The organism is Desulfurivibrio dismutans, assembly GCF_029210385.1.
In the GTDB taxonomy this organism is placed as follows: Bacteria; Desulfobacterota; Desulfobulbia; order Desulfobulbales; family Desulfurivibrionaceae; genus Desulfurivibrio; species Desulfurivibrio dismutans.
In genome coordinates, this window is sequence record NZ_JARGDQ010000011.1 from 1 (window position 1) to 101,431 (window position 101,431).

90 protein-coding genes, 1 tRNA gene and 2 pseudogenes are annotated in these 101,431 nt (G+C 60.0%); 67 read left to right on the forward strand and 26 right to left on the reverse strand.

All coding sequences use genetic code 11. The features are described 5' to 3' along the window. The coding region (locus P0N66_RS11585; protein WP_275805571.1) for a rhodanese-like domain-containing protein at positions 1-664 on the forward strand (664 nt) is incomplete at its 5' end. 152 nt (positions 665-816) lie between these two features. Here P0N66_RS11585 and nfo read toward each other — a convergent pair. Next, positions 817-1,661, reverse strand: a pseudogene (gene nfo, locus P0N66_RS11590) (deoxyribonuclease IV). A gap of 135 nt (positions 1,662-1,796) precedes the next feature. Between nfo and P0N66_RS11595 the strand changes: the two are divergent. Further along, positions 1,797-2,792, forward strand: coding sequence for a radical SAM protein (locus P0N66_RS11595; protein ID WP_275805573.1), 996 nt, complete (start codon positions 1,797-1,799; stop codon positions 2,790-2,792). Positions 2,793-2,796: 4 nt separating this feature from the next. On the opposite strand, the gene P0N66_RS12980 is transcribed toward P0N66_RS11595, so the two are convergent. Further along, positions 2,797-2,925: a NifB/NifX family molybdenum-iron cluster-binding protein gene (locus P0N66_RS12980; RefSeq protein ID WP_489667346.1), complete on the reverse strand. Its 129-nt coding sequence runs from the start codon at positions 2,923-2,925 to the stop codon at positions 2,797-2,799. A 351-nt stretch (positions 2,926-3,276) separates the two neighbouring features. Between P0N66_RS12980 and P0N66_RS11600 the strand changes: the two genes are divergently transcribed. Then, positions 3,277-3,819 carry a hypothetical protein gene (locus tag P0N66_RS11600; RefSeq protein ID WP_275805575.1) on the forward strand — a complete coding sequence of 181 codons (543 nt, stop codon included), beginning with the start codon at positions 3,277-3,279 and terminating at the stop codon, positions 3,817-3,819. A gap of 11 nt (positions 3,820-3,830) precedes the next feature. Further along, positions 3,831-4,178, forward strand: a complete 348-nt coding sequence (locus tag P0N66_RS11605) for an IscA/HesB family protein (protein ID WP_275805577.1) — start codon at positions 3,831-3,833, stop codon at positions 4,176-4,178. Positions 4,179-4,419: 241 nt separating this feature from the next. On the opposite strand, the gene P0N66_RS12925 is transcribed toward P0N66_RS11605, so the two are convergent. Then, the gene (locus tag P0N66_RS12925) at positions 4,420-4,539 is read right to left on the reverse strand and encodes a toxin-antitoxin system HicB family antitoxin (protein ID WP_431190045.1); all 120 of its coding nucleotides are present in this window, start codon (positions 4,537-4,539) and stop codon (positions 4,420-4,422) included. 93 nt (positions 4,540-4,632) lie between these two features. On the opposite strand from P0N66_RS12925, the gene P0N66_RS11615 reads away from it, so the two are divergent. The 3 genes from P0N66_RS11615 (at position 4,633) to P0N66_RS11625 (ending at position 10,815) form a co-directional block, all read left to right on the forward strand. Further along, positions 4,633-5,550 (forward strand): transposase, encoded by a 918-nt coding sequence (locus tag P0N66_RS11615; RefSeq protein ID WP_275805581.1) that lies wholly within the window; start codon positions 4,633-4,635, stop codon positions 5,548-5,550. A gap of 223 nt (positions 5,551-5,773) precedes the next feature. Then, entirely contained in the window at positions 5,774-6,715 is a 942-nt protein-coding gene (locus P0N66_RS11620; protein WP_275805583.1) for a diguanylate cyclase, read from the forward strand. A 14-nt stretch (positions 6,716-6,729) separates the two neighbouring features. Next, positions 6,730-10,815, forward strand: a complete 4,086-nt coding sequence (locus tag P0N66_RS11625) for a cache domain-containing protein (RefSeq protein ID WP_275805585.1) — start codon at positions 6,730-6,732, stop codon at positions 10,813-10,815. 166 nt (positions 10,816-10,981) lie between these two features. Here the strand turns inward: P0N66_RS11625 and P0N66_RS11630 are convergent, their stop codons facing one another. The 5 genes from P0N66_RS11630 to P0N66_RS11650 all read right to left on the reverse strand — a co-directional run bounded on the left by P0N66_RS11630 (position 10,982) and on the right by P0N66_RS11650 (position 17,224). Continuing rightward, a complete protein-coding gene (locus P0N66_RS11630) occupies positions 10,982-11,239 on the reverse strand; it encodes a chaperone NapD (RefSeq protein WP_275805588.1) in 258 nt (85 codons plus the stop codon). Positions 11,240-11,271: 32 nt separating this feature from the next. After that, a complete protein-coding gene (locus P0N66_RS11635; protein ID WP_275805590.1) occupies positions 11,272-12,120 on the reverse strand; it encodes a 4Fe-4S binding protein in 849 nt (282 codons plus the stop codon). Between the two features lie 80 nt (positions 12,121-12,200). Continuing rightward, on the reverse strand, positions 12,201-12,977 hold the full coding sequence (locus P0N66_RS11640; protein WP_275805592.1) for a 4Fe-4S dicluster domain-containing protein: 777 nt from the start codon (positions 12,975-12,977) through the stop codon (positions 12,201-12,203). Between the two features lie 315 nt (positions 12,978-13,292). After that, positions 13,293-16,628 carry a molybdopterin oxidoreductase family protein gene (locus P0N66_RS11645; RefSeq protein ID WP_275805594.1) on the reverse strand — a complete coding sequence of 1,112 codons (3,336 nt, stop codon included), beginning with the start codon at positions 16,626-16,628 and terminating at the stop codon, positions 13,293-13,295. Between the two features lie 50 nt (positions 16,629-16,678). Further along, a complete protein-coding gene (locus P0N66_RS11650) occupies positions 16,679-17,224 on the reverse strand; it encodes a choice-of-anchor V domain-containing protein (protein ID WP_275805596.1) in 546 nt (181 codons plus the stop codon). A gap of 345 nt (positions 17,225-17,569) precedes the next feature. On the opposite strand from P0N66_RS11650, the gene mtaB reads away from it, so the two are divergent. From mtaB to P0N66_RS11705, 11 genes are all read left to right on the forward strand, one after another. Beyond that, positions 17,570-18,949: a tRNA (N(6)-L-threonylcarbamoyladenosine(37)-C(2))-methylthiotransferase MtaB gene (mtaB, locus tag P0N66_RS11655; RefSeq protein WP_275805598.1), complete on the forward strand. Its 1,380-nt coding sequence runs from the start codon at positions 17,570-17,572 to the stop codon at positions 18,947-18,949. Further along, on the forward strand, positions 18,949-20,223 hold the full coding sequence (locus P0N66_RS11660; protein ID WP_275805600.1) for a CinA family nicotinamide mononucleotide deamidase-related protein: 1,275 nt from the start codon (positions 18,949-18,951) through the stop codon (positions 20,221-20,223). The genes mtaB and P0N66_RS11660 overlap by 1 nt, the downstream gene beginning before the upstream one ends. Next, entirely contained in the window at positions 20,216-21,331 is a 1,116-nt protein-coding gene (gene recA / locus P0N66_RS11665; protein ID WP_275805602.1) for a recombinase RecA, read from the forward strand. The genes P0N66_RS11660 and recA overlap by 8 nt, the downstream gene beginning before the upstream one ends. Positions 21,332-21,386: 55 nt before the next feature. Continuing rightward, on the forward strand, positions 21,387-24,026 hold the full coding sequence (gene alaS, locus P0N66_RS11670; RefSeq protein WP_275805604.1) for an alanine--tRNA ligase: 2,640 nt from the start codon (positions 21,387-21,389) through the stop codon (positions 24,024-24,026). A gap of 313 nt (positions 24,027-24,339) precedes the next feature. Further along, positions 24,340-24,765, forward strand: coding sequence for a F0F1 ATP synthase subunit B (locus P0N66_RS11675; protein ID WP_275805606.1), 426 nt, complete (start codon positions 24,340-24,342; stop codon positions 24,763-24,765). After that, positions 24,765-25,340, forward strand: a complete 576-nt coding sequence (locus P0N66_RS11680; RefSeq protein WP_275805608.1) for a F0F1 ATP synthase subunit B — start codon at positions 24,765-24,767, stop codon at positions 25,338-25,340. The genes P0N66_RS11675 and P0N66_RS11680 overlap by 1 nt, the downstream gene beginning before the upstream one ends. After that, complete coding sequence (locus P0N66_RS11685; RefSeq protein WP_275805610.1) at positions 25,337-25,882, forward strand: F0F1 ATP synthase subunit delta; 546 nt, start codon at positions 25,337-25,339, stop codon at positions 25,880-25,882. Before P0N66_RS11680 ends, P0N66_RS11685 begins: the two co-directional genes overlap by 4 nt. A gap of 3 nt (positions 25,883-25,885) precedes the next feature. Further along, entirely contained in the window at positions 25,886-27,409 is a 1,524-nt protein-coding gene (gene atpA / locus P0N66_RS11690) for a F0F1 ATP synthase subunit alpha (RefSeq protein WP_275805612.1), read from the forward strand. Between the two features lie 39 nt (positions 27,410-27,448). Further along, positions 27,449-28,330, forward strand: a complete 882-nt coding sequence (gene atpG / locus P0N66_RS11695; protein ID WP_275805614.1) for an ATP synthase F1 subunit gamma — start codon at positions 27,449-27,451, stop codon at positions 28,328-28,330. Positions 28,331-28,389: 59 nt separating this feature from the next. Beyond that, positions 28,390-29,811, forward strand: coding sequence for a F0F1 ATP synthase subunit beta (gene atpD, locus P0N66_RS11700; RefSeq protein WP_275805616.1), 1,422 nt, complete (start codon positions 28,390-28,392; stop codon positions 29,809-29,811). A gap of 95 nt (positions 29,812-29,906) precedes the next feature. Next, entirely contained in the window at positions 29,907-30,323 is a 417-nt protein-coding gene (locus P0N66_RS11705; protein ID WP_275805618.1) for a F0F1 ATP synthase subunit epsilon, read from the forward strand. A gap of 150 nt (positions 30,324-30,473) precedes the next feature. Here P0N66_RS11705 and P0N66_RS11710 read toward each other — a convergent pair whose 3' ends face one another. After that, positions 30,474-30,947 carry a chemotaxis protein CheX gene (locus P0N66_RS11710; protein WP_275805620.1) on the reverse strand — a complete coding sequence of 158 codons (474 nt, stop codon included), beginning with the start codon at positions 30,945-30,947 and terminating at the stop codon, positions 30,474-30,476. A gap of 187 nt (positions 30,948-31,134) precedes the next feature. On the opposite strand from P0N66_RS11710, the gene P0N66_RS11715 reads away from it, so the two are divergent. Beyond that, complete coding sequence (locus tag P0N66_RS11715) at positions 31,135-32,532, forward strand: NAD(P)-dependent oxidoreductase (RefSeq protein WP_275805622.1); 1,398 nt, start codon at positions 31,135-31,137, stop codon at positions 32,530-32,532. 295 nt (positions 32,533-32,827) lie between these two features. Here the strand turns inward: P0N66_RS11715 and P0N66_RS11720 are convergent, their stop codons facing one another. The 11 genes from P0N66_RS11720 to P0N66_RS11770 form a co-directional block, all read right to left on the reverse strand. Beyond that, entirely contained in the window at positions 32,828-34,603 is a 1,776-nt protein-coding gene (locus tag P0N66_RS11720; protein ID WP_275805624.1) for an N-acetylmuramoyl-L-alanine amidase, read from the reverse strand. Further along, positions 34,600-37,227: a DNA mismatch repair protein MutS gene (gene mutS, locus P0N66_RS11725; RefSeq protein ID WP_275805626.1), complete on the reverse strand. Its 2,628-nt coding sequence runs from the start codon at positions 37,225-37,227 to the stop codon at positions 34,600-34,602. The genes P0N66_RS11720 and mutS overlap by 4 nt, the downstream gene beginning before the upstream one ends. 58 nt (positions 37,228-37,285) lie before the next feature. Next, a complete protein-coding gene (locus tag P0N66_RS11730; protein ID WP_275805628.1) occupies positions 37,286-37,603 on the reverse strand; it encodes a DUF167 domain-containing protein in 318 nt (105 codons plus the stop codon). A gap of 11 nt (positions 37,604-37,614) precedes the next feature. Further along, complete coding sequence (locus tag P0N66_RS11735; RefSeq protein WP_275805630.1) at positions 37,615-38,505, reverse strand: DivIVA domain-containing protein; 891 nt, start codon at positions 38,503-38,505, stop codon at positions 37,615-37,617. A gap of 30 nt (positions 38,506-38,535) precedes the next feature. Then, positions 38,536-38,832, reverse strand: coding sequence for a YggT family protein (locus tag P0N66_RS11740; protein WP_275805632.1), 297 nt, complete (start codon positions 38,830-38,832; stop codon positions 38,536-38,538). An 18-nt stretch (positions 38,833-38,850) separates the two neighbouring features. Then, positions 38,851-39,267, reverse strand: a complete 417-nt coding sequence (locus tag P0N66_RS11745; protein WP_275805634.1) for a hypothetical protein — start codon at positions 39,265-39,267, stop codon at positions 38,851-38,853. 16 nt (positions 39,268-39,283) lie between these two features. Beyond that, positions 39,284-40,816 (reverse strand): methionine--tRNA ligase, encoded by a 1,533-nt coding sequence (gene metG / locus P0N66_RS11750; RefSeq protein ID WP_275805636.1) that lies wholly within the window; start codon positions 40,814-40,816, stop codon positions 39,284-39,286. After that, a complete protein-coding gene (locus P0N66_RS11755) occupies positions 40,816-41,916 on the reverse strand; it encodes a PSP1 domain-containing protein (RefSeq protein ID WP_275805638.1) in 1,101 nt (366 codons plus the stop codon). The genes metG and P0N66_RS11755 overlap by 1 nt, the downstream gene beginning before the upstream one ends. Positions 41,917-42,039: 123 nt before the next feature. Next, positions 42,040-43,326: a DNA polymerase III subunit gene (locus tag P0N66_RS11760; protein WP_275805640.1), complete on the reverse strand. Its 1,287-nt coding sequence runs from the start codon at positions 43,324-43,326 to the stop codon at positions 42,040-42,042. Between the two features lie 8 nt (positions 43,327-43,334). Beyond that, on the reverse strand, positions 43,335-44,459 hold the full coding sequence (locus P0N66_RS11765) for a 3'-5' exoribonuclease YhaM family protein (RefSeq protein WP_275805642.1): 1,125 nt from the start codon (positions 44,457-44,459) through the stop codon (positions 43,335-43,337). Between the two features lie 128 nt (positions 44,460-44,587). Next, the gene (locus P0N66_RS11770) at positions 44,588-47,578 is read right to left on the reverse strand and encodes a phosphoribosylformylglycinamidine synthase subunit PurS (protein WP_275805644.1); all 2,991 of its coding nucleotides are present in this window, start codon (positions 47,576-47,578) and stop codon (positions 44,588-44,590) included. A 376-nt stretch (positions 47,579-47,954) separates the two neighbouring features. Here P0N66_RS11770 and P0N66_RS11775 point away from each other — a divergent pair. From P0N66_RS11775 to P0N66_RS11825, 11 genes are all read left to right on the forward strand, one after another. Then, a tRNA-Gly gene (locus P0N66_RS11775) sits at positions 47,955-48,030 on the forward strand. A gap of 326 nt (positions 48,031-48,356) precedes the next feature. After that, on the forward strand, positions 48,357-48,830 hold the full coding sequence (gene rimP, locus P0N66_RS11780) for a ribosome maturation factor RimP (protein ID WP_275805646.1): 474 nt from the start codon (positions 48,357-48,359) through the stop codon (positions 48,828-48,830). A 207-nt stretch (positions 48,831-49,037) separates the two neighbouring features. After that, complete coding sequence (gene nusA, locus P0N66_RS11785) at positions 49,038-50,468, forward strand: transcription termination factor NusA (protein WP_275805648.1); 1,431 nt, start codon at positions 49,038-49,040, stop codon at positions 50,466-50,468. A 171-nt stretch (positions 50,469-50,639) separates the two neighbouring features. Beyond that, positions 50,640-53,372, forward strand: coding sequence for a translation initiation factor IF-2 (gene infB, locus P0N66_RS11790; RefSeq protein WP_275805650.1), 2,733 nt, complete (start codon positions 50,640-50,642; stop codon positions 53,370-53,372). 1 nt (position 53,373) lies between these two features. Beyond that, positions 53,374-53,787: a 30S ribosome-binding factor RbfA gene (gene rbfA, locus P0N66_RS11795; RefSeq protein WP_275805652.1), complete on the forward strand. Its 414-nt coding sequence runs from the start codon at positions 53,374-53,376 to the stop codon at positions 53,785-53,787. Continuing rightward, entirely contained in the window at positions 53,784-54,764 is a 981-nt protein-coding gene (locus P0N66_RS11800; RefSeq protein WP_275805654.1) for a DHH family phosphoesterase, read from the forward strand. Before rbfA ends, P0N66_RS11800 begins: the two co-directional genes overlap by 4 nt. Then, positions 54,758-55,522 carry a tRNA pseudouridine(55) synthase TruB gene (gene truB / locus P0N66_RS11805; RefSeq protein WP_275805657.1) on the forward strand — a complete coding sequence of 255 codons (765 nt, stop codon included), beginning with the start codon at positions 54,758-54,760 and terminating at the stop codon, positions 55,520-55,522. Before P0N66_RS11800 ends, truB begins: the two co-directional genes overlap by 7 nt. Before the next feature lie 142 nt (positions 55,523-55,664). Continuing rightward, entirely contained in the window at positions 55,665-55,928 is a 264-nt protein-coding gene (gene rpsO / locus P0N66_RS11810) for a 30S ribosomal protein S15 (protein ID WP_431190047.1), read from the forward strand. Between the two features lie 300 nt (positions 55,929-56,228). After that, positions 56,229-58,343: a polyribonucleotide nucleotidyltransferase gene (gene pnp, locus P0N66_RS11815; protein ID WP_275805661.1), complete on the forward strand. Its 2,115-nt coding sequence runs from the start codon at positions 56,229-56,231 to the stop codon at positions 58,341-58,343. A 26-nt stretch (positions 58,344-58,369) separates the two neighbouring features. Further along, positions 58,370-59,617 (forward strand): M16 family metallopeptidase, encoded by a 1,248-nt coding sequence (locus tag P0N66_RS11820; protein ID WP_275805663.1) that lies wholly within the window; start codon positions 58,370-58,372, stop codon positions 59,615-59,617. Positions 59,618-59,629: 12 nt separating this feature from the next. Next, positions 59,630-60,463, forward strand: a complete 834-nt coding sequence (locus tag P0N66_RS11825) for an MBL fold metallo-hydrolase (RefSeq protein ID WP_275805665.1) — start codon at positions 59,630-59,632, stop codon at positions 60,461-60,463. Between the two features lie 94 nt (positions 60,464-60,557). Here P0N66_RS11825 and P0N66_RS11830 read toward each other — a convergent pair whose 3' ends face one another. Further along, positions 60,558-61,991, reverse strand: a complete 1,434-nt coding sequence (locus P0N66_RS11830) for a sigma-54-dependent transcriptional regulator (protein WP_275805666.1) — start codon at positions 61,989-61,991, stop codon at positions 60,558-60,560. 189 nt (positions 61,992-62,180) lie between these two features. Continuing rightward, positions 62,181-63,668, reverse strand: coding sequence for a sensor histidine kinase (locus tag P0N66_RS11835; RefSeq protein ID WP_275805668.1), 1,488 nt, complete (start codon positions 63,666-63,668; stop codon positions 62,181-62,183). Between the two features lie 345 nt (positions 63,669-64,013). On the opposite strand from P0N66_RS11835, the gene P0N66_RS11840 reads away from it, so the two are divergent. Continuing rightward, positions 64,014-64,442 carry a DUF4168 domain-containing protein gene (locus tag P0N66_RS11840; RefSeq protein WP_275805670.1) on the forward strand — a complete coding sequence of 143 codons (429 nt, stop codon included), beginning with the start codon at positions 64,014-64,016 and terminating at the stop codon, positions 64,440-64,442. Between the two features lie 57 nt (positions 64,443-64,499). Here the strand turns inward: P0N66_RS11840 and P0N66_RS11845 are convergent, their stop codons facing one another. Beyond that, positions 64,500-66,635: an EAL domain-containing protein gene (locus P0N66_RS11845; RefSeq protein WP_275805672.1), complete on the reverse strand. Its 2,136-nt coding sequence runs from the start codon at positions 66,633-66,635 to the stop codon at positions 64,500-64,502. A 4-nt stretch (positions 66,636-66,639) separates the two neighbouring features. Then, positions 66,640-67,698 carry a cytochrome-c peroxidase gene (locus P0N66_RS11850; protein ID WP_275805674.1) on the reverse strand — a complete coding sequence of 353 codons (1,059 nt, stop codon included), beginning with the start codon at positions 67,696-67,698 and terminating at the stop codon, positions 66,640-66,642. Positions 67,699-68,073: 375 nt separating this feature from the next. On the opposite strand from P0N66_RS11850, the gene P0N66_RS11855 reads away from it, so the two are divergent. From P0N66_RS11855 to P0N66_RS11935, 17 genes are all read left to right on the forward strand, one after another. Continuing rightward, the gene (locus P0N66_RS11855) at positions 68,074-69,396 is read left to right on the forward strand and encodes a porin family protein (protein ID WP_275805676.1); all 1,323 of its coding nucleotides are present in this window, start codon (positions 68,074-68,076) and stop codon (positions 69,394-69,396) included. A gap of 91 nt (positions 69,397-69,487) precedes the next feature. Further along, positions 69,488-72,088 (forward strand): FecR family protein, encoded by a 2,601-nt coding sequence (locus P0N66_RS11860; protein ID WP_275805678.1) that lies wholly within the window; start codon positions 69,488-69,490, stop codon positions 72,086-72,088. 69 nt (positions 72,089-72,157) lie between these two features. After that, positions 72,158-74,410: a CHASE2 domain-containing protein gene (locus P0N66_RS11865; protein WP_275805680.1), complete on the forward strand. Its 2,253-nt coding sequence runs from the start codon at positions 72,158-72,160 to the stop codon at positions 74,408-74,410. A gap of 250 nt (positions 74,411-74,660) precedes the next feature. Continuing rightward, entirely contained in the window at positions 74,661-75,980 is a 1,320-nt protein-coding gene (gene aepX, locus P0N66_RS11870) for a phosphoenolpyruvate mutase (RefSeq protein ID WP_275805682.1), read from the forward strand. Next, complete coding sequence (gene aepY / locus P0N66_RS11875) at positions 75,977-77,116, forward strand: phosphonopyruvate decarboxylase (RefSeq protein ID WP_275805684.1); 1,140 nt, start codon at positions 75,977-75,979, stop codon at positions 77,114-77,116. Before aepX ends, aepY begins: the two co-directional genes overlap by 4 nt. Next, positions 77,113-78,294 (forward strand): phosphonoacetaldehyde reductase, encoded by a 1,182-nt coding sequence (locus P0N66_RS11880; protein WP_275805686.1) that lies wholly within the window; start codon positions 77,113-77,115, stop codon positions 78,292-78,294. The genes aepY and P0N66_RS11880 overlap by 4 nt, the downstream gene beginning before the upstream one ends. An 87-nt stretch (positions 78,295-78,381) precedes the next feature. Beyond that, on the forward strand, positions 78,382-79,317 hold the full coding sequence (locus P0N66_RS11885) for a hypothetical protein (protein ID WP_275805688.1): 936 nt from the start codon (positions 78,382-78,384) through the stop codon (positions 79,315-79,317). Further along, positions 79,314-80,288: an FkbM family methyltransferase gene (locus P0N66_RS11890; protein ID WP_275805690.1), complete on the forward strand. Its 975-nt coding sequence runs from the start codon at positions 79,314-79,316 to the stop codon at positions 80,286-80,288. The genes P0N66_RS11885 and P0N66_RS11890 overlap by 4 nt, the downstream gene beginning before the upstream one ends. A gap of 122 nt (positions 80,289-80,410) precedes the next feature. After that, positions 80,411-80,764: a four helix bundle protein gene (locus tag P0N66_RS11895; RefSeq protein WP_275805692.1), complete on the forward strand. Its 354-nt coding sequence runs from the start codon at positions 80,411-80,413 to the stop codon at positions 80,762-80,764. Positions 80,765-80,955: 191 nt separating this feature from the next. Next, positions 80,956-81,192 (forward strand): AbrB/MazE/SpoVT family DNA-binding domain-containing protein, encoded by a 237-nt coding sequence (locus P0N66_RS11900; protein WP_275805694.1) that lies wholly within the window; start codon positions 80,956-80,958, stop codon positions 81,190-81,192. Beyond that, complete coding sequence (locus P0N66_RS11905) at positions 81,176-81,574, forward strand: type II toxin-antitoxin system VapC family toxin (protein WP_275805696.1); 399 nt, start codon at positions 81,176-81,178, stop codon at positions 81,572-81,574. The genes P0N66_RS11900 and P0N66_RS11905 overlap by 17 nt, the downstream gene beginning before the upstream one ends. 262 nt (positions 81,575-81,836) lie before the next feature. Next, positions 81,837-82,076 carry an antitoxin gene (locus P0N66_RS11910; protein WP_275805698.1) on the forward strand — a complete coding sequence of 80 codons (240 nt, stop codon included), beginning with the start codon at positions 81,837-81,839 and terminating at the stop codon, positions 82,074-82,076. A gap of 1 nt (position 82,077) precedes the next feature. Beyond that, the gene (locus tag P0N66_RS11915; protein ID WP_275805700.1) at positions 82,078-82,485 is read left to right on the forward strand and encodes a type II toxin-antitoxin system VapC family toxin; all 408 of its coding nucleotides are present in this window, start codon (positions 82,078-82,080) and stop codon (positions 82,483-82,485) included. A 276-nt stretch (positions 82,486-82,761) separates the two neighbouring features. Next, positions 82,762-83,310 carry a type IV toxin-antitoxin system AbiEi family antitoxin gene (gene abiEi / locus P0N66_RS11920; RefSeq protein WP_275805702.1) on the forward strand — a complete coding sequence of 183 codons (549 nt, stop codon included), beginning with the start codon at positions 82,762-82,764 and terminating at the stop codon, positions 83,308-83,310. Further along, positions 83,297-84,193: a nucleotidyl transferase AbiEii/AbiGii toxin family protein gene (locus tag P0N66_RS11925; RefSeq protein ID WP_275805704.1), complete on the forward strand. Its 897-nt coding sequence runs from the start codon at positions 83,297-83,299 to the stop codon at positions 84,191-84,193. The genes abiEi and P0N66_RS11925 overlap by 14 nt, the downstream gene beginning before the upstream one ends. Positions 84,194-84,375: 182 nt before the next feature. Then, on the forward strand, positions 84,376-84,768 hold the full coding sequence (locus tag P0N66_RS11930) for a DUF4143 domain-containing protein (RefSeq protein ID WP_275805706.1): 393 nt from the start codon (positions 84,376-84,378) through the stop codon (positions 84,766-84,768). A 98-nt stretch (positions 84,769-84,866) separates the two neighbouring features. Then, the gene (locus P0N66_RS11935) at positions 84,867-85,916 is read left to right on the forward strand and encodes a Fic family protein (RefSeq protein ID WP_275805708.1); all 1,050 of its coding nucleotides are present in this window, start codon (positions 84,867-84,869) and stop codon (positions 85,914-85,916) included. A 66-nt stretch (positions 85,917-85,982) separates the two neighbouring features. Here the strand turns inward: P0N66_RS11935 and P0N66_RS11940 are convergent, their stop codons facing one another. Continuing rightward, a complete protein-coding gene (locus P0N66_RS11940) occupies positions 85,983-87,143 on the reverse strand; it encodes an ATP-binding protein (RefSeq protein ID WP_275805710.1) in 1,161 nt (386 codons plus the stop codon). Between the two features lie 388 nt (positions 87,144-87,531). On the opposite strand from P0N66_RS11940, the gene P0N66_RS11945 reads away from it, so the two are divergent. From P0N66_RS11945 to P0N66_RS12030, 19 genes and pseudogenes are all read left to right on the forward strand, one after another. Continuing rightward, a complete protein-coding gene (locus P0N66_RS11945) occupies positions 87,532-87,945 on the forward strand; it encodes a DUF4143 domain-containing protein (RefSeq protein ID WP_275805712.1) in 414 nt (137 codons plus the stop codon). A gap of 216 nt (positions 87,946-88,161) precedes the next feature. Then, the gene (locus tag P0N66_RS11950) at positions 88,162-88,779 is read left to right on the forward strand and encodes an AlbA family DNA-binding domain-containing protein (RefSeq protein WP_275805714.1); all 618 of its coding nucleotides are present in this window, start codon (positions 88,162-88,164) and stop codon (positions 88,777-88,779) included. Next, the gene (tnpA, locus tag P0N66_RS11955; protein ID WP_275805716.1) at positions 88,704-89,036 is read left to right on the forward strand and encodes an IS66 family insertion sequence element accessory protein TnpA; all 333 of its coding nucleotides are present in this window, start codon (positions 88,704-88,706) and stop codon (positions 89,034-89,036) included. The genes P0N66_RS11950 and tnpA overlap by 76 nt, the downstream gene beginning before the upstream one ends. Next, positions 89,033-89,386, forward strand: a complete 354-nt coding sequence (gene tnpB / locus P0N66_RS11960) for an IS66 family insertion sequence element accessory protein TnpB (RefSeq protein ID WP_275805717.1) — start codon at positions 89,033-89,035, stop codon at positions 89,384-89,386. Before tnpA ends, tnpB begins: the two co-directional genes overlap by 4 nt. A gap of 36 nt (positions 89,387-89,422) precedes the next feature. Continuing rightward, the gene (gene tnpC / locus P0N66_RS11965) at positions 89,423-90,994 is read left to right on the forward strand and encodes an IS66 family transposase (protein ID WP_275805719.1); all 1,572 of its coding nucleotides are present in this window, start codon (positions 89,423-89,425) and stop codon (positions 90,992-90,994) included. A 50-nt stretch (positions 90,995-91,044) separates the two neighbouring features. Continuing rightward, on the forward strand, positions 91,045-92,070 hold the full coding sequence (locus P0N66_RS11970) for a Fic family protein (protein WP_275805721.1): 1,026 nt from the start codon (positions 91,045-91,047) through the stop codon (positions 92,068-92,070). Between the two features lie 86 nt (positions 92,071-92,156). After that, positions 92,157-92,507 carry a DUF4143 domain-containing protein gene (locus P0N66_RS11975; protein ID WP_489667347.1) on the forward strand — a complete coding sequence of 117 codons (351 nt, stop codon included), beginning with the start codon at positions 92,157-92,159 and terminating at the stop codon, positions 92,505-92,507. A 205-nt stretch (positions 92,508-92,712) separates the two neighbouring features. Then, positions 92,713-92,787 (forward strand): annotated as a pseudogene (locus P0N66_RS12930) (type II toxin-antitoxin system RelE/ParE family toxin); the annotation flags it as partial. 5 nt (positions 92,788-92,792) lie between these two features. Further along, positions 92,793-93,095, forward strand: coding sequence for a helix-turn-helix domain-containing protein (locus P0N66_RS11985; RefSeq protein ID WP_275805723.1), 303 nt, complete (start codon positions 92,793-92,795; stop codon positions 93,093-93,095). Positions 93,096-93,116: 21 nt separating this feature from the next. Beyond that, on the forward strand, positions 93,117-93,212 hold the full coding sequence (locus P0N66_RS12935) for a hypothetical protein (protein WP_431190046.1): 96 nt from the start codon (positions 93,117-93,119) through the stop codon (positions 93,210-93,212). A 147-nt stretch (positions 93,213-93,359) separates the two neighbouring features. Then, a complete protein-coding gene (locus P0N66_RS11990) occupies positions 93,360-94,841 on the forward strand; it encodes a class I SAM-dependent methyltransferase (protein ID WP_275805724.1) in 1,482 nt (493 codons plus the stop codon). Continuing rightward, positions 94,842-95,531 carry a 6-hydroxymethylpterin diphosphokinase MptE-like protein gene (locus P0N66_RS11995; protein WP_275805725.1) on the forward strand — a complete coding sequence of 230 codons (690 nt, stop codon included), beginning with the start codon at positions 94,842-94,844 and terminating at the stop codon, positions 95,529-95,531. It abuts the gene before it with no gap. A 55-nt stretch (positions 95,532-95,586) separates the two neighbouring features. After that, on the forward strand, positions 95,587-96,294 hold the full coding sequence (locus P0N66_RS12000) for an acylneuraminate cytidylyltransferase family protein (protein WP_275805726.1): 708 nt from the start codon (positions 95,587-95,589) through the stop codon (positions 96,292-96,294). Next, the gene (locus tag P0N66_RS12005; protein WP_275805728.1) at positions 96,284-97,069 is read left to right on the forward strand and encodes an HpcH/HpaI aldolase family protein; all 786 of its coding nucleotides are present in this window, start codon (positions 96,284-96,286) and stop codon (positions 97,067-97,069) included. Before P0N66_RS12000 ends, P0N66_RS12005 begins: the two co-directional genes overlap by 11 nt. After that, positions 97,066-97,983, forward strand: coding sequence for a phosphoglycerate dehydrogenase (locus P0N66_RS12010; protein ID WP_275805731.1), 918 nt, complete (start codon positions 97,066-97,068; stop codon positions 97,981-97,983). Before P0N66_RS12005 ends, P0N66_RS12010 begins: the two co-directional genes overlap by 4 nt. Beyond that, entirely contained in the window at positions 97,980-98,894 is a 915-nt protein-coding gene (locus P0N66_RS12015) for an NAD-dependent epimerase/dehydratase family protein (protein WP_275805733.1), read from the forward strand. Before P0N66_RS12010 ends, P0N66_RS12015 begins: the two co-directional genes overlap by 4 nt. Next, the gene (locus P0N66_RS12020; protein ID WP_275805735.1) at positions 98,881-99,525 is read left to right on the forward strand and encodes an HAD family hydrolase; all 645 of its coding nucleotides are present in this window, start codon (positions 98,881-98,883) and stop codon (positions 99,523-99,525) included. Before P0N66_RS12015 ends, P0N66_RS12020 begins: the two co-directional genes overlap by 14 nt. Continuing rightward, complete coding sequence (locus P0N66_RS12025; RefSeq protein WP_275805737.1) at positions 99,522-100,202, forward strand: class I SAM-dependent methyltransferase; 681 nt, start codon at positions 99,522-99,524, stop codon at positions 100,200-100,202. Before P0N66_RS12020 ends, P0N66_RS12025 begins: the two co-directional genes overlap by 4 nt. Further along, complete coding sequence (locus P0N66_RS12030) at positions 100,199-101,164, forward strand: radical SAM/SPASM domain-containing protein (RefSeq protein ID WP_275805739.1); 966 nt, start codon at positions 100,199-100,201, stop codon at positions 101,162-101,164. Before P0N66_RS12025 ends, P0N66_RS12030 begins: the two co-directional genes overlap by 4 nt. Before the next feature lie 63 nt (positions 101,165-101,227). Here P0N66_RS12030 and P0N66_RS12035 read toward each other — a convergent pair. Then, a partial coding sequence (locus tag P0N66_RS12035; RefSeq protein WP_275805741.1) for a hypothetical protein occupies positions 101,228-101,431 on the reverse strand: 204 nt, incomplete at its 5' end.

The following is a 101,431-nucleotide window of genomic DNA, read 5'->3' on the forward strand; positions in this document are numbered from 1 at the left end:
AGATTTCCCGGTTCTAACAACCGTAAAGCTGAAGGAAATGCTCGACGAGGGCAAGGGCGGCTTTTTCTTAATTGACACTCGTACTATTCCCGAATTCGAGGAGGCTCACATCAAAGGGGCGATTAACATTCCTGAAAAGAGCTTCAAAGCAAATGCCGAAAAAATCCTGTCCGACAAAGATGCTTTACTCATCATGTACTGCAGCGGGGTAAAGTGCGGAAAAAGCAGAAGAACAGCTAAGGTAGCGACCCAAATGGGTTACAGCAACATCATGATTTACGACGATGGCTTTCCGGTCTGGGAAGAAAAAGGTTATGACTTCGTTCCCGGCCCCAGCTACGAGGCAAAGATTGCAACATCCATGATCAGCCCCGGCGAACTCAAGAAGATGATTGATTCCGGCGCTCAAAACCTGTTGATCATCGATGCCAGAGATGAATCGGAATACAAAGATGGACACATCCCCACCGCCATCAACATTCCGGCCTCCACCATAGCTTCCAAGCAGGATATTCTTCCTAAGGACAAGACTCTGGTCATCTACTGCAATGCCGGCAGCAGAAGCTACATGGCCTACCGACGCCTCATGCGGATGGAGTACAAAAATCTCCGCCAGACCCTCTTTGCCGATTGGCAGGCCGTCGGCCTGCCGGTAGCCAAGTAGCCCCGCCAAACAACACCACCGCCCACTCCATCGCCAAGGCCCTCCTCGCTGAGTTGGCGGTGGAGTGGGCAGTCGCACTACCACTAGCATCTGCAAACCATCTGGCAGCCTGAGAAGCTCGCCGCCAAGGCACTGATCACCACCCTGGATGGTTATTTATCAATCAACGTATAGAGCAGCTTGATCTCCTCGGGCCAGAGAGTTTCGTCGATGGTCTCCAGGATCAGGGGGATCTCGTCGAAGCGGAGGTTGTTCATCAGGTAACGGAAGACGTTGAGGCCCAGGTTGCCCCGGCCCAGGTTGGCGTGGCGGTCCACCTTGGAGCCCATGGTGCTCTTGATATCGTTGAGGTGCATCCCCCGCAGGTACTTGAAGCCGACAACCTGCTCGAACTCGGCAAAGACCGCCGCGCAGCTCTCCTCAGTCCGCAGGTCGTAACCGGCGGCCAAGGAGTGGCAGGTATCGAGGCAGACTCCCACCCGGCTCTGGTCGCTCACCCCGGCAATGATCGCCGCCAGATGTTCGAAGCGGTAGCCGACATTGCTGCCCTGGCCGGCGGTGTTCTCGATCACCGCCGTCACCCCGACGGTTTGCGCCAGGGCTTGATTGATCGACTCGGCCACCCGCTGTAGGCACTCCTCCTCGCTGATCTTGCCCAGATGGCTGCCGGGGTGGAAGTTGAGCAGCTTGAGGCCCAGTTGCTCACAACGCCGCATCTCATCAAGAAAGGCCCTCCGGGATTTAGCCAACCCCTCGGGTTCGGGATGACCCGGGTTGATCAGATAGCTATCGTGGGCCAAGACCAGCTCCGGGGCAATCCCGACCGCCGCCAGGTTCTCCTTGAAGGCGGCGATGGTGGCCCCATCCAGGGGTTTGGCCTGCCACTGGGCTGGTTTTTGGTAAAGAGGGCAAAGGCGGTGGCCCCGATCGCCCGAGCATTGAGGGGGGCATTCTGCACCCCGCCGGCGGCGGAGACATGGGCGCCGATATATTTCATTCTTTTCTCCAGGCGGTTAAGCTCAATTCAGGTTTTACTGCGGCAGTGCGATCCGGATAGTAGCCGCATGATTTCCAAGGCGCAACAACCAACAACCCCGCTGCCTTTCACAACAGCAAAAGGAGTTCGACCCGCATGAATGTTGCCGATATTATCAAACAATCCCTGGACGGCATCCCCTGTCGCCCTGAACAGACCCTTTTTCTGCTCTCCCTGCCCGCCGATGCCCCGGAAACCTACCAGGTAATGGCCGAGGCCCGCCGCCTAAGTCGGGAGCTTACCGGCGACCGGGCCGAGGTCCACGGTCAGTTCGCCCTCAATCTGGCGCCCTGCCGGGCCAACTGCCTCTTCTGCTCCTTTGCGGCCTGCAACAAAATTTTTACCAAAGCCAGCAAAATCTCACCAGAAGAGGCGGTTTTATCGTCCCGTCACCTGGAGGAGTTGGGCTCCAGCGCCATCTACATGATGGCCACCGACAATTTCCCCTTTGCCGAGACCATCGCAATGGCCCGCGAGATAAAAGCCGCCCTCAAGCCGGAGACCATGCTGATCGCCAATGTGGGCGATCGCACCCCGGCCGAGGCCAGAGCAATGAAGGAGGTCGGCTTCTCCGGGGTTTACCACGCCTTGCGCCTGGGCGAAGGGCGTCAGACCGGGATCGACCCCCAGGTTCGGCTGGCCAGCCTGCGGGCCTTTCAGGAAGCCGGGCTGACGGTGGGCACCTGCGTTGAACCAATCGGCCCGGAACATAGCAACGAGGAGCTGGCCGAGCGGATCCATTTCACCGCCGAGTTGAACCCCGCCTTCAGCGGCGCGGCGCGGCGGATCTCGATTCCCGGCACCGAACTGGCGGAAAAATACGGAATGATCAGTGAGCTGCGGATGGCCCAGGTGGTGGCGATCACCCGCCTGGCCTTGCCCCGGACGGTATTGGGCAACTGCACCCACGAACCCACCCTGCTGGCGGCGGCGGCCGGAGCCAACCTCTTCTGGGCCGAAATCGGGGCCAACCCCCGCGATATCAAGGAGAAGACTGAAGATGGCAGGGGCTTTACCGTACCCAAATGCCGGGAGATGTTTCTCGATGTCGAATTCGGAGTGCTGGAAGGCCCCTCACGCTTCTTCAGGTAGGCATTCAGCAGCACCGCAAGTTTGCGGTGCCATTCAGGGACGTGGTCACCACCCCGACGATCCGACCATCGACCAGATCGACCAGTGTAAAATTGTCACAGTGTCCGAAGTGCTCCGAGAGCCGTGCTGACAAGCCGCCGGGATTATTGGTGAGAATGGCCCCGTCGACCGTTTATTGTGAGCATATGTCAATGTTAGGAAACCAAAGAATAGTTGTCGTGTAAAATCTGGTCATATGCACAAAAGCCCCGTTCATGGTATCGGCAAAGTCGATACCATGGTTCAAGATAATCAATATTAACTATTAGACAAGCGGCGGTAACCAAGGCATAGTTGTTGCCGTTTTGTTTTGTCCGGCCGTTAGCGGGCGGTCACCCTATTACCCGGAGAATCCATCCATAAGCACCCAAAGAAAATTGCCTTCATCCAGTGCATGGCGGTGGCCAAGGCCTTGGGTAAACCGGGCGAAAGCTGAGGGACGACCATGGGGCAACAAATTTACCAAACCAAAGGCTTTGTGCGCCAACTGGAGAGGCTGCGCCGTTCGAGCCGCAAAGGCGTGATGGCAGTGGACCAGGCGGTGGAGATTATCGCCCTGTTGAACGATGAAACCACCCCTCTGCACCAACGCTGGCGCAAGGAGACCAAATTTGGCGAACAGCGTTTAAGCGACTGCCGCAAATACGATTTGGGCGGGGGCTACCGTATGATAACCGTTCTTGGCGACGGCTGCCTGATCCTGGCCTGGATCGGCAGCCATGACCAGTGCCATTACTGGTTGGAAAAACAGCTGAAAGACCCCATTGATCCGGAGGCCGTAAAAAGGGCCGGCCGGGTTTTCGTCGGGAGCCAGGAAGGGAAAGGCCAACCGCTTGCCGAGGAGAGTAAAGAAGATCCCCCTGAAGAAGACCCATATGAAGCGGCCCTGTTGGAGCGAATCGACCAAGAGACTTTACGCTATGTATTTCGCGGCCTTTGCCGGGAGAACAGTGCTGTTGATCCCGGCCCCAATCAACCCCAACCCTGAGGAACAAAAAAATGTTGACCGTAACCCCCGTAGCCATGGACAAACTCAAGGAGTATCTGGCGCAAAACAAGATCGACTCCCCCATCCGGGTAATGACCCAAAGCAGTTGCGCCGGCACCAGCCTGGGGCTGGTACTGGACGAAACCGCCAACAGTGATCAGGTTCACAGCCTGGATGGTCTGGTGTTCCTGACCGACCGCGGCCTGCTGGACGACACCGGTGCCATCACCATCGACTTCAAGAAGGCGGAAGCCTCGGGTTGCGGCTGCGGCGGAGGCGGCGGTTTTGTCATCAGCTCGGAAAAACCCCTGAGCAGCAGCGGCTGCGGCAGTTCCTGCGCCAGTGGTTGCGGCTGCTGAGGCAAGACCAGGCGCCGACCCGGCGGCGGGGGCCCGCCGGATTAGCAAAATCTATTTGACCGTGCCGTGGCTATTGCTTTAGCAGCGCCGCTGGATTTTAAAACAAGAGGCTTAAACCATGTCGGAGGAGCAGGAAGATTGGGCCGAGGCGGCCCGTTGCTACCGGCAGGCCCTGGAATTATGTTTGCGGACGGGAATGGAGCAGATTGCGAAGTGGCCAAGAAGTCGCTTATTTCCTCAATCAATTCGCGTGGGCTGTGATCTGCTCCGCCAGCAAATCAAGCACCCAAGCATTTATACTTTTTCCGTGGGCCGCCGCTTGCACCGCGAGCTGTTCATGGAGCGCGGGCGGAATGCGCAAATTGAATTTGCCTGAAAAATATTTTCCTGGACCAGCGCATCCAGTCCATGGCCGAGTTCAAGCAGATCATCGGCCGGGGCACCCGGATCAACGATGACTACAACAAGCCAGAAGTCGGTTATTCCCGATGTAGTGGAAGCCTTCCGCCAATGCGGCGATCTATATGTGGTGCCGAAGGTGGACCTCGCGCCACTGGCCGAACTGTTTCGGGCCAAGGTCCTGACGCTGCTCAAGAAGGAAGGCCGGATCGACGACGCCCTGATCGCCAACCTGCTTACCTGGCGGCATAACTCCGGTTTTTCGGTGCATAACGGGGGGCGGCTGGCCCGCGACGATGAGGCCGGCCGGGAGGCCCTGGCCCAGTACATCATCCGCAACCCTTTTGCGGTCAGCAAGATCACCTATAACCCGGTCAGCGGCATGGTTATCAACAAATCCAAGCCGACCCCGTCGGGCAGTAAAGGCGGCCGCAGGAACTTCCAGGTCTTCAGCGCCACCGAGTTCACCGCCGCCATCACCCAGCACATCCCGGAGAAGTCGTTCCAACTGGTGCGCTACTACGGCTGGTACTCGAACCGGGGCCGGGGAGGGAGGGCAAACCGCCAAGCCGATGCCGCCGCCCAGTCTCCACCCCCGGCCGAGGTGGAAGTGCTGAACGTATCCGACTACCGACCCCGCAAGATTCCGTCCCCGACCTGGCGGGAGTGCATCAAGAAGGTCTGGGAGATCGATCCGCTCACCTGCCCTAAATGCGGCGGGGAGATGAAGATCATCAGCTTCATCACCGAGGCGGCGATCATCCGCCGGATTCTGGAGCATCTGGGATTATGGACGGTCAAGAAGCCAAAGCCAGCGGCGCCCCACCAGCCCTTGACCGTGAAAGGCGATATGAACCGTTCGACGATGGCTGGTCTCAGTATGAAGAGCATGATGAGCCGTTGGTCACGGTGTAGCAGGGGGGGGAGGGGCTGGGGCCTGTTTTTTGCGAGGGGATTCAGGCGGCTGGGGTAGTGCATGCTCTTTTGCCGGTCGCTGGTGCAAGATGCGGGAATCTTCCGAAATCAGGCTGTTTTGGGGGTGGATTTTTCGTTGACATGCCGGACGGCAACCGTTATTGACAAAAGTGTCGGCTTTTGAGGGGCAAGTTGCACGGGGTATTCGCTGATGCCCCTTTTTTGCCAGGGTCGAGAAAAGCAACTTCCTATCACCTCGGCCGTTGGGGGACAAAAGGGTTATGTGTATTAAGCAACCCAGAATCCTGGTAGTTGATGATGAGGTCACCAATATCGAGCTGCTGGCCGAGGTTTTCAGCGACGATTACGAGGTGCTGTTCGCCACCGGTGGAGCCAAGGCCCTGGAGCTTGCGGCCCAGGCCCGGCCCGAACTGATCCTGCTGGACGTGGTGATGCCGGGGATGGACGGCTTCGAGGTTTGTTCCCGGCTCAAGGCTGAACGGATTACCGCCGATATTCCGGTGATCTTCGTCACCGGCATAGGCGACCAGCAGGCCGAGGTCCGAGGGCTGGAGTTGGGGGCCGCCGATTACGTCACCAAACCTATCAATCCACCGGTGGTCCGGGTGCGGGTCCGCAACCAGATCGAACTCAAGCAGGCCAGAGACCAACTGGTGCGGCTGGCGGTCACCGACGGCCTCACCGGCCTGGCCAACCGCCGTCACTTCGACGAAGCCCTGCAGCGGGAGTACGCCCGCCAGATGCGCGCCGGCGGCGATCTTTCCCTGCTGCTGCTGGATATCGACTGTTTCAAGCTTTACAATGACAATTACGGTCATCTCAAGGGAGATGACTGTTTGCGCGAACTTGCCCGGGTGCTCACCGCAACCTTCAGCCGGGCAACCGACCTGCCGGCCCGTTACGGCGGCGAGGAGTTCGCCTGCATAATGCCCGACACCGACGCCGCCGGCGCCCTGCAGATGGCCCATCGAATTCGGCAGGCGGTGGCGGACTTGCGGATTTCCCACGGCCATTCCCCGGTTGCCCCTTACATCACGGTGAGCATCGGGGCGGCCACCGGCCCTTGCCACCATCAGCAATCTGCCCTCCATCTTATCGCCCGAGCCGATGAACAGCTCTACCGGGCCAAGGAAGCCGGCCGCAACCGAGTCTGTCAGGATGCCGCCGGCGATGACGCTTCCGCTTCCCCGACCGACTGCTAGCAGGACAGGTTCCCATGTTCAACAAATCCCTTTTTCTGCGTGCCTTTGCTGCCATTTTTGTAATCGTGGCGATCTTTTTCCTGGCTATCTGGCTGGCCTCCCGCAGTGTGGTCAACGAGACCATCTATGAGTTGGAGAAGGGGGCGGCCCGGACCCTGCTGGACAACGTCAGCGACCTGGTAGCAACCAAGTATCAGGATATTGAGGTCCACCGGCGGTTCGCCCGGGAAGCACACCAGCGGGAATTACGCCATATTACCGACGTGGCGGTCAATCATCTGCTTAACCGTTACCGGCAACTGGCGGCTGACGGTATGGAAGAGGCACGGGTCCATGAAGTTCTCCTGGAAGAAATCCGGCCTTTCCAGTACGGCAACAATGATTATGTCTGGATATCCGATTACTCTTCGCGGTTGATTTCGCATCCCGACCCCGAATTGCACGGAGCCGATTTCAGTCAGGTCAAGGATATCCACGGCAACTTCATCGTGCCGCCCATGGTGGAAGTTGCCCGGAGCTCGGGTGATGGCTACACTTCTTATTGGTGGCGACGCCTGGGGGAAGAAATTCCCATCGAAAAACTGACCTATTCGCGGAACCTCGAAGATTTGCAATGGATCATCGGCACCGGTGTTTACATCGACGACATCGAGGCTGAAGTACGACGCCGCCACCGGGCCATGATCGATGAATTGCGAGAGCTGATCAGCGGCATCATCATTGCCCGCACCGGTTACATGTACATCTTCGACTCCGAGCAGCTCATCATTCATCCCAACCCGGACATTGAAGGGCGAGGTATCTTCGACATCAACGCCGACGAGTTGATGCACAATTTGATGGATGCCGCCGACCGGGAGGAAGGGGTGCTTTATCTTTGGGACAAACCGGGAATCGACAGCCAACGGGTACACGAAAAAATCTCATGGGTCCGGTATCTTCCTGATCTTGACTGGTATATCGCCTCCTCGGTCTACACCGAGGAACTCCACGAGGGGGGCCGGGCCGTTGGCAACCGGATTCTGTTTTTCACCCTTGCCCTGCTGCTGGTGGCCTCTGGCCTGGCTTTTTTCTTCATGCGTCATCTGACCAGGCCCATCCGGGAACTCAGCCAGGCGGCCGGAGAACTGGCCGCCGGCCGCCTGGACCGCCGGCTGGAAGAAAAACGGCAAGATGAGCTGGGCGAGCTGATCGGCTCTTTCAACGCCATGGCCGCCACCATCAAGACCCGTGAGAAAGAGATCAAGCGGTTGTCGGAATCCAAATACCGGGCCCTGTTCGAGGCCACCACCGATGCGGTGATGCTGCTGGATGAGCGGGGTTTTGTCGACTGCAACCAGGCAACCCTTGCCACCTTTGGCTGCTCCGGTTCCGAAGAATTTCTGGGTCGCCATCCCTCCGAGTTGTCGCCGCCGCATCAGGCGGCTGGTGAAGATTCCCTGATGCTGGCAAAACAACGGATCGCCGAAGCGATCGACCGGGGAAGCAATTTTTTTGAATGGCAACACCGCCGGCTGGATGATGGTCGGGTCTTTCCCGCCGAAGTGTTGCTGACCGCCATCGAGCTTGAGGGTAAGACCCTGCTGCAGGCGGTGGTCCGGGATATCACCAGTCGTAAGCAGGCGGAGGAAAATCTGCGTCGGACCAAGGAAGAAGCCGAAGCGGCGGCCCGAGCCAAGAGTGAGTTTGTGGCCAACATGAGCCACGAGATCCGCACCCCGATGAACGCCATCATCGGCATGGTGCATTTGGCACGGCGCACCGAACTGACCCCCAAACAACATAACTATCTCACCAAGATCAACAGCGCGGCCCAATCGCTGCTCACCATCATCAACGATATTCTCGACTTTTCCAAGATCGAGGCCGGCAAACTGGAGCTTGAAGAAACCGCTTTCAGATTGGATGAGGTGCTCACCGGGGTGGCCGACATCGTCGGACTCAAGGCTGAGGGAAAGGGGTTGGAACTGCTTTTCCGGATCGATCGGCAAGTGCCGCGCTATCTGCTGGGTGATCCGTTGCGGCTGGGCCAGATACTGAACAACCTGGCCAACAACGCAGTGAAGTTCACCGAAACCGGGGAGATCATGATCGCCGTGACGGTCGAGCCGGTGGCAGGCGCGGTGGATCTTGCCGCCGGCGGGCAGGTGCGGCTGCGCTTTGTGGTCAGCGACACCGGCATCGGCATAACCAAAGATTTGCAAAGCAAGTTGTTCCAGTTGTTCAGCCAGGCCGACAACTCCATCACCCGTAAGCATGGCGGAACCGGTCTGGGTCTGTCCATCTGCAAACAACTGGTGGAACTGATGGGCGGCGAGATCGGGGTGGAGAGCGCCCCAGGCCGGGGCAGCGCTTTTTCGTTTGAGATCACCCTGGCGGTGGCTGCGGCACCGCTGAAGGAAGAGTGTTCCCGGCCGGAGGTATCGCCGGGCAAGCGGGTGCTGGTGGTGGATGACAGCGCCGGGGCCCGGCAGATTCTGGTGGAGATGTTGGAGGGCTTCGGTTGCGTCGTGGAGACATCCCATTCCGGCCTTCAGGCCATCGCTCGCCTGGAGGAAGCGGCAACCGCCGGCCGGAACTTTCATCTGGTACTGATGGACTGGCGGATGCCGGGCCTGGACGGCCTGGAAACGGCCCGGCGGATTAAAAGCGCCGACAACCTGCCGGAGCCGCCGGCCATCCTGATGGTCACCGCCTTTGGCCGGGAAGAGGTGATGAGACAGGCCGAGGAGTTAGGGTTGGAAGGTTTCCTGCTCAAGCCGGTCAACGAGTCCATACTTTACGACGCCCTGATGGATATTTTCAGGGGATCATCGGCCGCCGGTAGCGCCGGCCGGGAGGCCTTCCCGACGACCGGCGGCCCGGGCGGCTCACGGTCGGCTTCAGCCGGTGTCAGATCGGAAGGCCGATGCTCCCGGAAACTTGCCGAGCGCTCGGCCGTGCTGGTCGGCAAGCGGCTGTTGCTGGTGGAAGACAACGCCATCAACCGGGAACTGGCGATGGAGTTGCTGCACGACCTGGGCCTGACAGTGGAAGTTGCGGTGGATGGCTGGGAAGGGGTGGAGAAGGTAAAGCGGGAAAAATTTGACCTGGTACTGATGGATATCCAGATGCCGGTGCTGGACGGGCTCAACGCCACCCGCGAAATCCGTAAGGACACCCGTTTTGCCGAATTGCCGATCGTCGCCATGACCGCCCATGCCATGAGAGGCGATAAGGAAAAAAGCCTGGCCGCCGGGATGAACGACCACCTGACCAAGCCCATCGACCCGGAGCATTTGGCGGCCACCCTGGTCCACTGGTTGGCGAGGGGCGCGAGGCCGGAGATAGATGACCGGAGGCAGGGAACAGGGGATGGCGCACAGAGGGTCAAGCCCCATGAGCCAAGGGCGGCGGAATGGAGCCCAACCTCCGGGGCCGGTGAACCGGAAATCGGAAATGCTGACCCGGCGGCCGGAGTTGGCGCCGGAGAATCCTCACCGGAGTTGCCCGCCTCGCTGCCGCCCTTTGATCTTGCCGTAGCCCTGCAGCGATGCGGCGGCAATGGCAACTTGCTGCGCCGGCTGCTGATCCGTTTCGGGGAACAGTACCGGGAAGGCCTGGCTCCCTTGCGGCAACTGCTGGTGGCCGACCAGGTCGAGGAAGCGCACCGCTGGGCGCACAGCCTGAAGGGGAACGCCGCTAGCCTGGAAGCCGGGAAATTAGCGGCGGCGGCGATGGCGGTAGAACGGGCCCTGGCCGATGGAGACCAAATCGGGCTGGAGCGACCGCTGGCCGTCCTGGAGCAGGAACTGGCCCCGGCCGTGGCGGCGATTGAACGGCTGGCGGCAAGCTCTTTACAGCGGCCCGCCGATGGACCGGCGGAGGGGGTCGCCGCTCCATCCTTGACGCCGGAACAGCAGCAGGCCCTGCGGGAGTTGCGGGAACTGGTAGCCGCCAGCAGCTTCAAAGCCCGTAAACATTTTGCCGCCCTCCGGGAGGAGCTGGCGGCGACGGTGGCGACCGAGCCGCTGGCCGAGCTGGCTGCCGCCCTGGAGCAGCTCGATTACGCCGGGGCGCTGAAAACACTTGATCGTCTGGCCACGAACAAGCAAAGATAATCCGTAACTATCCAGCTCATGCCGAGGGTAACTGTTCAGCAGCAGGTGATAAGTGTTCGCAAAGAGAATAAGCGGCGAGGCGTTGATCACCCACTCTCCTCGCCGGTCGCCAAAGCCTGGCGCAAGGCATTGACCTTTGTTTCATGGGAGCCGGGAGGGGGCGGGGTTAGGCCAGCAGTTCGTCCTTCTCCTGGTCGCTGCATTCCAGGCTGTAGTAGGCCAGGTAAACGGTGCGCACCCCGGGGATGTCTTTCAGGCCGTCCAGGGCCGCCTTGACCTCCTTGGCATGGTCACGCTCGATCAGGAAGACGATCTTGACCCCTTGGGCCTCGGTGACCTCGATCCGCTCCGCCGCTAGGGTGGCCTTTACCTGCTCCAGTTCATTTTCTTCGTTTACTTCCACATAGCCGCTGGCTACCAGCATGGTTATACTCCTTGGCGCGCGGTGGGCGCCGGTTATTTGAGACTCATTCCAATCAGTTTGCCCTTGTGGCGGCAGCCCTCGATACAGCGGCCGCAGTAGATGCAGTTGGGGTCGCGCAGCTTGCCCCGGTCCAGGTGACGGACGATCTTTACTCCCATGTAGCATTTGTGCTCGCATAACTCGCAGCCCTCACAGTCGCCCTGGTCGAAGCGGAGCTTGAGCAGACTGACCCGGTTGAACAGCCCGTAGGTTTTGCCCACCGGACAGAGTACCCGGCACCAGAGCCGGGGGTAGAAGTAGTGCAGCATCAGCAGGGTCAGCAGGGTCAGCAGCGACCAGGCGACCATCGCCGGCTCCACCGGCAGGTCGCGCGCCAGAAAGACGCCGCCGGCGATGGCCCGGAAAAAGTTAGTCAGGTGCGACAGGTAGTTGGTGAACAGCGGCAGGCTGAACAGCAGGGCCAGCAGCAGCAGGCCGCCGGCCAGCCAGTAGCCGACCCCGGGCGACAGGGGCAGTTTGACCGGCCTCTGGTCGCCGGGCCGCAGTTTGTCCACCAGGGAAAAGAGCAGGTCCATGGGGCAGACCCAGCCGCAAAAGGCGCGGCCCAGCACCAGGTAGAGCAGGGCCACCGGCAGCACCGCGGTAAGCAGGGTCAGGCCGACCCCTTTGGCCGCCGCCGAGACTTCGAAAAAGGCAAAGACATCCAGCAGCTTGATACTCTCCAGCAGAGTGGAGCCGGAAAGACTGCCCACCAGCAGCCGAAGTTCAAAATACTGCAGCATGAAGAGGGCCAGGATGGCCAGCATCACCGAGCGCCGCAGCAGGGTCCAGGGGATGGCCCGGCCGCTGGCGGGAGTGGTTGGGGGGGAAGCTTTTTGCATGTTGCTAACCGTTTGTTTCCAGGTATGGCCGACGGGTAGCCGGGTCGGTTACTTTTGCCGCCGGCCTTCTCTTTCCATGGTTACCGGTATTCCCGTTCCACCAGCCGGCCACGGGCCATGATCTCCGGCAGATTGCGACCGTAAACCATCTCGTAGCGCTCTTCACCGGATATGTGCAGGGTTTGGTCCACTTCCGCAAGGTAGTCGTCCTTGAGGGCGGCGTAAATTTCCGGGGTCACCACCTTCACCGCCGAGCCGCCAAGGGGGCAGTACTTCACGCACAACCCGCAGCCGACGCACTTTTCATTGATGTAGGGCTGATTGCCCCAGGCCCCGTAGTAGAAATCAAACACCGAGGCGCCCAGCGGGCAGGCCTTGCTGCAGGAGAGGCAGACATCGCCGTTCCAGCCGAAGCAGAGCTTGAGGTCAATCAGGGCAATACCCATCTTAACCGCCGGTTTTTCCACCGGCTGCAAAGCCCCGGTGGGGCATTGGTCCGGGCACTCCATGCACAGGGTGCAGGGAAAATCCCGCATGTCCTTGATGTAGGGGGTGGCGCCCTGGCGACCGTGGCGGGGGCCGGCCATGGCGATGGCGTCGTAGCCCATGGTGTGGCAGACATTGAGACAGGCCCCGCACCCGCTGCACCGGCTCCGGAACTCCCGCCCCGGCCGGGCGCCGGGTGGCCGTACCAGGCCGGTTTCGGCAATCTCCGGCAGGGGGCTCAAGTGCCGCTCGGCCGCCGCCGCTTGCCGCCGCCGGGCATCTTCCCGCAGCAGCAGGCCGCTGCCGCCGGCCACTCCCGCCGCCCCGGCGGCCGCCGCCACCTTCAAAAAAGCTCGCCTGTTAAGTCCCATAATCACACCATCAGCAAAAAAGGCGGGCGGGAAAAGCCCGTCAAACCAACTTTTCCCGCCCGCCAAGGGAGGAGCATATAAAAAACACCCGGCATTGTCAGCGTCGCAAAAAACGGCGCCGCTGACGGGGCACACCTTGTAACTGATTGTTTACATTGCCGAACAACCTGTTTGGCAGGCTTTGGCGAGATTGTCAACCTCGCCGGTAATCGCGTCGCAGTGCCGCAGATTGCGGCAAGCGACCCGGCGCCGCGTACCCCAGGTACGCAAGCCGGGTCGATCGCCGCAAGGTGCGGTGCTGCGGCGCGATTACCACTAAGCAATGATGGGGCCGGGAACTGCTTGCGCCTGTTCCCGAATGGTGCCCTTGCTCAGTTTAACCGAGAACATCTTGTAATCCATCTGGAAGCTCAGCGGGTCAAAGTGCTCGTTCATGATCATGTTGACCAGCTTGTACTCGTCGAACCAGGGGATAAAGACGTAATCGTGGCGCGGGCCGCCGGTGGCCCGGGCGACATCCAGCACCTTGGCCGGCAGTTCGATTTTACCCCGGCGGGACTCGACGATCACCGAGTCACCCTCGCGGATGTTCAGTTTGTCCGCCAGTATGGAGTTGAGCTCCACGTAGGCCTTGGGCACCGCCCGGGAAAGCTCGGTCACCCGGGTGGTCATGCTGCCGGTGTGCCAGTGTTCCACCACCCGGCCGGTGCAGGCGCCGTAAACATAACCGGTGGTATCGTACATCACCAGCCGCGAGCCGTCGTCCTTGATGAACTCTTCCTTGTGGTTCTGGATGTCGGCGGGGCTGAAGACGATGCTCTTGAGCGCCTTGACGTCGCGCTCGGGATCACCCACCACCTTGACGGTGTAACTGGTCTTGACATCGAAGGGGGCGACACTGGTTTCGTTGACCTTCTCCGCGTTGAAGGCCCGTTCCACCACGTCCACGGTGTTGTACTTGGCGAACTTCTTGCCGTCGAACTTGCAGGCCCACCAGGGGTTGGCCCAGATGATGGCCCGGCCGTCGAAGCCCGGCACCTTGTGGCCTTTGGGGTGATCGATAAAGCCGTTGATGAAGGCGTTGGAGTTGTAGAAGCTGGCGTACCAGCCCTCCGGCACGTTCTCCCGCCGGTGGTAGTCGGTGTCGGCCTGCATGGCGGCCAGGTTTTTCTCCAGCCACTGCCCATACACCGGGTTGATGGCCTTCTGGTTGCCCAGGTAGGCGTTGGTGGCCCGCTCGATCATGGTGTCGTAGGGATAGGAGTAGACGATCCGCGACTCGTACTTGTCGTACCGGGCCTTCATGACGGGGTCGGTATGGACGTCGGCGGGGAAGGGAATCCGGTAGCCGTGGTTGCGTTTGAGCAGAATGTCGCGGTTCATGCCGGTGAAGTTGTAACCGGTACCGCCGGACAGGGTCTGCAGCTCTTCCCAGATGTTGCTGGAAAACTCGCGGTTCCACTCCTTGGTCTTGGCGGCGGCCACGGTCTTCTTGAGCCAGTCCGTCCCGTCATATTCCGTCGGCCAGAACTGGGAGACGTGGCCCTTGGGCACCAGCCCCTTTTCCTCCAGCCGGCGTGCCAGGCAGGCAAAGATGGTATGGTCGGCCATGGTGTCGCCGTAGGGCTCGATCACCTGCTTGATGATCTGGTAGCGCCGCTCCAGGTTGCCGAAGATGAACTCCTTCTCGTACCAGCTGGAGGCCCCCAGCACCACGTCGGAGATGGTGGTGGTGGCGGTGGGGAAGGATTCCATGGTGACGGTGATGGGCCAGCTGCTGCCCTTGCTTGCCGCTCCCATGGCCTGGCGGTAGGGCCAGGAGTAGGCCAGCGACTGGCCGGGGTTGACGCAGGCCACGAACTGCACCTTGATCTGGCCCGAGGCCAGGCGGCGGAACATCTCCTGGGTATGCGGCCCGGGCTGATGATGAATCTTGATCTTATCGGTTTCCGCCTGGATCACCGCGTCGGATTCACCGCGTTTTTTCAGGTAGGCCGCCGAACGGTCCTTCCAGATCTTTTCCACCTGGCCCCGGTGGATGGGGTTGGCCACGATCCGACCGTAAGGCAGGGCGTGACACAAGGCGCCCGGCGCCCGGATACCGCCGCAGGCGTTGGGCTGGCCGGTGAAGCTGAAGGAGTGGCGACCGGGCTTGGAGGTCTTGCCGGTGATCAGGTTGAGCATGTGCAGCGAGGCGTTGGTCCAGGTGCCCTGCACCTTTTGGTTAACCCCCATGCACCAGACCGAAGTGGTGTAACCCTTGGCAAACCACTCGGCGGCCAGCCGGATGGCCGCCGCCCCACTGATCTTCTTCCAGGTCCGGGTGTCGCGGTCGTAGAGCAGCGGCGACTCACCTTCAAAGATGATGTCGGCGACCTTGTCCGGGTTGTAATCGGTGAGAAACTCCAGGAACATGGCAAAGCCCTTGTAGAGGTCGGCCATGATCTCGTCTTCCGAATCGTACTTTTTCTTCAGATTGGGATAGACCGCCCGCTTGAGCCCCATGGAGTGGCTCATGTCGTGGGTGGTGCCGCGGATGCCGCCGTACTCGGTCTTGAGCCAGGTCTTTTTGACATCCTCATGGATGCCGAAGTTGGCATGCCGCTCGATGAACTTGCGGTCAAGATAGTTCCAGTCGGCGCTCACCGTGCCCTTTTCCACGTCGTGCTCGGCGTTGTCCATTTCATGGGCGATGACATAGGCCATGGAGTTGAGCAGGGCCAGGTCGCGGCCGGTGGCAAAGGGCAGCCACAAATCGGCGATGGTGCCGGAGCGGGTCTTGCGGGGGTCGGCCAGGATCACCTTGACCTTGTCCGGATTTTTCTGCTTCACCGCCGCGATCCGGTTGAAGGGAATGGGGTGGGCCTCGGCGGTGTTGCTGCCGATGAGGAAAAAGGTGTCGGCGTGTTTGTTGAAATCAGGATCCGGTACGTCCAGGTCGTCGTAGGAGCCGTAGGGCTCGTCCTTGCCGAAGGTGTAGAGGTAGCCCACCACCGCCGAGGCCATGCAGGTCCGGGGCTGGCCTTCAAGAGCGTTGTTGGCCATCATGCCGCCGCCCTTGAAGGTCTTGTTCATAATATGGGTCTCTTCGGTGCCCAACTGGCCGCTGCCGTAATAGGCGACGCTGTGCTTGCCGTTTTCTTTCACGGTCTTTTCCACCGCGCCGGCCACGAACTCGATGGCGTCTTCCCATGGCACCAGGGTGAAGTTTTCTTTAAGGTCCACTTCCGAAGGTTGGAGGCCTTTGGGGTCCTTGGTGGTGATGCCGTCACGGACCCGAGGTGAGTTGACCAGGTCGGGCTTGCCGGTGGCCGGGTTAATCCACTCGTTGCGGATCAGGGCCCCTTTGGGTCGGTCCTTGTACTCGATGGCCTTGTGCAGGTAAAAACCCTTGGTGCAGAGCACCCCGCGGTTGACCGTACTCTGCATGTCGCCCTTGAGGGCGATGATCTTGGTGGCGTTGCCGGCGGCGTCCACCTGGGCGTCGCAGACGATGGTGCAGCCCACGGCGCAGTAGCGGCACTGGCCGACGGGAAAGGTTTTAACCGAGTTGGCGGCCACGGCCAGGCTGGGGTCGATCTGGACCCCGGCGGCGGTAGCGGCGGCGGCAATGGCGCTGGCTCTGAGAAAACTTCTTCTGCTGATCTGCATGTTGATCCTCCTCCCAATATGGATGCGGGTTATGTACGGACAGTAGTGGTTCAGCGGTCGGACTTCAGGGTGACCCCGGCTGCCCCGATCTCGTCGCCGATGGCGGAGTAGTCACCGTTAGCTGCCACCGCCATTACCGTAATGCTGACATCCGGCCCCGGCTCGGGCCGCCGCCAGAATTGCCACCAGGGTCCGGACTCGCCCGGCGCCTGCCAGGAAAAAGACCAGGAGCGGCGGTGGGAGCCTTCCAGGGTATGGGTGAGGATGCCGTCGACGATCTGGGTGTGGGTCCGATCCTCAATGATCATCGTTCCGCTGGAAGCCTGGATGGCAAAACCGCCCTGCTGTTCACCCAGGCTCTCCAGGGTGGAGTCCAGCTTCAGGGTAAAGGTGTAGGTTTGGCCGGGGCGGTAGGAATCAGGCAGGTTGCTGAGTTTGATCATCTCGGGCTGCATGGGCCCGGGATGGCAACTCATGCATTGAAAACTGGGGGCGCTGTTGGCGAAACCGTGGGCCGGTGGCGGCGCCTGCAGGGTCGCTCCCATGGCCACGGTGGCCGCCAGAGTGCAGGGTAAAAGCATTTTCTTGAGCATCATCCACCTCCTCTCCTTAAAACAGGGTGTTTTTGTGGGGAAAGTACCGGCAGCCGGCATTTTCCCGGGGTCGGCGGTCCGCTGAGGGACCGGATTTGCTGTTTGTAATCAGTTGTCCCGACTTGCGGATGGAGCAGCCTAAAATCATCTTTATTCTGGCAAGATGGCTTAAACCTGCGACGTCTGGAGTTGTACCACATGCCATGTAAAGTTGAGGTAAATGAATTACAAAAAAACAATTGACTCCAGCGGTGGGCGTTGCCCGCTGCCGGTGGGCTTTGACGTCGCCGCCGCCGTCCCGCCGGTCATGCTTTTGCGTTGCAAATAGCGCCGGAAACGGTTATTTCCATGGCCATGGTCGGGCAACAGTCAAAAGGTAAAAAACGGGTGGCGGTGACGACCCTGGGGTGCAAGGTCAACCAGTATGAATCCGCCGCTTTTCTCTCTGAGCTGGCTGGTCGGGAAGAGGTGGAAATCGTTCCTTTCACCGAGGCCGCCGAGGTTTATGTGATCAACACCTGCGCGGTAACCGCCCGGGCCGGCGCCCAGTCCCGCCAGTTGATCCGCCGGGCCGCCCGGCAGCGCGGCAGCCGCCTGGTGGTCACGGGCTGCTACGCCCAAGTGGCCCCCCAGGAGGTGCTGGAGCTCACCAGTCATCCCCTGTGCATCGTCGGCAACAGCCACAAAAATCAAGTTACCGAGGCGGTGTTGGCGGCGGCGCCCTGCGATCTGGAGATGTACCTGGCCGACATGGCCGCGTGCCGGGAGGTGGCGCCCCTGCTGGTCCGCGGACCCGGGTCGCGGACCCGGGCGGTACTGAAGGTGCAGGACGGTTGCAGTCAGCGCTGTTCATATTGTATTGTGCCGATCAGCCGGGGACCCAGCCGCAGTGTGGTGCCGGAATTGGTTTTGGAGCAGGCGGAGGTCTACGCCGAACATGGTTATCGGGAGGTTGTGCTCACCGGCATTCATCTGGGCCATTACGGTTTCGATCTGCAGCCGACCCGGTCCCTGGTCGGCCTGCTTGAAAAACTGCTGGCCCGGCGGCTGCCGCTGCACTATCGTTTGAGTTCGTTGGAGTCCCGGGAGGTCACCCCCGAGTTGCTGGAGTTGATGGCCGCCGAGGAGAGCCTGCAGCCCCACTTGCATATCCCTTTGCAAAGCGGTGATGATCGGATTCTGGCGGCCATGAACCGGCCCTACCGACGGCATGATTTTGCCGCCGTGATCCGCCGCTGCGCCCAGGTGCTGCCCGCCGCCGCCATCGGGGTCGACGTGCTGGCCGGTTTTCCCGGCGAAGATGACGAGGCTTTCCACAACACTCTGGCTTTGCTGACCGAGCTGCCGGTGAGCTATCTCCATGTTTTCCCTTATTCGCCGAGGCCCGGCACCCCGGCGGCCAAGCTGCCGGAGCAGGTGCCGGAGAAGGTGAAGCAGCGCCGGACGGCCAGGCTGCGGGCCCTGGACCGGCAGAAAAGGGCGGAGTTTTACCGCCGCCACTTGGGTAGCGTGCGGCCGGTGCTGGTGGAGGGTGGTGATAAGGATAATGCGGCCGGCCGGCGGGGGTTCACCGACAATTACGTGCCGGTGCTGCTGCCCCCCGGGGCGGCGGAGAGCAACCGAATTATCCGGGTGCGCCTGGCGGAACTGGCCGAGGACGGGGTGCGAGCCGTGCCGGTGGTCGAGGGCAACGAAGAAAATGGCGGCAGTGGAGCGGGGGTGGCCTGATGCGGGGGGAGATAATCGCCATCGGAGATGAACTGACCACCGGCCGGATTCTCAACTCCACCAGTTGCTTCGCCGCCGGCCGGCTGTTTGCCGCCGGTTACGAGGTGCCAGTGCTGACCACCATCAGCGACGACCTGGAACTGATCAGCGAAAACCTGCTCCAGGCCTTGGCCCGTTCCGATTTTGTCATCGTCACCGGCGGTTTGGGCACCACCAGCGATGATCTGACCAACGAAGCGGTTTCCGCCGCCCTGGCCCGACCGACTACCTTTTATCCGGAAATTCTGCGTAAAATTCAAGCCCACAGCGAACATCTCTCGCCCCGGGCCCGGGCCTCGCTGGAAAAACTGGCCTGGTTGCCCGACGGCGCCCACGCCCTGCACAGCGAGGCCAAAAGCGCGGGCTATTTTCTGGTCCACGAAGGCAAACCGGTGTTTTTTCTGCCCGGGGTCCCCCACGAGATGCGGGAGTTGATGGTGGAAGCGGTACTGCCCCGCTTGACGGTCTGGGACGGCAAACCGGCCCGGCGGGTGAGGCAGCGGGTGTACCGGGTCAGCGGCCCCGGCGAGGCGGAAATCAACCAGCGGCTGGCCGATTTGGAAGACCGTGACGAGCGGGTCAGGATCGGCTATTATCCGGTTTCCCCCGAGGTCCAGGTCAGCCTGACGATCTCAGCCGGCAGTCGGGCTGAAGCCGATAAACTGCTGGCCGATTTTGACCGCGAGATCAAACGGCGGTTGGGGCATGATATCTACGGCCTGGATGAAGACAGCCTCGAAGAGGTGGTGGGGAAGCTTTGCCGGGAGCGGGGCTTACGCCTGGCAGTGGCCGAATCCTGTTCCGGGGGCCTGATCGCCGCTGCCATTACCCGGGTGCCCGGCTCGTCGGACTATTTTGTGGGCGGGGTGGTGGCTTACAGCAATGAACTCAAGGAGAAGCTGCTGGGCGTAGCCGGCGGCACCCTTACCGCCCAGGGGGCGGTAAGCGGGGCGGTGGCCAAAGAGATGGCCTCCGGGATCCGCCGACTGACCGGCGCTGACCTGGCCCTCTCCGTCACCGGCATTGCCGGCCCCGGTGGCGGCAGTGATGAGAAGCCGGTGGGTACCGTTTATGTCGGCCTGGCCACGGCCAGTGGCGTCCGGGCCGAACTTTTCACCTTAACCGGCAAGCGCGGCCAGATTCAGGAAACCACCGCCCATCGGGCATTGGACCTGCTGCGCCGCCAGCTTTTACCGACCGAAGACAGCAGACCAAAAGGAGAAGGACATGGCTAACGTGGCAGTGGAAAATAAGGGAAAAACCCTGGACAGCGCCATTTTTCAGATTCAGAAGCAGTTCGGCAAAGGCTCCATCATGCGTTTGGGGGCCGATGAACGGGTGGCGGTGCCGGCCATTTCAACCGGCATCTTGAGCCTTGATATCGCCACCGGCATCGGCGGTATTCCCGGCGGCCGGATCACCGAAATATACGGCCCGGAGTCGTCGGGCAAGACCACCCTGGCCCTGCAGATCATCGCCGCGGCCCAGCGCCAGGGGGGGGCGGTGGCCTTTATCGACGCCGAGCACGCCCTGGACGTGACCTATGCCGAGCGGCTGGGGGTCAACGCCGATGATTTGTTGATCAGCCAGCCCGACTATGGCGAGCAGGCCCTGGAGATTACCGAAATCCTGATTCGCAGCGGGGCGATGGACGTCATCGTGGTGGACTCGGTGGCGGCCCTGACTCCCAAGGCGGAAATCGACGGCAATATTGGCGACTCGCATATGGGCCTGCAGGCGCGGCTGATGTCCCAGACCATGCGTAAACTGGCGGCGATTCTGCAGCGGACCAATACCGCCATCATCTTCATCAACCAGATCCGCATGAAGATCGGGGTGATGTTCGGCAACCCGGAGACCACCACCGGCGGTAATGCGCTGAAGTTCTACAGCTCCATGCGCATCGATATCCGCCGCATGGCGGCGATCAAGGACGGTGAGGAGGTGATCGGCAACCGGGTTAAGGCCAAACTGGTGAAAAACAAGGTGGCCCCGCCTTTCAAGGTGGCCGAGTTCGACATCATCTTCGGCGAGGGCTCTTCCCGGGAGGGCGATCTGCTGGACCTGGCGGTTAACCAGAATATTATCGACAAAAGCGGCGCCTGGTACTCCTACAACGGCGAGCGCATCGGCCAGGGGCGGGAGAACTCCAAGCAGTTCATGCGGGAACACCCGGAGATGACCGACGAAATCGAGCGCAAGGTGCGCCTGGGGTTTGGGTTGCCCATGCCCGGTGAAAGCCGGGATCAAGCGACCGGCGAGGCAGCAGCGGCCGGCGACGGTTCCGAGGCTGCCGCTCCCGGCAAAGCCGTCAAGGCCGTTAAAAACACCAAAGCGGAATAAGCCGGTTTTTGCGAAGCCATCACATATCAATGAACTTTTGATCGGTATTAATTAAATGAACGGCAACCAAATCCGGGAAAAATTCCTGCAATATTTTACCCAGCGGGGCCATACCCTGGTGGAAAGCTCGCCGCTGGTTCCCCACGACGATCCCACCCTGCTTTTCACCAACGCCGGGATGGTCCAGTTTAAAAAGGTGTTTACCGGCGAGGAAAAACATGATTATTCCCGGGCTGTTACCTGCCAGCGCTGCGTGCGGGCCGGCGGCAAACACAACGACCTGGACAATGTCGGTTACACCGCCCGCCACCACACATTTTTTGAAATGCTGGGCAATTTTTCCTTTGGCGACTATTTCAAGGAAGAGGCCATCCGCCTGGCCTGGGACTTCCTCACCAAGGAGATCGGGTTGCCGCCGGCAAAGCTCTGGGTGTCGGTTTACCAGGAAGACGACGAGGCCTACCGGATCTGGGAGCAGGTCGAGGATCTGCCGCCGGGGCGGATCGTTCGTCTGGGCGAGAAAGACAACTTCTGGGCCATGGGCGACACCGGCCCCTGCGGGCCGTGCTCGGAAATCCATATCGACCAGGGCGAGGCGGTCCCCTGCCACGAAGACAACTGTGGGGTGGACTGCGACTGCGACCGCTTCCTCGAGATCTGGAACCTGGTTTTTATGCAGTACGAGCGGGACAGCCAGGGTAACCTCACCCCCCTGCCCAAGCCCAGCATCGACACCGGCATGGGGCTGGAGCGGGTCGCCGCCGTGGCCCAAGGCAAGTTCAACAACTACGATTCCGACCTTTTTCAGCCCATCATCCAGCGCACCTGCGCCCTGGCCGGGGTGACCTACGGGGAAAATGCCCGTACCGATACGGCCCTGCGGGTGATCGCCGATCATGCCCGGGCCACCACCTTTCTGGTGGCCGACGGAGTGTTGCCTTCCAACGAGGGGCGGGGTTATGTGCTGCGACGGATCATGCGCCGGGCGGTGCGTTTCGGACGGACCATGGGGTTGACCGAGCCTTTCCTGGGCGTGGTTTGCGCCGAAGTGGCCGAGAGCATGGGTCAGGCCTGGACCCATCTGGGTGAAAGCCGGGAACTGCTGGCCAAGGTGGTCCGCCATGAAGAAGAACGTTTCCTGGAAACCCTGGATCACGGCCTCGGGTTGCTGGCCGGTGAAATTGAGCGCCTGCAGGGTGAAGGGATTAAAACCATCACCGGCGATTTTATTTTCAAGCTTTACGATACCTACGGGTTTCCGGTGGACATCGCTAAAGATGTGGCCCAGGAAGAGGGACTGAGCGCCGATGAAGAAGGTTTTGCCGCCGCCATGGCCCGCCAGCGGGAGCAGTCCCGCAAGTCCTGGAAGGGTGGAGGCCTGGGCGAGTTGGGATCTGGCATTAGAGAACTGCTGGAGCGTGGGGTGCGGAGCAAGTTTGTCGGTTATGAAACCCGGCGGCACCACGCTTCACTGCTGGCCGTGCTCGACGAACAGGGTGAGCTTCTCGATGAAGCCGGGGGCGGCAATTTAGTAAGCCTGGTCTGCGATGAAACTCCTTTTTACGCCGAAGCCGGCGGCCAGGTGGGCGACTGGGGAGAAATCGCCGGGGTCCACGGCCGGGCCAGGGTGCTCAATACCCTTAAGGTTGGCGATCAACTGGTGGTGCACCAGGCCGAAGTGGTTGACGGCGCCCTGAAGGCCGGAGAGGAGGTTCTGTTGGCGGTGGCGGAAGGCCGCCGCCGCCGGATCGCCGCCCATCATACCGCCACCCATCTGCTGCATGCTGCTCTGCGCCGGATCCTGGGGGAGCACGTCAAGCAGGCCGGTTCCCTGGTGGATGCCGAGCGCCTGCGTTTTGATTTTACCCATTTCTCTCCTCTGAGCCGGGAGGAGATCCGCCGGTTGGAAGAACTGGTCAACGAAGAGATTCGGGCCAACACCCGCCTGGAAGTGGCCAATCTGGCCCGGGAAGAGGCCCTGCAAAGCGGCGCTGCCGCCCTGTTCGGCGAGAAATACGGCGACACGGTGCGGGTGGTGGCGGTGGGGGATTTCAGCAAGGAACTCTGCGGCGGCACCCATGTGGGCGCCACCGGTGAGATCGGCCTGTTTAAAATTATTTCTGAAAGTGGTATTGCTGCCTCCACCCGCCGGATTGAAGGCTGCTGCGGTGGGCCGGCCCTGGCCCAGGTCCATGCCCTGGAAGAGGAGGTGCAGCAGTGGGCCGCCCGGCTGAAAACCACCCCGGTCGAACTGGGGGGGCGGCTCGATAAACTGCTGAACCGCCAGAAAGAGCTGGAGCGTAAACTGGCTGAACTGGCGGCGCTGGCCTCCCGCTTCGATGCTGAATCGGTCCTCAGGCTGGCCGCGGAAGTCAACGGCATCAAGGTGGCAACCTGCCGGGTGGAGGCCGATTCGGTCAAGACCCTGCGCGAGGCCGGCGATAAACTGCGGGATAAAATGGGCAGCGGCATTGCGGTGCTGGCCGCTGAACCGGAGGGCAAGGTCAGCCTGCTGGCTCTGGTCAGCAAAGATTTGACCGCCCGTTACCGGGCCGGCGATATTGTCAAGCAGGTGGCCCAACTGGTGGGGGGCAGCGGCGGCGGTCGGCCAGACATGGCCCAGGCCGGCGGCGGCAACCCGGAAAAAATCGACGCCGCCCTGGCCGCGGTGCCGGGCATTGTGGCCGAGCTGTAAGTTTTGCGGCGCCGACAACTTTGATAATCTCGCAAAAACCAGCCAAACGTGTTGGTCGGCAACGTGAAAACGAGCAGCACGCAAAGCGTGCCCAGTCGGCGCCGCGGCTTTTTGCGGCGCCGACAACTTTAGGTGGGCTGTAAAAAAAGTCTATAAAAATAATATTGACAGGGTTTTTTTAATGGATTAGAACGCCAATTTGTTTGTGAATGACCATTCATTTTCAAGCGTGGAATGGACCCGGCGCGAATAAAGGGGTCAACCCCCCTTGCGGTCGCGCTTTACCGACAGTCAGTGAAGAGGAGCCAGCCATATGATCACCATAGACATGACCATGCCGCTGCATTTAATCAGCATTCTGCTGTTGGCCGTCATCCTCAATATCATTCTCTACCGCCCCATCCGCAATATCCTCGAACAGCGCCAGGCAAAAATCTCCGCGCTCAACGTCGATATTGAAAAATTTGAAAAAAACCGGCAGCAGCGCCTGGAGGAGTTTGAGCGCAAGCTCCAGGAAGCCCGCAGTAAAGCCAAGGGTGAATTTGAGGCGTTGAAGAGCGCCACCCAGGCTGAAAGCAGCGAAAACCTGGCTGCTTTGCGCAGTGAAGTGGAAGGCGCCAAAGCCGGTCAACTCAAGGAAATCGAAAGTCAGTTCGCCACCGCCCGCCAGGAACTGCAGGGCCAGGTAAGTGCCTTTGCCGGTGCGATGGCGGCCAAGGTTCTGGGGAGGGCTCTGTAATGCGACAACTGAAAGCTAAACACGGGGTGGCGTTGCTGGCGGCGGGACTGTTGATGGTCGCCGCGACCTCGGCTCAGGCGGCGGATATTGGCCCGGAGAAGGTCTGGGATCTTTTTTATCGGGTGCTCAACTTTGCCGTGCTGATGTTCATCCTGGTTTATTTCCTCAAAAAGCCCATCGTCAATTTTTTCGGCAACCGGCGGGAGTCGATACGGGCAGAGTTCGAGGAGTTGGAGGCTAAGCGGCAGGAAGTGGAGCAGGCTTATAAGGAAAGTGAGGCCAAGATGGCCGCCTTGGAAGGCTCGGCCCAAGAGATCGTGGCCGAAGCGGTGCGCCAGGGTGAAGCCGAGCGGGAGCGCATTCTGGCCGAAGCCGAGCGGGCGGCGGAAAATATGAAGCGCCAGGCGGAAATGGCGGTCCAGCATGAACTGGCGGTGACCACCGCCCGGTTGCGGGCCGATATTTCCGAGGAAGCCGCTAAGGCGGCGGAAGAGCTGGTGCGCAAAAACCTGCAGCCGGCCGATGAAGAACGGATGATTGCCGGCAGTCTTGACCGGGTGGGAGGTGTCCAGTGAAAAATACCGTGCTGGCCAAACGTTACGCCAAGGCTCTCTTCGCCGTAGGTAAGGAAGACGGGGCCTTTGCCGACTATGCCAAACTGCTCAACGAGCTGAGCGAACTTTACACCGGGCTGCCCGAAGTGCCCGACGCCCTGACCAACCCCCTTTACCCCGAGGATGTCCGTCTCAAGGTAATGGAGAGTCTGGCCCGAGCCCTGCAGGCGCCGCCGGTGATGGTTAACTTCTGCAAACTGCTGGTGGAGAAAAATCGGGCCGGTATCCTGCCCGAAATCGCCCAAGTCTACCAGGAGATGCTGGACCAGGAAAACAACGTTGTACGGGGCATGGTGACGTCCGCCACCGAGCTGCCCCCGGAAGTGAACGCCAAGATTAAGGCGACCATGGAAAAACTCACCGGCAAGCAGGTCGAGCTAGGCAACAGGATCGACCCGGCCATCATCGGCGGGATGGTGGCCAAAGTGGGTGATTTGGTGCTTGATGGCAGCATTAAGTCGCAACTTGCAGGGTTAAAGGAATCGATCAAGGGGAGAGAATAAACGATGCAGATCAAAGCCGAAGAAATCAGCCAGATTATCAAGGGTCAGATCCAAGACTATGAAGCCAAGGTCGACCTGAGTGAAACCGGGACCGTGCTCTCGGTGGGTGACGGTATCGCCCGTGTGTACGGGGTGGAAAACTGCATGGCCATGGAGCTGCTGGAGTTCCCTGGTAACATCCTGGGGGTGGCTCTTAACCTGGAGCAGGATAACGTCGGTTGTGCCGTCCTCGGTGATGTTCGCCACATCAAGGAAGGCGACATTGTCAAGCGTACCGGTCGGATCGCCGAGGTACCGGTGGGCCCCGAGATGCTGGGCCGGGTGGTGGACGGGGTGGGCAGCCCCATCGACGGTCAGGGTCCCATTACCGCTAAGGAAACCCGTAAGATCGAGGTGGTGGCCCCCGGCGTTATCGCCCGTAAGTCGGTCCACGAGCCCTGCTACACCGGATCTAAAGCGGTGGACGCCATGACGCCGGTGGGCCGGGGCCAGCGTGAGCTGGTCATCGGTGATCGCCAGATCGGTAAAACCGCCCTTTGCGTCGACGCCATCCTGGCCCAGAAAGAAACCGACATGCATTGCGTGTACGTGGCCATCGGCCAGAAGAAATCCACCGTCGCCTTGGTAGTCGAGATTCTGCGCCAGCACGGGGCCATGGAGTACACCACCGTGGTGGCCGCCTGTGCTTCCGATCCGGCGCCGATGCAGTACATCTCGGCCTTCGCCGGAACCTCCATGGGCGAATATTTCCGGGATAACGGCAAGCATGCCCTGATCATTTACGACGACCTTTCCAAGCAGGCGGTGGCCTATCGCGAACTGTCGCTGCTGTTGCGGCGGCCGCCGGGACGTGAGGCCTTCCCCGGCGACATCTTCTTTAACCACTCCCGGCTGCTTGAGCGTTCCTCCAAGCTGAACGACGAGCTCGGTGCCGGTTCGCTTACCGCCCTGCCGATTATTGAAACCCAGGCCGGTGACGTTTCCGCCTACATCCCCACCAACGTAATCTCCATTACCGACGGTCAGGTGTACCTGGAACCCAACCTGTTCTTTGCCGGGGTGCGGCCGGCCATCAACGTCGGCCTTTCGGTTTCCCGGGTTGGTGGTGCGGCCCAGGTCAAGGCCATGAAACAGGTGGCCGGCACTCTGCGCCTGGATCTGGCGCAGTATCGGGAACTGGCGGCTTTTGCCGGTTTCGGTTCCGATCTCGACGCCGCCACCCAGGCCCAGCTTACCCGCGGCGCCCGGCTGGTGGAGATCCTTAAACAGCCCCAGTACCAGCCGCTGCCCATGGAAAAACAGGTTGCCATCATCTTTGCCGGTACCAAGGGCTATCTCGACAAACTGCCCTTGGAGTCCGTGGCCGACTACGAGGCCCAGCTTTTTGACTACATCGAAAAGAACGATCCCACCGTGTTCGATGACCTCAAGAGCAAGCAGGAAATCGACAGCGACCTCGAGGCTAAGATGCGCAAGGCCCTGGATGCCTTCGGCGAATCCTTCCAGGCCGCACTGGGTGTGAAGTAAATCCATCACGATTAAGAGCCGGTTCAAGGAGGGGCTTTTATGCCTAGCCTGAAAGACGTAAAGAGTAAGATCGGAGGGGTAAAAAAGACCTCTCAGATTACCCGGGCGATGAATATGGTGGCGGCGGCTAAACTCCGCGGCGCCCAGACCCGGATGGAGGACTTCCGCCCATACGCCGAACAGTTCAACACCGCCATGCGTAACCTGTCCGCCGGTACCGGCGGCGCCAACTTCCCGCTGATGGAGGTGCGTGAGGTTCGGGCTGTGGAACTGGTGGTGGTCACCTCGGATCGCGGTCTGTGCGGCAGTTTTAACAGCAACATTTTGCGTATGGCGGAAAAAACCATAGCCCGCCTGGAGGGTGAGGGCAAAAAGGTCAGCTTGGTTTGCGTGGGCAAGAAGTCCCGTAACCATTTCCGGCGCTCGGGCAAAGTCCGCCAGAGTTACCCGGATATCATGGGCACCTTTCAAATGTTCAACGCCCGCACCATCGCCCAGGATACCGCCGGTAATTTCCTCAGCGGCGAGTGCGACGAAGTGCGGGTAATTTACGGCCGTTTTCACAGTGTGGGGGTGCAGAAGCCGGAACAGTTCGAACTGTTGCCGGTCAAGCCCCCGGCAAGCACCGGCGAGGATGCCGGCGGTCAGGCCGCCAGCCAGGCGGTCTATATCTACGAACCCAGCCAGGAAGAGATCATGGAGGTGCTGTTGCCCATGTATCTTAACGTCATGGTCTACCATGCCATGCTGGAGGTCAGCGCCAGCGAACACGCCGCCCGCATGACCGCCATGGATAACGCTACCAGGGCCTGCAACGACATGATCGACAACCTTACCCTGGTTTATAACAAAACCCGCCAGGCCGGAATTACCGGTGAGCTGATGGACATCGTCGGCGGCGCCGAGGCCCTTAAAGGTTAATAACCAACAGTGTCGAAAGTTTCATTGCGAATGAAAAATATTATCAGGAGGCTTGTCAGATGAGCGAAGTTAACACGGGAAAGGTAATTCAGGTCATCGGACCGGTAGTTGACGTAGAGTTTGAACCGGGCAAGCTTCCGGAAATCATGAACGCCCTGCTGGTCAGCAACAAAGGGATCAGCGATGAGGAAGACAACCTGGTCGTCGAGGTGGCCCAGCACCTGGGGAACAATGTGGTCCGCTGCGTAGCCATGGACGGCACCGATGGTCTGGTGCGTGGCCAGGCGGCCAAGGACAGTGGCAAACCCATCGAGATTCCTTGCGGTAAGCCGGCCCTGGGGCGGATCATGAATGTGGTGGGCCGCTCGGTGGACGGCATGGGCGCCATCACCTCCGACAAGATGCGGCCCATTCATAAGCCGGCTCCGGCCTTCACCGAGCAGGATACCGAGGTGCACGTGCTGGAAACCGGCATCAAGGTCATCGACCTGCTGGTTCCTTTCCCCCGGGGCGGCAAGATGGGGCTGTTCGGCGGCGCCGGCTGCGGTAAGACCGTTATCATGATGGAGATGGTCAACAACATCGCCATGCACCATGGCGGCATTTCGGTTTTCTGCGGGGTGGGCGAGCGGACCCGTGAGGGGAACGACCTCTACCATGAAATGAAGGAATCCGGCGTTCTCCCCAAGGCTGCCCTGGTTTACGGCCAGATGACCGAGCCCCCGGGTGCCCGGAGCCGGGTGGCCCTGACCGGTCTGTCCGCCGCCGAGTATTTCCGTGATGAGGAAGGGCAGGACGTACTGTTCTTCGTCGATAACATCTTCCGCTTCACCCAGGCCGGTTCCGAGGTTTCGGCGCTGCTGGGCCGCATTCCTTCGGCGGTGGGTTATCAGCCCACCCTGGGCACCGACCTTGGTGGACTGCAGGAACGGATTACTTCAACTAACAAGGGCTCCATCACCGCCGTCCAGTGTGTATACGTACCGGCCGACGACCTCACCGACCCGGCCCCGGCCACCACCTTCGCCCATCTCGACGGTACCGTGGTGCTCTCCCGTCAGATCGCCGAGCTTGGCATCTACCCGGCGGTGGATCCCCTGGACTCCACCTCCCGCATCCTCGACCCCAACGTGCTGGGTGAAGAGCACTACCAGGTGGCCCGCGGAGCCCAGGTTACCCTGCAGAAGTACAAGGACCTGCAGGATATCATCGCCATCCTCGGGATGGACGAGCTTTCCGAAGAGGATCAGCTCACCGTGGCCCGGGCCCGGAAGATTCAGCGTTTTCTCTCTCAGCCCTTCACCGTGGCTGAGACTTTCACCGGGATGCCCGGCAAATTCGTGAAAGTGGAAGAGACCATCCGCGGCTTCAAGGAAATTCTCGAAGGCAAGCACGACGACCTGCCCGAGGGGGCCTTCTACATGGTCGGCGGCATCGACGAAGCGGTGGAAAAGGCCAACAAGGAGAAGGCCCAGGCCTGAGACCAGCTGCGCCTCAGGCGGGATAAGCGCCGGAGCCCGGTCGGCACACAACAAATAGGCTGCGCAAACCAAGTATAGCAGGCGAGGAAAAGTACATGGCGACACAGATCCAACTGGAAGTGGTGACCCCCAAAGGCGCGGTAATCAGCGAGCAGGTGGACATGGTTACCGCTCCCGGTTATGCCGGGGTATTCGGGGTACTGGCCAACCATGCCCCGCTGCTCAGCACCATAAAGATCGGCACCTTGGTTTATAAAAAAGATGGGCAGGATGCAGTGCTCATGATCAGTGGCGGTTTTTGTGAGGTATCCAACAACAAGGTAACCATCTTGGTTGAAAGCGCCGAAAAGGGCGCCCAGATCGATACCGAACGGGCATTGCGGGCCAAGGAGCGCGCCGAAAGGCGTTTGGCCGAGGCCACCGCCCAACAAGAGAGGATTGATCGGGCCCGGGCCGAGGCTGCCCTGCAGAGGGCCCTGGCCAGACTCAAGGCCGCAGGTAAGCTGTCCTGAGCGAGTGGTCCTACAGAAAAGATTAAGCCGTCCCGGTTATACACCAGGGCGGCTTTTTTGTGGACTTGTCATGGCGGCCAGCAGTATCAAGGTAGCTTTCACCGGCGTAGCATGCCAGCCATCGGCCAATGGCCAGGCGTTCAACCCTACCTAGTTCTTCGGGCTGAGGTTGGCCTCGACCACGAAGCTGCCGTCGGCGGTTTCAAAGGGAATAACCACCGTCGGGTCGCTGGAGTAATTGGAGATCTCAACCCCTTTGCCCACCACCATGGTGGGCGTGGCCAGGTCGAACTTGTGGTTGATCTTGGCCAGTTCCGCCTTGGCTCCGCCACAGATCATATTGGTTATCTCGCCCACCGCGTCCACCACCTCGTCGTCGATTTTGCTTTTGGGCGGTTCCATCAGCATGTTGGCGACGATCTGGAGTATGGCCTGGCCGGTAAAACTGACGATCATGGAGCCGCTGATGGTTTCCGAACTCATCCCGATCACCCCGGTGACCTCGCCGTAAGCGCTGCGATTTTTCTTGACGTGCGGAGCCCCGGCCTTGACTTTGGTCTGGGCCATGGTCTCTATGACATTTTTGGTGGCCTTAAGAAAAGGGTTGATCAACTCGGCTTTCATAATTAAAAAACTCCATCGGAGAATGTGGAAGGCGTTTACCAACTGCTTAAATTGGTCGGGCGTGGCTGTTTTGTCAAGTATTTTTAACGAGAAACTGCGTTAATAACGGATCAGTCTCCGGGCCGGCCCCGGAGGTGAGGCTGACCGACAATTTTTATTTAACCCATATCTGGAGGGAAGCAATACAATGGATGCAAAGCAGCGGATGGCAATTCCTCGCCAGCAACCCAGGGAGTTGCCGGTGTCTGAACGGATCAATAATTTTGACGAAGTGGTATTTGGCTATGATGATGAAATGGCCTGCCGCGAAGCCGAGCGATGTCTGCAGTGCAAGAAGCCCAAGTGCCGGGAAGGCTGCCCCATCCACAACGATATCCCCGGTTTTGTCCGTATGATTCGCGAGGGCAGGATTGAAGAGGCCTACTGGCTGGACCGCCAGACCAACACTCTGCCGGCGATCTGCTCTCGGGTGTGCCCCCACGAATTCCAATGTGAAGGTCACTGCGTGTTGGGGAAAAAGGGGGATCCGGTGGCCATCGGCATGCTGGAACGATATATCGTCGACTGGATGGTCAGCCACGGCAAAAACATGTTGCAGCCCTGCGCCCTGCCCAACGGCCGCAAGGTGGCCATTGTCGGTTCCGGGCCAGCCGGCATGTCGGTGGCCCACTACCTGGCCAAGGAAGGTTATGCCTGTACCATTTTCGAAAGCCTGCCGCTCAACGGCGGTATGCTCACCGTGGGCATTCCCCCGTATCGACTCCCCCGTGCCGTAATCGCTGCCGAATTTGAGGCGTTGCGCAACTGCGGGGTGGAAGTGATCTCCGGGGTGACCATCGGCCAGGATAAAACCCTGGCCGACCTGAAGGACGAGGGCTTTGAGGCGATCTTTCTGGGGCCGGGCGCCCATGTCAGCCGCAAGCTGGGGGTGGATGGCGAAGAGGTGGAAGGGGTGATCCACGGGGTGGATTACCTGCGTCGGGTCAACCTGGGCGAAAACCTCAACCTGGGTGAAAACGTGGTGGTGGTTGGCGGCGGTAACGTGGCCATCGACTGTGCCCGGACCGCTTTGCGGACCGGCTCCAAAAACGTCTTCATCCTCTATCGCCGCGGCCGGGATGAGATGCCGGCCTCCAGGGCCGAGATACATCACCTGGAGGAAGAGGGGGTAAGAATTGAAACCCTGGCTGCGCCGGTCAAGGTGCACGGGGAAAACGGCCGCTTAAAGAGCATCGAGTGCATCCGCATGCAGCTTGGCGCCTGCGACGCATCCGGCCGTTGCCGCCCCGAACCGGTGGAGGGCAGCAATTTTACCATCGATGCCGACGCGGTGATCCCGGCCATCAGCCAGGATGTCGACGTCACCGCCGGCCGCGGCCTGGACCTGGCGCTGAGCCGCTGGGGCACCTTCGAGGTGGACGAGGTAACCCTGCAGACCACGGTACCCTGGGTTTTCGCCGCCGGCGACGCGGTCCTGGGCCCCCAGACCGTGGCCAAGGCCGTCTTCCAGGCCAAGGAAGCCGCCGAATCAATCCACCGCCTGCTCCAGGGCAAGGACCTCAAACAAGGCCGCATCACCACGTAAACGTCCAGCAGCACCGCAGGTTCGGGCGAGCAGGCAGGCTTGCGTACTGGAGTACGCGGCACCTCCCTGCTTGCCCGAACCTGCGGCACTGCTGAACGTTTACGCCCCATTGTTACCGTTTTGGTGTTGAACATGATCAGGTTATTGGCGCTGCTAGGCGGGATCTGAACCAGACCAAACGCCCCCACGCAGGTAAACGCGCGGCAGTACCACAGGTTGCGGCAAGCGGCCCGTCTTGCGTACCCCAGGTACGCAAGACGGGCCGATCGCCGCAAGATGCGGTGCTGCCGCGCGTTTACCGGCCGGCCAGGCTCAGGTTGGTGGCATACTGCTTGACCCCGCCGGCAATCCCCTGCACCAGGCGGGCCAGATAGCGCTCATCGCTGAGCAGGCGCTCTTCCTCGGGGTTGCTCAAAAAACCAACTTCCAGCAGCAAGGCCGGCATTCGGGCCCCGATCAGCACCACAAAGGGTGCCCGACGCACTCCCCGGTCCTCGATCTTCTCGCCGTAAGCCCCACGCATGGTGTTCATGGTGGTCTGGTGAACAAACTCCGCCAACTGTTGGGACTCCTGCAGCTTGGCGTGGTTGAGCAACTCCTGGACAATGCCCTGCAACTCGCCGAAACTGCGGGCTGAGGAGGCGTTTTCCCGGGCTGCCACCCGCATGGCATGATCGTCGCTGGCCACCACATCCAAAATATAGGTTTCAACCCCCCGCGCCTGGCGATTGGCGGCGGCGTTGACATGCACCGATATGAAAAGGTCGGCCCCGTGGCTGTTGGCGATGGCGGTGCGCTCTTCCAGGGGCAGGAAAATATCCCGGTCGCGGGTCAGGATCACTTCGTGGCCCAGGCGGCGCAGTTCGGTCGCCAGCAGGCGCGAGATCCGCAGGTTGACATCCTTTTCTTTGATGCCTGAAGGGCTGATGGCCCCCGGGTCCCTACCGCCATGGCCGGGGTCAATAACAATGCGCCGGACGCCCATGCCCAACTGCTGGGCCAGGGACAGGCTGTCGCCGGTGGCGGGGCGGGCCATCACCGGCGGCGGGTCTGGCAGTGGCGGCAGGGTTGGAACCGGTTGGCCGATGAGGTCGATTACCACCCGGTGCGGATTGTCCAGGCTGAACACCTTGTAATCATCGAGCCGGGTCTGGGTGTCTAAAATCAAGCGCACGCCGCCGGCGGCCGTTTCGGTATGCTGGATCTGTTTCAGCAGGCCGTCGGCCACTTGCTTTATCGGGCTGCCGATCCTGGGGCTTAGCCGGGCGCCGTCCAGGTCCAGGTAGAGCCGTTGGGCGCTGTCGCCGTTTTCCCGCAGGTGACTGCGGAAGTTCAGCGGCGACTCGGTTTCGACCACCACCCGGGTATAGCTGTCGCTGGACCAGTACCGCACCGGCATAACCGCGATCCGCTCTTCGCCGTTGGGCGCCCGGTCGACGGTGCGTCGGGCTTGCTCAATTTTCCCCCTGGACGCAACGGCCTGCTTATACTTGCCGTCGGCCCGGATTACCGGTTTACCGCCACTGTCGACTTTGGCGCGGTCGGCATCAGGACGGATGCTCGCCAGCATGGCCCGGGCTCCTGCGGCCATGTCACCGGTGGGGTAAAGTTTCAGCAGCCGACCGAGGATCTGCTCGGCCCGTTGCCGGTCCTGCCGTTCATAGAAAAAAATATGGGCCACGTAGAACAGGGCGTCGTCGGCCAGGGGATGGTCGGGATAGAGGCCCTGAACGTCTTGCAGGCTGGTTACCGCCTCGGCCAGATCCAGAGGTATTCCGCTGCGGCGATACATTTGATGGTAGAGGTTGCCTAGCAGGTAAAGGCTTTTGGGCCCAACCGCCTGCCGGGCCTGCTGCCGGTGCAGTTGCTGCAGGGCCGCTGCCGCCCGCTGCCAGTTCTCACGTGCGTCTCCCGCCTCGGTGTTCATCAGCCGCTGGTAATAGCCGTGCAGCCGCTGAAACTGCTCTTCGGGGTCGACTCCGGCCGCCGCCGGCGACGCCACCAGCAACCCCAGCAACAAAACCGGCAGCCAACACAACCCAAAGTTATAAAAGAGGCGATAGTGTTTCATATCATCTGCTTTACTTCGTAAAGGAGTTTCAGGGCCTCAAGCGGCGCCAGGTTATCAGGGCTGATTTCCGCCAGTCGGCGGCGCAGGGGGTCGTCCTCACCAAACAGCCGTAACTGACTGGGTTTGCCGTTCTCCTCCGGCGCCATCATTCCGGCGGCAATCCGGGGTCGTCCCTGGCGGTTGAACTCGCCCTGCTCGATATTATGCAACAACTCTTTGGCTCTGGCAACCACGGTGGCCGGTACCCCGGCCAGGGCCGCCACCTGGATGCCGTAGCTGCGGCTGACTCCGCCGGGCAGCAACTTGTGGAGAAAAACGATGGTGTCGTTCCATTCCCTTACCGCGATATGGTAATTGTGAATCCGCGGCTCGGTGGTCGCCAATTCGGTCAGTTCATGGTAATGGGTGGCGAACATGGTCTTGACTCCCCGGCCCTCTTTTTGCACCAGGGCTTCGGCCACCGCCCAGGCGATGGCCAGGCCGTCGAAGGTGGAGGTGCCCCGCCCGATTTCATCGAGGATCACCAAGCTTTGCGGAGTGGCGTTGTTGAGAATATTGGCGGTTTCGTTCATCTCCACCATGAAGGTGGACTGACCCCGCCTGAGATCGTCCATGGCCCCCACCCGGGTAAAAATTCGGTCCACCACCCCGATGGCGGCTTCCGCCGCCGGCACGAAGCCGCCCATCTGCGCCATCAGGACGATCAGGGCGGTCTGGCGCAACACCGTGGATTTACCGGCCATGTTGGGTCCGGTGATGATCATCACTTCTTTTTCGTCCTGGTCCAGGTGTACATCATTGGGGACGAAACGGTTCGGTGGCAGGTTCCGTTCGATCACCGGGTGGCGCCCTTCGGTGATCTTGATTTCCGGCCCGGCATTGACCTCCGGGCGGGTGTAACGGAACTGTGCTGCGCCCCGGGCCAGGGCCGCCAGCATGTCGATCATCGCCAGGCAGGAGGCGCTTTGCATGATGCGTGAACCGGCCGCCGCTACCTGATCGCGGATTTCGCAGTACAGCTGGTACTCAAGTTCCAGGCGTTTTTCCTCCGCCCCGCTGACCTTGCTTTCAAACTCCTTGAGTTCCGGGGTAATGAAGCGCTCGGCGTTGACCAGGGTCTGCTTGCGGATGAAGTCATCCGGCACCTCCGCCAGCTTGCCCCGGCTGACCTCGAGATAATATCCGAACACCTTGTTGAAGCCCACCTTGAGGTTAGCAATACCGGTGCGTTCCCGCTCCCGCGCCTCCAGCCCGGCAATGAGCTGCCGGCCGTCGCGCTGAATGGCGGTGAGTTCATCAAGTTCGCCGTTGAACCCGGGTTTGATCAGGTTGCCTTCCCGCAGGCCGGTGGGGGCGTCGTCGCGAATGGACGCAGTGAGTAGCTGGTGCAGGTCGGTCAGATCGTCGATGGCGTCTCGCAACTCCCCCAGCAGACCGTCATGATCCGCCAGCAGCTGCTTGATGGGGGGCAACTGACCGAAAGAAACGCCCAGGGCGTTCAGGTCCCGGGCGTTGGCGCGGCCCAGCACCGCCCTGCTGTTGAGCCGTTCCAGGTCATAAACGGTGTTCAGGGCTTCGTCCAGCCGCCGGCTCAGGTCCGGGGCGGTCATCAGTTGTTCTACCGCGTCCAGCCGCCGGTTGATGGTCCGGACATCCTTCAGGGGGGAAAGCAGACTTTTCTTCAGTTGCCGGGCGCCCATGGGGGTACGGGTCAGGTCCAGGGCCGCCAGCAGGGATCCCTCCCGCCGGCCATCGCTGATGGCGGCGGTAAGTTCCAGGTTGCGCCTCGAGGCCTCGTCCAGCAGCAGCACGTTTTCATGCTCGATGGGTCGCAGCTTCTCGAGATGGCGCAATTCGTTTTTCTGGGTTTCCTGCAGATAACTGAGCATCGCCCCGGCCGCACCCAGACCGGCCTGGAAATGGTCACAGCCGAAGCCGGCCAGGCTGGCGGTTTGAAAATGCTCCAGCAATCGTTCTCGGCCCCGGTGGGGCAGGAACTCCTCGGTCGGGCGGGAAGTCAGGCAACAATGGGGCAGCCGGGCGGCAAGCACCTCCGGAGCCTCCCCCCACGTGTCGCCGTACTGGTGATCAGCCGCAGAGGCCAGTAAAATTTCCGAGGGGTTAACCCGGCTCAGCTCGTCCAGCAGTTCATCTTCGCCGGCAAATTCTCCGACGGCGAACTCGGCGGTGGAAAGATCCAGCAGGCTGAGGCCGAAAAGCTTGTCATGCCGGGTGATGGCGGCCAGAAAGAGGTTTTCTTTATCCTCCAGCAACTGTTCTTCCAGTACCAGGCCGGGGCTGACCACCCGTACCACCTCGCGGCGGACCAGGCCTTTGGCTTGGGCGGGATCTTCCATCTGTTCACAGATCGCCACCCGTTTGCCGGCTTTGATCAGTTTGGCCAGGTAGGAGGAGGCGGAGTGGTAGGGCACCCCGCACATGGGAATCTTCTCCTCGTCAGCCTTGTTGCCGCGGGCGGTCAGGGTGATGCTTAAAATTTTGGCAGCTTCCACGGCGTCGTCGAAGAACATCTCGTAGAAGTCGCCCATCCGGTAAAAAAGGATGGCTTCCGGGTGCTGATTCTTGATCTCCAGATACTGCTGGAGCATGGGGGTGATCTTCATCGCTTATCCGCGGCGGTGGTGTCGTGGCTGATCACGGCGGTCGGAGTGGGGTTAAGGGTCACCGGCGATCCGGAGCAAGGCCGGCTTGGTGCAAAGCACCGGCGGCTTGCGCCCGGTCAATACCTTCCAGGCGAAATACTTTGTCGCGGCTGCCGGCCCCTTTCACCAGGCGGACGGCGCTTTTGGGCAGTCCGCAAACCCCGGCCAGAAAGGCCACTAAAGCGACGTTGGCCTTGCCGTCCACCGGTGGGGCAGCTACCGCGATTTTCAGCGCCTGGCCGTAAACGCCGCGCAACATGGTCCGGGCCGCTCCGGGCTGGGCGCGAATATGGACAAGTACGGCCCGGTCGTCTTCGGTGCGGCGCAAACAGTCCATAGGTTTTATGGCTAGGGTTTCCGCTCCGGCTCCGGTTCGTCGTCAATGCTGATCACCGGCTCCAGGCCCTGGTCATCTCCTGCCCTGGCGTCGTTATCTTCTTCGTCCAGCGGGTCTTCCAGGCTGAAAACCAGATCGCCGTCGAGATCCGGCAGGGTATTGCCGTCGGCGCCAACCTCCTCTCCGGCCCCGGTTTCAAAAATGGCGGCGGTGGAGAGATCTTCGCCGGTCAGGTCCTCGGCGGAAAGATCTTCAATTCCGTCCGGATCGGGGGCCGGCTTCTTTTCTTCTTTAAGTGGGGGCAGCAGGTCGTCGGTCAGTTCAATGTGTTGATAAAGATCGCTGGCCGCCCCCGCGGACATTGCCCCCGCCCCCGTAGCCGCCGTTGCCACTCCGGTCTCTGCCGCCGTCGTCGGCTTGCCAACGGCCGGGGTCTCGCGATGGACGGGCGCCGGACGATCGGCCGCCTCGGGGTCAAGTTTGGCCAGGTAGGACTCCAGCAGCATGCGCACCTCGTCGCGGACCCGGTCTTTAATGCCTCGGAGTCGATCCAGTTCGCGCTCCAAATCGGAAATTTCCCGGCTGGCGCTTTCCTCCAGTTCCTTGGCCTCCTGCCGGGCCTTGGTCAGCACCTCCCGGGACTCCTCCCGGGCCTTTTCTTTCATCTCCTGGGCCACGTTCTGCGCCGACAGAATGGCGCTCATGGCGGTTTTCTCCTGGCGTTTATAGGCTGCCACCCGCCGTTCGGCGGTATCCAGCCGTTCTTTCAGCTCCTTGTTTTCCTCGCTGAGCTTCTGCACCGTGGCCGCCACCTGCTCCAGGAAGTCGTCCACCTCTTCGGTGTCAAATCCCCTTAAACGAACATGAAATTGCTGGTTTTGAATGTCTTGGTGATCAAGCATGGCGCGATCTCCTTATTTAATTGGTGGTCACTATCCGAAGGCCCGGGCAAGTTGCTGCAGGGTCGGAACCAGGAAGCTTTGCAGGAAGATGATGCCCAAAATCAATACCAGGGGGGCAAAATCGAATCCGCCCATCACCGGCAGGTAGCGGCGGATGACGCGCAGGGGTGGTTCGGTGATCTCGTAGAGAAAGCGGACAATGGGGTTGTACTGGTCGGCATTGACCCAGGAGATGATCACCCGGCCAAGGATCACCCAGATGTAAACGCTGAACACGACGTTGATAACCCCGGCCAGGGCGTTGAGGAAGTTGCTGATAATAAACATCAAAAATCTCCTTGACGGTTACTGATGACAATCGGCCTGAAAACAGGAAAAAAGTTGGCGACGCTCTTCCACCGTTACCTGACAGTGTTCCATGGTGCCATCGTCGGCGGCGTAAGCAGCCCCGGCGGCTTGTTCGCCCTTTTCTCTTTTGTCATTTTGCTCCGGTAAAAGCAGTGCCGACGGCTGGGTTGAGTCTTTCCTGGCCGGGGCGGGCGGTTGCCAGCTCGTGGCCGCGGGGGTAAGCTGCAGCCCCGGGGGGGCGATTTGCCGACTCAGTAAGGCCAGGAAATGCTGAAGCTGCGGTTCACCGAGCCCTTCCTGCAGCAGCACCAGGCCACCGGGCAGGGAAAACACTTGCAGCGGCCTTGCTGCCGCCTCTCGGCGGACCTGCTCCAGAAAAAAACCGGCATCATTTGCTTCCCGGGCTTGATCCATGTGCCGTGACATCTCGTTACTTTTTGTCCTTTGTTTTAATCCGGGGAAACATGTTTTCCCCCAGATTAATAGCGCCGCCCACCGGCAGCAACCCCCATTTTTGCTGCGTGGCCAATTCGGTCTCCGGCTCCAGCCCTAAAGCGAGGGCCATTTTTCCCGCCGCCGCTGGCATCACCGGGCGCAAGGCGCAATTAATCAGGCGCAGGGTTTCCAGCAGGGTATTGAGCACCGTGGCCAGCCGCTCGGCCTGGGCCGGATCCTTGGCCAGTTCCCAGGGGGCGTTGTGGACGATATAACGGTTGGCCCGGCCGATGACTTCCCACACCGCTTCCAGGGCCTGGCGAAAGGACCAGGCGCGCATGTGCCGCCGGTATTCTTCCAGCATTGCCAGGGCGGCGTCCCGCAACTCCCGGTCCTCGTCGTTCAGCGGCCCCGGCGCCGGCACCCGGGCCTCGGCGAAATTTTTGACCATGGTCAGACTGCGGGCAAAGAGGTTGCCCAGGTCGTTGGCCAGATCGGAGTTACGCCGGGCCAGCACCGCCTCATCGGAGTATGATGAATCCAGGCCGAAAGACATCTCCCGCAGCAGGAAATAGCGGATGGTGTCGGCCCCGTACGCGGCCACCATCTCTTCCGGTCGCACCACGTTGCCGATGCTTTTGGACATCTTGGTTTCGTTGACGTTCCAGTAGCCGTGCACATGCAGCCGCCGGTAGGGTTCCAGTCCCATGGCCTTGAGCATGGTGGGCCAGAAGATGGCATGGGGCTTTAAAATGTCTTTGGCGATCAGGTGTTCGGCGCCGGCCCAGCGGCGGGCGAAATTCGGGCCGTCGGGGTAGCCGATGCCGCTGACGTAGTTGATCAGGGCGTCAAACCAGACATAGGTGACAAACCGTTGGTCAAAGGGTAGCGGAATCCCCCAGGAGAGGCGGCTGACCGGGCGGGAAATGCAGAGATCATCCAGCGGTTCACTCAGAAAGGAGAGCACCTCGTTGCGGTAACGCTCCGGGGTGATGAACTCCGGGTTGGCCTTGATGTGGTCAATGAGCCATTGCTGGTAACGGCCCATGGCAAAAAAATAGTTCTGTTCGGCCACTTGCTCCGGGGCGGTAAGGTGATCGGGGCACTTGCCGTCAACAAGTTCCTTTTCGGTCAGGAACCGTTCGCAGCCCTTGCAGTAAAGACCGTCGTAATCGCTGAAATAGATATCACCCCGATCGTAGACCTGTTGCAGGATCTGCTGTACCGCCGCGATATGCTGCGGGTCGGTGGTGCGGATGAAGTTGTCCGGCTCCACCAGCAGCGGCGGCCAGGCGTCCCGGAACATGGCGCTGATCCGGTCCACATAATCACGTACTTCGGCGCCGGCCGCTGCCGCTGCCTGGGCGATTTTGTCGCCGTGCTCGTCGGTGCCGGTCTGGAAAAAGACCTTGCGGCCGTCCAGGCGGTTGAAGCGGCTGACGGTGTCCGCCACCACCGCCGTGTATGCGTGGCCAAGGTGGGGCTGGGCGTTGACGTAAAAAATGGGGGTAGTCAGATACAGGCTCATTACTCGCTTCCGGATTTACTGTTTTTGGGGGTGGCATTGGGGCGCGACGGCGAGGAGTGTCGCCGGCCGCGTTCGCTTTTTTTGCGCTCCCCCGCCTTGTTGTCGGTCGCCGCCTGCTCCGGCCCGGGCTTGCCGCCGCCCTTTACCGGCTCGCAGCGCCGCCACTCGCTGGCCTGCCAGATTATCTTTCGTTCCGGCTCTTCAAGGTCGCAGGCTTCGACATTTTCTTCCAGGATGTTCAGCTTCAGCACTTTGAACTGGCGGCCATCCAGGCTGACGATTTTGCCCGCTTTGGGCATCTGGCGGCGCATTTTCTGGTAGGTTTCAAACTCGTAGGTCAGGCAGCAGAGCAGCCGGTTGCAGATTCCGGAAATCTTGGCGGGGTTCAGCGGCAGGCCCTGTTCCTTGGCCATCTTGATGGACACCGGGGCAAACTGGTTGATAAACGAACTGCAGCACAACTCCCGGCCGCAGCAGCCCAAACCTCCGATCATTTTGGTTTCGTGCCGGACCCCCACCTGGCGGATTTCAACCCGGGTGCGGAACTCCTGGACCATGTCTTTGACCAGTTCGCGAAAATCCACCCGGTTCTCGGCGGTGAAGTAGAAGATGATCTTGCCACCGTTGAAAAAGCGTTCGGCCCGGATCAGCTTCATGGGCAGACCATGTTTGCCGATCAGTTTTTGGGCCAGGGCAAAATCTTCCTTTTCCCGCTGCAGCAGGCTGCGGTATTTTTCCTGTTCCTCCGGGGAGGCTCGCCGGACCACGGTGGGAGTAACCCGGGACGAGGTCCGGTCTTTTTTCCCTTCGTGGTTTGCTTTTTGCCCCTTGTCGTCTTTGGCGGAATGGCCTTGGGGCTCTTCGGGGCCGGGTGCTGCGGGCTGGTCAAGATCGGGGCGCTCGGCGGGTATCTGGCTGATAATCACTGCCGGCTCCAGGCCGTGATCGGTCTGCAGCATAACCACTTCGTCCCGCCGCAGGTCGGTAAACCGGCTGATGGCCGTAGCTGGCTGGTCGCTGGGGCGAAAGCGGACAGTGCAGCAGTGTGGCAGCATGGGCGCCGCCGGCGCAGGTGAAGGTTGAGGGCTGGCGTTTTCCATAAGTTTGACAACCTCGCAAAAACCGCCAAGCGTGTTGGTCGGTAGTGCAAAAACAAGCAGTTACAAAGCGTGCCCGGTCGGCGGCGCAGCTTTTGCGACGCCGACAAGTTTGACAAGATACCATTAAAGGAGGTCAAAGAAAAGCACTTCGCAGACCAGGGTGCGATTGCAGTTGCGCCGCAGCCGGCTTTTAGCCCGGCGCAGATGCTGGCGGCAGCGGCCCAGCGCGGCTGTGTCCCGCCGGCCCGCCGCCGCGCTCAGCAAAGGCAGAAGATCACGGTTGATAAGCTTCGACGCCTTGATATCCGGCTGGTTCGACTGGCGATAACCGTCCAGCAGTGACAGGTCGTGGTAGCAGGAGGCCAGCAGGTCTATAAAGTCTTCCAGTTCATCTTTAAGTTGGGCGCAGCGTTCGGCCCAGTACAACACCACGGCGGTGGCCGCCGGCTCTTCGGGCCGCAGGTTCAGCAGGGCATCCAGTACCTCCCGGCGCAGGGCCAGAAACCCCTTTTGCTGCAATTGCCGGGCGCGGCCCAGGCTGCCTTCGGCCACCGCCGCCAGGGTTAGGAACTCTTCCGGCAATGGTGGGTCTTGCCGGCGGTTTTGGGGCGCCTGGCGCCCGCCGGTCTCCGGATCTGACTTTAACAGGGCCAAGGCCAGGGTCTCCGTCGGCAGGGGAAAAAACGGAATGACCTGGCAGCGGGAAAGGATGGTGGGAAGAATGCCGCCGGCCTCGTCGCCGGTAAGGATCAGGATGGTGTCGGCGGGCGGTTCCTCCAGCACTTTGAGCAGGCTGTTGGCCGCCTCCCGCCGCATGGTATGAACTTCGCCCAACAGCACCACCCGGCGACCGGCCTCCATGGGCGGATACTGCAGGGATTTTTTGATTTCCCGCACCTGGCCGATCTTGATTCCCGCCCCTTCGGGCATAATCTCCAAAAAATCAGGGTGGTTGCCGGAGGCAAACTTACGGCAGGAAGGACAAAGCCCGCAGGCCTCCAGGGGGTCGGGGCGCCCAGTTGGCACGGCAGCGTCACCATGCAGCGGTGGTGCAGATTCGGGCAAGCGGTCCGGCGCCGCGTACCCCGGGTACGCAAGCCGGTCCGATCGCCCGAAGATGCGCTCAGTTGGCACGGAAGCGTAACCGTGCAGCAGTGGTGCAGATTCGGGCAAGCGGTCCGGCGCCGCGTACCCCGGGTACGCAAGCCGGTCCGATCGCCCGAAGATGCGCTGCTGCTGCACGGTTACGCAATTTAATGCGGCGGCCAGGGCCCGTGCTGCGGTTTTTTTGCCTATTCCTTCCGGACCTCGGAAAAGGTAGGCGTGGGCCAGCCGGTCGCCGGTCAGGGCCCGGCGCAGCATCTCTTTGGCCTGGTCTTGGGCGATGATTTGGGAGAAGGGGATCAGCATGGGTGCTGCTAGCCAAACAGGGTTTTTTGGCGGGGGTCAACGAGGTCGGCGGGGGGATTAGGCTCGGGTGGCGGCGGTTGGGGCGGGGCAGTGGCTCTGGGCGCGCCCCCTTTTTTCCTGGGTTGCGGTCGGGGGATTGCGGGCGGTTCATTATCCGGTGCAAGCTCCTGGGCCGGGCCGGGCAGATAAAGAAAACGCTCCAGGTTGCGCTGGTAGTCGCTCCACTGGTAGCCTGGCTCGGTGGTTTGCCGGTTTAAACGGTGAAAGTAGTTTGCCTTGGCATCCAGGTTGTCGAGGAAATGCAGGATGAAGGCCTCCTGCATCATGGGCAGTGTGGGGGAGCCGTATTCGTGGTGGCCGTGGTGGCTCAGCACCAGGTGTTGCAGCCGTTCCAGCAGCTCAGGGGGGAAATCTTCGATGGCCGCCGCTTTTTCCCCGATCAGTTCGGCCCCGATTACCAGGTGACCCACCAGCCGTCCCCGGTTGCTGTAGCCAAAGGGGAACTCCCGGTAGGTCAGCTCATCGGTTTTGCCCAGGTCGTGGAGCAGTGCCCCGGACAGCAGCAGGTCGGCGTCGATGCCGGGATAGAGACGGCTGACCGCCTCGGCCAGCCGGGTTACGGCCACCGTGTGTTCCAGCAGGCCGCCCAGATAGGCGTGATGCATGCTTTTGGCGGCCGGTGCGGTGATGAAGCGCTGATAGAACGGGCGGTCGGCAAAAAAAGCGGCCAGCAACCGGCGCAAAGGAGGGTTTTGCACCACGGCCAGCAGCCGCTGGAGTTCTTCCTCCAGTTCCCGGCGGTCAAAATCGCCGCTGGGCATGAAATCCGCCGGGTCGACGGTCGCCGGATCCACCGGGCTGATCCGGTTGATTTTCAGTTGCGGGCTGCCCTGGTAGCTGTCACCATGGCCGTTTACCTGGATATAGTTGCCTGGTTGGCAATAGGGGGCCAGGGCTTCGGCGTCGTCCCACACCGGGCCGCCGATCTCGCCGCTTTTGTCCAGCAGCTTCAGGCGCAGGAAAGGCTTGCCGGCCCGGGTCTCGCCCCGGCTCAGTTCCTTGACCAGGAAAACCCCGTCCACCGCCTGACCTTCTTTGATTTCGGCAATTAAAAGCCCTTTCTCGCCATTCATAATCCTGATTCCTTCAGTAATTGTAACGTAACCAATTCACCGGGTTTGTCCCGTAAGCAGTCACGGAATGCCGCATTTTCGGGCAAACCGGGCAGGTCGCCCGAAAATACGGTGTTACTGCATGGTTACTAGAAGGCGAGCGTGTGCTGCCAGCTCCGTTTCAGGTCTTCCGTCCGCTCCACCAGCACCGTTTCGCCATTGAGGCCGCTGACCCGCAGTACCGGTTCCGAGGTCACCACCCCAATGCGGCTGCATTCGGCTCCGGCCATGGTCTGTTCAAACTCGTCGGCGTCGGCTGGGGCGACGGTGACCAGCAGGCGGCTGGCGCTTTCGGCAAAGAGCAGTACGTCGTCGCGGTACACCCCTTCAGCAAGAGCCAGCCCCAGGTCGATGTCCAGTCCCAGATTACCGGCAAAAGCGCACTCCGCTGCCGCTACCCCCAGGCCGCCGTCGGAGAGATCGTGGGCCGAGGCCACCAGACCCCGGGTCATGGCCTGGTGCAGGGCCTCGTAACGCCGGCGGGCGGCTACGGGGTTGACTTTGGGCACGTTGTTGCCGATGCCGCCCAGGCGGGCGGCGTACTCCGAACCGCCCAGTTCATCATAGGTTGTGCCCAGCAGGTAGACCAGGTCGCCGGATTTTTTGGCGTCCATGGTCACCGCTTTATTGACGTCGGCGATCTTGGCCACCACCGAAAAGAGCAGGGTGGGGGGGATCGAGATTTTGACGTTGTTCATCATGTAATCGTTTTTCATCGAGTCCTTGCCGGAGATGCATGGGACTCCGAAAGCCACGGCGCAGGCGGCCAGGGCCTGGTTGGCCCGTACCAGCTGGGCCAGCTTGTAGGGTCCGTCCGGGGTTTTTTCGGACTGCACCGGATCGCACCAGCAGAAGTTGTCCAGCCCGGCCATGTGATCAAGCCCCGCCCCGGTGGCCACCGCGTTGCGGATGGCTTCATCGACGGCGCAGGCGGCCATGTGATAAGTGTCGATATCGGAATACTTGGGGCAGATGCCGTGGGCGATTACCAGACCCTCGGAGGCATCAAGCTGCGGCCGGATAACCGCCGCGTCGGACGGGCCGTCGTTTTCCGCCCCGGTCAGCGGCTTGACCACACTGCCGCCCTGGACCTCGTGGTCGTACTGCCGCACCACGTATTCCTTGCTGCAGACGTTGAGCCGGCCCAGCAGGCCGTGGAGTTCCTCGCCCAGGTTGGGCGCCGCCGGCAACTCCAGTTCGGGGTGGATCGGCGGGGTCCAGCGGGCGGTGAGCTGCATGGGGGGCAGACCGTGGTGGACAAAATCCATGTCCAGGCAGGCCACCGTCTGTTCCTGGTACAGCACATGGAACTTGCCGGAATCGGTAAAGGTGCCCAGCACCGTGGCTTCCACTTCCATGCGCCGGCAAAGGGCCAGGAACTCTTGGATTCTGGCCGGCGGCACCGCTAAAGTCATCCGTTCCTGGGCCTCGGAAATCATGATCTCCCAGGGCTGCAGGCCCGGGTACTTGAGCGGCGCCTTGTCCAGGTGCAGTTCAAAACCGCCGGTGTCTTCGGCCATCTCGCCCACCGAGGAAGAGAGGCCGCCGGCGCCGTTGTCGGTGATGCAACTGTAAAGCCCCAAATCACGGGCTTTGAGCAGGCAGTCGAACATCCGTTTTTGGGTGATGGGGTCGCCGATCTGTACCGCCGTGGCCGGCGAACCTTCGTGCAGCTCTTCCGAGGAGAAGGTGGCCCCGTGGATGCCGTCCTTGCCGATGCGGCCGCCGGTCATGACAATCAAATCCCCGGGATTGGCCTTTTTGTGTTCCGAGGGCTGGCCGCCCACCAGGGTCGGCATGATCCCCACCGTGCCGCAGAAAACCAGGGGCTTGCCAGCGAAGCGGGAATCGAAGACCAGCGAGCCGTTGACCGTTGGAATACCGCTTTTGTTGCCGCCGTGCTCCACTCCCTGGCGCACCCCTTCAAGGATCCGCTTGGGATGCAGCAGTCGGGCCGGCAGCGGGTCTTCGTAAAAAGGTGAGGCAAAGCAGAAAACATCGGTGTTGGCGATCAGTTTGGCCCCCATGCCGGTGCCGAACGGGTCGCGGTTGACCCCGACGATGCCGGTCAGTGCGCCGCCGTAAGGGTCCAGGGCCGAGGGGCTGTTGTGGGTTTCCACTTTGAAGGCGATGTTCCAGTCCTGGGTAAAGCGAATGACCCCGGCATTGTCCTTGAATACCGACAGGCACCAGTCGTTATCTCCCATCTGGCGGCGAATTTCGGCGGTGGGCGCCCTGATGAAGGTGTCGAACAGGCTGTGAAAAACGGTTTTTTCACCGCTGACGGTGTCTTCGTAGCTGATTTGGGCGTTGAAGATCTTGTGCTTGCAGTGTTCCGACCAACTCTGGGCCAGCACCTCCAGCTCCACGTCGGTGATCTTTTCCCCCAGCCCCAGCCCGCGCCGCTGTTCAATGACCGGCGGGTCGGCAAGGTGGTCCCGGATTACCTGCATCTCTTCCAGGCCCAGGGCCAGCACTCCATCCCGACTGATTTGCAGCAGGGTCTCGTCGCTGACATTGAGGTCGATTTCCGCTACCCGCCACTGGTCGCCGCCGGTTACTCGCGGGGCGTGGGCCGGCACCCCGCCCTGGTCGACAAACTCCCGGTGATCAAGAATGGTGAACCGCTCGATCAGTTCATTGGCCAGTAGCTTGGCGGCGATAATTTCCACCTGCCCCCGGGTCAGCTCACCCTGCAGCAGATACTGCATGGAGGTATAAACCGCCTCCTGGTCGTTCAACGGGCGGCCCAGCAGCAGAGCCAGGGCCTGGCTGGCGGTACGGCCTTCGTTGTCGGTAACGCCGGGGCGGTAACCCACCTCGATGCACCAGTCAAAGGCCAGTTCCTGGCGCCGGGCCAGGGAATCCAGGGCGTAGTCCTGGGTCACTGGGTCGCAGTACGGGCCGGCGGCCGCGGCCTGGAGCTGTTCCGGGGTGATGTCCGCTTCCACGGTGAAAACCTTGATGGTGCGAACTTCCTCCACCGCCAGTTGCAGGTCGGCAGCGATCCGTTTGCGGGTCGCCTGGCCAAAGGAATCGTTAATCCGGGTTTTCAGGCCAACCTCGATGCGGGCAAGCATGCTGGGCTCCTTGGCAAATTTTATAATTTATTGTTAATGGCGCCGGGCCAGAATCACCGGCTGGAACGTTTACCGATTTTCTTAACCGTTCACCAGGGCCAACAGAGTGTCGATTTAACGGGCTGTAAACGTTCAGCAGTGCCCCAGATTCGGGTAAGCAGCCAAGCGCCGCGTACCCCGCGTACGTAAGCTTGGTTGATCACCTGAAGGTGGGGTGCTGCTGAACGTTTACCGATTTTCGTTGGCACGACAATATAACGCATCAGATTTTTTTTGCCCGGACCTTTTTTGCCCGGCCGTGATTACCATCGTTCCCGTTGCCGCCACCCTTGACAAGTTCGCAAAAATCTGTATATTCGTTGCCATCAGGAAGAGGGCGGACATAGCTCAGCTGGTAGAGTACAAGCTTCCCAAGCTTGGTGTCGCGGGTTCGAATCCCGTTGTCCGCTCCAGGTCCCCCATTAAGGGGGCTTTCTTGATCGCCGGCGGGCGGTGTGAGATTGTCGTTTCACCGTCTGCTGTTTTTTCAGAGCCGCCCGGGTCGGGTGGAATTTTGAAAGTGGGCCGCAAGCCCGCTTTTTTTGTTTTGGTAACCTGATTTTGGTTAACAGCCCGTTGAAAAACGGGCTGTTAGCGGCCCCATGGATGGGCCGCCGAATTCATTGGCACTGAAAGTGGCAATGAATTCGTGAGGTTGGCCAAAGCCATCTTTGGCCAACCGTTAGTTGAAAAAGCCAGGGATGGCTTTTTCAACGGACTGCTAATGGAGTTAAGGTGTATGTCGGCGGGAGAATCCGAATCAGCTTTGGTCCGTCGTCTCCATGAGCTGCTGGAGCCGGTGGTGCTGGACCATGGTCTCGATCTGGCGGAACTACAGTTCCGCCGCGAGGCGCCGGGTTGGGTGCTGCGTCTGATCATCGATGCCGATGACGGAGTCAGCATCGACGACTGCGCCCGGGTCAGCCGCGAGGTTTCGCATCTACTGGAGGTTGAGGATCCCATTGAGCAGGCCTTCAGCCTGGAGGTTTCCTCCCCGGGGTTGAATCGCCCCCTGAAGCGCGAACGTGACTATTTTCGCTGCCGGGGCAAGATGGCCAAAATCGTCTGCCGGGAAAAAATTGATGGGCAGAATGTGGTTATCGGTCGCCTCGGCGAGTTGGAAAACGGCGATATTGTGGTGGAAACCGAAACCGGTCCGGTTCGGGTGCCGCTGGCGCAAGTCAGCCGTGCCCGTCTGCTGGTTGAATGGTAATTGTATAACGTTTAAAGATTGTTAGACATCCAAGTATGATGACTTCACAAAAAGTCATCATCGCGCCCATGGACGGGCGCGCAAGTCAATAGCTTGCTTTGTAAACTGTTGATTTGTAAGGAAAGCTGAAACGGCGTTTTCGCTTTCCGGGGAGCAAAAAGTCCATGGACGGACTTTTTGCGAATTCATCAAGTATGGAGTTGGCAAATGATATCCGAACTTAAGAGAATCATCGATCAGATCAGCCGCGACAAGGGCATTAACCGCGATCTGCTTATTGAGGCCATTGAAGAGGCGGTGATGAGCGCGGCCAAGAAGAAATACGGCCATCGCCGCGAGATCGAGGCCCGCTATAACGACGAGTACGGCGAGATCGAGCTCTTCCAGTTTCGCACCGTGGTGGACGAGGTGACCGACGAGCAGACCGAAATCTCGCTCATCGACGCCAAAGAGCTGGACTCGGAAGTGGAGATGGGCGATGAGCTGGGCAGCAAGATGGACTCCGCCGCCGACCTGGGCCGGATCGCCGCCCAGTCTGCCAAGCAGGTCATTATCCAGAAGATGAAGGAAGCGGAAAGCGATGTGGTTTTCGATCTCTTCAAAGAGCGCAAGGGGGATATCGTCAACGGCATTGTGCAGCGCTTTGAACGGGGCAACATGATCGTCAACCTGGGTCGGACCGACGCTATTTTGCCTTCTCGTGAGCAGATGCCCCGCAAGTCTTACCGTCAGGGCGACCGCATCCGCGCCTACCTGCTGGATGTCCGCCAGTCCTCCAAAGAGCCGCAGCTGATTTTGAGCCGCACTTGCAACGAATTTCTCACCAAACTGTTCACCATGGAAGTGCCGGAGATCGCCGAAGGCATCGTCAAGGTCATGGGGGTGGCCCGGGAACCGGGCTCCCGGGCCAAGATCGCCGTAAGCTCCACCGAGAGTGACGTCGATCCGGTGGGCGCTTGCGTGGGGATGAAGGGTTCCCGGGTCCAAAATGTGGTGCAGGAGTTGCAGGGTGAGAAGATCGATATCGTGCCCTGGAGCCCGGACCCGGCCCGTTTTGTCTCCAATGCCCTGGCCCCGGCTCAGGTCTCCATGGTGGTGGTGGATGAGGAAAACAACACCTTGCTGGTGGTGGTGCCCGACGACCAGCTCTCGCTGGCCATCGGCCGCCAGGGCCAGAACGTGCGGATGGCCTCGGCCTTGCTGGGCTGGCGGATCGACGTTAAGAGCGAAACAAAATATTCCCGCTCCATCGAAGATGGCTTCCAGTCCCTGCTCGATGTCGAAGGGATAACCGAAAAGCAGGCGGAGAAGCTGTACGACAGCGGGGTCGCCTCGGCCGCCGAGCTGGCGGCGGCGGACCCGGCCGAAGTGGTGGCCACCCTGGGCCTGGAAGAGCCCGAGGCACAAGCCCTGGTAACGGCGGCGGCCCAGGTGGCGCCCCGGGAAGAAGATGAGCAGGCGGTCGCCGGCGGCGCCGAAGCGCCACCGGCCGCGCCGGATCCGGAAGCGGTCGCGGAGACTGTGCCGCCCGAGGAAGTTAAGCCTGCCAGCGAAGAGAACGCCGACAAAGATCCCGCCGGTGAAGAACCCGCGGGTGAATCGGTGCCGTCGGAGGATGACAGTGACAAGCGTTCATGATATACTGACCCGTTTGATAAAAAGCGATTAGGAAGTGGCGTAAAAGTTGGTGCCAGGAAAGTTGGCGCATGGTTACGATGGTCACGAAAGTTGCGGTACGCAGGGCGGTGAGCAAACCGCCCCGACCGGGATATTGACGAAGAGTCGGAAGATTCTCTTCGGGAGTATGGAATGAAGAAAGTTCGCGTATACGAGTTGGCCAAAGAAGCAGGGCTGGAAAATAAGGCGCTGGTGGCCCGTCTGCAGGATGATGGGTACCAGGTGAAATCCCACAGCTCCACCCTGACCGAGGATGAGGCCAGGGAGATTCGCGTTAAGCTTGGACTGTTGCAGACGGAAACCAAGGAAAAAAGGATCCAGGACCAGGGGCGCCGCACCATTATCCGCCGCCGCAAGGCGGTGGTGCCGCCACCGGAAGAGCCGGCGGCGATGGAAGAAGCCGCGCCGGCGGATGTGGCACCGGAAAAACCGGCCGAGCAGGAAATGGCCGCCGCCCCGGTGGTCGAGAGCCCCGCACCGCCGGAAGGCGCCGCTCCCGAGACGCCGCCCGAGGCTCCGGCCAAAACTACGGAACTACAGCCGGAAGCTGCCGCCGAAGATCAACCCGTCCCGGCGGCGGCCAAGGATGACCAAAGCCCGGCCACCCCACCGGCCGAGGGTACGACCCCGCCGGCCGAGGCCGAGGAATCGCCGGCCGCGCCGACCACGGCCGCCCCCGTCGCGGAGGCCGAGGCCCCGGCGGCGGAAAAAGCCGCAGAAGCTGCGGAAGCTCCGGAACGCAAGGGTCTGGCCCGGGTGATCAAACGGGCGGCCATTACCATCACCCCCACCCCGGACGAGCGCCCCCGACCCCGCAAGCCGGAGAAAAGCAAAAAACCGGCCCCGGTGGCCGGGGCACCCGATCCTGATGATGCCGCCGGTAAAAAGAAAGGCAAGCGATTCGTTAAGTTCACCCCGGAAGCTGATCGGGGTCCGGCCAAGAAAGGAGTGGTGGGCAAACGCAAGCGCAAGGCTGAAGTGGTGGCCGAGGATTTCGACGAACTGGGTCTGGTGCCGGCCGGGGTACGCCTGGGCCGGGGTGGCCGGGGCGGCGGCAAACGCAAACAGCAGCAGCATGATAAACCTCAGTTTGCCGCCGAAACCAAGGCCATTAAAAAAAGAATCACCGTCTATGAAACCATTTCGGTGGGTGATCTGGCCCACCGCATGGGCGCCAAGGCCAACGAGGTGATCGCCAAACTGATGGGGCTGGGGGTCATGGCTACCGTCAACCAGGCCATGGATTTCGATACCGCCGGCCTGGTGGCAGCCGAATTTGGTTACGAGGTGGAGCAGGGCAAAACCGAAGAGCAGACCATTCTCCACCTGGAAGAAGAGGAAGGCGGCGGCGAACTCAAGCCGCGCCCGCCGGTGGTCACCGTCATGGGCCATGTCGATCACGGCAAGACCTCGATTCTGGATGCCATCCGCAAAACCGACGTGGCCGAAGGTGAGGCCGGCGGCATTACCCAGCATATCGGGGCCCATTATGTCCGGGCTCCCCAGGGGGAAGTGGTCTTCCTCGACACCCCCGGCCATGAGGCCTTTACCGAGATGCGTTCCCGCGGCGCCCAGGTCACCGATATCGTGGTGCTGGTGGTGGCCGCCGACGATTCGGTGATGGATCAGACCCGGGAGGCCATCAACCACGCCCGGGCCGCGGGGGTGCCGATTCTGGTCTGCATCAACAAGATCGACAAAGAAAACGCCGACCCGCTGCGAGTTCAGCGTGAACTGGCGGATCTGGGGCTGATGAGCGAAGAGTGGGGCGGGGATACCATTTACTGTGAAACCTCCGCCAAGGAGGGTATCGGGATCTCCGCGCTGCTGGACAGCATTCTGCTGCAGTCGGAAATGCTGGAACTCAAAGCCGATCCCCAGCGCCACGCCAAAGGTCACGTGGTGGAGGCCCAGTTGCACAAAGGCCGTGGCCCGGTGGCCACGGTACTGGTCCAGCAGGGCACCCTGCGGGTGGGTGATGCCTTTGTGGCCGGCCAGTTTGCCGGCAAGGTCCGCTCCCTGATCAACGACAAAGGTGAGCAGGTGCAGGAGGCCGGGCCCTCCATCCCGGTGGAAATCCAGGGTTTGAGTGGTGTGCCCCAGGCCGGCGACGAATTTGTCGTGGTCCGGGACGACAAGATGGCCAAAAGCGTCGGCGCCGAGCGGCAGCTCAAGATGCGGGAAAAGGAACTGGCCACCGACAGCAAGATCTCCCTGGAGAACCTTTTCGACCGCCTGCAGGAAGGCGAGGTCAAGGAACTGATGGTGGTCCTGCGGGCCGACGTGCAGGGCACCCTGGAGGCCTTTACCTCCTCGTTGGAGCAGCTCTCCACCGACAACGTCAAGGTCCGGGTGCTCAACTCCGGCACCGGTACCATCACCGAATCCGACGTACTGCTGGCTGCCGCTTCCGAAGCACTGATCATCGGCTTCAACGTCCGGCCCAATGCCCGGATCCAGGAACTGGCCAAGCGGGAAAAGGTGGATATGCGTTTTTACGACGTCATCTACCACGCCCTTGAGGACATTAAAAAGGCCATGGAAGGATTGCTGGAGCCGGAGTTTGTCGAAGATGTCATCGGCACGGCCGAGGTGCGCCAGACCTTCCATGTCTCCAAGGTGGGCACCATTGCCGGCTGTTACGTCACCAATGGCAAGGCCGAGCGTAACGCCAAGGTACGGCTGTTGCGCGACGGGGTGGTGGTGCACACCGGCCAGCTCACCTCACTCAAGCGCTTCAAGGACGACGCCAAGGAGGTGGCCAGCGGGTACGAATGCGGTATTTCGCTGCGCAACTTTAACGACATCAAGGAAGGCGACGTATTTGAATTTTTTGTCATGAAGGAAATCCAACCGGAGCTGTAAGATGAGTGCCGCCCGTCGTAAAGCCGTTGTCCCCCCCCTGCCGGGCCTCCCGGTCCGTTCCGGCAAACGCCGCCCGGACCGGATCGCCGACGAGATCCGCCAGGAAGTGGCGAGCCTGCTGGTGAGCAAGATCCAGGATCCCCGGGTGGTCAAGGTGACCATTTTGCGGGCCACGGTGACCCCCGATCTCAGCCAGGCGCGGCTTTACTACAGTGTTTTTGACGAGACCGTCGCCGCCGAAGCGGCCAAAGGTCTGGAAAGCGCCAAGGGCTTCATCCGGCGCAGCCTGGCCAAAAATCTGGCCCTGCGGGTGGTGCCGGCCCTGATTTTCGAGCGGGATCGCTCACTGGCCGAACAGGAAAAACTGGAGAGAATCTTCCAGGAAATCAACGCCGAGGAAGATGAACGGGAATGAACACATTGCCGGTGATGGAAATAGCCGAGGTCTTGCAGCAGGCCCGGCGGGTACTGGTGCTGACTCACGTCCACCCCGACGGCGATGCTTTGGGCTCGCAGCTTGGTCTGGGGATGGTCCTGCGGGGTATGGGCAAAGAGGTTTGCCTCTTCGGTGAGGCGGAGGTTTCCCACCTCTACGACTTTCTCCCCGGCGCCGGGGAGATCACCACCCAGCTGCCCGATCTTACCGCGTTCGACTGCGCCGTCGCCCTTGATTGCGGCGATGCTCATCGCCTGGGTGAAAACATGACCGCGCTGCTGGCCATCAAGCCCTTCCTGGTGCTTGATCACCACGCCGGCCACCAGGATTTTGGCGACCGGCGCTGGGTTGACCCCCACCGGGCCTCCACCGGGGAAATGGTTTACGACCTGGCGATGGCCCTGGCGGCGGAGATTTCCCCCGAGGCCGCCTACTGCCTCTATACCGCCATTGTCTCCGATACCGGTTCTTTCAAGTATTCTTCCACCACCGCCGAAACCTTCCGGGTGGCCCGGGAACTGGTGCTGAAGGGCGTCAAACCGGCGGAGGTGGCGGGCAAACTGTTCGATAACTACAGCCTGGCCCGGCTGCGGCTGTTTCAGCGGGTGCTGGAAGGACTGAGTCTGCACTGCGGCGGCCGTATCGCCCTGATCAGCGCCCCCCAGCGTTTCTTTGCCGAAACCGGGGCCGCACCCCAGGATACCGAAGGTTTTATCAACTACCCCCGGGCCCTTACCAGCGTTAAGGTGGCGGCCTTCCTGAAAGAGGCGGAAGCCGGCATGGTTACAGTCAGCCTGCGTTCCAAGGGGTCGGGTTACGATGTCTCCAGGGTGGCGGCCATGTTCGGTGGCGGCGGCCACCGTAACGCCGCCGGCTTCAAGCGATTCGATACCTCCATTGAGCAACTCTCCGGCGAGCTTTTGCGGGCCCTGGAACCCGTGGTGGAAAAGTGCTGAATGGGGCTGTGCTGCCGGTGGATAAACCGGCGGGGCCGTCATCCTTTCGCATGGTGCAACTGGTACGGCGGGCCACCGGTATCAAGAAGGTCGGCCACGCCGGCACCCTGGACCCCTTTGCCTCCGGCCTGCTGCTGATCTGCATCGGCCGCCCGGCCACCCGCCTGGTTGATCGCCTGATGGTCGGCGACAAGGAGTATGAAGCCACGGTGCAGTTGGGTGTGGCCACCACCACCCATGACCCGGAAGGGGATATCCTGGCGCATCACCCGGTCACGGCAAGCCACCTCAGCGGCCTGGAAGAGGCTTTGCAATCCTTCCGGGGCGAGTTGTGGCAGAGCCCACCGGCCTTTTCCGCCGCCAAGCACCAAGGTAAACCCCTTTACAGCTACGCCCGTCGGGGCGAGATGATCAGCAAGCCGCCCCGCCGGGTGCTGGTCCATGAACTGCGACTGATCGAACTGGACCGTCGGCAGGGCCGGGCGGTGCTGCGGGTGCGCTGCAGCAAGGGTACCTACATCCGCAGCCTGGCCCACGACCTGGGGCAAAACCTGGGCTGCGGCGCTCATTTGGCGGCCTTGCGCCGCTTGGCCAGCGGGGATTTCCAGGTGGAGCAGGCCCTGCCCGGCGAGCGTTTGCTGGAACCCGAGGCCGCCGCCGCTCTTGCCGCCCATGCCCTTGAGTTACCGGAAGTCGAAGCCCGGCTGCAGGGCAACGCCCAGGTCGAACCCCACCAGGGCCAACTACTAAAACCTTGACGGTCGGGGCGGATTTGAGTATGTAGAGCTAGGCGTTAGTTGTTAGTTGTTAGTTGATTGTTGCGCCGTTAAGTAGGAATGGCCGGTAACCGCTGACCATCTCCCGAATGTTTAATTTTTTTTAAGGAGTTTCATCGTGACCCTGACAGTTGAAGACAAACAGGCCATTATGGCCGAATACGGCACCCACGACAAGGACACCGGTTCGCCCGAGGTACAGGTCGCCTTGTTGAGCGCCCGGATTACCTACCTGACCGAGCACTTCAAGGTTAACAAGAAAGATCACCACTCCCGGCGGGGCCTGCTCAAGCTGGTCGGCCAGCGCCGCCGCCTGCTGGATTATGTAAAAAACCAGGATGTTGAACGGTATCGTAATCTGATTCAGCGCCTGGGCATCCGCAAGTAATACTGAGCCGGGATGCCGCGATGGGGGGGGGTCAGGTCTGTGCAAGATCTGACCCCCGTGTTTTTTGGTAACTGTTCACCAGGCCGATAACCAATCGATTATAACGGGTCGTAATCGTTCAGCAGTGCCGTAGATTCGGGCAAGCAGCCGGGCGCCGCGTACTCCGCGTACGCAAGCCCGGCTGATCGCCCGAAGATGCGGTGCTGCTGAACGATTACGTTTTTGTGTAGGTCGCATTTCAAGGGAGATACGACCTAAGCTGTATGCCAAGGAATAAGGAAAAGGAAGGATAAGGAAAACATGGAAAAGAAAGTAAGTATTGAACTTGCCGGCAGAAACCTCACCATCGAAACCGGTCGTTTGGCCAAGCAGGCCGGCGGCTCGGTGTTGGTAACCTACGGCCAGAGCGTGGTGCTGGTTACCGCCACCGCCTCCCGCGAGCCCAAGGATAATCTCGATTTTCTGCCGTTGACCATCGAATATCAGGAGCGCTTCTACGCCGTCGGTCGGATTCCCGGCAGCTTCTTCCGCCGTGAAATCGGCCGCCCCACCGACAACGAAACCCTGGCCTGCCGGATCATCGACCGCCCCCTGCGGCCGCTGTTCCCCGCCGGTTACCGCCATGAAACCCAGATTATCGCCACCGTGCTCTCCGCCGACCAGGAGAACGATCCCAGCCTGATGGCCATGCTGGGCGCCTCGGCGGCCCTGGGCGTCTCCTCCATTCCCTTTCTTGGTCCCATCGCCGGGGTGCGGGTGGGCATGGTGGACGGCGAGTATGTCCTCAACCCCACCCAGGAGCAGCGCAAGAACTCCACCCTGGACCTCATCGTGGCCGGCAGCAAGCAGGCGGTGGTGATGGTGGAAGGCGGGGCCGCCAGCCTCTCCGAGGAGGAGGTCAAAAACGGCATCTTCTTCGCCCACGAATCCCTGCAGCCCCTGCTGGCCATGCAGGATGAACTGCAGGCGGCGGCGGGCAAGCCCAAGATGGAGGTGCCGGCACCCAAGGTGGACGAGCAGTTGCGCCAGCGAGTGCACGAGCTGGCCGCCGACGACATGCGCCGGGTGATCACCACCATCGACAAACAGGAGCGGGGCGAAGCCGACGCGGTACTGACAGATAAGGTGCTGACGGCTCTCGAGGAAGAACTGGCCGCCGCAGCCGGTGACGAGCTGCCGATCAAGCTGAAGGAAGCCAAGGGGCATCTCAAGGATCTCAAGAAGCAGATGATCCGGGAGCGCATTACCAAAGAACGGGTGCGGATCGACAACCGCCGGCTGGATGAGGTACGGCCCATCAGCAGCGAGGTGGGGGTGCTGCCCCGGGTGCACGGTTCGGCGCTGTTTACCCGCGGCGAGACCCAGGTCATGGTCAGCGCCACCCTGGGCAGCGGCGAGGACGAGCAGCGCATTGAATCTTTGAGCGGCATGTCGTTCAAGCCCTTCATGCTGCACTACAACTTCCCCCCTTACTGTGTCGGCGAGGTGCGTTTCCTGCGTGGCCCCAGCCGACGGGATATCGGCCACGGCGCCCTGGCCGAGCGGGCCATCCAGGCGGTGCTGCCGGATGCCGAGAGCTTTCCCTACACCATCCGGGTGGTCTCCGAGGTACTGGAATCCAACGGTTCCTCCTCCATGGCCACCATTTGCGGCGCTTCCCTGTCGCTGATGGATGCCGGGGTGCCGTTGCAAAAACCGGTGAGCGGCATAGCCATGGGTTTGATCAAGGAAGGCGACGACATCGCCGTCCTTTCCGACATCCTGGGCGATGAAGATCACCTGGGCGACATGGACTTCAAGGTGGCCGGTACCGAAGACGGCATCACCGCCCTGCAGATGGACATCAAGCTGGAAGGGGTGTCCCGGGAGATCATGAGCCAGGCCCTGAACCAGGCCCGGGAAGGGCGGCTGCACATCCTGGGCAAAATGAAGGAGGCCATCGACGCACCCCGCAGCGACGTGCCGGCCCATGCCCCCAAGATGTTCAGCATCACCATCAACCCGGACAAGATCCGCGACCTCATCGGCCCCGGCGGCAAGGTGATCAAGGCCATCACCGCCGAGTACGGCATCAAGATGGATGTCACCGACGACGGTAAGGTCAAGATCTTCGCCCCCTCCGGCGAGATCGCCGAGAAGGTCAAGGAAGAGGTGCTGAGCCTCACCGCCGAGGCCGAGGTGGGCAAGGTGTACAAGGGTGTGGTCCAGAAGATCATGGACTTCGGCGCCTTTGTCCAGATCCTGCCCGGCACCGACGGTCTGGTGCATATCTCCGAGCTGGAGCATCAGCGGGTCAACAAGGTCACCGACGTGCTCAACGAGGGCGACGAGGTGATGGTCAAGGTCCTGGAGATCGATTCCCGGGGCAAAATCCGGCTGAGCCGCAAAGCTTTGCTGAATGAGGATAAGTCCTGATCCAGCAAACTACACTGGCCAATGGAGTGCGGATCGTCACCGAGGCCACCCCGTCGCGGGTGGCCTCGGTGGGGTTCTGGGTGCAGGTAGGGGCCCGGGACGAGCACGATCTGACCAACGGCTGTTCCCATTTTGTCGAGCACATGCTCTTCAAGGGCACCCAGCGGCGGGCGGCTCACCAGATCGCCCGCGAGTTTGATGTTATGGGTGGCACCGCCAACGCCTTCACTTCCACCGAAGCCACCTGTTATCACGCCACGGTGCTGGCCGAACGACTGCCGCAACTGGTGGACCTGCTCACCGACATGGTGCTCAACTCCAACTTTGCCCCGGCCGAGGTGGAGCATGAACGGGAGGTGATTCTGCAGGAAATCGCCATGGTGGAAGATACCCCCGACGACCTGGTACACGACCTGTTCAATCGCCAGTTCTGGGGCCGGCATACCCTGGGTAACCCGGTCCTGGGGCTGCCCCGGGTGATCGGCGCCCTTCCTCCAGGTCATATCCGCGACTTCCATCGCCGCCATTATCAACCTTCTCGGATCGTCATCGCCGCCGCCGGTCAGGTGGATCACCAACATTTTTGTGAACTCTGCCGACAGGGCTGGGACCAGCTCGCCGCCGGCGGCAGTGTTTCCGGCGGTCCTGATTTTTCCCGCCAGCCGCCGGTGCGGCCCCAGCCCAGCCGCCAAATTATCAACCGCGATCTGGAACAGGCCCACCTGGTGTTGGGGGTCAGCGCCCCGGCGGAAAACGCCCCCGAGCGTTATGCCCTGCACCTGCTTAACACGGTGCTGGGCGGCAACATGAGTTCCCGACTGTTCCAGGAAATCCGGGAAAAGCGGGGGTTGGCCTACGCCGTCTTTTCTTATGTCAACTCCCACAGCGACAGCGGCGCCCTGGCCATTTATCTGGGCATTGATCCCCGGGCCGCCAACGAGGCCCTGGCGGTGGTGGGACAGGAGGTCCGCCGCCTGGGCCAACAGCGGCTCAGCGACGAGGAACTGGCCGAGGCCCGCGATTACGCCCGGGCGGTGATCCTGCTGGCCGAGGAGAATATGGAGAGCCGGATGGCCCGCCTGGCCCGCAACATCATCACCCACGGTCGCCCTCTGCCCCTGGAGGAGATCCTTGGCGCTCTCAAGCGGGTCAGCGCCGAGGATATCCGGCAACTGGCGACGGAGCTCTTTGCCCGCCCCCTGAGCGCCACTGCCCTGGGGCCGGTGGCCGAGGACGACGAAGAGGCGCTGGACTGGCGCGCCCTGGATGGCTGAAAGGTAGACCTTATGCCCGAGGGAACTGACGCCGGCGGCCACCTGCAAGAGCTGTTTTTTTGCGTACTGGGCGGCGGCAGCAAGGGTAATGCCACTTACGTGGAAGCCGGTGCGACCCGGCTGCTGATCGATGCCGGTTTTTCCGGCCGGGAAATCGAAACCCGGCTGGACGCCTTGGGCATCGACCCGGCCGGGCTCACCGCCATCCTGCTTAGCCATGAGCACGGCGACCATATCCGGGGAGCGGGGGTGCTGTCGCGCCGCTATCATCTGCCCCTGTACGCCAATCGCCCTACTTTGCAGGCGGCGGCCAAAGGCTTGGGTAGTCCCGCCGCCGTCCATGAGTTCACTTCCGGCGCTGCTTTTTACTGCGGGGATCTCCGGATTCACCCCTTCGCCGTTTCCCACGACGCCGCCGAACCGGTGGGTTTCCTGCTGGAGGCCGGCGGCCTGCGGCTGGGTCACTGCACCGACCTGGGCATGGTCTCCCGCCTGACCCGCCACCGCTTAACCGGTTGCCACGCCCTGGTGCTGGAATGCAACCACGACCCGGAGATGCTGGCCGCCGGCCCGTACACCCCGGCCCTGAAGCAAAGGGTTCGTTCCCGCCACGGCCACCTGGCCAACCACGAAGCCGCCGAACTGCTGACGGAACTGCTTCATCCGGGCTTAAGTCAGGTGGTTCTGAGTCATCTCAGTGAAACCAACAATACCCCCGAACTGGCCGCCCAGGCCGTCCACGCCGCCTTGGCCGCCATCACCCATCATCCCCACCAGCCTCAACTGACCATCGCCTGCCAGCAAAAAGGCAGCAAGCTCTGTCGCCTGGCCACCAACAGTAAATAAACCCCGAGGCGATCCCCAAGAAGATAAAAGCCAGTCAGCACCGCAGGTTGCGGCAAGCGGGCCGATCGCCGCAACCTGCGGTGCTGACTGGTTTTTATGGGTCGTCCAGGCGGCGGTAAAGGGTGCGCCGGCCGATGCCCAGGATTTGGGCGGCCCGACGTTTGTTGCCGTCCACTTGTTCCAGCACCAGACGGACGTAGCGGTTGGCCACTTCTTCCAGCGAGGGCAACTCACCCGGATCGTCCGGCGACTCCGGCAGCATTTGCCGGGTCAGGCCGGCCGGGTCGCCGGGGTGGCTTGCTCCTGGCCAATCCTCCTCGCCGTTAAGCCGGCCGTTGTTGGTGCCCCGCCGTACCCGTTCCGGCAGGTGTTCCAGGCCGATCTCCCGCCCCGGGCAGAAGGCCACCGCCCGCTCCATGGTGTTTTTCAGTTCCCGCACGTTGCCGGGGAACGTATAACGGCGCAGGCGGGCCAGGGCGTCGGGGGAAATGCTGCGGGCCGGGCGGTTCATTCTGGTGGCGAACAGATCGATGAAACGGGCGCAGAGCAGTTCCAGGTCGTCTCCCCGCCGGCGCAGGGGCGGCACCTCCAGGCGGAAGGTTTCCAGGCGGTAATAAAGATCCTCCCGGAAACGGCCTTCCCGCACCTCTGCTTCCAGATCCCGGTTACCGGCGGCGATAATCCTTACATCCACCTGCTGTTCCCGGTCGGAACCCACCGGCCGCAGACGGCCGTCCTGCAGGATGCGCAGTAGCTTGGCCTGCAGGTTCAGGGGCAATTCACCGATTTCATCCAGCAGCAGGGTGCCGCCCTGGGCCTCCAGGAATAGCCCCTGCCGGGGTCTTTCCGCCCCGCTGAAGGCTCCGGCGGCGTGCCCGAAAAACTCACTTTCCGCCAGTTCGGCGGGAATGCCGGCACAGTTGACGGCAATCATCTTGCTGGCGGCGCGGGAACTCTCGGCGTGCACCGCCCGGGCCACCAGCTCTTTTCCCACTCCGCTTTCGCCAGTAATCAGTACCGGGCCGCCGGCCGCCGCCACCTGGCCGATGGCGGCAAAGAGCCGGCGCATGACGCCGCTGCGGCCGATAATGCCGTGGAAATCCTCCTCCCCGCGCCCCAGCAGTTCCCGGAAATGCTCCACTTCCCGGCGTAGCCGCCGGGTTTCGAGCGTCCGCTTAAGGCACAGCAACAGATGATCCAGGTCCAAAGGCTTGGTGAGAAAATCATCGGCCCCCTTTTTCAGGGCCTCCACCGCCTGGGGGACGGTGCCGAAGGCGGTGATGATAATCAGCGCCGGCCGGGGCGGCGGCAGGGCGGCGAGCCGCTCCAGCAGCTCCAGGCCGTCGGGGCCGGGCAGGCGCAGATCGCTTAGCACCAGGTCCGGCTGCCAGCTCTGCACCAGGGCCCAGGCCGTCGGCACATCGCCGGCGCTGCGGACCCTGAATCCGGCGTCGGTCAGCTCTTCACCAAGCAGCTCGCGCAGCCCCCGGTCATCTTCAACAATTAATATTTTTTCTGTTGTGTCCATATTTTTTGGTACATCCAGCTCATTCTGGCACGTAACTGTTCAGCCGTGCCCCAGGTTGCGGTAAGCCAGGTCGGCGAAGCGTACATCAGGTACTCAAGCCGACCTGATCGCCGGAAGATGGGGTGCTGCTGGACAGTTACATTTTTTGTAACCTTTTGCTCCCGGCCAGGCTCAACGGGCTGCCACCGTTTACTGATTTTCACCCGGCAGGTGCAAGGTGAAGCTGGCGCCACCGAGTTTGCTGCGGCCGATTTCGATGCCGCCGCCGTGCTCCTGCACCGCGCTGTGGACCACCGCCAGGCCCAGGCCGGTGCCGTGACCCACCTCCTTGGTGGTAAAAAAAGGCTCAAAAAGGCGGGAGTGCAGTTCTTCGGCCACGCCCGGGCCGTTATCCTCGACGGTGAAACCAGCCTGCTGATCGTCACCGAACCAGGTGAGGCGAACCAGGGGCGGGGAAGTGGGGGCGGCGCCCTCGAAGGCCTGGACCGCATTGAGCAGCAGATTGGCCAGAGCTTGTTCCATGCGGATGGGGTCCAGCCGCAGGCGGGGCGGCGGCTGCTTACCCGCCAGGACCAGTTCGACTTTTGCCGCGGTGGCCTGTTCCCGCACCTGGTCGGCGGCGTTGCCGGCGATCAGGGCGGCGTCCACCATTTTGCGCCGGGGTTGCCGGTCCTGGTTGGTACGGCCGAAATCCAGCAACTGGCGGACAATATGACTCATCCGTTCCACCGCCCGGCGGATTTCCTGAAAAGCGGCGGCGTTGTCCGGGTTCTGCTCCCGGCGCAGCATCCGCTGTGCCTTGCCGGCCACCAGGCTCAGTGGGGTGCCCAGTTCATGGGCCACCCCGGCGGCCAGACCACCGATGGCCGCCATTTTTTCCGACTGCCGCAGTCGCTCTTCCAGTTGCCGCTGTTCCGCCCGCTGGCGGGCAAGTTGCGCCTCCCCCGCGGCGATGCTGTCCAGCATGTTGTTCATCCCCACCGCCAACTGGCGAATCTCGGTGGGGCCAAGGGGGGTTGCCCGATGCCGTCGTTCGCCGGCGGCAATGCGGGCCATGCTTTCCACCAGGGCGGTAAGATGGGCGCCGATGATCCGGTGGTGGGCAAAGAGCACCAGCCCCAGCAGGGTCAGGCTGAGCAGGCTGAGCAACAGCAGGGCCCGGTGGCGGGCCTGCATGATATCGTCCTTGAACTGACTGCCGTCCCGCGTGAGCTGCAGCAGCCCCAGGGTGCGACCCACCGAATCGCTCAGCGGCACGAAATAGGAATAAACCTCTTCCCCGTCGGCTTCATCGTAGCCGCCCAGGCGATCGCCCTCGGCGGCCAGTTGCACCAGTTCCCGTCGCTGTACTTCCGGTTCCGTCGGCCCGCTGGCCGCCACCTGGCGTCCTTCTCGGTCGTAGACATAAACCCCGTATACCTCGCTGAAACGAAAGGCGGAAGAGAGGGTGCGGTCCAGGCTGCGCTGGCGCTCAAATTCCAGGGCGTGCTCCAGGGGGCCGCGGATGGCCCGGGCGATCAGCTCGATGTCTTTCTGCATCTGTAATTCCACCCGGTTCTCCAGACCCCGCAGGCCGGAGAGCGAAGCCGCGCCCAGCAGCAGCAGCAGGGGGAGCACCAGAAATAGAATTAGGGTAAGGCGCAGGCTGAAACCGCGCTTGAGCCATGCTTGTGTCATCGTTAACCTCCATAATGATTCATGCGCCATTATGACACATTGAGGCCATGGGGTCAAACCCAGGGGGAAGTCTGGGTAGGTTGTTTTTTATACCGCTCAAACAATACGATATACAAAGACCAAAGAAAAAAGGAGGGACTTGTCAACGTTGGCATCGTGGTTGCAACTAATCAGGGCAACCAACGCGGCGCGGGGTGGCGAATCGCAGACCAGGCATGGTCCGGTCAGCTTCCCGGCGGCGAATAGAAGCGGTGCCAGCGCCAACGTTTCATGGGAAACGCTCGGAGCGAGTGCCGGAACCATGGCCCCAAAGGGTCAAAAGTACTTTTCAGGAGGTATCATTAAATGAGCAAGCAAGTTGCAACCATCGAAAGCAAGGGAATCAGCAAAGGTCTGCTGGCCGGCGCCCTTTTTATTCTGTTGCTGGCCGTTCCCGGCCTGGTAATGGCCTACCCCGGCTCCGGCGGCGGTCAGCCCGGCATGGGCGAGCAGGCGGCGCCGCAGGATTTTGACCAGTCCACCCTGCAGAGCTTTGCCGTGGCCTCGGTGCATCTCCAGGAGATCCAGCAGGAGTACGCCGGACAGTTGGAAGGGGTGCAGGACCAGGAAAAGGCCATTGAGCTGCAGCGGCAGGCCAACGAAGAGATGGTGGCCACCGTGGAGGAAGAAGGCCTGGACGTACAGACCTACAACGCCATCGCCAATGCCATGAATACCTCGCCGGAACTGCACGCGCAGATCATGGGCATGATCGAGGAAGAGCAGAACCGCTGATTAACCACGGTTCAGCAAGCAAAAAACGGGGGCTTTTGCCCCCGTTTTTTTTGTCGGCTATTCCGGCCGGCAGTGGGGGGTGGGTTGGCCCAGGTGGTATCCCTGGGAGTAGTCGATGCCCAGCTCCTTGACCACCCGCAGCACGTCTTCCGAGTGCACGAACTCGGCCACGGTGCGGATGCCAAGCTGGCGGCAGAAATCGACAATGGTGCGGACCAGCACCCGGGCCTGCTGATCCTGGTGGATATTGCGGATCAGGGAGGCGTCGATCTTGATGCTGTCCACTTTAAACTGCAGAATATGGGCGAAGTTGGAGTATCCCGAGCCGAAGTCATCAATGGCAATCTGGCAGCCCGCCGCCTTTACCTGCTCGATAAAGGCCTGTACCGGCTCCACGTTTTCCACCCCCTCGCTTTCCAGAATCTCGAAGGTCAGTCGCTGGGCCATTTCGGGATAGTCCCGGACTTTCGCCATGATGTAATCACGCACCTCCTTTTCCAGGATATCGGCAATGGACAGGTTGAGGGAGAAACCGTACCGGCAGTCGGCAAAATCGGCAAAAATCTTATCCACCATGCGGCGGGTGAACTCCGGGTACAGCGATGATTCCTTCACCACCTCCAAAAACATCACCGGCGAGAGCACCTGGCCGTCGGGGTTGCGCAGCCGCACCAGAGCTTCATATTTAATTATCTCGCCGCTGGTATTATCGACAATGGGCTGGTAATAGGCCAGTACATCATCCTGGTTCAGCGCCCGACGGGCGTTTTCCAATACCTCCAGGTTGCCGGCAATACGTTCCTGCAGATTAAGCTCTTCCTGATAGACCAGAAAACTGCCCAGGCGATGTTTTTTGACTTCGTTCAGGACCAGGTCGGCGGTTTCCAGCAGGGGCCGCAGGCGGGAAATGCCGAGGGAGACATTGACCCGGATGGGCTGATCCCGGTAGTTGAATTCGGCCTGGCCCACTGCGGTCAGAACCCGGCGGGCCAGCTCTTCTGCGGCTATCTGTTCCTTCTCTTCATCCAACAGCAGTCCGAAATCGTCGCCGCCCAGCCGGTAGCAATCCCCCCAGGGGCTCTCCGGCAACAATTGCCGGAAAATGGCGGCCAACTCATTGAGCACGTAATCGCCGGCCCGGACCCCGTACAAATCGTTGACATGCTTGAAGTCGTCGATGTTGATCAGCAGCAGCAGCGGGTGACGGCAGCGGGTCTGATCGGAATCAAAGGCGAAGCGGTTGGCCAGGCCGGTCAACTGGTCCCGGGTAGCGGCCCGGTGCAGAGCGTTGCTCATCCGGTTCAGAGCCTGGTTTTCCCGCTCGGTTTTGAACAGCAGCAGAATAATTAATACCACCGACCCCATAAAAGCGGCAAAAAACAAGTAGGAAAGTGAGTTCAGACGGGTCAGCCAGCGCCGGTTTTCCTCCTGCAGGGCCTGTTGCAACTGGTTCAGAACCTTGCCCCCGCTGGAGTCCATAGTGGCATTGAGCAGGTGGTTGTAGTCAGGCAAAGTTTTGTTAAACACTCGGCCATGGGCCAGCAGGGCCTGGTGCAGTTGCTGCAACCCCTCGTTTTGCGGCCGGTGGCCGGCCAGCCCCTCCAGAGGTTGGGCCATAGCGCCCAGCAAGTCCGGGTCCATGCTGTTATGGGCCAGGTACAGAGCCGAGGTGAGGTCGGTGAGCAGGCGATGGTAATCGTGGCTGATTCCGGGATGCTCCAGCATAATCCGGCGGCTCAGCCCCGGCACGTACATGGCCGAGTTCTTCAGCATCGAATTGGCGGTAAGAAATCGGAAAATCAACTCTTCCTTGTCGGCCAGGCTGGCGTGATAGGCGGCCAGCAGTTCCGGTACCGGGGAATCCTTGTCCAAGGCCACTTGGGAGTACAGTTCAGTGGTGTCTTGCAGAGATTTATCTATCCTCGCCAGCATGGCGTGGAGCCGGTCGTAGTCGTGGAACAGGAAAAACCCGCTGTGCAAAATTTCACCGTCCAGTTCCTGTTGTTGGTGGTCCAACTGGTTCAGCACACTCATCAGGGTCAGCCGGGTGGTGGTTTGTTCCTTGGCCTGTTTGCTGTAATAAGCAAACAGCACGCCCACCAGCAGGGCGACGGCAATGGTAAAATAGATTTTGGCGCGCAGCCCAGGGCTATGGTTTTCCGCAGTTGCCGTGTGTTCCCGTTCAGGGTTCATAGCTTTATCTCAAGATGGCCGGCTTTTGGCCGGTCAGGGTTTCCATGAAGGCGACCAGGGCAAAAATCTGTTGCGAGGTCAGTTCCACTCCCAGGTTGTGGTGCGCCATGATCTGCAGGGCCTCCGGCAGGTCGGCGGCGGAGCCGTCGTGGAAGTAGGGGGCGGTCAGGGCGATGTTGCGCAGGGTGGGAACCTTGAAGACCTGGCGGTCCGCCTCCCGGCCGGTGATCGCCCGACGATCCTGGATTTCCCGGTCTTTCCGCTCTTCGCGGGGATAGATCACGCCCATCTGCTGATAGGAATTGCCGCCGATATTGACCCCGTTGTGGCAGGTAACACAGCCCAGTTCCTTGAACTCCAGATAACCCAGCTGCTGGTGGGGCTGGAGCACCGCCTCTCCGCGCAGGTAAAGGTCGAAGGGGCTGTCCGGGGTGATCAGGGCCCGCTGGAACTCGGCCAGGGCGTCAACCACCTGTTCAAAGCGCACCTGCCGGCCGCCGTAGATCTGGCCAAAGGTGGTACGGTAATCCTGGTCGGCGGACAGGCGCTGCTCCACCTCTTCTTTGCTCATTCCCATTTCCAACGGATCCTGCAGCGGACCGGCCGCCTGTTCTTGCAGATCGACGGCCCGGCCGTTCCAGAACTGGCGGAAATTGAAGACCGCGTTAAACACCGTGGGCGAGGCCATGTTGCCCTCCCGTCCGTGGATGCCGATGGATACCGGGCGCGGGTCGTGGCCGCCGCCGTCCAGATCGTGGCAGGAGGCGCAGGAGACGCTGTGGTCGACCGAGAGCATGGTTTCGTGAAACAGCCGCCGGCCAAGCTCGGCCTTGGCCGGATCGTAGTCAATGCGGCGAGGAATGGGGCTGATGGGCTCGCGAACGGTGCGGGTCGCCCCCTCGGGGGTCTTCGCGGCCGCCCAGGCTGCCGGGGCAGCGGCGGACGTTGCCGGGCCGGGTGAACCGACGCCCGGCTGCCAGACCAGCAAAAAAAATAAAAGCAGCCCGGCCGCCGCCAAGCCAAGCCGGCGGCCGGTTGAAAAGCCAAGAGGTACAATGCGCATGAAATAATTACCGTGTGATCGATGCGTGATCTATGAGTTGAATCGGCTCGAGCAACCGATCTGATCCGCAATATAACCTTTATTAGTATCTCTTACCATTTTTATCGAAGATAAGTAGGAAATAAACAGGTAAATTTTGAGTAAATTTGGGGTAAATATTATGTTTTTTGCCCCTTTTTCCTTTCTACTCCGGCCCGGCGACGGCCAAATTGAGGCTTGACAAGTTGGTTGCCGGTTAACTATATGGACATGGGGGGAGGGCGGTCAGGTGTTTGCTAACCAGGCGCAATCACGTCTAATCAGGCATGGTTTTTTGCTGGTCCATCTTTATGTTTGTCAGTCCATCTTTATTTAAGTTCAGGCGGGCGGTTTATAATGGAAAAACAAAGATTCGGTTGTTGCCTTGCAGCGCTGGCCCTGCTGGCTCTGGTGCTGTTTTCCACCCCATTGCCGGCGGCGGCCGACCCGGTTGCCACCGGCCGCCAACTGCTGGCCGAACGGCAGTATGACGAGGCCTACCAACTGTTGCACAGCGCTTTCCGGGCCGACCCGGGCCACCCGGAGATCAATTTTATGCTGGGCCGCGCCGCCTTCGAGTCCGGCCGCACCGAAGAGGCGGTGATGGCCTACGAGCGGGTGCTGCTGCATAATCCGGAGGCCAACCGGGCCAAGCTGGAACTGGCCCGCTCGTACATGCGCCTGGGTTCCCGGGAACTGGCCCGCCAGTACTTCCACGAGGTGCTGGCCACCAACCCGCCGGAGGCCGTCTGGCAGAACATTCAACGTTTTCTGGCGGCCATGGACGCGGCGGAGAAACGCCATTTTTTAAACGGTTTGGTCACCGTGGGGGTGGGGCATGACGACAACGTCAACACCTTCCCGGGCAACGACACGGTACGTTTAAATGGCTTCCAGTTTGACCTGGACGGTGAGGAAAAAAGCAACTGGCTGCTCAACACCAACCTGGTGGTCAACCACATCTACCGGCCCCGCTACAACAGCCCCTTGAACTGGAAAACCAGCTTCACCAATTACAACGCCTTCCATGAAAGCGCCAACGACATGGACCTCAACCTGTTTGGCTTGAGCACCGGCCCCACCTGGCGCCGCGACCGCCTGCTGCTGCAGGCCGCCGTCAGCTTCACCCATGTTGACCTGGGTTTTGACCGCTACCTGGGCATGGCCGGGCTGTCCGCCGGCGCCACCTGGCTGCTTTCGCCCCAGTGGGCGCTCAACGGCGGCATTGAGCTGCGCGATCGGGATTTTTACCAGAACGACGACCGGGACTCCACCAACCTGCTCATCAGCCTGGGCCCGGTCTTCAGCCACGGCGACAACCGGCTGGGCCTGACCCTGGGCTATGAAACCGACGATGCCGATGTCGAACACCACTCCTACGATCGCCGGCGTGTCACCCTGCGCTATGATCGCAAGCTGCCGGCCGATTTTGCCGCCTTTGCCGCGATGCGCTATCAGGAAACCGACTACGATGACGACTACCCGCTGTTCAACAAAGCCCGCAAGGATGAGTCGATGTTCTACAGCCTCGGGGTTTCCAAGGTGTTCTGGCGTTCCGGCGATTCCCGGCGCAGTTTCTCCGGCCAGCTCAGCTACGCTTACACCGATGCTGAATCCAATATCGAGCTGTTCGAATACACCAAAGGCGTAGCCAACCTGGCCCTTACCTATACATTTTAATCTGCCCGCCCGGCACGCTGTTTGTCACCGGGCCCCCGGGGGCTTTGCCGGCAACGGCGGCCGCCAGCGAAGCTTAAGAGGAGTGAATTCCATGTTTCAGCGCACTCTGTTACAGCCCGTGGTTTTTCTTGCCGCCCTGGTTTGTCTGCTCGCCGGGACGGCTATCGCGGCGGCCGCCGAAGTAGCCACAGTGGTGGCCCTGCGTGGCGCGGCGGTGGCGGTGGACACCGCCGGAGCGGAGCGGGCGCTGGCCATCAAGGCGCCGGTGTATGTGGACGATACCATCCGCACCGGCCCCCGGGGGCGGCTGCAGTTGATGTTCACCGACAACACCATCATCAGCCTGGGCATCAACGCCGAGTTGGAGATTGCCGAATATGAGTGGGACCAGCAGGCAGGGGCGTTGAACACCCGGGTCAACCAGGGGGCCTTCCGGGTAATGGGCGGCTCCGTGGCCCGCACCTCGCCGGAGAAATTCACCACCGACACCCCGGCGGCCACCATCGGCATCCGTGGTTCCATGTACGCCGGCCGAGTGAGCGACGGTGCCCTGGCGGTGGTCTTCCAGGGCGGCACCGGGATCATCGTCAGCAACCCGGCGGGCACGGTGGAAATCACCACCCCCGGCATGGGTACCAGGGTAGCCTCCCGCACCACCGCCCCGACCCCGCCGGCCGTCTTCACCCAGGAAGATCTGGACGCCCTGGAGGAGGAAGAGCCCGAGGAAGAGACTGAGGAAGAGACGACCGAGGAGGGGGCGACGGAAGATGAGGCGGCGGCCGAAGAACCGGCCGAGGAAGAGTGGGAAGAAGCCGCCCTTGACGAGCCGGACAGCGCCGAGACCCCGGTCGCCGCCGCCACGGCCCCGACCACCGACACCACGGTGGAGCAGGTAAGTGAAACCACCACCGAAGCGGGCCAGGAGGAACTGGAACAGACTGTGGAGGAGGAAACCACTGAACCGGAACCCACTGAACCAGAGGCTGCCGGGTATTCCGGCCGGGGCATTGAGATCGTGTACGACGGCACGGAATTAGAGGCGACAGTTGAACATCTGGTGCTGACGGCAAAACCCGCCGAACTGACGGAAATTGAAGCCGACTTGCTGGCCCAGAATGAGCAGGATGGCTTTAGCGATGAGGCTTACGGAGAGATCTGGTCTTACAGTGATTTTTCATTTGAAGAACCTGAAAATGAAGAAGGCTTTTATATTAGCAGCAGCTTTGCCATGGTTGATAACCGTGGCGAGTTCTGGCTTTACAAACACTGGTCAGACACCGAAACAGACGAAGGCTGGACTTACAGTGAAAAATTGTTTTTCTACGGCCAGGACACCCCGGCCGAGCTAATGCCCGTCAGCGGCGGCGCGATTTATCACGGTCTCTTCACCGGCGCCGTCGATGACGTGGATTACGGATGGGAGGAAATTCTCGGTGATTTCTCGGTGGCGGTGAACTGGGAAACCGGCAAGGTGGTCGGCTATTTCATGGATGACGATCACTACTATGGCCGACCGATCCCCGTTTACCTGACGGCGGAAGTGGACGGCTCATCCCTGACCGCGGCCAAAATTTTCGGCCTGGACTACGAAAACAACTATTACGGCGACGGATCTTCTGTTGATGCCTGGGTTACCGCCGGCAGCGGTACCTTCGCCCAGTTTTACGGCACTTATCACCAGGGGCTGGGGGTTGTTGCCGAAGGGCAGTCCAGTGCCCTGTTTTATAACGATGAAGTGGAAAACTGGTCGGTGGTGGGCGGCGCTTTTCGCGATCCCGTCTTTACCTTGCCGGAACAGTCTGCTTCCGCCACCTGGCAGGGGTTTGTAACCGCCATGGATTTCAACCTGTGGGCGGAGCCGGGCACGCCGCCGGAGTTGTTCCGCAACACCGAAGCCGATGATTTTCAACTGCAGATCGACCGCCAGGCCGGGTTATTCAGTGGCGAGATCATTGAGGCCGAGTCGGCAACCACGGCAGGTTTCAGCATCGGCGGTTTGGAAGTGGTCGGCTTTTACGTGAACGACAACTTCCTGGCCGGGGAGATCAGCAGCGCCAGCGATACCGACCTGCAGGGGGTGCTGGGCGGCAGCGGTGAAGCGCACTTCTACGGTTATGATTTTGAGGATGATGGCGTCGACTCTGAGAACATTGAGGATTACTACTACGAATATCATATCGGCGAACTGGCCGAGCACGTTTCCTGGGGCTACTGGGGACTGGCTTATGTGGACCAGGACGGGGCGCCGCATGTTTTCAGCCCCCATGGCTCCTTTTGGGTGGCCGGCGAGCTTACCCCGGCGGAAACGGTGAATGACCTGATCGGTGGTGACAATTTCACCGGTACGTATACAGGCGGAGCCGAGGGGCTGATGATCTTTGCAGACACCATGGAAGACCTGTACAACGGGCAGACTACCTTGAACATCAACTTCGGCACCGCTGCCATCGATGGCAGCATTGTCTTCCCGGATGTTGTCGGCCTGGAAATCGGCGGGAATTCGGCATTAACGGCCGACGGTTTTGCAGCCGATATCATTTCGGCTTATGATTTTGTAAATGAACCGTTCACGGCTTCCGGCGGGATCAGCGGCGCCTTTTTCGGCCCCAACGCCGAATCCGTCGGCGGCAATTTCCACGCGGACACCGGTTCTGCCCAATATCTGGGAATCTTCGGAGGCAATCTTGAATAGTGCAAAAGCCGGCGGCCGGTTGCAGGGCTCGGCTACAACCGGCCGACCGGTGACCGGGGCGGGTGGCTGATGGCCCGGTTCCGCTCCCTGTTGCGCCCCACCCCCTTCAAGATCGGCTGCCTGGTTATCCTGGCGGCCGTCGCTTTTTTCTATTCCTTCGGCACCGAAAAGCCCCGGCTGCTGGAGGCCCTGGACCAGCGGGTGGTGGACACCATGTTCCACTGGCGCGGGGCGGTACCCGCCGGCGACCGGGTGATCATCGTCGATCTTGACGAACGCAGCCTGCGCGAGGTGGGGCAATGGCCCTGGCCCCGCCACCAGGTGGCGCAAATGCTTACCAATATCGGGGCCGGCGGGGCGGTGGCCATCGGGCTGGATATGGTCTTTGCCGAACCGGACCGCACCTCGCCGGCCACCCTGCTGCACGACCTGGCCGACCGCCACCCCCGGGCCCTGGCCGACTCCCCCCTGCAGCAACTGCTGACCGCCGGCGAACTCGACCACGACCAGGTTCTGGGCGAAACCCTGGCTGCCTGGCCGTCGGTACTGGGCTACGTTTTTGAACGCCGGGACGATGGCCTGAAAGACCCCCACCAGGCCCCGTTCCCCGCCGCCCGTATCCAACTGGCTCCCCCGGAACTGAGTTTCACCGACCTGCAACTGATCGCCGCCTACCGCCCCATCCTCAATGTGCCGGAGGTTTCCCTGGCCCTGAGCGAAGGCTTTTTCAACGTCTTCCCCGATGTCGACGGCACCGTCCGCCGGGTGCCGCTGCTGATGAGCATGGACGGTATCCCATATCCCTCCCTGGCCCTGGAACTGGCCCGCCTCGGGCTGGGCGAGGAAACCCTGACCATCCATGCCGAAGAGCTCACCTACGGCGAACGGCGCCATGCCCTGCTGGGAGTGTCAGTGGGGCCGCGCTACATCCCCACCGATGAACAGGGCCAGCTCAGCGCCAACTTCCGGGGGCCGCCCTACACCTTCACCTACGTTTCGGCGGTGGATGCCCTGGAGAACCGCCGGCCGGAGATCTTCCAAAATAAAATCGTCATCGTCGGCACCTCCGCCGCCGGCCTCTCGGACCTGCGCGCCACCCCTTTTTCCGAGGTCTTCCCCGGGGTCGAAGTACACGCCACGGTGGTGGACAACATCCTGGCCGGCGACCCCCTGGTGCACGACATCTACACCGAAATCGGCCTTACCCACGCCACCGTCATCGGCGGCGGCCTGCTGCTTACCTTCCTGCTGGTCTACAGCGGCCCGCTGGCCGGCGGCCTGGCCGCCCTGGGGCTGATCATCGCCGCAGTGGCCGGCAACTACTACTTCTTTTTCCTGCAAAACCAGGTGGTGGGGCTGGTCTACCCGCTGGCCACCCTGGTGCTGATCTTCATGGTGGTCACCCTGAGCAACTATTTCTTTGAAGGCCGCCAGAAACGCTTCATCAGCAAGGCCTTCAGCCAGTACGTGCCGCCGGAGCTGGTTAAGGAAATGGCACTCCGGCCCGACGACCTGGCCCTGGGCGGCGAAAGCCGTGAGATGACGGTGCTTTTTTCCGATGTGCGGGGCTTTACCGCCATCTCCGAAAACCTGGAAGCCACCGAGCTGTCGCGGCTGATGAACGACATGCTCACTCCCCTTACCCGCATTATCCACCAGCACCGGGGCACCATCGACAAGTACATGGGCGATGCCATCATGGCCTTTTGGGGCGCGCCGCTGCACGATGCCGACCACGCCCGCCACGGCCTGCAGGCGGCCCTGGATATGGTGGCGGTGATGCCGGCCATCCGGGAAAAATTCCAAGCCCGGGGCTGGCCGGCCATCCACATCGGGGTGGGGCTCAGCAGCGGCCCCATGAACGTCGGCAATATGGGCTCGGAATTCCGCATGGCCTATACCGTGATGGGTGATGCCGTCAACCTGGGCGCCCGCCTGGAGGGGCTGACCAAGCTCTACGGGGTTCCGATTGTCATCAGCCGCCACACCCGTGACCTGGTCCCCGACTATGCCTGCCGCGAGCTGGACCTGGTGCGGGTAAGCGGCAAGGCCCGGCCGGTGGCCATCTTCGAACCCCTGGGCCCGGCCGCCGAACTTGACCCCGCCACCACCGCCGCCCTTGCCCAATACCACCAGGCCTTAAACCTCTACCGCCAGGGCCAGTTCACCGCCGCCGCCCAACAGTTCGAAGAACTCCACCAGGCCGACCCCAAACGCCTGCTCTACTGCCTCTACCGCGACCGCTGCCGCCGCTTCCACCAGCACCCCCCACCCCCGGACTGGGACGGCGTCTTCACCCACGGCAAAGGGGTCAAGTCTTGACATGACAGTCTGCCTCAGCAAAGGGGCAAAGGGGTCAAGTCTTGACATGACAGTTTGCCTCAAAACTGTCATGTCAAGACTTGACCCCTTTTTCTTTCTTGATATTCCGTTGATTATCCATTAATAAGCAAGGTTGCACCGTTCGGCCGGTGAACAAATATGCTCACCCGAATGGCGGTAGCCTGCCCGGAGTTAGACAACGCAACAGGGGACAGATTTGAATTTGTCCTCGCCCGCAAATGGAGAACAGATGAGCGACCAAACAAAACCCCTGGTATACGTCGGGATGAGTGCCGACCTGGTGCACCCCGGTCATTTGAATATTCTGCGTGAGGCCCGCAAGCTGGGCCGGGTGGTGGTGGGTCTTCTCACCGACCAGGCCATCGCCAGCTACAAACGGCTGCCGCACATGACCTTCGAGCAGCGCAAAGAAGTGGTTTTCAACCTCAAGGGGGTCGATGAGGTCATCGCCCAGGAAACCCTGGACTATGTCCCCAACCTGCGGCTGGTCCGCCCGGACTTCGTGGTCCACGGCGACGACTGGCGGCAGGGGGTCCAGAAACAGACCCGCCAGCGGGTCGTCGACGCCCTGGCCGAATGGGGCGGCGAGCTGGTGGAGGTGCCCTACACCCCGGATATTTCCTCGACCCAGCTCAACAAAAGCGTCAAATGTTATGGCACCACTCCCGGCCAGCGCCTGGGCACCCTGCGCCGGCTGATCGACGCCAAGCCCATGGTTCGCCTCATGGAGGCCCACAACGGACTAACCGGCCTGATCGTGGAAAATCTTTTTGAGCAGCGGGAAGGCAGCCGCCTGGAATTCGACGGCATGTGGCTTTCCAGCCTTACCGACTCCACCGCCAAGGGCAAGCCGGATACCGAAGCGGTCGACGTCACCTCCCGGATGCGCACCCTGAGCGACATCGTTGAGGTCACCACCAAGCCCATCCTCTACGACGCCGACACCGGCGGCCGCCCGGAACATTTCGCCTTCACCGTCCGCACCCTGGAGCGTTTCGGGGTCTCCGGCGCGGTGATCGAAGACAAAATCGGCCCCAAACGCAACTCTCTGTTCGGGGCCGGAGTAGGGCAGGTGCAGGCCACCGTGGAGGAGATGGCGGAAAAGATTCAGGTCGGCAATCGGGCCAAGATCACCAGCAGCTTCATGATCGTCGCCCGCATTGAAAGCCTGATCCTGGAGCAGGGCCAGGAAGACGCCCTGCGCCGGGCCCGGGCCTACATCGAAGCCGGGGCCGACGCCATCATGATCCACAGTCGGAAAAAAACCGTGGATGAAATTGCCGAATTTTGCTCCGAGTACCAGAAATTCAAAAAACGGGTCCCCCTGGTGGCCGTACCTTCCAGCTATAACCACGTTTATGACCACGAACTGCAACAGATGGGGGTGGACGTGGTGATCTACGCCAACCACCTGCTGCGCAGCGCCTACCCGGCCATGCTGGAAACCGCTCGCAGCATTCTCTTAAACGGACGTTCCAAGGAGGTGGACGACAACCTGCTGTCCATCAAAGACATCCTCACCTTGATTCCGGAGGGCGACTGGTTATGATTTCACCCCAGGCCTTTCACCAGGCCCTGGCCGCCGCCGGGGTAAACTTCGTAACCGGGGTGCCGGATTCCCTGCTTAAAGAATTCTGCGCCTACATCGACGCCGCCCTGCCGCCAGCCCAGCATCTGATCGCCGCCAACGAAGGCGCCGCCGTGGGCATTGCCGCCGGGGTGCACCTGGCCACCGGCGGGGTGCCGCTGGTGTACATGCAGAACTCCGGCCTGGGCAACGCCGTCAACCCCCTGCTGTCGCTGGCGGACCCGGAAGTGTACGGCATTCCCCTGGTGCTGCTTATCGGCTGGCGGGGGGAACCGGGGGTTAAGGACGAGCCCCAGCACGTCCAGCAGGGCCGGGTGTCGCCGGCCATGCTGGAGGCCATGGAGATTCCATACCAGGTATTGAGCGCCGACTCCGCCGCCGTTCCCGACCTGGCGCAAGACCTGGTGAACAAAGCCAGGGAACGCAGCGGCCCCGTGGCCATCCTGGTGCGCAAGAAAACCTTTGCCCCGGCCGAGGCCAGGCGCCCGGCCAAAACCCCCGCCGCTGAACTGCTGCGCCGGGAAGAGGCGGTGGAAGCGGTCACCGCCGCTCTGCCGGCCGCCGCCACCGTGGTGGCCACCACCGGCCATATCTCGCGGGAACTCTACGAACAGCGCCTCCGAGCCAACCAGGACCGGGCGGGAGATTTCCTTACCGTGGGTTCCATGGGCCATTCCTCCCAAATAGCCCTGGGCCTGGCCCTGGCCGACGACCGGCAACCGGTGGTCTGCCTGGACGGTGACGGCGCCGCCTTGATGCACCTGGGCGGCCTGGCCACCATCGGCGCCGGCGGCAATTTGAACTACCTGCATGTGGTGCTCAACAACGGCGAGCACGGCTCGGTGGGCGGCCAGCCGACGGTGGCTATGGAGATCAGCCTTACCGGCATTGCCCGAGCCTGCGGCTACCGGTCAGTGGCAGGGCCACTGACCGCGGCGGAAGAAATCAGCCGGGCAGTAACCGACCTGCTGGCCCAGCCCGGCCCCAATTTCCTGGAAATTCAAGTCCGGTCCGCCCCCCGGGCGGACCTGGGCCGGCCCAAGGAAAGCCCGGCGGAAAACAAGCAAATATTCACCCAGCGCCTGCGCCGCCCATGAATTTACCGACCATCACCAAACCTTGCCAGCTTGCCCCCCAGTGGCATTTCCACAACCCAGTACGGGTGCACTTCGGCCGTAATTGCCGCCGCCGGGCGGCGGCGGAGCTGGCCGCCACCCGTTGCCTGATCGTAACCACCCAGCGGGGCCGCCGCCAACTGAGCGACGACCCCTGGCTGGGCCCATTGGCCGCCAACCCGGATCATCTCTGGGTGGACGGCATCAGCGAAAACCCGGATGTTTTCTACCTGCAGGGTGAAATCGACCGCCTGGCCGGGCAAAGCTTCGACGCCGTGCTGGCCTTCGGCGGCGGCAGCCCCCTGGATGCCGCCAAGGCTCTGGCCCTGGCGCTTGCCGAGCAGTGTTCCGGCTGCCAACTGCGAGACCTGCTGGCCGACCCAACCCTCTATCGACAGGCCCGCCCCCAGCCGTTGTATGCCATTCCCACCACCGCCGGCACCGGCAGCGAAGTAACCCCCTATGCCACGATTTGGGACCACCAGGCCAAGCAAAAACATTCCCTGGCCGGCCCGGCGGTGTTCCCCCACGCCGCCTTTGTCGACCCGGCCCTTACCGATACCCTGCCCGCCGCCATCACCCTTTCCACCGGCCTGGACGCCATCAACCAGGCGGCGGAGTCCATCTGGAACCAAAACGCCAACCCGGTAAGCCTGGATTACGCCATCCGAGCCCTGCAACTTGGCCTGCCGGCCCTGCCGCCACTGGCGGCTGCAACCGTGGGCGGTGGCGAAAATAACCGGGATAATCTGGCGCAGTGCAGCCTGCTGGCCGGCCTGGCCATCAGCCACACCCGCACCGCCCTGTGCCACTCCATTTCCTACCCGCTTACCGCCCACTTCGGCGTCCCCCACGGCCTGGCCTGCGCCTTTACCATGCCGGCGGTGCTCCGTTTCAGCCTCCAGGCCGAAGACGGCCGTTTCAGCGAAACCGCCCGAGCCCTGCTGGGCCACCGGGCAACTCCGGCCGACCTGGAGCAACTCTTCACCGCCCTCCACACCCAATTGCAAGTGGGCGCAAAAATAAAGGCACAAATCCCCAGCCTGCAGGCCCTGCTGGCCCTGCAAAAGGAAATGATCACCCCGGACCGCGCCGGCAACATCCTGGCCCCCCTGGAGCCAACCACCCTGGAGCGCATCCTTACCGAGTCGTGGCAGTAAAAGAGGTCTTTCGCCTTTACTTAGCGTTCTTAATTTGCTATTAATTCCAACTTTGCAAGCGCATCTAGCCCCACGAAGGAGAAAGATATGTATCTTATTGTAGGTTCCACCCCGGCTAGCGACTGGGAGCGGGTGCTGCCGCTGCTGACCAGGGCTGGTTGTGCCGTGCCGGCAATGGTCGGATCGTCTTTGGAGCAGGCCTGCGCCGAACTGCTGGGCAACCCTGTTGCTGCCCCCACCGTGCTGGCAACGGGCGATAACGCCGCCGCTCAGCATCTGGACCTGGCGGAAAAGGAATTTGCCGCCGCCCGCCTGCTGCTTTTTCACTCCCGCCCGGAACCGGCCCTGGTACAGGCGATGGACGATAATCGCGAACCTCGGGAAGCTTTGGAAAAATGGCAGCAGGCAGCGGAGCAACTGCTGCAGGTCCACAAGCACAACCGAAAACGAACTTCCCTGATCGACATTGATTGCGCGTTGGCCGCCCCCGAACTTTTCATGCGGGCCTGCCACGATCATCTCGGCCTTAAAAAGACATCCCCACCGAATGACCACCAACCAACCGGGGAAAACACCGATTCAAACGATCTTCATCACCTGATCGCCGCCCAGATGGTGGCCCAGTCTCCACGAATCGGCGAGTTGATCGCCGAACTGGAGGCCAGCTCGCTGCCGCTGGCCGAACCGGCCACCCCAACCGTCGATTGCGAAAAAATATACCAGGATTACCGGAACCTAAAGCAGCAGCTCGAAGAGGAAAACGAACTCCTTTTGCTGCAGTTGCACCAGGTTCAGGAAGAGCTGGAAAGCTATTATCTGCAACTGCAGTCCGAACAGAAGAAGCACCGGCAGGCCAAAACCGAACTTGCCGCCCTGAAAAAGGATAAAAAAACGCTGCAGAAAGATTTGAAAAGCCAAAAAGCACGCTACGACAGAGTAAAAAAATCCACCTCCTGGAAAATAACCAGCCCCCTGCGAAAGGCGGTTAAGTTATTAAAGCCGGCCAGGAAAACATCATCATGAACCGGATGCGCCAAAAAACAACCGGCCACGGCCCCGCTGTCATCATCCACCTCGGCGCCGGACAGGGGCATGAGTTGGACAACTACCTCTCCCTCCGCCCCGAAAAAATCGTCCTGGTGGAAGCCGAACCGTCGGCCGTCCGCGCCCTTGAGCGCCGCACGGCCTCCCTGGCCCAGGTCGAAGTCTTGCCGGTGGCGGTTGCGGCGACCTCCGGCAAGGCCGTGCTGAAAGGGTTTAACCTGCCCCGGTTTAACAGCCTGCGCACCCCGAGCGGTATTACGGAACTGTTTCCCGGCCTGCGGCTACACAAGGACTTCGAAGTGAACGCGCTGACCACCCCGGACCTGATCAATAAAATCGGCCCAACCGCGGAGCAGGAAAACTGGCTGGTTATTGATGTTCCCGGCGAAGAAGCCGAGGTTCTCGAGGCCCTGCAGCAGGCGGGCAGGCTTCATCTCTTCGACCGGATCGTGCTCCATTGCGGCAAGGTGGCGTTGTACGAGGGTGGGCGGGATGCCGAGCTGCTGCTCCGGCTTCTGGATGATAACGGTTTCGAGGTGGTGAGCTGTGAGGCCGAGATGGACCCGGACCGCCCCTGCTGGGTGTTGCAAAAAAATCTTCTCAAAATCGAAAACCGGGAGCTGCGATCTCAGCTTGAGCAACTGAAGCAGGCCAAGGCGGAACAGGCCAAGCTGGCGGCCGAGCGCCAGGCCAAGCTCAATGAGTTGATCAAGTCCCGCGACGAGCAGAGCCATCACGTGTCGGAACTCAAGACACAACTGGATCAAGCCACCCAGGCCAAGGCGGAACAGGCCAAGCTGGCGAGCGAGCGTCAGAATAGGATTAAACAACTGGAATCGACCTTGGCGGAATTTGAATCCCGCCAGGGCCTGCTGGCCGAAGAGATGGCCCGGGCCGAAGGCCAGATCGACCTGATCAAGGATGTCTTGTTGCGCGATCCGGGATTATGATGGAATTGGCATAAAATGGTGTCTGACCTTGTTTGTTTTCAAGGGGCAAGGGGCAAGGGGCAAGGGGCAAGGGGCTAGGGGCTAGCAGGGGTGAGGGGCTATGATTGGTGGTTGGGGGGGGGATGCGATTTGAGGATCTGGAGGTTTGGAAGCGGTCGGCGCGGTTGAGTGCGGAGATATACAAAACGCTGGCCGAGTTGCGGGACTTTGGCTATCGGGATCAGATCACTCGGGCCGGATTATCGATACCATCCAATATCGCTGAAGGATACGAACGGGATGGCAACAAAGAAATCGCCAACTTCCTCAACTACGCCAAGGGCTCGGCAGGAGAACTGCGAACACAAACCTACATCGGCATAGAAATCGGCTACATCCCCAAAGACACCGGTCGCAAATGGCTCACCGAAGCAGAGGAAATCTCCCGCATGCTCCACGCCCTAATAAAAACCATCCGCACCAGAACAAAACCATAAACAAACCCCTCACCCCTTGCCCCTAGCCCCTTGCCCCTTGAACCTCAAAATTGGTGTCTGACCCCAATTCCCCCCCCTTGAACCTTGCCCCTTGCCCCTTACCGCCGGCCGTCAAAATCACGGCTTGACGCATATTTTATTTTGCATTACCGTTCGTATATGTAATGCAAAATAAGAAAGGAGGTTTTCCCGTGTCATTCTCGGTAACTATTACAGCTAAAGGGCAGATCACCATTCCCAGTAAGATCCGAAAATTTCTTGACTCCCGCATCGTGGAGATTGATGTGGTGGACGGCGAGGTTCGGATCAAACCGGTACGGAGCGTGGCGGGCGTCCTTGCCGACCATGCCAAGGGCAGGGAAGCGAAACCCCTGCATGAAATCCGGGAAAAGGTGTGGGAGGAGGTTGCCCGTGACCGGAAAGGCTGATTCTCTGCCCGACACCAATGTAGTGCTTCGCTATCTCTTGCGAGATGATCCGGAGCAGTTTGCCAAAGTCGAAACATTCTTTGAAGAAGTTCGCACCGGCACCCGGCGGGCTCTCTTCATGGAAGGGGTGCTGCTGGAATGCCTTTATGTGCTGACAAAATACTATCAGGTGCCCCGCCAGGAGGCTGCCCGGGCTTTGTCCGATCTTCTTCTCTACAAGGGAATCGTAAACCCGAACAAGGCGATCCTGGCTGACGGGCTAAACTATTTTGCCACCAGCAACCTTGATCCGGTGGATTGCTTCCTCCTTGCCAAGTCCAGAATCGACAAATTGCCCATTTTCTCCTTTGATAAGGCGCTCAACAAGGCTTCCCGCAAGTGATTCAGAGATCCAGAGATCATCCCACCGCGGCCTTGGTTATCTCGCGGCCGGAAATCCCTGCGCTAGTAACCAATTTGCGCTCGGTCCTCGAAGATTTAAAGAGTTTCACCCCTAGCCCCTAGCCCCTAGCCCCTTGAACCTTGAACCTCAAACCTTGAACCTCAAACCTTGCCCCTTGCAATTCCCCCCCCTTGCCGAAAATTTGTTGCCGTGCTAGCATATCAGCATATGCCAAGACATATACAATGTTTGGGAGGAGATTATGCAGACTGAAAGACATGTGCGACTTTTTAAAAATGGGCGTAATCAGGCGGTACGGATTCCCCGGGAGTATGAACTGCCTGGCGATGAAGCGGTGATCCGCCGGGAAGGCAACAGGCTGATCATTGAAGCGGTGCAGCGCCGTTCCCTGCTGGCGACTCTGGCCGATTGGGAGCCCCTGGCCGAAGATTTCCCCGATGTAGATGAAGCGCTGCCGCCTCTTGATGACATTGAGTTGTAAGATGGACGGTTTTGTTTACCTGCTGGATACCAATATCATTTCCGATCTGATCCGGAACCCGGCCGGCAAAGTGGCGCAGCAAATTGCCGCAAAGGGAGAAAGGGCCGTCTGCACCAGCATTGTGGTTGCCTGTGAGTTGCGCTTTGGGGCTCGCAAGAAGGGATCTGCGATTATTGCGGCCAGAGTGGAAGAGATCCTTGCCGTCATCGAAGTTCTGGCGCTGGATGCTGGTGCTGATCGCCATTACGCCGAGATTCGTGCGGAACTGGAAGCGCACGGTACCCCCATCGGCCCCAATGATCTACTGATCGCTTCCCACGCCCTTTCCTGCGGACTGACAGTGGTTACCGCCAACATCATCGAATTTTCAAGAATTACCAACCTCTCTACAGAGAACTGGCTGAAGTGAAGAAACCCAGGAAATTGGCAGTAAATTGGTAACCCCAATTTACTGCGCTGCTACCATCACCCCTAACCCCTAACCCCCAGCCCCCAGCCCCCAGCCCCCAGCCCCCAGCCCCTTGAACCTTGCCCCTTGCCCCTTGCCCCTCAACCCTTGCCCCTTAAACCTTACCCTAGTGGATTTCGGCTAAGCCCTGTTCAACACCGCCGATGTTGACAGTCTGATTTTTTTGGTATACATAAAGTTATATTAACCGTAACCTTATGTGGACCATGGTGGCCTATGCAGCCGATTAAACAACTGGCAAAGATTCTTGCTGGACTGGCGGATGATGAACATTACCTGTTTTCCCTTGCCGACCTGAAGGGTGCAATGCCCGAACAAAGTCAGGGTGGATTCAAGGCGCTGGTATGCAGAGGGGTAAAGGATGGCTTGCTTAAGCGTATCTGCCGCGGGTTATACCTGTATCCGTCGGTTGACTATGCCGGTGGATTGGTGCTTTTTCACGCGGCGGCGAGATTGCGGGCCGATGCGTTTAATTATATCAGCCTAGAGACGGCGCTCAGCGATGCCGGGGTGATTTCTCAGATTCCTATAAACTGGATCACCTTGATGTCTTCCGGTCGCAGTCACATTGTAAATTGTGGTGAATTCGGTCGTATTGAGTTTGTTCACACCAAGAAGCGGCCGGAGAATTTGACGGATCACCTGATCTACGACTCCCGTTGTCGTTTGTGGCGTGCATCCGTTGCCTTGGCAATAAAGGATATGCGGGCCACCAAACGGAGTACCGATTTAATTGATTGGAATGCAGCCAATGAACTTGTTTGATCAACTCGTCCTTCAGGCAATGAAAAATAAGGCTGAGCTTGCGCCGTTGCGTATGGTGGTTGAGAAAGAGCTTCTTCATCACGATATCATTCGCGAAATGAGTGTAGCCGGCCTTCTCGATTCCCTGACCTTTATCGGTGGGACTTGCCTGCGGGCCTGTTATGGTTCTAATCGGTTGAGTGAGGATTTAGATTTTACGGGGGGAAAAAACTTTAACCGGAAGACGCTGAGCGATTTGGCTGCTATTCTTGTTGACAGGCTGGAAGCGAAATATGGTTTGCATGTTACGGTGGGTGAGCCGAAGAAAGATACCGGGAATGTCGATACCTGGAAGATGAACGTTGTCACCAGGCCGGAACAAAAATCGCTGCCTTCCCAAAGAATAAATATCGATATATGTACCCTGCCCAGCCATGATAGGCGCCCTATGATGTTGCGCAACCATTACGGTGTCGAGATGGGAACCTCGGGCCTGATCATTCAGGCGCAAAGCCGGGAAGAAATCCTGGCTGATAAACTTGTTGCCCTGGCCTTACGAGCAAACCGGCTTAAAAATCGTGATCTTTGGGATATTGTCTGGCTGAAGCAGCAAGGTATTGATCTGCCGCTTGGTTTGATCCCGAAAAAGATTCTGGATCGTCATCGGAGTACGGCAGAATTTCTGGATTTGCTGAATGAGCGTAAGTCCAAATTGCAGATGAATGCAGTGCTCCGCACTGATTTTATTCAAGAAATGAGACGATTCCTGCCTGCGCGCATCGTGGCGGAAACGATTGAGAATGAAGAGTTCTGGTCTTATCTGACCAGTGTTGTCTGCGCGGAATGTGAACAGGTGGCGCAGTCACTCGGGAACGTTTTTGAACCGCCCAGGTTTAAGATGTAGGCCCGGGCTGGGCCAAGGTTTGGCGGCAGCCCCCAGCCCCTTGAACCTTGCCCCTTGAAACTTGAACCTCACCCCTTGCCCCTTGCCCCTTGCAACTTGAACCCTGAACCTGCCCCACCCCTTGCCCCTTGCCCCTTGCCCCTTGCCCCTTGAACCTTGAACCTTGAACCACCGGCGCGGTGGTGATCGAAGGGCCGAAAGCTTGCGGTAAGACGGCAACGGCCCGGAATCTGGCCGCCAGTGAAGTGCTCAAGGACATTAATCTGCTGGGTTTTTTATTTGAATCGCTGGTCATTCGTGACCTGCGGGTTTACGCCCAGGCCATGGATGCCGATGTCTTGCAATATCTTGATAACACGGGGCTGGAGGTGGATGCGGTGGTTCAGTGCGCCGATGGCCGTTGGGGTGCGTTTGAAATAAAACTGGGAGCAGGGATGGTGGCGCAAGGCGCGGCCTCTTTGTTGAAATTTGCGGGCCGCGTTGACACCGCCAGGTGCGGTTCCCCATCGCGGCCGGAAGCACCAACGAGCCTTTTTACCTCATGGAGGACAAAGGCCTCATCGAGCTCGAACTGACGGAGGCCATGGTCAAAGCCGTAGGTTAACTTACTAAAACAATTCCGTCCCCTTGTCCAGAGCTTGCAATTGGGTGTAAATGGGGGTAGCATTGGCGCATGTTGCGTACCGACTCCCTCCAGATTACTCCGGAAATCCTGAGCATCATCGCCGGGATCGACGAGTTTAAAGGCGCCTGGCGCGCCCTGGGCACGCTTGCTCCCGACCGGCTGTCGGCCCTGCGACGGGTGGCCACCATCGAGAGCATCGGTTCGTCCACCCGCATCGAGGGCAGCAAACTCTCCGACCGGGAAGTTGCCCGCCTGTTGGCTAACCTGGAGATCAAATCCTTCACCAGCCGTGACGAGCAAGAAGTGGCCGGTTATGCCGAACTGATGGACCTGGTGTTTTCATCCTGGCAGGAGATCCCGTTCACCGAGAACCACATCAAGCAGTTGCACCAGATCCTTCTGCGTTACAGCGAGAAGGACACCCGACACCGCGGCAGCTACAAGACCCACCCTAACAGCGTCGCCGCCTTCGACGAGAACGGCGCGCAAATCGGCATCGTGTTCCAGACCGCCACCCCATTCGACACACCCCGGCTGATGGCGGAGCTGGTGGAGTGGGTGAACCGTGAGCGCGAGACGGCCCGGCTCCATCCGCTGCTGGTCATCGCCCTGGTCGTCGTCGTGTTTCTGGCGATCCATCCCTTTCAGGACGGCAATGGTCGGCTCTCCCGCGTGCTGACCACCCTTCTGCTCCTGCAGGCCGGCTATGCCTACGTTCCCTACAGCTCGTTGGAAAGCGTGGTTGAACAAAGCAAGGAAGACTACTACCTGGCGCTGCGGCAGACGCAAGGCACGATCCGCACGGATTCCCCGAACTGGCAGCCGTGGCTGGTCTTCTTCCTGCGCTCTCTGGCTGAGCAGGTGCGGCGACTGGAGAAGAAGATCGAGCGCGAGAAGATCGTGCTGGCAACCATGCCTGAACTGCGGCTACAGATCGTCGAGTTCGCCCGCGAGCACGGCCGCGTCACCATGGGCGAGGCTATTAAGCTGACCGGGGCCGGCCGCAACACACTCAAACAGCATTTCCGGGCGCTGGTCGAACAAGGCACGCTGAACCAGCACGGCAGTGGCCGTGGAGTTTGGTACGACCTGCGGTAAGAATGATGAACCGGTCGTCGACGATAAAGTCGCCCGGGTCATGGTAATGCACCTGGTGCACCTTTGTCATCCAACCCCGACGGAATCCACCCGCTCCCAACCGGTGACTTCGATTCCCTCCTGGGTTCGAGTTTCCTTGCCGCCGTACACGAGGAAGGATTTTTCCACCTCCCCGCTCAACTTGGTAAAATAGTGCAAGCCCTTGAAAAAGGAGGAATTGATCGTCTGCCCGGCCTTTATTTCGACAATACGCTGAGCAATCCCCTGGTCCAGCACCAGGTCCACCTCGTTTCCCTTGTTGTCCCGAAAGTAGTAAAGGTTATCCGTCTTTCCCCGGTTGAACCGGCTTTTTAAGAGTTCCGAAACCACAAAGGTTTCAAACAGCGCCCCCCGCAGCGGATGGGTCGGCAGCTGCTCTTCGCTTTGGATGCCCAGCAGGAAACAGGCAAGCCCGGTATCGAGAAAGTAGAGTTTGGGCGACTTGATCACTCTTTTATTGAAATTCCGGTAATAGGGCGGGAGCAGCTTGATCAGAAAACTGGCCTCCAGGATAGAGAGCCAACTTTTGACGGTATTGTGATTCACCCCGCAGTCGTTGCCCAGGGATGAGAGGTTGAGGATCTGGCCGGTACGACCGGCGCATAATTTCAAAAAAACCTCGAAACGGGAAAGATCCTTGATGTTGATCAACATCCTGAGATCCCGTTCCACATAGGTGCCGACATAAAAGGCGAGGGCCTCGGTGGGGTTCAGATCCTGGTCGTAAATCCTGGGATAGCCGCCTCGGTAAAGCAGTTGATCGAGGCTGGCGATCTTACCGGTTTTTCTGACTTCGGCAACTGAAAGGGGCAGCAGTCTGACCAGGGCGGTCCTGCCCGCCAAGGATTGGCTTACCGTATTGAGAAGCTCGAAATTCTGGCTGCCGGTAATGATGTACCTGCCTGCCTGGCGGATCTCGTCCACTTCGACCTGGATGTAGGAGAGCAGGTCCGGCCCCCTCTGAATCTCGTCGATGATCGCACCGTCCGGAAAACGGGCCAGGAACCCCTTCGGGTCCCGCTCCGCGAACCCCCGTTCATCGATGCTCTCCAGATTCACATATGCCCGGTCGGGAAAAAGCATCCGGCAGAGCGTCGTCTTGCCGGATTGCCGCGGCCCGGTAATGGTCACCACCGGGTACTGGGCCGCATACTGGACAATCTTTTCAGCAACTTCTCTTTCGATCATGGGATGTGCCTCAAGCACTGGTTCTGGTTATCGCTGAAATAGCGGGCGCTTCTCCCGGCATCAAGAGGGGTCATACCCCTTCTGGTACAAATTGTCAACGCAAGAAGCAATCAGTACCGGCCGCAACACGCTCAAACAGCATTTCCGGGCGCAGGTCGAACAAGGCACGCTGAACCAGAAATCTGAGCTGCGCCAACCTGTTGGTACTCACCTGGGATGAAGATGGCGAGATCAAGGAGCAAGAAAACAGTGTTAAACTCCTCCCCACCTGGAAGTGGCTAAGCCCACCCCCTTGAACCCTGCCCCTAGCCCCTTGAACCTCAAACCTTGAACCTCAAGCCTTGCCCCTTGCCCCTTGCCCCTTGAACCTTGAACCACCGGCGCGGTGGTGATCGAAGGGCCGAAAGCTTGCGGTAAGACGGCAACGGCCCGGAATCTGGCCGCCAGTGAAGTGCTCAAGGACATTAATCTGCTGGTTTTTTTATTTGAATCGCTGGTCATTCGTGACCTGCGGGTTTACGCCCAGGCCATGGATGCCGAAGTCTTGCAATATCGTGATAACAAGGGGCTGGAGGTGGATGCGGTGGTTCAGTGCGCCGATGGCCGTTGGGGTGCGTTTGAAATAAAACTGGGAGCAGGGATGGTGGCGCAAGGCGCGGCCTCTTTGTTGAAATTTGCGGGCCGCGTTGACACCGCCAGGTGCGGTTCCCCATCGCTTTTGGCGGTAATCACCGGCACGGGTTATGGCTACTTGCGGAATGACGGCGTCATGGTGATCCCCGTCGGCGCCCTCAAACCGTAATCAGCCATAGATTCGGGCAAGTGGTCCGCTGCCGCGTACGTTATTCAGTGAGCCACCCAAACCCCACACCCCTCACCCCTCACCCCTCACCCCTCACCCCTTGAACCTTGAACCTTGCCCCTTGAACCTTGAACCTTGCCCCTTGAACCTTGCCCCTTGAACCTCAAACCTCATCCCTTGCCCCGCTGTGCTAAAAGGTGTATTACTCTTTTTCTTATGGAAACACGATTCGTTGAGCATAAAAAGTCGTTTGGCAAAGAGGTGATTATCTCTCTTGTGGCCTTTGCCAATACCGAGGGCGGCTCGGTGGTTGTTGGTGTTGATGACAGCGGCAAGCCCTGTGGTTTGGAAGTCGGGCCAGAAACCGTACAGCGCTACTTGAACGAGATCAAGGTCGCCACCTATCCCCAGCTTACGCCCAAGGCCCAGGTTGCGGAAAGAGACGGCAAGCAGATTGTCATCTTTGAAATCCCCGAGTTTCCGGTCAAGCCGGTTTCCTACAAAGGGCGTTATTATAAGCGGGTACATAACAGCAACCATCTGTTGACCCTGGATGAGATAGTGGATTTGCAGCAGCAGGCCCTCTCTTTATCCTTCGATGCCTATTCTTCTCTGGTTTCCCTGACCGATCTGGATACCGAGCTGATCGGTAAGCGCTCAATGAACCCCTTCTTTTTTTGTCTCCCCCGCCATGGCAATATCTCCCGCCGGTTGGCGGTCGGGATATCCTCGGCCGCACTTTGCCCGAGGAGGAGATCATGGACAAGAACGGCAGGGGGAGCAAGCGGCGTTTCTGGGTTGCCCACTTATCGGCTTGGGAGCGGAGCGGCCTGACCCAGACGGCGTATTGCCGGGAGTACGGCCTGAGCCGTCATGCCTTTGGCTGGTGGCGGCGCAAGTTCAGGGATCGGCCGGCGGCTGAGCTGCCGGTACTGGTCCAGGTACCAACCGTAGCCGGACCGAAAGTCACCGTTGGTGATTTTTCCGGGCTGCGGCTGCTGCTGCCCCGGGGGCTGGGCCTGGAAATCAACCGGGGATTCGATGTGGCGACCTTGTCCCGGGTGATAGCCAGCCTGGAGGTCGGCCGATGATCCCCGCCGATTTCGCGGTGCAGGTCTATCTGGCCCTGGGGGTGACCGACATGCGCAAGAGTATTGACGGCCTGGCGCTGCTGGTCTCGGAGCAACTGGGTTTGAATCCGCTCGGCGACGGGCTTTTCGCCTTCAGCAACCGCCGACGGACCATGGTCAAGATCCTCTACTGGGACCGTAATGGTTTTTGCCTGTGGCAGAAACGCCTGGAGAAGGAACGATTCCGCTGGCCCCGTTGCCGGGAGGAGGTCTTGGCCGTCGGCCGCCGTGAATTGGCCTGGTTGCTCGACGGGCTTGAACTGGAGCAGCAACGAGCCCATAAAAAGCTGGAATACAGCCGGATTTTTTAGGGTTTCAGGCGAGTATTTGCTTGACATTTCAGTAAGATGAGATACGTTGTCGGCATGACTTCGATCCCCGCCGACACCCCCGAATATGTCCAGCAGCTGATCGCCGAGCGCGATCTCCTGCGAGAGCAGGTTGATCTGCTGCTGGCCCAGGTCAAGCTGCTGCGAGCCCAGCTGTTTGGTCGCAAAAGCGAAAAGATGGCGGATATTTTGTCTCCGCAGCTGCCGCTTTTTGACGAACAGGCCGCAGCTGGTGACCAGGCCGAAGAGGCGTATGAGCCTGAAGTCCAGGTGGCGCCCCATAGCCGCCGCAAGAAGGGACGCAAGCCCCTGCCCGAGGATCTGCCCCGGGTGGAAGTGGTCCATGATGTTTCCGCCGAGGCCAAAACCTGCGCCTGCGGTGGCGAAAAGAGCCGGATCGGCGAGGATGTCTCCGAGCAGTTGGACATGATTCCGGCCAGGATGCAGGTAATCCGCCATATCCGCCCCAAGTACGCCTGCCGGCAGTGCGAAGGAGTCGAAGACCAAGGGCCGACCGTGGTCATCGCCCCAGCCCCGGAGCAGATGATCGCCAAAAGTATCGCCAGCCCCGGCCTGCTGGCCCACGTATTGACCGCCAAGTTTGCCGATGCCCTGCCTTTCTATCGCCAGGAAGGGCAGTTTGCCAGGCTGGGGGTGGAGATCGGCCGGGGTGTCATGTGCGGCTGGGCCATGAAGGTGGCCCGGCGTTGCGAGCCTCTGCTGGAGTTGATGCAGGAGGAGATTCGTTCCGGACCGGTGGTCAATGTTGACGAGACCACCGTTCAGGTGTTGGCCGAAATCGGCCGGGCCGCCAAAGCCAAGTCCTATATGTGGGTCTTTCGCGGCGGTGCACCCGAACGTCCGGCCCTGGTGTTCCAGTATCAGCCCACCCGGAGCGGTGATCCGGCCGCCGTTTTTCTCCGTGGCTACCGGGGCTGTGTCCAGACCGACGGCTATATCGGTTATGACTTCCTGGATCATCAGCCGGGGGTGATTCATGCCGGTTGCTGGGCCCATGCCCGGCGCAAGTTCAACGATGTCCTCAAGGCCGCCGGCAAGCCGGCCAAGCGGGAAGGCATTGCCGACGAGGCTTTGGGTTGGATCGGCAAATTGTACAAAATCGAGGCACACATGCGGGAGGCCGGACTTGATCAGGAGGCAATCTACCGGCAGCGGCAAGAGCAGGCGGTACCCTTGCTGGCTGATTTCCGGCAGTGGCTGCTGGCCCGGCAGCGGGAAGTCCCGCCCAGGAGTCTGCTGGGCAAGGCCATCGCCTATACCCTGAGCCAATGGAAAAGATTGCAACGATACGTTGAACATGGACTCCTGCGATTGGATAACAATTCGGCGGAAAACGCCATCCGGCCCTTTGTCGTGGGCCGGAAGAACTGGCTCTTCTCCGGCACCCCCCAAGGCGCCAAGGCCAGTGCCGCGATCTACAGCATTATCGAAACGGCCAAAGCCAACGGCCTGGAGCCCTACTGGTACCTGCGCGCCTTGTTTGAACGACTGCCGGCGGCCGGCACCAAGGCACAAATCAAGGCGCTGCTGCCCCAGTATATTGATCGTAACCTGGTAGTTGCCAGATGACTGGGGTTTGCTGAGCGCTTACCAACCATCTGTTGACCCTGGATGAGATAGTGGATTTGCAGCAGCAGGCCCTCTCTTTATCCTTCGATGCCTATTCTTCTCTGGTTTCCCTGACCGATCTGGATACCGAGCTGATCGAGCGGTTTTTCACCCGCGTGAATAGCAGGGGGAGAGTGACCCTTGCCGATGATTCGCGGACCAATCTTGTTAAACTGAAACTAATCCGCGACGGGAAGATCACCTTTGCCGCGGAGTTGCTGTTCGGGGCACCGGACTGCGCCATCCGCATCGGCCGGTTTAAGTCCGAAGCGACCATTATTGATGATAATGTCGTTCGGGCGCCGTTGCTTCTGGCCGTTGAGGAGGCGCTGACTTTTATCAAGAAACATGTCAACCTTTCCTATCACTTCGATGGCAGTTTGGAGCGCAAGGAGCGTTGGCAGTACCCCATGGAAGCGCTTCGTGAACTCTTGTTGAATGCGGTGGTGCACCGCGATTACAAGAGCCCCTCCGATATTGTTATCAAAATTTTCGATGATCGGATTGTTTTTACCAACCCGGGAAAGCTCTATGGCAAGTTGCGAATCGAGGATTTGCAGCGTAACGACTATGTGTCTTCGATAAGAAACCGCTTGCTGGCCGAGGCCTTTTTCCTGATGGGCGATATCGAGCGCTATGGAACCGGTTTTGTGCGCATTCGGGAGGCGTTGAGTTTATACCCGGAAATCGAGTTTAAGGTCGAGGAAATCGGCGATTTTTTTAAGGCCGAGTTGCGGCAGATCGGGTCGGTTACCCCCCCCATCACCCCCCATGTTGCCCCCCATCTTACCCCCCATGTTACCCCCCATGTTGAGAAATTATTGCTACTTTGTGATAAACCGGCTGGACGCGAAGAGTTGCAGGTGGACCTTGGAATAAAAGACAGAAAATATTTTTATGAGACCTACTTGAGGCCGGCCCTGAAAACAGGGTTGCTCGCATTAACCATTCCCGAAAAACCCAGAAGCAAGCTGCAAAAATATCAACTGACGGAGGCCGGTAGGCAATGGTTGATTGCCAGGGTAAAGAGTGAGTAGAGGGTGATGGGTTGAAATGCGGTGGTGATCGAAGGGCCGAAAGCTGCGGTAAGACGGCAACGGCCCGGAATCTGGCCGCCAGTGAAGTGCTCAAGGACATTAATCTGCTGGTTTTTTTATTTGAATCGCTGGTCATTCGTGACCTGCGGGTTTACGCCCAGGCCATATATGCCGATGTCTTGCAATATCGTGATAACACGGGGCTGGAGGTGGATGCGGTGGTTCAGTGCGCCGATGGCCGTTGGGGTGCGTTTGAAATAAAACTGGGAGCAGGGATGGTGGCGCAAGGCGCGGCCTCTTTGTTGAAATTTGCGGGCCGCGTTGACACCGCCAGGTGCGGTTCCCCATCGCTTTTGGCGGTAATCACCGGCACGGGTTATGGCTACTTGCGGAATGACGGCGTCATGGTGATCCCCGTTGGCGCCCTTAAACCGTAATCGGCGATAGATTCGGGCAAGTGGTCCGCTGCCGCGTACGTTATTCAGTGAGCCACCCAAACCCCTCAAACCTCACCCCTCACCCCTTGCCCCTTGAACCTTGAAACTTGCAACTTGCCCCTCACCCCTTGCCCCTCACCAAGCGGGCCGGGAGTAACCGTATTGGCAATTGATTTTATAGGTTAAAAGCTATATGGTATGCAATCGATTTTATGAAGTAATGATTCCAATGGCCGACCGTGAGTTCACGGCGCACCTGGAAAAATTGGAGAAGGAGTGACCGTTATGGCAAAGACTCTTGACCAGATGCTGACGGCAGAGAAACCAAAAGTTGTCGCCGAGGCTCGGGAAAAAGCGGCAGAGATGCTGCTGGGCATCCACCTGGCCGAATTGCGGGAGCACGTGAATAAAACTCAGGGGGAAGTCGCGCAGACGATTGGTGTTAAACAACCAACGGTGGCGGGTATGGAAAGGCTTGGTCGTGATTTGAAGCTCTCGACCCTCAAGCGCTATGTCGAGGCAACCGGTGGTAAGCTACGCATTGATGTCGAATTTTCTGATGGTACCCATCACGGATTTTCCGTCTAGTAAACCAAGTAAACCAGAAGAATGGCCAGCAGCCAGATCGCCAACAGATTGGGTGTCCACCAGAACACCGCCCTCAACCGTTTAAAGAAATTAAAGGAATTTGGACTTGCCCCTTGAACCTTGCCCCTTGAACCTTGCCCCTTGAAACTTGCCCCTCACCCCTTGCCCCTTCTTTCCCTTGACACCCCCCCAATCATAGGCTAAAAAACCCCCTCACCCGGCGTAACTCCGGCAAAACCCAAGCAAAACAGCAGCAAGAAAACAATGGCCAAAAAAAGAAAACAAAAAAGCCAACGGACCCGCCCAAACAACCACCCAAACCCGCCGGCCACCAAAACCGCTGCCAAAGCCCCCCTTGCCCCTTGCAACTTGAACCTTGAACCTGCCCCTGCCCCTACCCCTGCCCCTGAACCTTGCAACTTGCCCCTTGCCCCTGCCTCCCTTGTACCTTACGACGAAAACCTCCTAGAACGCGCCCGCACCCAATGGCAGTTCGGCGACTGGCAAAGCCTGGCCGAACTGGGGACGGAACAGAACTCCACCCCCCGCCTGCAACACCACCCGGACCGGGCCAAGCTGGCCCTGCTGGCCGCCGCCGGTCACATGCAGTGCGGCAGCATGGACCAGGCCCGCCGCTACGTCCGCCTGGCCCGGGATTGGGGCTGCGACAAGAAACTGGTCAGCCGGATTTTGATTGCCGGGGTGCATAACAGCTTGGGGCGGGCGGCGGCGGTGGCAGGGAAGCAGGCCAAGGCATTGGATCATTTTGAGCGGGCGGTGGCCATCGGCACACCGGGTGGTGATACGAGATTGCTAGTTCAAGGACGTGCAGGGGAGCAACTGCATCAGTTAGGGTTTCAAGGTGCAAACGCAGCACTAGAGCATCTTAATGGCAAGCAAGTCACAGCCCCCTCCCTTTCCCTGCTCAAAAATCAACTCTTTACTAGTCAGCAGAAAATTAAAGAAGAGATAAAGTCCGAAGTTCAGGCAGACATCAAGGCTAACAACCCCAATCCATACGCCCATAACCGCACATTAACCCCGGCTTTCAATAAAACCCTGCGGGACTTCGCTTCGATCAACCTGAAAAAAGAGGGAATCAAAGCAGCTTATATCGACTACCTTGCTGCCAAATCAATTCAGATCGAGCGCAACTGTGTTGGCCGTTTGGCGACTACCGTGCAGGATGCGATTGCCCGGCAGCTTGTCGCTGAATCTGTTTCAGGCAAAGAATTGTGCATCTTGGAAATCGGCGCTCTTTACGGTGTCAGCTTGGCAATTTTGTACAATCATGCCATTACCAGATTCGACAAGGTGCAAGTAGTCTGCCTGGACCCATTTGATGGTTACTATGGCAAGGCGATGGATGCGGTTCTTAACCAACCGGTAAATGACCTGACCTTTATACGCAACATGGAATTGGCCAATGTGCCGCAAGCAGACTACCGGGTACTAAAGCACTACAGCACAGATCCGGTTGCCCTTAACACTGCTAAAGAGCTGCCCATCAACCTCCTGATAATTGATGGTGATCACAGCTATGAAGGCGTTAAATTCGATTTTGACAATTATTTTCCACTGCTTGCACCAGGCGGTTATGTGGTTTTTGACGACTACAACGCCAAAGAATGGCCAGGTGTGCAAAAGTTTATTGATGAAGACCTAAGAAAGTCCCCCGACCTTGAATATGTCGGCGCTATATCACGGACGGCGGTGGCCCGTAAAAAGTCAGTTGCCTTAACGTAAATGGATGCCCGGCTCGCAGCTTTTAATAACCGCCACATCGGCGAACGGGCCTTTCTGGTCGCCAACGGCCCGTCGCTCAACCGCATGGATCTGGGCTTTCTGCGGCGGGAAAATGTTATTGGTTTGAATAAAATTTTTCTGGGGCTCAGGAAGTTCAAATTTTACCCCAAGTATTACGTGGCAGTGAACGAAAAGGTTATTCAGCAAGCGGCGGGAGAAATTAAAAAGCTTAATTGTGTGAAGTTTATCGGTGAACGGGGGGCAGCGTTTGTTCCGGAAGACGCGCTCACCTACCATGTTGTTACCCGCAACCGCCAGCAGCGTTTTTATCACGACATCAGCGAGGGGGTTCATGAAGGGTGGACAGTTACCTATGCCGCCCTGCAAATCGCTTATTATCTTGGCTTTAAGGAAATTATCATCATCGGCCTCGACCACCGCTACCAGTACAGCGGCCAGCCGGATGAAGCCAAACGGCTGGATGGCCCCGACCCAAACCATTTTTGCCCGGACTATTTCGGCTACGGCCAAACCTGGGATAACCCAAACCTGGCTCGCTCCGAAGAGTCTTACCGTATTGCGCGGCAGGAATACGAAAAAGCGGGCCGACGCATTTGGGATGCCACCGTTGATGGGGCATGTACGGTTTTTGATAAAATCGATTACCGGAAATTTGCCAACCACCGCTAAACGGGGCACAAATTAAGGGTTGTCAAACCAAAAAATACTGCTATCTTGATCGGCCATGCAAAAAGACCATACACTCCAGAAAATAATCGCTTTACTGCCCATGAAAGGCAATTCCGAGCGGGTGCCAAACAAAAACATCCGCTCATTTGCCGGCAAACCTCTGTATCACCGGGTGGCGGCAACCCTTGAGGCCTGTTCCCGCATCGACACCATTGTCATCAACACCGATAGCGACTTTATCGCCGAAGACGCCACCCGCCACTTCTCCAAGGTGCAAATCATCCGCCGTCCCCCGGAGTTGCAGGGTGATTTCGTGCCGATGAACGACATCATCGCCTACGACCTGGCCAACACCTCCGGCCGGCACTACCTGCAAACCCACAGCACCAACCCTTTGCTTACCCAGGAGACCCTGGAAGCCGCCATCGAGCGTTATTTCAGTGTTCTCAATGAGTACGACTCAATCTTCTCCGTTACCCGCCACCAAACCCGGCTTTACTGGGAATCCGGCGAGCCGGTAAACCACAACCCGGCCGAACTGCTGCGAACCCAGGACTTACCGCCGCTTTTTGAAGAAAACTCCAACTTTTTCATCTTTTCCCAAAAGTCATTCGCGGCCGCCGGCAACAAAAGAATCGGCCTCAAGCCGCTGATGTACCCCATGGATAAACTGGAAGCAGTGGATATCGACGAGGAAGTCGATTTCCGCCTGGCCGAAGCGCTCTACTTGATGCGTGCCGAGGAAACCGACCATGCAGCTTAGGAAACGCCTGCGCCAAGGTCACCCGGTAATCGGCTCCTGGCTCAACACCGCCAGCCCCATCGCCGCCGAACTGATGGCTACGGCAGGCTTCGACTTTCTCACCGTGGATATCGAACACTCGGCGGTGGACCTGCCCCAGGCCCAGGCCCTTTTCCAGGCCATCAAGGCGGGCAACCTCGCCTGCGCCCCCCTGGCCCGGCTGGCCGGCAACGTCTATGCCGACACCAAGCGTTTTCTCGATGCCGGGGCCGCCGGGGTGATCGCACCTTTCATCAACACCGGCGATCAAGCCCGGGAACTGGTCCGAGCCGTCAAATACCCTCCTCAAGGAATGCGCGGAGTCGGCTACTGCCGGGCCAATGATTACGGCCTGCACCTGGAACGCTCGGTGGCCCAAGCCAACGAGCAAACCTTTGTCTGCGTGCAGATCGAACATGCCGACGCCCTGGCCAACCTGGACCAGATCTTTGCCGTTGCAGGCATTGACGCCGCCATCATCGGCCCCTACGACCTCAGCGCCTCCATGGGGATCACGGCCCAGTTCGACCACCCCGAAATGCGAGCCGCCACCAAGCACATTTTGGCTGCCTGCCAAAAACACGGCATTGCCCCGGGCATCCACGTGGTCCAACCCGAACCGGCCGAAGTAGTGGCCCGCCTGCAGGAAGGCTACCGCTTTATCGCCTACAGCCTGGATATCACCATGCTGCTAAGAGCAAGCCTGACCGGCCTGGAGCAAATCAAAACCCAATACCCCACCGGGGAGGAAGTATGAACACCGTTCTTATAACCACCTCTTCATTCGCCGTGGATTCACCCGCACTGCTCAAACAACTTGAAGCAAGCGGCCTGCAAGTGGTGCTGAATCCCTTAAAAAGAAAACTCACCGAAGAAGAAGCAACCAACCTGCTGCAACAGCATAAGCCGGTGGGCATGATCGCCGGGGTTGAACCCCTTACCCGCTCGGTGCTAGCCGCCGCCGACGGCCTGCGGGCGATCTCCCGCTGCGGCATCGGCCTGGATTCGGTGGATCTGGCCGCGGCCAAGGAGTTGGGCATCACCGTAACCAACACCCCGGACGCCCCCACCGTCCCCGCCGCCGAATTGGCCCTGGGCCTGATCCTCTCCCTGCTGCGCGGCATTCCCGCTTCGGACAGCGGCATCCGCCAGAGCCGCTGGGTGCGCCCCATGGGCCGCCTGCTTCAGCACAAAACCGTGGGCATCGTCGGCTGCGGCCGGATCGGCTCCCGGCTGGCCAAGATGCTTTCTTCCATGGAATGCCGGGTGCTGGGTGGCGACCCCGCCTGTCCGGTGAACGACCATTTTGAACTGGTGGAGCTGGAAAAACTGCTTGCGGAAGCGGATATTATCTCCCTGCATTTACCCTATACCGCCCAAACCCACCATTTTATGGACGCCAAACGCCTGGCCATGATGAAACCGGGGTCATACCTGATCAACGCCGCCCGGGGCGGTCTGGTGGATGAAGACGCCCTGTACCAGGCCCTGCAATCCGGCCACCTGGCCGGTGCCGCCCTGGATTGTTTCGAACAGGAACCCTACCAGGGGCCGTTAACCGAACTGGAAAACGTGGTGCTCACCGGTCATGTCGGTTCCTATGCCCGGGAAGGCCGGGTCAGAATGGAAGAGCAGGCAGTGGAAAACCTCATCCGGGAGTTGCAGTCATGAAAATCCTGGTCACCGGCGGTTCCGGCTTCTTGGGCAGTCATGTGGCCGATGCCCTGAGCGAGGCCGGTCACCAGGTTACCATCTTCGACCGGCAGGAATCCCCCCATCGCCGGCCCGAACAGGAAATGGTCATCGGCGATTTGATGGACCAGGAACTGCTCCACCGGGCAACAGCCGGCCACGACGTGGTTTATCACTTTGCCGGCATCGCCGATATCGACGAATGCGCCCAACGCCCCACCGATACCGCCCGGATCAACGTCCTGGGCACCGTGCAACTGCTGGAAGCCTGCCGCCAGGCGGCGGTGCAACGCTTTGTCTTTGCCAGTTCCGCTTACGTGTTCAGTGATTCCGGCTACTTTTACCGCAGCAGCAAACGGGCCTGCGAATCCTTTATCGATGATTACGCCAACCTCTTCGGCCTGAAATACACCTGTCTGCGCTACGGCTCTCTCTATGGCGAACGGGCCGACGAAAACAACAGCATCTTCCGCCTGCTCCGCCAGGCCGTCCAGGAAGGCAAGATCACCTACCGGGGCCAGGGCGATGAACTGCGGGAGTTCATCCACGTGCGGGACGCGGCCAAAAGCAGCGTCGAAATTCTTAAGCCGGAATATGAAAACAGCCACATCATCCTTACCGGCAACGAGAAGATGCGCTACCTGGAACTGCTGGAGATGATCAAGGAGATCCTCGGCCACCGGATCACCATCGAGACCATTCCTTCGGAACGCAAAGCCCATTACAAAATAACCCCTTACAACTTCAGCCCCAAGCTGGGGAAAAAGCTGGTGGCCAACCCCCATATCGACATGGGCCAGGGCCTGTTGTTGTGCATGGCCGATATTTACGAACGAAACCCCGGCAAACACGATGAATCCGGTCTGGTGGTGAACAATGGGCAAGATTAAGTGGCAGGCGGTTTTTTTTGATTTTGACGGGGTGATTCTGGATTCCGTAGATGTTAAAACCAGGGCTTTCGCCGCCCTGTTCCGCCAGTATGGCCCGGAGATCGAGCATGCGGTGGTGGACTACCACCTGGCCAATGGCGGGGTTTCCCGGTTTGAAAAGTTTAAATATTATTACCGCCACCTGCTGCAAAAGCCCATCACCCAAGAAGAGCTTGATGATTTGAATCGGGAGTTCACCCGACTGGCCCTTGAGGGGGTGTTGGCGGCCCCTTATATCGACGGAGCAATGGAAACCCTGGAGTGTCTCAGGCAGCATAAAGTCCCCGCCTTCGTTGTATCGGGAACACCCCATGAGGAGATGCAATTTATTGTCGAGCATAGGAACCTGACTTCATATTTTCATGAAGTGCATGGCTCCCCTCGGGAAAAACATGAGATTGTTAAGGACATCGCCTCACGGTATTCTTATCGCTTGCAAGATTGTCTGTTTGTTGGGGATGCAATGACGGATTATGATGCTGCCCAGGCTTGCGGGACTGATTTTATGGGAATTTATTCGGGAAGTAACCCACCTTTTCCTAAAGGAACGATGCTTTTGGAACGGGTTATGATTACAGAGAATCGCCAATGAAGCACCCCATCTATCACCGCATGTTCGGCTACAACCTTGGCCTGCTACCCAATCCGCAGCTCGCCGTACTCGAACATGGCGTTACCACCATCGATCAGGCCCGCCAGAAAAGTGGTGCCACCATCGGCTACCCCGGCTGGGGGCTCATTTACCACCTGCTGCTTGCGCACCTGGACCGCAACCGCGAAGAAATAATCATCGAAACCGGCACCAACTGGGGCTGCACCACCATTGTCCTTGCCCAAGCGCTCATCGACGCCGGATGCCGGGGCCGCGTTCTCACCTTTGAACTCGACCCAGACAATGCCAGCCGCACCCAGGCTAACCTGACCGCTGCCAACGTGGCTAGTCGCGTCGAACTCCATCTCGGCGATAGCCGGCAGACCCTGCCCAAAGCACTGCAAGATATCAGCGGGATTCGCCTCGCCTTTCTCGACGCTTCGCACCTCTACCACGACGTCAAGCAGGAATTTGAGACCGTACTGCCCAAACTCAGCGACGACGCCCTGGTCATCTTCGACAACACCTACCGTATCGCCGACGAAGGCGAAGATCAGCGCGTCAACGGCTTCCTGCGCGACATGCCCGCGCTCTATGGCGGCAACCTGGTCAACATGGAATTTGTCTCGTGGTATACGCCGGGGTTGGCTATTTGGCAGAAGCAGGGGGTGTTATGATCCCGGCAAATAATCTTGATGAGATTGCAAGTGCAAACCACTTGACGGAGAAAGAGAAGCACCATTTTAAGAATTACCACGCCAAAGTCGAGAAATGGCGCAAATCACATTACCTTCTCTATCCACAGCAGGTGCATATCGAAACGCAAGCCGTATGCAACGCAAAGTGTACCTTCTGCCCCCACACCCGGATGAAGCGCACTGGCACGCGGATGTCGGATGAGCTGATTGCCAAGGTCATTGACGATCTGTGTGAAATCCCAAGCAGTGTACCGTTCAATGTCTGCCCATTCAAAATCAGCGATCCGCTACTCGACAATCGCCTTTACGACATTATCGGCATGGTCGAAGAAAAACTGCCAAGTGCGAGCGTCTGGCTTGCTACCAACGGCGCAGGGCTGACCGAAAGCAGTATACTAAAACTCGCTGCGGCCAAAAGACCACTGGACCTGACTATCTCTTTAAACGATCACCGGCGCGAGGTTTACGAAGAAGAGATGGGCATCCCCTTTGAGCGCACTGTGACCAATCTCAGGGTGCTTTACAAAAAGATGGTCAGTGGTCAATTCCCCCATCGCGTAGCCATCGGTCGAGTGAGCGGCAAACGGGAAGATGATCACGCTTTCATTCAGTGGGTCAAAGCCCAGTTCCCCGCATTCAAGGTAATGATTAAACCAGCGGGAAACTGGGCTGGAGAAGTAACAAGCCGAACCCACAGCCAAGTATTACCCATCGGCTGTACCTCGTGGTTTCAGGTTTCTATCACTGCTACAGGCGATACTGCGCTCTGTTGCATGGATGGATTTGGAGAGGTGAATCTGGGAAATGTGAAGTTTATGAGTGTACTTGATATCTATAACAGCTCAACTCATCGAAAATACAGAGAAGGTGCTATGACGAGACGCGATGTGGCACCATGTTCGAGGTGCACGCACCCGGAAACGTGTGGGGAAACGGTGTGATGGCGGTACAAGTGCGGATAAATAATTGTGGTCTGTCCCGAATGGCGCTAGTTTAAGCTCTTTTTATACAATAAACCACCTGAAAATATTGGCTAAAATTGGTATATTTGCCAATGCGAAATACAAAAAATGCAATGCCAATGCTTCCAGGATTTCATCTGCGGACTCTGCGTCGAAAACCACGCTCATCCCAGCAGAAACTTGCCCAAAAAAATAGCTCTGCTGAAGCAAAAGTCTTTCAAGCAGATCGGTGAGCTCTTTGAAAAG

Excerpts from the sequence above, each read along its gene's own strand:
- P0N66_RS11635 (WP_275805590.1), bottom strand. The coding sequence starts at position 12,120 with ATGCAAAAAGCTTCCCCCCCAACCACTCCCGCCAGCGGCCGGGCCATC.
- P0N66_RS11740 (WP_275805632.1), bottom strand. The coding sequence starts at position 38,832 with ATGTTTATTATCAGCAACTTCCTCAACGCCCTGGCCGGGGTTATCAAC.
- P0N66_RS11940 (WP_275805710.1), bottom strand. The coding sequence starts at position 87,143 with ATGATCGAAAGAGAAGTTGCTGAAAAGATTGTCCAGTATGCGGCCCAG.
- P0N66_RS11850 (WP_275805674.1), bottom strand. The coding sequence starts at position 67,698 with ATGCGCATTGTACCTCTTGGCTTTTCAACCGGCCGCCGGCTTGGCTTG.
- atpG (WP_275805614.1), top strand. The coding sequence starts at position 27,449 with ATGCCTAGCCTGAAAGACGTAAAGAGTAAGATCGGAGGGGTAAAAAAG.
- P0N66_RS11620 (WP_275805583.1), top strand. The coding sequence starts at position 5,774 with ATGTGTATTAAGCAACCCAGAATCCTGGTAGTTGATGATGAGGTCACC.
- atpD (WP_275805616.1), top strand. The coding sequence starts at position 28,390 with ATGAGCGAAGTTAACACGGGAAAGGTAATTCAGGTCATCGGACCGGTA.
- aepX (WP_275805682.1), top strand. The coding sequence starts at position 74,661 with ATGAGCGACCAAACAAAACCCCTGGTATACGTCGGGATGAGTGCCGAC.
- P0N66_RS11935 (WP_275805708.1), top strand. The coding sequence starts at position 84,867 with ATGTTGCGTACCGACTCCCTCCAGATTACTCCGGAAATCCTGAGCATC.
- P0N66_RS11755 (WP_275805638.1), bottom strand. The coding sequence starts at position 41,916 with ATGGAAAACGCCAGCCCTCAACCTTCACCTGCGCCGGCGGCGCCCATG.
- P0N66_RS11730 (WP_275805628.1), bottom strand. The coding sequence starts at position 37,603 with ATGGACTGTTTGCGCCGCACCGAAGACGACCGGGCCGTACTTGTCCAT.
- P0N66_RS11855 (WP_275805676.1), top strand. The coding sequence starts at position 68,074 with ATGGAAAAACAAAGATTCGGTTGTTGCCTTGCAGCGCTGGCCCTGCTG.
- P0N66_RS11995 (WP_275805725.1), top strand. The coding sequence starts at position 94,842 with ATGGATGCCCGGCTCGCAGCTTTTAATAACCGCCACATCGGCGAACGG.
- P0N66_RS11595 (WP_275805573.1), top strand. The coding sequence starts at position 1,797 with ATGAATGTTGCCGATATTATCAAACAATCCCTGGACGGCATCCCCTGT.
- P0N66_RS11660 (WP_275805600.1), top strand. The coding sequence starts at position 18,949 with ATGCGGGGGGAGATAATCGCCATCGGAGATGAACTGACCACCGGCCGG.
- P0N66_RS12010 (WP_275805731.1), top strand. The coding sequence starts at position 97,066 with ATGAACACCGTTCTTATAACCACCTCTTCATTCGCCGTGGATTCACCC.
- P0N66_RS11985 (WP_275805723.1), top strand. The coding sequence starts at position 92,793 with ATGGCAAAGACTCTTGACCAGATGCTGACGGCAGAGAAACCAAAAGTT.
- P0N66_RS12005 (WP_275805728.1), top strand. The coding sequence starts at position 96,284 with ATGCAGCTTAGGAAACGCCTGCGCCAAGGTCACCCGGTAATCGGCTCC.
- P0N66_RS11915 (WP_275805700.1), top strand. The coding sequence starts at position 82,078 with ATGGACGGTTTTGTTTACCTGCTGGATACCAATATCATTTCCGATCTG.
- P0N66_RS11650 (WP_275805596.1), bottom strand. The coding sequence starts at position 17,224 with ATGATGCTCAAGAAAATGCTTTTACCCTGCACTCTGGCGGCCACCGTG.
- P0N66_RS12015 (WP_275805733.1), top strand. The coding sequence starts at position 97,980 with ATGAAAATCCTGGTCACCGGCGGTTCCGGCTTCTTGGGCAGTCATGTG.
- pnp (WP_275805661.1), top strand. The coding sequence starts at position 56,229 with ATGGAAAAGAAAGTAAGTATTGAACTTGCCGGCAGAAACCTCACCATC.
- atpA (WP_275805612.1), top strand. The coding sequence starts at position 25,886 with ATGCAGATCAAAGCCGAAGAAATCAGCCAGATTATCAAGGGTCAGATC.
- P0N66_RS11765 (WP_275805642.1), bottom strand. The coding sequence starts at position 44,459 with ATGAATGGCGAGAAAGGGCTTTTAATTGCCGAAATCAAAGAAGGTCAG.
- P0N66_RS11705 (WP_275805618.1), top strand. The coding sequence starts at position 29,907 with ATGGCGACACAGATCCAACTGGAAGTGGTGACCCCCAAAGGCGCGGTA.
- abiEi (WP_275805702.1), top strand. The coding sequence starts at position 82,762 with ATGCAGCCGATTAAACAACTGGCAAAGATTCTTGCTGGACTGGCGGAT.
- alaS (WP_275805604.1), top strand. The coding sequence starts at position 21,387 with ATGAACGGCAACCAAATCCGGGAAAAATTCCTGCAATATTTTACCCAG.
- P0N66_RS12030 (WP_275805739.1), top strand. The coding sequence starts at position 100,199 with ATGATCCCGGCAAATAATCTTGATGAGATTGCAAGTGCAAACCACTTG.
- mtaB (WP_275805598.1), top strand. The coding sequence starts at position 17,570 with ATGGCCATGGTCGGGCAACAGTCAAAAGGTAAAAAACGGGTGGCGGTG.
- P0N66_RS11835 (WP_275805668.1), bottom strand. The coding sequence starts at position 63,668 with ATGACACAAGCATGGCTCAAGCGCGGTTTCAGCCTGCGCCTTACCCTA.
- P0N66_RS11770 (WP_275805644.1), bottom strand. The coding sequence starts at position 47,578 with ATGCTTGCCCGCATCGAGGTTGGCCTGAAAACCCGGATTAACGATTCC.
- rimP (WP_275805646.1), top strand. The coding sequence starts at position 48,357 with ATGTCGGCGGGAGAATCCGAATCAGCTTTGGTCCGTCGTCTCCATGAG.
- P0N66_RS11675 (WP_275805606.1), top strand. The coding sequence starts at position 24,340 with ATGATCACCATAGACATGACCATGCCGCTGCATTTAATCAGCATTCTG.
- P0N66_RS11605 (WP_275805577.1), top strand. The coding sequence starts at position 3,831 with ATGTTGACCGTAACCCCCGTAGCCATGGACAAACTCAAGGAGTATCTG.
- metG (WP_275805636.1), bottom strand. The coding sequence starts at position 40,816 with ATGAGCCTGTATCTGACTACCCCCATTTTTTACGTCAACGCCCAGCCC.
- P0N66_RS11715 (WP_275805622.1), top strand. The coding sequence starts at position 31,135 with ATGGATGCAAAGCAGCGGATGGCAATTCCTCGCCAGCAACCCAGGGAG.
- P0N66_RS12025 (WP_275805737.1), top strand. The coding sequence starts at position 99,522 with ATGAAGCACCCCATCTATCACCGCATGTTCGGCTACAACCTTGGCCTG.
- tnpA (WP_275805716.1), top strand. The coding sequence starts at position 88,704 with ATGGACAAGAACGGCAGGGGGAGCAAGCGGCGTTTCTGGGTTGCCCAC.
- P0N66_RS11830 (WP_275805666.1), bottom strand. The coding sequence starts at position 61,991 with ATGGACACAACAGAAAAAATATTAATTGTTGAAGATGACCGGGGGCTG.
- P0N66_RS11630 (WP_275805588.1), bottom strand. The coding sequence starts at position 11,239 with ATGCTGGTAGCCAGCGGCTATGTGGAAGTAAACGAAGAAAATGAACTG.
- P0N66_RS11925 (WP_275805704.1), top strand. The coding sequence starts at position 83,297 with ATGAACTTGTTTGATCAACTCGTCCTTCAGGCAATGAAAAATAAGGCT.
- P0N66_RS11845 (WP_275805672.1), bottom strand. The coding sequence starts at position 66,635 with ATGAACCCTGAACGGGAACACACGGCAACTGCGGAAAACCATAGCCCT.
- P0N66_RS11645 (WP_275805594.1), bottom strand. The coding sequence starts at position 16,628 with ATGCAGATCAGCAGAAGAAGTTTTCTCAGAGCCAGCGCCATTGCCGCC.
- P0N66_RS11895 (WP_275805692.1), top strand. The coding sequence starts at position 80,411 with ATGCGATTTGAGGATCTGGAGGTTTGGAAGCGGTCGGCGCGGTTGAGT.
- mutS (WP_275805626.1), bottom strand. The coding sequence starts at position 37,227 with ATGAAGATCACCCCCATGCTCCAGCAGTATCTGGAGATCAAGAATCAG.
- P0N66_RS11615 (WP_275805581.1), top strand. The coding sequence starts at position 4,633 with ATGACTACAACAAGCCAGAAGTCGGTTATTCCCGATGTAGTGGAAGCC.
- P0N66_RS11600 (WP_275805575.1), top strand. The coding sequence starts at position 3,277 with ATGGGGCAACAAATTTACCAAACCAAAGGCTTTGTGCGCCAACTGGAG.
- P0N66_RS11950 (WP_275805714.1), top strand. The coding sequence starts at position 88,162 with ATGGAAACACGATTCGTTGAGCATAAAAAGTCGTTTGGCAAAGAGGTG.
- infB (WP_275805650.1), top strand. The coding sequence starts at position 50,640 with ATGAAGAAAGTTCGCGTATACGAGTTGGCCAAAGAAGCAGGGCTGGAA.
- P0N66_RS11640 (WP_275805592.1), bottom strand. The coding sequence starts at position 12,977 with ATGGGACTTAACAGGCGAGCTTTTTTGAAGGTGGCGGCGGCCGCCGGG.
- P0N66_RS12000 (WP_275805726.1), top strand. The coding sequence starts at position 95,587 with ATGCAAAAAGACCATACACTCCAGAAAATAATCGCTTTACTGCCCATG.
- P0N66_RS11710 (WP_275805620.1), bottom strand. The coding sequence starts at position 30,947 with ATGAAAGCCGAGTTGATCAACCCTTTTCTTAAGGCCACCAAAAATGTC.
- P0N66_RS12020 (WP_275805735.1), top strand. The coding sequence starts at position 98,881 with ATGGGCAAGATTAAGTGGCAGGCGGTTTTTTTTGATTTTGACGGGGTG.
- P0N66_RS11800 (WP_275805654.1), top strand. The coding sequence starts at position 53,784 with ATGAACACATTGCCGGTGATGGAAATAGCCGAGGTCTTGCAGCAGGCC.
- P0N66_RS11735 (WP_275805630.1), bottom strand. The coding sequence starts at position 38,505 with ATGCTTGATCACCAAGACATTCAAAACCAGCAATTTCATGTTCGTTTA.
- aepY (WP_275805684.1), top strand. The coding sequence starts at position 75,977 with ATGATTTCACCCCAGGCCTTTCACCAGGCCCTGGCCGCCGCCGGGGTA.
- nusA (WP_275805648.1), top strand. The coding sequence starts at position 49,038 with ATGATATCCGAACTTAAGAGAATCATCGATCAGATCAGCCGCGACAAG.
- P0N66_RS11840 (WP_275805670.1), top strand. The coding sequence starts at position 64,014 with ATGAGCAAGCAAGTTGCAACCATCGAAAGCAAGGGAATCAGCAAAGGT.
- P0N66_RS11910 (WP_275805698.1), top strand. The coding sequence starts at position 81,837 with ATGCAGACTGAAAGACATGTGCGACTTTTTAAAAATGGGCGTAATCAG.
- P0N66_RS11865 (WP_275805680.1), top strand. The coding sequence starts at position 72,158 with ATGGCCCGGTTCCGCTCCCTGTTGCGCCCCACCCCCTTCAAGATCGGC.
- P0N66_RS11760 (WP_275805640.1), bottom strand. The coding sequence starts at position 43,326 with ATGCTGATCCCCTTCTCCCAAATCATCGCCCAAGACCAGGCCAAAGAG.
- rbfA (WP_275805652.1), top strand. The coding sequence starts at position 53,374 with ATGAGTGCCGCCCGTCGTAAAGCCGTTGTCCCCCCCCTGCCGGGCCTC.
- P0N66_RS11680 (WP_275805608.1), top strand. The coding sequence starts at position 24,765 with ATGCGACAACTGAAAGCTAAACACGGGGTGGCGTTGCTGGCGGCGGGA.
- P0N66_RS11990 (WP_275805724.1), top strand. The coding sequence starts at position 93,360 with ATGGCCAAAAAAAGAAAACAAAAAAGCCAACGGACCCGCCCAAACAAC.
- P0N66_RS11890 (WP_275805690.1), top strand. The coding sequence starts at position 79,314 with ATGAACCGGATGCGCCAAAAAACAACCGGCCACGGCCCCGCTGTCATC.
- P0N66_RS11825 (WP_275805665.1), top strand. The coding sequence starts at position 59,630 with ATGCCCGAGGGAACTGACGCCGGCGGCCACCTGCAAGAGCTGTTTTTT.
- P0N66_RS11860 (WP_275805678.1), top strand. The coding sequence starts at position 69,488 with ATGTTTCAGCGCACTCTGTTACAGCCCGTGGTTTTTCTTGCCGCCCTG.
- tnpC (WP_275805719.1), top strand. The coding sequence starts at position 89,423 with ATGAGATACGTTGTCGGCATGACTTCGATCCCCGCCGACACCCCCGAA.
- P0N66_RS11745 (WP_275805634.1), bottom strand. The coding sequence starts at position 39,267 with ATGGATCAAGCCCGGGAAGCAAATGATGCCGGTTTTTTTCTGGAGCAG.
- recA (WP_275805602.1), top strand. The coding sequence starts at position 20,216 with ATGGCTAACGTGGCAGTGGAAAATAAGGGAAAAACCCTGGACAGCGCC.
- P0N66_RS12935 (WP_431190046.1), top strand. The coding sequence starts at position 93,117 with ATGGCCAGCAGCCAGATCGCCAACAGATTGGGTGTCCACCAGAACACC.
- P0N66_RS11885 (WP_275805688.1), top strand. The coding sequence starts at position 78,382 with ATGTATCTTATTGTAGGTTCCACCCCGGCTAGCGACTGGGAGCGGGTG.
- tnpB (WP_275805717.1), top strand. The coding sequence starts at position 89,033 with ATGATCCCCGCCGATTTCGCGGTGCAGGTCTATCTGGCCCTGGGGGTG.
- P0N66_RS11880 (WP_275805686.1), top strand. The coding sequence starts at position 77,113 with ATGAATTTACCGACCATCACCAAACCTTGCCAGCTTGCCCCCCAGTGG.
- P0N66_RS11625 (WP_275805585.1), top strand. The coding sequence starts at position 6,730 with ATGTTCAACAAATCCCTTTTTCTGCGTGCCTTTGCTGCCATTTTTGTA.
- P0N66_RS11720 (WP_275805624.1), bottom strand. The coding sequence starts at position 34,603 with ATGAAACACTATCGCCTCTTTTATAACTTTGGGTTGTGTTGGCTGCCG.